107 protein-coding genes, 2 tRNA genes and 2 riboswitches (2 of these 111 cut by a window edge) are annotated in these 110706 nt (G+C 69.0%); of the genes, 52 read left to right on the top strand and 57 right to left on the bottom strand.

What is annotated here, in order from left to right; all coding sequences use genetic code 11:
• On the bottom strand, positions 1-1226 hold the 5' portion of the coding sequence (locus IGS68_RS02655) for a UbiD family decarboxylase (protein ID WP_201077125.1). The gene continues 286 nt to the left of window position 1, outside the view; the window shows 1226 of its 1512 coding nt (coding positions 1-1226); it begins with the start codon at positions 1224-1226; its stop codon lies beyond the left edge, outside the window.
• Positions 1227-1333: 107 nt separating this feature from the next.
• On the opposite strand from IGS68_RS02655, the gene IGS68_RS02650 reads away from it, so the two are divergent.
• Positions 1334-2059 (top strand): gamma-glutamylcyclotransferase family protein, encoded by a 726-nt coding sequence (locus IGS68_RS02650; RefSeq protein ID WP_201077124.1) that lies wholly within the window; start codon positions 1334-1336, stop codon positions 2057-2059.
• Here the strand turns inward: IGS68_RS02650 and IGS68_RS02645 are convergent.
• Together IGS68_RS02645 and ubiA are read right to left on the bottom strand one after the other, a co-directional pair.
• Entirely contained in the window at positions 2056-2739 is a 684-nt protein-coding gene (locus IGS68_RS02645) for a class I SAM-dependent methyltransferase (RefSeq protein ID WP_201077123.1), read from the bottom strand. The genes IGS68_RS02650 and IGS68_RS02645 overlap by 4 nt on opposite strands.
• A 58-nt stretch (positions 2740-2797) precedes the next feature.
• On the bottom strand, positions 2798-3742 hold the full coding sequence (gene ubiA / locus IGS68_RS02640) for a 4-hydroxybenzoate octaprenyltransferase (RefSeq protein WP_201077121.1): 945 nt from the start codon (positions 3740-3742) through the stop codon (positions 2798-2800).
• A 180-nt stretch (positions 3743-3922) separates the two neighbouring features.
• On the opposite strand from ubiA, the gene IGS68_RS02635 reads away from it, so the two are divergent.
• The 4 genes from IGS68_RS02635 to IGS68_RS02620 all read left to right on the top strand — a co-directional run bounded on the left by IGS68_RS02635 (position 3923) and on the right by IGS68_RS02620 (position 9991).
• Complete coding sequence (locus IGS68_RS02635; protein ID WP_201077119.1) at positions 3923-4129, top strand: hypothetical protein; 207 nt, start codon at positions 3923-3925, stop codon at positions 4127-4129.
• An 80-nt stretch (positions 4130-4209) separates the two neighbouring features.
• Positions 4210-4437, top strand: coding sequence for a hypothetical protein (locus tag IGS68_RS02630; protein WP_158043727.1), 228 nt, complete (start codon positions 4210-4212; stop codon positions 4435-4437).
• 323 nt (positions 4438-4760) lie between these two features.
• Positions 4761-7166 (top strand): PAS domain-containing sensor histidine kinase, encoded by a 2406-nt coding sequence (locus IGS68_RS02625; RefSeq protein WP_305800080.1) that lies wholly within the window; start codon positions 4761-4763, stop codon positions 7164-7166.
• Between the two features lie 719 nt (positions 7167-7885).
• Positions 7886-9991, top strand: a complete 2106-nt coding sequence (locus IGS68_RS02620; RefSeq protein WP_371821877.1) for a methyl-accepting chemotaxis protein — start codon at positions 7886-7888, stop codon at positions 9989-9991.
• Positions 9992-10049: 58 nt separating this feature from the next.
• Here IGS68_RS02620 and IGS68_RS02615 read toward each other — a convergent pair.
• Both IGS68_RS02615 and IGS68_RS02610 read right to left on the bottom strand, forming a co-directional pair.
• A tRNA-Pro gene (locus tag IGS68_RS02615) sits at positions 10050-10126 on the bottom strand.
• A gap of 117 nt (positions 10127-10243) precedes the next feature.
• The gene (locus IGS68_RS02610) at positions 10244-11266 is read right to left on the bottom strand and encodes a polyprenyl synthetase family protein (RefSeq protein WP_371821901.1); all 1023 of its coding nucleotides are present in this window, start codon (positions 11264-11266) and stop codon (positions 10244-10246) included.
• Positions 11267-11463: 197 nt separating this feature from the next.
• Between IGS68_RS02610 and IGS68_RS02605 the strand changes: the two genes are divergently transcribed.
• The 11 genes from IGS68_RS02605 to IGS68_RS02560 all read left to right on the top strand — a co-directional run bounded on the left by IGS68_RS02605 (position 11464) and on the right by IGS68_RS02560 (position 23069).
• Entirely contained in the window at positions 11464-11679 is a 216-nt protein-coding gene (locus IGS68_RS02605; protein WP_201077114.1) for a putative signal transducing protein, read from the top strand.
• The gene (locus IGS68_RS02600; RefSeq protein WP_247881145.1) at positions 11666-12418 is read left to right on the top strand and encodes a tRNA1(Val) (adenine(37)-N6)-methyltransferase; all 753 of its coding nucleotides are present in this window, start codon (positions 11666-11668) and stop codon (positions 12416-12418) included. The genes IGS68_RS02605 and IGS68_RS02600 overlap by 14 nt, the downstream gene beginning before the upstream one ends.
• Before the next feature lie 48 nt (positions 12419-12466).
• On the top strand, positions 12467-13327 hold the full coding sequence (locus tag IGS68_RS02595; protein WP_247881144.1) for a S49 family peptidase: 861 nt from the start codon (positions 12467-12469) through the stop codon (positions 13325-13327).
• Between the two features lie 89 nt (positions 13328-13416).
• Positions 13417-13517: riboswitch (TPP riboswitch) on the top strand.
• A complete protein-coding gene (thiO, locus tag IGS68_RS02590; protein WP_201077110.1) occupies positions 13508-14719 on the top strand; it encodes a glycine oxidase ThiO in 1212 nt (403 codons plus the stop codon). It overlaps the preceding riboswitch by 10 nt.
• Complete coding sequence (gene thiS / locus IGS68_RS35320; RefSeq protein ID WP_247881143.1) at positions 14716-14937, top strand: sulfur carrier protein ThiS; 222 nt, start codon at positions 14716-14718, stop codon at positions 14935-14937. Before thiO ends, thiS begins: the two co-directional genes overlap by 4 nt.
• Before the next feature lie 39 nt (positions 14938-14976).
• On the top strand, positions 14977-15756 hold the full coding sequence (gene thiG / locus IGS68_RS02585) for a thiazole synthase (protein ID WP_247881142.1): 780 nt from the start codon (positions 14977-14979) through the stop codon (positions 15754-15756).
• Between the two features lie 51 nt (positions 15757-15807).
• The gene (locus IGS68_RS02580; protein ID WP_201077107.1) at positions 15808-16047 is read left to right on the top strand and encodes a hypothetical protein; all 240 of its coding nucleotides are present in this window, start codon (positions 15808-15810) and stop codon (positions 16045-16047) included.
• Positions 16048-16267: 220 nt separating this feature from the next.
• Positions 16268-17188: a glycine--tRNA ligase subunit alpha gene (locus IGS68_RS02575; RefSeq protein ID WP_201077105.1), complete on the top strand. Its 921-nt coding sequence runs from the start codon at positions 16268-16270 to the stop codon at positions 17186-17188.
• A 16-nt stretch (positions 17189-17204) separates the two neighbouring features.
• Positions 17205-19298 (top strand): glycine--tRNA ligase subunit beta, encoded by a 2094-nt coding sequence (glyS, locus tag IGS68_RS02570; protein ID WP_201077103.1) that lies wholly within the window; start codon positions 17205-17207, stop codon positions 19296-19298.
• Positions 19299-19443: 145 nt separating this feature from the next.
• Positions 19444-22137, top strand: a complete 2694-nt coding sequence (gene ppdK / locus IGS68_RS02565; RefSeq protein WP_201077101.1) for a pyruvate, phosphate dikinase — start codon at positions 19444-19446, stop codon at positions 22135-22137.
• A 5-nt stretch (positions 22138-22142) separates the two neighbouring features.
• Positions 22143-23069, top strand: coding sequence for an ArgK/MeaB family GTPase (locus IGS68_RS02560; protein WP_247881141.1), 927 nt, complete (start codon positions 22143-22145; stop codon positions 23067-23069).
• 95 nt (positions 23070-23164) lie between these two features.
• Here IGS68_RS02560 and IGS68_RS02555 read toward each other — a convergent pair whose 3' ends face one another.
• Both IGS68_RS02555 and ygfZ read right to left on the bottom strand, forming a co-directional pair.
• Positions 23165-23677 (bottom strand): PRC-barrel domain-containing protein, encoded by a 513-nt coding sequence (locus IGS68_RS02555; RefSeq protein ID WP_201077099.1) that lies wholly within the window; start codon positions 23675-23677, stop codon positions 23165-23167.
• 104 nt (positions 23678-23781) lie between these two features.
• Positions 23782-24678: a CAF17-like 4Fe-4S cluster assembly/insertion protein YgfZ gene (gene ygfZ, locus IGS68_RS02550; protein WP_201077097.1), complete on the bottom strand. Its 897-nt coding sequence runs from the start codon at positions 24676-24678 to the stop codon at positions 23782-23784.
• A 122-nt stretch (positions 24679-24800) separates the two neighbouring features.
• On the opposite strand from ygfZ, the gene IGS68_RS02545 reads away from it, so the two are divergent.
• The 4 genes from IGS68_RS02545 to IGS68_RS02530 all read left to right on the top strand — a co-directional run bounded on the left by IGS68_RS02545 (position 24801) and on the right by IGS68_RS02530 (position 28815).
• Positions 24801-25847: a glycosyltransferase family 9 protein gene (locus IGS68_RS02545; protein WP_201077096.1), complete on the top strand. Its 1047-nt coding sequence runs from the start codon at positions 24801-24803 to the stop codon at positions 25845-25847.
• A 4-nt stretch (positions 25848-25851) separates the two neighbouring features.
• Complete coding sequence (locus IGS68_RS02540; protein WP_201077095.1) at positions 25852-26238, top strand: DUF6165 family protein; 387 nt, start codon at positions 25852-25854, stop codon at positions 26236-26238.
• Positions 26239-26258: 20 nt separating this feature from the next.
• Positions 26259-27308, top strand: a complete 1050-nt coding sequence (locus IGS68_RS02535; RefSeq protein ID WP_247881140.1) for a glycosyltransferase family 9 protein — start codon at positions 26259-26261, stop codon at positions 27306-27308.
• Positions 27309-27378: 70 nt separating this feature from the next.
• Entirely contained in the window at positions 27379-28815 is a 1437-nt protein-coding gene (locus tag IGS68_RS02530; protein WP_201077094.1) for a mannose-1-phosphate guanylyltransferase/mannose-6-phosphate isomerase, read from the top strand.
• A 382-nt stretch (positions 28816-29197) separates the two neighbouring features.
• Here IGS68_RS02530 and IGS68_RS02525 read toward each other — a convergent pair whose 3' ends face one another.
• From IGS68_RS02525 to IGS68_RS02500, 6 genes are all read right to left on the bottom strand, one after another.
• Positions 29198-29935, bottom strand: coding sequence for a terminase small subunit (locus IGS68_RS02525; RefSeq protein ID WP_201077093.1), 738 nt, complete (start codon positions 29933-29935; stop codon positions 29198-29200).
• 118 nt (positions 29936-30053) lie between these two features.
• Complete coding sequence (locus IGS68_RS02520) at positions 30054-30518, bottom strand: cupin domain-containing protein (RefSeq protein WP_247881139.1); 465 nt, start codon at positions 30516-30518, stop codon at positions 30054-30056.
• Positions 30519-30531: 13 nt separating this feature from the next.
• Positions 30532-31695, bottom strand: coding sequence for an iron-containing alcohol dehydrogenase (locus IGS68_RS02515; RefSeq protein WP_201077091.1), 1164 nt, complete (start codon positions 31693-31695; stop codon positions 30532-30534).
• A gap of 178 nt (positions 31696-31873) precedes the next feature.
• The gene (tnpC, locus tag IGS68_RS02510; RefSeq protein WP_201077089.1) at positions 31874-33232 is read right to left on the bottom strand and encodes an IS66 family transposase; all 1359 of its coding nucleotides are present in this window, start codon (positions 33230-33232) and stop codon (positions 31874-31876) included.
• Positions 33233-33484: 252 nt separating this feature from the next.
• Positions 33485-35230, bottom strand: a complete 1746-nt coding sequence (locus IGS68_RS02505; protein WP_201077088.1) for a DGQHR domain-containing protein — start codon at positions 35228-35230, stop codon at positions 33485-33487.
• Positions 35231-36160 (bottom strand): DNA-methyltransferase, encoded by a 930-nt coding sequence (locus IGS68_RS02500; RefSeq protein ID WP_201077087.1) that lies wholly within the window; start codon positions 36158-36160, stop codon positions 35231-35233. It lies immediately after the preceding gene.
• Positions 36161-36545: 385 nt separating this feature from the next.
• Here IGS68_RS02500 and IGS68_RS02495 point away from each other — a divergent pair, with 385 nt between their 5' ends.
• On the top strand, positions 36546-36887 hold the full coding sequence (locus IGS68_RS02495) for a DUF4258 domain-containing protein (protein WP_201077086.1): 342 nt from the start codon (positions 36546-36548) through the stop codon (positions 36885-36887).
• 4 nt (positions 36888-36891) lie between these two features.
• The gene (locus tag IGS68_RS02490; protein WP_201077085.1) at positions 36892-37656 is read left to right on the top strand and encodes a Shedu anti-phage system protein SduA domain-containing protein; all 765 of its coding nucleotides are present in this window, start codon (positions 36892-36894) and stop codon (positions 37654-37656) included.
• Positions 37657-38003: 347 nt separating this feature from the next.
• Here IGS68_RS02490 and IGS68_RS02485 read toward each other — a convergent pair whose 3' ends face one another.
• The 4 genes from IGS68_RS02485 to IGS68_RS02470 all read right to left on the bottom strand — a co-directional run bounded on the left by IGS68_RS02485 (position 38004) and on the right by IGS68_RS02470 (position 42979).
• Positions 38004-38315, bottom strand: a complete 312-nt coding sequence (locus IGS68_RS02485; protein ID WP_201077084.1) for a hypothetical protein — start codon at positions 38313-38315, stop codon at positions 38004-38006.
• A 61-nt stretch (positions 38316-38376) separates the two neighbouring features.
• Positions 38377-39732 (bottom strand): HlyD family type I secretion periplasmic adaptor subunit, encoded by a 1356-nt coding sequence (locus tag IGS68_RS02480; protein ID WP_201077082.1) that lies wholly within the window; start codon positions 39730-39732, stop codon positions 38377-38379.
• A 250-nt stretch (positions 39733-39982) separates the two neighbouring features.
• Entirely contained in the window at positions 39983-41710 is a 1728-nt protein-coding gene (locus IGS68_RS02475) for a type I secretion system permease/ATPase (RefSeq protein ID WP_201077080.1), read from the bottom strand.
• Between the two features lie 93 nt (positions 41711-41803).
• Positions 41804-42979: a calcium-binding protein gene (locus IGS68_RS02470; protein ID WP_201077078.1), complete on the bottom strand. Its 1176-nt coding sequence runs from the start codon at positions 42977-42979 to the stop codon at positions 41804-41806.
• 402 nt (positions 42980-43381) lie between these two features.
• Between IGS68_RS02470 and IGS68_RS02465 the strand changes: the two genes are divergently transcribed.
• Positions 43382-43822: a hypothetical protein gene (locus IGS68_RS02465; RefSeq protein WP_201077076.1), complete on the top strand. Its 441-nt coding sequence runs from the start codon at positions 43382-43384 to the stop codon at positions 43820-43822.
• A gap of 27 nt (positions 43823-43849) precedes the next feature.
• Here the strand turns inward: IGS68_RS02465 and IGS68_RS02460 are convergent, their stop codons facing one another.
• Complete coding sequence (locus tag IGS68_RS02460; RefSeq protein WP_201077074.1) at positions 43850-45241, bottom strand: right-handed parallel beta-helix repeat-containing protein; 1392 nt, start codon at positions 45239-45241, stop codon at positions 43850-43852.
• 168 nt (positions 45242-45409) lie between these two features.
• Here IGS68_RS02460 and aac(3) point away from each other — a divergent pair, with 168 nt between their 5' ends.
• Positions 45410-46195: an aminoglycoside 3-N-acetyltransferase gene (gene aac(3) / locus IGS68_RS02455; RefSeq protein ID WP_201077072.1), complete on the top strand. Its 786-nt coding sequence runs from the start codon at positions 45410-45412 to the stop codon at positions 46193-46195.
• Positions 46196-46222: 27 nt separating this feature from the next.
• On the opposite strand, the gene IGS68_RS02450 is transcribed toward aac(3), so the two are convergent.
• On the bottom strand, positions 46223-46528 hold the full coding sequence (locus IGS68_RS02450; RefSeq protein ID WP_247881138.1) for a HepT-like ribonuclease domain-containing protein: 306 nt from the start codon (positions 46526-46528) through the stop codon (positions 46223-46225).
• 16 nt (positions 46529-46544) lie between these two features.
• Positions 46545-46853: a nucleotidyltransferase family protein gene (locus tag IGS68_RS02445; RefSeq protein ID WP_228421036.1), complete on the bottom strand. Its 309-nt coding sequence runs from the start codon at positions 46851-46853 to the stop codon at positions 46545-46547.
• 614 nt (positions 46854-47467) lie between these two features.
• Between IGS68_RS02445 and IGS68_RS02440 the strand changes: the two genes are divergently transcribed.
• Both IGS68_RS02440 and IGS68_RS02435 read left to right on the top strand, forming a co-directional pair.
• Positions 47468-47725 carry a type II toxin-antitoxin system Phd/YefM family antitoxin gene (locus tag IGS68_RS02440; RefSeq protein WP_201077066.1) on the top strand — a complete coding sequence of 86 codons (258 nt, stop codon included), beginning with the start codon at positions 47468-47470 and terminating at the stop codon, positions 47723-47725.
• Between the two features lie 22 nt (positions 47726-47747).
• Positions 47748-48185, top strand: coding sequence for a type II toxin-antitoxin system PemK/MazF family toxin (locus tag IGS68_RS02435; protein ID WP_201077064.1), 438 nt, complete (start codon positions 47748-47750; stop codon positions 48183-48185).
• 532 nt (positions 48186-48717) lie between these two features.
• Here IGS68_RS02435 and IGS68_RS02430 read toward each other — a convergent pair.
• From IGS68_RS02430 to IGS68_RS02395, 8 genes are all read right to left on the bottom strand, one after another.
• Positions 48718-48807, bottom strand: a tRNA-Ser gene (locus IGS68_RS02430).
• 214 nt (positions 48808-49021) lie between these two features.
• Positions 49022-49393 carry a cupin domain-containing protein gene (locus tag IGS68_RS02425; RefSeq protein ID WP_201077062.1) on the bottom strand — a complete coding sequence of 124 codons (372 nt, stop codon included), beginning with the start codon at positions 49391-49393 and terminating at the stop codon, positions 49022-49024.
• Positions 49394-49436: 43 nt separating this feature from the next.
• Positions 49437-50228, bottom strand: coding sequence for a 2-dehydro-3-deoxy-D-gluconate 5-dehydrogenase KduD (kduD, locus tag IGS68_RS02420; protein ID WP_201077060.1), 792 nt, complete (start codon positions 50226-50228; stop codon positions 49437-49439).
• A gap of 13 nt (positions 50229-50241) precedes the next feature.
• Positions 50242-51078, bottom strand: coding sequence for a 5-dehydro-4-deoxy-D-glucuronate isomerase (gene kduI / locus IGS68_RS02415; RefSeq protein WP_201077059.1), 837 nt, complete (start codon positions 51076-51078; stop codon positions 50242-50244).
• Between the two features lie 208 nt (positions 51079-51286).
• Positions 51287-52570, bottom strand: coding sequence for a TRAP transporter large permease (locus IGS68_RS02410; protein WP_201077058.1), 1284 nt, complete (start codon positions 52568-52570; stop codon positions 51287-51289).
• Between the two features lie 13 nt (positions 52571-52583).
• Positions 52584-53138, bottom strand: coding sequence for a TRAP transporter small permease (locus tag IGS68_RS02405; RefSeq protein ID WP_201077057.1), 555 nt, complete (start codon positions 53136-53138; stop codon positions 52584-52586).
• Between the two features lie 113 nt (positions 53139-53251).
• Complete coding sequence (locus tag IGS68_RS02400; RefSeq protein WP_247881137.1) at positions 53252-54274, bottom strand: TRAP transporter substrate-binding protein; 1023 nt, start codon at positions 54272-54274, stop codon at positions 53252-53254.
• Between the two features lie 57 nt (positions 54275-54331).
• Positions 54332-55153, bottom strand: a complete 822-nt coding sequence (locus IGS68_RS02395; RefSeq protein ID WP_201077056.1) for a GntR family transcriptional regulator — start codon at positions 55151-55153, stop codon at positions 54332-54334.
• Positions 55154-55710: 557 nt separating this feature from the next.
• On the opposite strand from IGS68_RS02395, the gene nifA reads away from it, so the two are divergent.
• Positions 55711-57609, top strand: coding sequence for a nif-specific transcriptional activator NifA (gene nifA, locus IGS68_RS02390; RefSeq protein WP_201077055.1), 1899 nt, complete (start codon positions 55711-55713; stop codon positions 57607-57609).
• A 114-nt stretch (positions 57610-57723) separates the two neighbouring features.
• Entirely contained in the window at positions 57724-59445 is a 1722-nt protein-coding gene (locus tag IGS68_RS02385; RefSeq protein ID WP_201077054.1) for a catalase, read from the top strand.
• Positions 59446-59607: 162 nt separating this feature from the next.
• On the opposite strand, the gene IGS68_RS02380 is transcribed toward IGS68_RS02385, so the two are convergent.
• From IGS68_RS02380 to IGS68_RS02350, 7 genes are all read right to left on the bottom strand, one after another.
• Positions 59608-59787, bottom strand: a complete 180-nt coding sequence (locus IGS68_RS02380; RefSeq protein ID WP_201077053.1) for a hypothetical protein — start codon at positions 59785-59787, stop codon at positions 59608-59610.
• Complete coding sequence (locus tag IGS68_RS02375) at positions 59787-60233, bottom strand: Fic family protein (protein WP_201077051.1); 447 nt, start codon at positions 60231-60233, stop codon at positions 59787-59789. Before IGS68_RS02375 ends, IGS68_RS02380 begins: the two co-directional genes overlap by 1 nt.
• Positions 60234-60481: 248 nt before the next feature.
• Positions 60482-61105, bottom strand: coding sequence for a DUF1349 domain-containing protein (locus IGS68_RS02370; RefSeq protein ID WP_201077050.1), 624 nt, complete (start codon positions 61103-61105; stop codon positions 60482-60484).
• A 24-nt stretch (positions 61106-61129) separates the two neighbouring features.
• A complete protein-coding gene (locus IGS68_RS02365; protein WP_201077049.1) occupies positions 61130-62215 on the bottom strand; it encodes a malate/lactate/ureidoglycolate dehydrogenase in 1086 nt (361 codons plus the stop codon).
• The gene (locus IGS68_RS02360) at positions 62212-63153 is read right to left on the bottom strand and encodes an endonuclease/exonuclease/phosphatase family protein (protein WP_201077048.1); all 942 of its coding nucleotides are present in this window, start codon (positions 63151-63153) and stop codon (positions 62212-62214) included. The genes IGS68_RS02365 and IGS68_RS02360 overlap by 4 nt, the downstream gene beginning before the upstream one ends.
• A 51-nt stretch (positions 63154-63204) precedes the next feature.
• Positions 63205-63417 (bottom strand): hypothetical protein, encoded by a 213-nt coding sequence (locus IGS68_RS02355; RefSeq protein ID WP_201077047.1) that lies wholly within the window; start codon positions 63415-63417, stop codon positions 63205-63207.
• A gap of 2 nt (positions 63418-63419) precedes the next feature.
• Positions 63420-63611: a hypothetical protein gene (locus IGS68_RS02350; protein WP_201077046.1), complete on the bottom strand. Its 192-nt coding sequence runs from the start codon at positions 63609-63611 to the stop codon at positions 63420-63422.
• Between the two features lie 186 nt (positions 63612-63797).
• Between IGS68_RS02350 and IGS68_RS02345 the strand changes: the two genes are divergently transcribed.
• Positions 63798-64028 (top strand): hypothetical protein, encoded by a 231-nt coding sequence (locus IGS68_RS02345; RefSeq protein WP_201077045.1) that lies wholly within the window; start codon positions 63798-63800, stop codon positions 64026-64028.
• A gap of 19 nt (positions 64029-64047) precedes the next feature.
• On the opposite strand, the gene IGS68_RS02340 is transcribed toward IGS68_RS02345, so the two are convergent.
• The 3 genes from IGS68_RS02340 to IGS68_RS02330 are packed head-to-tail and all read right to left on the bottom strand — an operon-like array spanning position 64048 to position 65456.
• Positions 64048-64932: an alpha/beta fold hydrolase gene (locus tag IGS68_RS02340; protein WP_201077043.1), complete on the bottom strand. Its 885-nt coding sequence runs from the start codon at positions 64930-64932 to the stop codon at positions 64048-64050.
• Positions 64929-65231, bottom strand: coding sequence for a hypothetical protein (locus IGS68_RS02335; RefSeq protein WP_201077042.1), 303 nt, complete (start codon positions 65229-65231; stop codon positions 64929-64931). The genes IGS68_RS02340 and IGS68_RS02335 overlap by 4 nt, the downstream gene beginning before the upstream one ends.
• A gap of 39 nt (positions 65232-65270) precedes the next feature.
• On the bottom strand, positions 65271-65456 hold the full coding sequence (locus IGS68_RS02330; protein WP_201077041.1) for a hypothetical protein: 186 nt from the start codon (positions 65454-65456) through the stop codon (positions 65271-65273).
• Positions 65457-65727: 271 nt separating this feature from the next.
• On the opposite strand from IGS68_RS02330, the gene IGS68_RS02325 reads away from it, so the two are divergent.
• The 7 genes from IGS68_RS02325 to IGS68_RS02295 all read left to right on the top strand — a co-directional run bounded on the left by IGS68_RS02325 (position 65728) and on the right by IGS68_RS02295 (position 71752).
• The gene (locus tag IGS68_RS02325; protein ID WP_201077040.1) at positions 65728-65967 is read left to right on the top strand and encodes a hypothetical protein; all 240 of its coding nucleotides are present in this window, start codon (positions 65728-65730) and stop codon (positions 65965-65967) included.
• 112 nt (positions 65968-66079) lie between these two features.
• Positions 66080-67159 (top strand): apurinic/apyrimidinic endonuclease family protein, encoded by a 1080-nt coding sequence (locus IGS68_RS02320; RefSeq protein WP_247881136.1) that lies wholly within the window; start codon positions 66080-66082, stop codon positions 67157-67159.
• Entirely contained in the window at positions 67156-68217 is a 1062-nt protein-coding gene (locus IGS68_RS02315) for a spore photoproduct lyase family protein (protein ID WP_201077038.1), read from the top strand. The genes IGS68_RS02320 and IGS68_RS02315 overlap by 4 nt, the downstream gene beginning before the upstream one ends.
• Positions 68218-68332: 115 nt before the next feature.
• A complete protein-coding gene (locus IGS68_RS02310; RefSeq protein WP_201077036.1) occupies positions 68333-69040 on the top strand; it encodes a serine hydrolase domain-containing protein in 708 nt (235 codons plus the stop codon).
• Positions 68992-69168 (top strand): hypothetical protein, encoded by a 177-nt coding sequence (locus IGS68_RS02305; RefSeq protein WP_201077034.1) that lies wholly within the window; start codon positions 68992-68994, stop codon positions 69166-69168. Before IGS68_RS02310 ends, IGS68_RS02305 begins: the two co-directional genes overlap by 49 nt.
• A 176-nt stretch (positions 69169-69344) precedes the next feature.
• Positions 69345-69815, top strand: coding sequence for a rhodanese-like domain-containing protein (locus IGS68_RS02300; RefSeq protein ID WP_201077032.1), 471 nt, complete (start codon positions 69345-69347; stop codon positions 69813-69815).
• A gap of 80 nt (positions 69816-69895) precedes the next feature.
• Complete coding sequence (locus tag IGS68_RS02295) at positions 69896-71752, top strand: methyl-accepting chemotaxis protein (RefSeq protein WP_201077030.1); 1857 nt, start codon at positions 69896-69898, stop codon at positions 71750-71752.
• A 39-nt stretch (positions 71753-71791) separates the two neighbouring features.
• Here the strand turns inward: IGS68_RS02295 and IGS68_RS02290 are convergent, their stop codons facing one another.
• A complete protein-coding gene (locus tag IGS68_RS02290; RefSeq protein ID WP_201077028.1) occupies positions 71792-73087 on the bottom strand; it encodes a pentapeptide repeat-containing protein in 1296 nt (431 codons plus the stop codon).
• Between the two features lie 139 nt (positions 73088-73226).
• Between IGS68_RS02290 and IGS68_RS02285 the strand changes: the two genes are divergently transcribed.
• Positions 73227-74504 (top strand): hypothetical protein, encoded by a 1278-nt coding sequence (locus IGS68_RS02285; protein WP_201077026.1) that lies wholly within the window; start codon positions 73227-73229, stop codon positions 74502-74504.
• Positions 74505-74515: 11 nt separating this feature from the next.
• Here IGS68_RS02285 and IGS68_RS02280 read toward each other — a convergent pair whose 3' ends face one another.
• Complete coding sequence (locus tag IGS68_RS02280) at positions 74516-75379, bottom strand: oxidoreductase (protein ID WP_201077024.1); 864 nt, start codon at positions 75377-75379, stop codon at positions 74516-74518.
• Between the two features lie 135 nt (positions 75380-75514).
• On the opposite strand from IGS68_RS02280, the gene IGS68_RS02275 reads away from it, so the two are divergent.
• Entirely contained in the window at positions 75515-76348 is an 834-nt protein-coding gene (locus tag IGS68_RS02275) for an alpha/beta hydrolase (RefSeq protein ID WP_201077022.1), read from the top strand.
• Here the strand turns inward: IGS68_RS02275 and IGS68_RS02270 are convergent.
• From IGS68_RS02270 to IGS68_RS02255, 4 genes are all read right to left on the bottom strand, one after another.
• Positions 76341-77141 (bottom strand): substrate-binding periplasmic protein, encoded by an 801-nt coding sequence (locus IGS68_RS02270; protein WP_201077020.1) that lies wholly within the window; start codon positions 77139-77141, stop codon positions 76341-76343. The two genes, IGS68_RS02275 and IGS68_RS02270, sit on opposite strands and share 8 nt — an antisense overlap.
• A gap of 173 nt (positions 77142-77314) precedes the next feature.
• A complete protein-coding gene (fcl, locus tag IGS68_RS02265) occupies positions 77315-78286 on the bottom strand; it encodes a GDP-L-fucose synthase (RefSeq protein WP_305800079.1) in 972 nt (323 codons plus the stop codon).
• Between the two features lie 145 nt (positions 78287-78431).
• On the bottom strand, positions 78432-79823 hold the full coding sequence (locus IGS68_RS02260; protein WP_201077018.1) for a sensor histidine kinase: 1392 nt from the start codon (positions 79821-79823) through the stop codon (positions 78432-78434).
• Positions 79820-80503: a response regulator transcription factor gene (locus IGS68_RS02255; RefSeq protein ID WP_201077016.1), complete on the bottom strand. Its 684-nt coding sequence runs from the start codon at positions 80501-80503 to the stop codon at positions 79820-79822. Before IGS68_RS02255 ends, IGS68_RS02260 begins: the two co-directional genes overlap by 4 nt.
• Positions 80504-80673: 170 nt before the next feature.
• Between IGS68_RS02255 and IGS68_RS02250 the strand changes: the two genes are divergently transcribed.
• Positions 80674-81321, top strand: a complete 648-nt coding sequence (locus IGS68_RS02250; RefSeq protein WP_247881135.1) for a tyrosine-protein phosphatase — start codon at positions 80674-80676, stop codon at positions 81319-81321.
• A gap of 88 nt (positions 81322-81409) precedes the next feature.
• Positions 81410-83443 carry a M3 family metallopeptidase gene (locus tag IGS68_RS02245; protein ID WP_201077015.1) on the top strand — a complete coding sequence of 678 codons (2034 nt, stop codon included), beginning with the start codon at positions 81410-81412 and terminating at the stop codon, positions 83441-83443.
• Between the two features lie 3 nt (positions 83444-83446).
• On the opposite strand, the gene IGS68_RS02240 is transcribed toward IGS68_RS02245, so the two are convergent.
• The 3 genes from IGS68_RS02240 to trhA form a co-directional block, all read right to left on the bottom strand.
• Entirely contained in the window at positions 83447-84616 is a 1170-nt protein-coding gene (locus IGS68_RS02240) for an MFS transporter (protein ID WP_201077014.1), read from the bottom strand.
• A gap of 137 nt (positions 84617-84753) precedes the next feature.
• A complete protein-coding gene (locus IGS68_RS02235) occupies positions 84754-86604 on the bottom strand; it encodes a sensor histidine kinase (protein WP_201077013.1) in 1851 nt (616 codons plus the stop codon).
• Positions 86605-86728: 124 nt separating this feature from the next.
• Complete coding sequence (gene trhA / locus IGS68_RS02230) at positions 86729-87454, bottom strand: PAQR family membrane homeostasis protein TrhA (protein WP_201077012.1); 726 nt, start codon at positions 87452-87454, stop codon at positions 86729-86731.
• 246 nt (positions 87455-87700) lie between these two features.
• Between trhA and IGS68_RS02225 the strand changes: the two genes are divergently transcribed.
• Together IGS68_RS02225 and IGS68_RS02220 are read left to right on the top strand one after the other, a co-directional pair.
• The gene (locus tag IGS68_RS02225; RefSeq protein ID WP_201077008.1) at positions 87701-88702 is read left to right on the top strand and encodes a BMP family lipoprotein; all 1002 of its coding nucleotides are present in this window, start codon (positions 87701-87703) and stop codon (positions 88700-88702) included.
• A 32-nt stretch (positions 88703-88734) separates the two neighbouring features.
• Complete coding sequence (locus IGS68_RS02220; RefSeq protein ID WP_201077007.1) at positions 88735-90333, top strand: ABC transporter ATP-binding protein; 1599 nt, start codon at positions 88735-88737, stop codon at positions 90331-90333.
• Between the two features lie 130 nt (positions 90334-90463).
• Here IGS68_RS02220 and IGS68_RS02215 read toward each other — a convergent pair whose 3' ends face one another.
• Genes IGS68_RS02215 through IGS68_RS02185 form a run of 7 tightly spaced genes read right to left on the bottom strand, consistent with a single transcriptional unit; the run spans position 90464 to position 96945 of the window.
• On the bottom strand, positions 90464-92032 hold the full coding sequence (locus IGS68_RS02215) for a methyl-accepting chemotaxis protein (RefSeq protein ID WP_201077006.1): 1569 nt from the start codon (positions 92030-92032) through the stop codon (positions 90464-90466).
• Positions 92033-92071: 39 nt separating this feature from the next.
• Positions 92072-93241 (bottom strand): D-alanine--D-alanine ligase, encoded by a 1170-nt coding sequence (locus IGS68_RS02210; RefSeq protein ID WP_247881134.1) that lies wholly within the window; start codon positions 93239-93241, stop codon positions 92072-92074.
• Positions 93238-93867, bottom strand: a complete 630-nt coding sequence (locus tag IGS68_RS02205; RefSeq protein WP_201077000.1) for a DedA family protein — start codon at positions 93865-93867, stop codon at positions 93238-93240. Before IGS68_RS02205 ends, IGS68_RS02210 begins: the two co-directional genes overlap by 4 nt.
• A complete protein-coding gene (locus tag IGS68_RS02200) occupies positions 93861-94706 on the bottom strand; it encodes an alpha/beta fold hydrolase (protein ID WP_201076998.1) in 846 nt (281 codons plus the stop codon). Before IGS68_RS02200 ends, IGS68_RS02205 begins: the two co-directional genes overlap by 7 nt.
• Positions 94703-95956, bottom strand: coding sequence for a tetratricopeptide repeat protein (locus IGS68_RS36120; RefSeq protein WP_201076996.1), 1254 nt, complete (start codon positions 95954-95956; stop codon positions 94703-94705). Before IGS68_RS36120 ends, IGS68_RS02200 begins: the two co-directional genes overlap by 4 nt.
• 4 nt (positions 95957-95960) lie before the next feature.
• A complete protein-coding gene (locus IGS68_RS02190) occupies positions 95961-96461 on the bottom strand; it encodes a hypothetical protein (protein WP_201076994.1) in 501 nt (166 codons plus the stop codon).
• 13 nt (positions 96462-96474) lie between these two features.
• Positions 96475-96945 (bottom strand): YHS domain-containing (seleno)protein, encoded by a 471-nt coding sequence (locus IGS68_RS02185; protein ID WP_201076992.1) that lies wholly within the window; start codon positions 96943-96945, stop codon positions 96475-96477.
• 297 nt (positions 96946-97242) lie between these two features.
• Here IGS68_RS02185 and IGS68_RS02180 point away from each other — a divergent pair, with 297 nt between their 5' ends.
• Positions 97243-98520, top strand: coding sequence for an adenylate/guanylate cyclase domain-containing protein (locus IGS68_RS02180; RefSeq protein ID WP_201076990.1), 1278 nt, complete (start codon positions 97243-97245; stop codon positions 98518-98520).
• A gap of 573 nt (positions 98521-99093) precedes the next feature.
• Here the strand turns inward: IGS68_RS02180 and IGS68_RS02175 are convergent.
• Together IGS68_RS02175 and IGS68_RS02170 are read right to left on the bottom strand one after the other, a co-directional pair.
• On the bottom strand, positions 99094-99324 hold the full coding sequence (locus IGS68_RS02175) for a hypothetical protein (protein ID WP_201076988.1): 231 nt from the start codon (positions 99322-99324) through the stop codon (positions 99094-99096).
• Positions 99325-99441: 117 nt separating this feature from the next.
• Entirely contained in the window at positions 99442-100227 is a 786-nt protein-coding gene (locus IGS68_RS02170) for a hypothetical protein (RefSeq protein WP_201076986.1), read from the bottom strand.
• Positions 100228-100398: 171 nt separating this feature from the next.
• Between IGS68_RS02170 and IGS68_RS02165 the strand changes: the two genes are divergently transcribed.
• Genes IGS68_RS02165 through IGS68_RS02130 form a run of 8 tightly spaced genes read left to right on the top strand, consistent with a single transcriptional unit; the run spans position 100399 to position 107859 of the window.
• Positions 100399-101550, top strand: coding sequence for an ABC transporter permease (locus tag IGS68_RS02165; RefSeq protein WP_201076984.1), 1152 nt, complete (start codon positions 100399-100401; stop codon positions 101548-101550).
• A 24-nt stretch (positions 101551-101574) separates the two neighbouring features.
• Entirely contained in the window at positions 101575-102546 is a 972-nt protein-coding gene (locus IGS68_RS02160; protein ID WP_201076983.1) for an ABC transporter permease, read from the top strand.
• The gene (gene cdd / locus IGS68_RS02155; RefSeq protein WP_201076981.1) at positions 102543-102953 is read left to right on the top strand and encodes a cytidine deaminase; all 411 of its coding nucleotides are present in this window, start codon (positions 102543-102545) and stop codon (positions 102951-102953) included. Before IGS68_RS02160 ends, cdd begins: the two co-directional genes overlap by 4 nt.
• Before the next feature lie 17 nt (positions 102954-102970).
• Positions 102971-103798: a purine-nucleoside phosphorylase gene (locus tag IGS68_RS02150; protein ID WP_201076979.1), complete on the top strand. Its 828-nt coding sequence runs from the start codon at positions 102971-102973 to the stop codon at positions 103796-103798.
• Entirely contained in the window at positions 103795-104559 is a 765-nt protein-coding gene (gene deoC, locus IGS68_RS02145) for a deoxyribose-phosphate aldolase (RefSeq protein ID WP_247881133.1), read from the top strand. The genes IGS68_RS02150 and deoC overlap by 4 nt, the downstream gene beginning before the upstream one ends.
• 16 nt (positions 104560-104575) lie before the next feature.
• Positions 104576-105898, top strand: a complete 1323-nt coding sequence (deoA, locus tag IGS68_RS02140; protein ID WP_201076977.1) for a thymidine phosphorylase — start codon at positions 104576-104578, stop codon at positions 105896-105898.
• A gap of 3 nt (positions 105899-105901) precedes the next feature.
• A complete protein-coding gene (locus tag IGS68_RS02135; protein ID WP_247881132.1) occupies positions 105902-106822 on the top strand; it encodes a DMT family transporter in 921 nt (306 codons plus the stop codon).
• A complete protein-coding gene (locus tag IGS68_RS02130) occupies positions 106819-107859 on the top strand; it encodes an adenosine deaminase (RefSeq protein WP_201076976.1) in 1041 nt (346 codons plus the stop codon). The genes IGS68_RS02135 and IGS68_RS02130 overlap by 4 nt, the downstream gene beginning before the upstream one ends.
• On the opposite strand, the gene IGS68_RS02125 is transcribed toward IGS68_RS02130, so the two are convergent.
• Positions 107792-109975 carry a methyl-accepting chemotaxis protein gene (locus IGS68_RS02125; RefSeq protein WP_201076974.1) on the bottom strand — a complete coding sequence of 728 codons (2184 nt, stop codon included), beginning with the start codon at positions 109973-109975 and terminating at the stop codon, positions 107792-107794. The two genes, IGS68_RS02130 and IGS68_RS02125, sit on opposite strands and share 68 nt — an antisense overlap.
• Positions 109976-110130: 155 nt before the next feature.
• A riboswitch (TPP riboswitch) is annotated at positions 110131-110231 on the top strand.
• A 56-nt stretch (positions 110232-110287) separates the two neighbouring features.
• On the opposite strand from IGS68_RS02125, the gene IGS68_RS02120 reads away from it, so the two are divergent.
• Positions 110288-110706, top strand: the beginning of a protein-coding gene (locus IGS68_RS02120) for an ABC transporter substrate-binding protein (RefSeq protein WP_201076972.1). It continues 709 nt past the right edge of the window; the window shows 419 of its 1128 coding nt (coding positions 1-419); the start codon lies at positions 110288-110290; the stop codon falls past the right edge of the window.

Genomic DNA, 110706 nt, shown 5'->3' with positions numbered 1-110706 from the left:
ATGTCGTCGTCCACGACGATGACCCACTTGGTGTACATGAACTGGCGCAGGAACGACCAGACGCCCATCATCACGCGCTTGGCGTGGCCCGGGTAGGCCTTCTTCATGGACACCACGGCGATGCGGTAGGAGCAGCCCTCGGGCGGCAGCCAGAAGTCCACGATCTCGGGGAACTGCTGGACCAGCAGGGGGATGAAGACCTCGTTCAGCGCCTCGCCCAGCACGCTCGGCTCGTCGGGCGGACGGCCGGTGAAGGTGGAGAGGTATATCGGGTTCCGCCGCATGGTGATGGCGGTGACGTGGAAGACCGGGAACGGCTCGACCGCGTTGTAATAGCCGGTATGGTCGCCGTACGGCCCCTCGTCGCCGTACTCGTCCAGGCTGACCAGCCCCTCGATCACGATCTCCGCCTGGGCCGGGACCTTCAGCGGGATGGTCTTGCAATCCACCAGCTCGACCTTGCGGCCGCGCAGCAGCCCGGCGAACTGGTATTCCGACAAGGTGTCCGGCACCGGCGTGACGGCGGCTAGGATGGTGCCGGGGTCGGCCCCCAGCACGGCGGCGGCCGGCAGGGGCTCGCGCTTGCCCGAGGCCGCCCAGCGCCGGTGGTGCTGGGCGCCGCCCCGGTGCTTCAGCCAGCGCATCAGCGTGGTGTTCCGGCCGGTCACCTGCATGCGGTAGATGCCGAGGTTGAAGTCGTCCTCGCGCTTCCTGCCCGGCCCCTTGGTCACGACCAGCGGCCAGGTGATCAGGGGAGCCGGCTCGCCCGGCCAGCAGCCCTGGATCGGCAGGCGGCCCAGGTCGATGTCGTCGCCCTTCAGCACGACCTCCTGGCAGGGCGCCGAGGACACCGTCTTCGGCTTCATGGACAGCACGGTCCTGGCCAGCGGGATCAGCTCCAGGGCCTCCCGGAAACCGCCCGGCGGCTCCGGCTGGCGCAGGAAGGCCAGCGTCTCGCCGACGCCGCGCAGCTGGTTCGGCTCCCGGTCCATGCCCCAGGCGACCCGCTCCACCGTGCCGAACAGGTTGATCAGGACGGGCATCTCGTAGCGCGACCCGTCCGGCCGGACGACGTTCTCGAACAGCACCGCCGGCCCCTTCTGCGCCAGCAGCCTCGTGTGGATCTCGGTCATCTCCAGCACGGGCGAGACCGGCGTCTTGACCCGGACGAGCCGGCCCGAGCGCTCCAGCCGGTCCATGAAATCGCGCAGGGAGGAATAGGGCATCGGATCAGCATCTCTGACGGCGGGAAGGAAGTCGGCCTAACATCGCCCTGGGCGGCGCCGCGTCAAGCGGATTGACGTGCCGGGGCGAACACGGCACCGTCGGCGGCATGGCTTCCTCCCCTATAAACCCCGCGGTCGTGGCGCTGGCCTCCGGCTATCCCTACGCGTTCCCGGCCTGCTCCTACCTGTTCCGCGACGGAGCGCAGCATCCGCTTCCGGCCGGCCTGCCGGCGCTGCTGGCGGACCGGGTGCCGGTGATCGCCTGCGGCTCCAACCGGGCGCCCGAACAGCTGGCCCGGAAGTTCGGGGACTGGCCGCACCCCCTCGCGATCCCCGTACTGTGCGGCAGGCTGGCCGGGTTCGACGTGGTCTATTCGGCCCATTTCACCCGCTACGGCGCCCTGCCGGCCACCCTGCACCCGGTGCCCGGCCCCGCTCCCGACGCGGTGGTCGAGATCGCCGTGCAGTGGCTGACCGGGGCCGAGCTGGAGCGGATGGACGCGACCGAGGGGATCGGCGTCAATTACGACCGCCGGGGGCTGGACGGCATCCGGCTGGAGATCGACGGGCTGGGCGCGATCGATTCCGCCGATGCCTATCTCAGCCGGCGCGGCGCCCTGGCGATCGACGGCCGGCCGGTCGCCCTGGCCGCGATCCCCTGCGCCGGCCGGACCTGGCCCGCCCTGGACCAGCCGGGCGTTCTGGAAGCCGTCCGGACCCGGCTCGCCCCGGGGAGCACTCTCGCCGGCTTCGTCCACGCCGTCGTCACCGACCCGGATTATCGCGCGGAGCAGACGGCGGCGCTGGCGCGGGAAGCCCTCAGGCCGGCCTAATCCTCGCCCAGCAGCCGCCACACCGTGGTGTCGCGAACCTCCCGGTCCTCCAGGTCCAGGGAGGTCGGCACGGCGAAGCGGGCCAGCGCCTCCAGGCCGGACTTGGGCAGGTAGGCGCGGCCGGGGTCGCCCAGGATGACCAGCGTGCCGCCGCGCGCCAAGTCGCGCAGCCAGGCGATCACCCGCTCGGCCATGGGCCGCTCGTAGCAGACGTCGCCGGCCAGGATCACGTCGATCCCGGGCAGCGGGCGGCCGACGATGTCGTCCCGCAGCACGTCCAGCGTCACGCCGTTCGCCGCCGCGTTGAGCCCGATCGCCGCGACCGCGAAATCGTCGATCTCCACCGCCGCCACGCGGGCGGCGCCGGTCTTGGCGGCGGCGATGGCGGCCATGCCGCTGCCCGACGCGAAGTCGAGCACCCGGCGCCCCGCCACCAGGCCCGGATCGTCCAGGACGTGGCGGGCCACCGCCCGGCCGCCCGGCCAGGCGAAGGCCCAGTAGGGCGGCGGCAGGTTGCAGGCGGCGAGGCTCGCCTCCGTCGCCTCCCACAGCGGCGTCACCTGGGTCGCGAGGTGAAGCAGGATTTCCGGCAGCAGCGGCGGCGCCGCGAGCTCGGTGTTCGCCCGGACGAAGGCCTGACGGCCGGCATCGGAGTCGCTGGTGGGGGCGGTGATGGTCATGGCGCGGAGTTGCCCATACGCCCCGGCACCGCGCAAGCGGATTCGCCGGGTCAGCCGGTCACAGCACCCGGCCTGCGACGATGGCGCCCAGCACCAGCCAGCCGAACCAGCGGTTCGACTTGAACTTGGACAGGCAGTCCGCCGGATCGTCCGGCCGCCAGGTCCCGACCTGCCAGGCGAGCTGGAGCAGCGCCGCCGTCAGCAGGAGCTGGAACCAGAGGCCCAGCCCGGCGGCCAGCCCGGCCGCGAGCAGCCCGCCATAGGTCAGCGTGTAGAAGCCGTAGATCCAGATCTTGGAGGCGTCGCCCAGGCGCAGCGCCGTCGACTTGACGCCGATGCGGGCGTCGTCCTCCTTGTCCTGGTGGGCGTAGATCGTGTCGTATCCCAGCGTCCAGACGATCCCGGCGGCGTAGAGGAGAAGCGCCGGCAGGTCGAGCCCGCCCGTCACCGCCGCCCAGCCGACCAGCGCGCCCCAATTGAAGGTCAGTCCCAGGAAGGCCTGGGGCCACCAAGTGATCCGCTTCATCAGCGGATAGGTGAAGACCAGGACCAGGGACGCCGCCCCGAGCGCTATCGTGAAGAGGTTGAACTGCACCAGCACCGCCAAGCCGACCAGCATCTGGAGCACCAGGAACGCCAGCGCCTGGCGCACCGTCACCTGCCCGCTGGGGATCGGCCGGGTCCGGGTCCGCTCCACCCGGCCGTCGATGTCCCGGTCCAGGATGTCGTTCACCGTGCAGCCGGCGCCGCGCATCACGACGGCGCCGATCCCGAACAGGATCATCATCCAGGGATCGGGCCAGCCCTGGGTCGCCAGCGCCTGGCTCCACCAGCAGGGGAACAGCAGCAGCCAGGTCCCGATCGGGCGGTCCAGCCGCGCCAGCTTCAGGTAGGGCCGCACGGCAGCCGGGGCATGGCGGTCGATCCACCCGTCGGGCCGGATGTCGGTGAACCCGTCGCGGTTCGGTTCCGCGGCGCCGATCGGGGCTGGGGCTGGCGTCATGGGTGGCATCCGTCCGTCGGGCCTGGCGATGGTCATGGTGATTTCCGGCGCGGGCACTCTAGCCCAGACCGCCGCCGACCGGTACCCGGCGATCGGCCGGAATCCGCGAAAGCGTGCGGCGGGGGGTTGCGGTGGCGTCGGGCCGGCGTGCTACAGTGCGCGCCAGTCCCAGGAGGTTCCATGGCATTCAAGCCCAACTACAACCAGCAGCGCGCCGACCGCAATCGCGCCAAGGAACAGAAGAAGCAGGAGAAGCTTCGCCAGAAGGAGGAGGCCGTTGCCCAGCGCAAGGCTTCCCACGGCCCGGAGACGTCGGACGATGATCCCGCCGGCGAGGGCCAGGCCGATGTCGCACAGGGCGAGACCGCCCCGAACCGAACGTCATAGGCCTATAGATACGGTGTCGGCAGGTCGATCCGATGCCCTAAAGAAGTCCGTTGACCCTGCATCGCATCGGGAGAGGGGCAATGGCCCGAAAAAAGCAGCCGACCGACAACGCGTACGTCCTGTTCGACGTCGTGTACCAGGATGGCGTCAAGACATCGAACCGCAAGGTTCCCAGCTCCGAAGTCGGCGGCCTCGACGGCGACGAGCCGGCACGCGCCATCATCGAGGCACAGGACCGCAAGATCGCCGAAATGTCCGGCAATCCGCGCGGGCCGATCAAGACCATAACCCGGTCCCCCAACCAGTAGACCACCCGACGTAAGGAACCGCGGGCGGCGGGCGCGCCCGCCGCCCGCCACTCCTCACCCGCAGGTTTATCGGACGTCGATCCAAAGAAAAAATCCGCCCCCAAGGCCGAAAGAGCTGCCCGCCAAGGGCGTAAGGATGGACGAAAGCCGATCGTTTATGTAACGTCGTTCATCGATTGAGTTAAACTAGGTTAACTAACACCCTCCCCGTGAGAACGCTGGCTTCAAAACACACGATCCTCCTGGCTGCCGCCGGCGCGACACTGACGGCGACGTCGGCCTGCGCGCAGACTCCGGCCGTCGACTTGGGGCCCAGCGGGTCGATGATCACGCTGGGCGCGGCGGCCCTGGCGGGGGTCGTCGGCCTTGCCTTGCAGACCCTCCGGGTGCGCGGCAAGTCGAAGCGGGCGGCGGACCTGCAGGGAGAGATCGACCGGCTGGAGGCGCTGCTGTCGGCCTCCCCGGATGCCTGGTGCGGCTGGAGCCCGGACGGCACCCACGCGATTTCCCCCGGATTCGCCGGGCTGCTCGGGATCGGGCGCTGCGACCGGCTGGAGGATATCGAGACCGCCCTGGCGCCGAGCGACGCGGCGGCGCTCAACGGCGCCTTCGGGCATCTGCGCCGGACCGGGAAGCCCTTCCGGATCGTGGTCACGACGGCGGACGGCGGCCGGGTGCTGGAACTGAGCGGGTCGCGCGGCGCCGGGAGCCGGGGCGGTCCGGGCAGCGGGGAGAGCTTCGACGTCCTGTGGGCCCGCGACATCGGCCACATCACGGGCGAGATCACCCGCCAGACCCAGGCCCGCACGGCCGCCCTCCAAACGCTGGAGGAGATCCGCGCGGCGCTCGACCGGGTCCCCTTCCCGATCTGGCTGCGCCGCCGGGACCTGTCGATCGCCTGGTGCAACAAGGCCTATGCCGACGCGCTCGACCTTACCCGCGACCAGGCGCTGGAGCGGCAGAGCGAACTGGTGCCGGCGCCGCTCGACGGGCCGCGCCGGTCGCTCGCCGAACAGGCCAGGGCCGACGGTGCCGCCCGGTCGGAAACCCAGCACCTGGTCATCGACGGCGCGCGCCGCCTGATCGAGGTCACCGAGGCCCCCGTGGTCTCCGTGGCCCCGGCGGCGGAGGCCGCGGGATCGCAGGCGGCCATGCTGGTCGGCTACGCGCTCGACCTGACGCCCCAGGAGGACCTGCGCCGGGAACTGAACCGCCACATCGCCGCCCACGGCGAAGTGCTGGAACAGCTGGGCTCGCCGATCGCGATCTACGGCGCCGACACCCGCCTGCTGTTCTTCAACCAGGCCTATGTCTCGCTCTGGGGCCTGGACGAGGGATGGCTGGAGACCGAGCCGACCTACGGCGAGGTGATGGAGGACCTGCGGGCTCGCCGGCGCCTGCCGGAGCATGCCGACTTCCCGCGCTACAAGCGCGAGCAGCTGTCCAAGTTCACTTCCCTGATCGAACCGGCCGAGGACCTGCTCCACCTTCCGGACGGCACGACGCTGCGCATGCTGCTGGTCCCGCACCCCTTCGGCGGCCTGATGTTCATCCTGGAGGACGTGACCAACGCGCTGGCGCTGGAGTCCTCCTACAACACCTTGATGGCGGTCCAGCAGGAGAGCCTGGACAACCTGGCCGAAGGCATCGCGGTGTTCGGCGGCGACGGCAGGCTGAAGCTGTCGAACCCGGCCTATGCCCGGATCTGGCGGCTGCGGTCCGAGGACCTGAACGGCGAGCCGCACCTGGTCGAGCTGGTCGAGAAGATGAAGGACTTCTTCGACTTCGGCAACGACTGGGACGGGTTCAAGAACGAGAGCATCGCGAGCACCCTGGAGCGGGCCGCGCGCAACGGCCGGATCGAGCGGGCGGACGGCTCGGTCGTCGAATTCTCCAGCGTGCCGCTGCCCGACGGCGCGGTGCTGACCAGTTTCCTGGACGTCACCGACAGCGTCAGGGTCGAGCAGGCGCTGCGCGAGCGCAACGCGGCGCTGGAGGCGGCCGACCGCCTGAAGGCGGAGTTCATCGCCAACGTGTCCTACCAGCTGCGGACGCCGCTGAACGCCATCATGGGCTTCGCGGAGATCCTGGCGAACCAGTATTTCGGCGAACTGAACGAGCGCCAGCTCGAATACAGCCGCGCCGTGCTGGACAGCGGCCAGCGGCTGCTGCTGCTGATCAACGACATCCTGGACCTGGCCACGGTCGAGGCAGGCTTCATGGTGCTGGAGCGGGCGCCGGTCGACATCCCCGCCTTGCTCGGCAGCGTGCTGGGTCTGACCCGCGACTGGGCGCGCAAGCAGAACCTGAGGCTGGAAATCGAGCATGCCGACGACATCGGCACGATCGAGGCCGACGAGAAGCGGCTGAAGCAGGCGGTGTTCAACCTGATCAGCAACGCCATCAAGTTCACCCCGCCGGGCGGCAGGATCCTGGTTTCCGCCGAACGGGTCGGCGGCTCCTTCGTGCTGGCGGTGAGCGACACCGGCATCGGCATCCCGGCGGCCGACCAGGAGCGGGTGTTCGGCCGCTTCGAGCGGGCCAACCCCCAGGCCCGCCAGACCGGGGCCGGCCTGGGCCTGTCGCTGGTCAAGAGCTTCATCGAGCTGCACGGCGGCCGGGTCGAGATCGAAAGCCGCGTGAACGAGGGCACCTGCATCCGCTGCATCCTGCCGGTCAGGGCCAGCGCTTCCGCCCAGCCCGCCGACACGGTCCGCGCCGGAACCTAGGAACGGCTAGGCCCGGAGAAAGCCGGCACCCTCCATCCATGCTCCGGTCACCATGGACAATCATGCCTGCCGGGCGCGTCGTTCCGGCGGCGAAGAGCGCCATGCGGACCCCGGCGCGATGCCGCCGAATGAGCCGGCGATCGGAAGCTGCGCGTGCCGCTGATCGCCAGCCATCGAAGCGGCGCTCCGGGGACCCATACTGAAGCACCGCCAGTGAAAGCATGGTTCCAGGGAAAAGGCCGTTGTCGCACCATGGCGGCGCGGATCACCCTCCTTGCTCGGCCGCAACGGCTTTATCGGATTCTTGCCAAGCCTTCCTCACCATCACTGGCATAAGGATTGGTCTCGATCCCCGATCCTCCGATAGATGCGGCCATCAAGAAAATTCCTTTCTCTGCCAAGGATACATTACGTCAGGATCCGGTACGATTCATGATCAGACGGACGACGTAAGACAAACATGATATAAACTTTCGAAGCGTGACAACTTGCCACGACAATAAGCGCTAAGATTTCTACTTTTATTTAAACTAACTCAGGCAAGAATTGAGGGTGCTTTTCTGGACAGGGTAATTTCTTGCCGGCTCGCAAAGACTTGAAGCTCCCGCCAGGAAAGCGGAACCGCTCAGGAGTGGATAAGAACCATGATAAAACTGAAATCCATTCAAACGAAGATCGCAGCTTTGGCCGGGCTGTGCCTTATCGGATCGGCGACCGCCTTGGTAGTTTATGGGGTTGTCTCAACCAGCAGCAACCAGAGCTTCGTCACTCGCAACGTTACCGAACTGCTGGACAGCAAGACCAAGGAAGCGCTTCAAGCCGTCGCCTCGACCCAAGCCGGCAGCATCCAGGTGGAATTGGAAACCGCCCTGGACGCGGCCCGCACCATGGCTCACACTTTCGAGATGCTGGCCTCCGGTGAAGAGTTCGGCACGCCGGTCGAGCTTCGGCGCAAGCAGATCAACGGTATCCTGCTGAACGTGCTGGAGAAGAACCCGCGGTTCAACGGCACCTACACGGCCTGGGAGCCGGATGCCCTTGACGGACGCGACGCCGAGTTCCGGCTGAGTTCCAGGGAGGGGTCGGACGGAACCGGCCGTTTCATCCCCTATTGGAACCGCGACCCCAACGGGCGTATCGCGGTGCAGCCTCTGGTCGAATATGACAGCCGCGACCTTCACCCCAACGGCGTCATGAAAGGTGGCTGGTATATCGGCCCGAAGGAAACCGGCCTGGAAAGCGTGCTCGATCCGCTTCCCTACGTCGTTCAGGGCAAGCAGGTGTTCCTCGCGACACTGTCGGTGCCCATCAAGATCGGCGGCAAGTTCCGCGGCGTCGCGGGCGCCGACTTCAACCTGGACTTCATACAGAAATTGGCCAAGTCGGTCAGCGCCTCGCTGTATGGCGGCAAGAACGAGGTCATCATCCTCAGCAACATGGGGTTGATCGTCGCCCATAGCGGACGTCCGGAACTCGTCGGACGCCCCTTGTCCGAGATCAACCGGAACTGGGCCGACGACATCGCCCGGATCAGCCTCGGTCAGGCGGCGGTCGACCTCGACTCCGGGACGGGCGAACTGAAGGTCATGACTCCGATCACGCTCGGCCGCACCGAAAAGCCTTGGTCGGTCATGATCAAGGTGCCGCAAGCCGTAGTCGTGGCGGAGGCGACGAAGCTGGGCGCCGACCTGACTCGCCGCGCCGAGATCAACACACTCCTGCAGATCGCGGTCGGCGTGGCGGTGGCAGGCGGCGCGATAGCGCTGATGTGGTTCGTCGCCGGCGGCATCGCCCGGCCGATCCGGCAAGCGGCGCGCTTCGCCGAAGGGATCGCCGCCGGAAACTTCGACCAGGACCTGGATGTCCGCCAGGGAGACGAAGTCGGCGCCCTGGGCACCGCGCTGAAGACGATGCTGACCGACCTGAAGCGCATGATGGCCCAGCGCGTGGAGGACCAGGAGCGGGCCGAAGCCGAGCGCCGCCGGATCATGCTCGCCATGGCGGACGAGTTGGAGAACGCGGTGGCGGCCGCCGTCGACGGTATCGATCAAGCGGCGACCAGAATGGGCGGAACGGCCCGCGCGATGAACGGCACGGCCGACCGGACCAGCCGGCAAGCCAACGAAGTCGCGGCCGCAGCCCTTCAAGCCAGCACAAACGTGGAGACCGTGGCCGCCGCCACCGAGGAACTGGAAGCTTCCATCCGGGAGATCGGCAAGCAGATGTCCTCCTCGACCGAAATCGCGAAGCGGGCGGTACAGTCGGCGGACGAGGCCGACACGCAGGTCATCGGCCTGACGGCGGCGGCGGAGAGGATCGGGGCGGTGGTGGACATGATCTCGTCCATCGCCAACCAGACCAATTTGCTGGCGCTCAACGCGACCATCGAAGCCGCCCGCGCCGGAGAAGCCGGCAAAGGGTTCGCGGTCGTGGCGGCGGAAGTCAAGGGTCTCGCCACCCAGACGGCCCGCGCCACCGAGGACATCAGCGCCCAGGTCGCCGACATGCGGCGGGTTTCCAGCGAGACGGCCGCCGGGATCAAGAGCATCGGATCGGTCATCAACGAGATCAACGGGATCTCCACCACGGTCGCCAACGCGGTGCAGGCCCAAAGCCTTGCGACCGGCGAAATCGCCCGCAACGTTCAGCAAGCCGCGGTCGGAACCTCCAACGTTTCGGGCACCATCGCGGATGTGAGCAGCGCCGCGGTCGAGACCGGGCGAACCGCGGAACAGGTCCTGACGGTCTCCGAGCAGCTTTCCCAGGAGGCGGCACGCCTGCGCGGCACCATCGACGGCTTCCTGACCCGGATCCGGGCTGCGTAAGCCCGGACCGGCCCGCAGCAAAAAGGGCCTCGGCGATGCCGAGGCCCTTTTTGTATCATGGTCGGAGTGAGAGGATTCGAACCTCCGGCCCCTGCCTCCCGAAGACAGTGCTCTACCAGGCTGAGCTACACTCCGTTACCCTGGATATCCGCCGCGAGGCGGCGTGGGCGGGTATATACCGGGTAGGCTGCCCCCGCGCAAGAGCCGAATTCCACGATGCGCCGACGAAACTGCGGATAGTCGCGAACCGGATCAGAACTCCCGGTCGATCACGAAGTCGATGACGTCCAGCAGGGCGCGCTTCTCCGGCCCGTCGGGGAAGATGCCGAGGGAGTCGCGGGCGATGGCGCCGTAGTGCCGGGCGCGCTCCACGGTGTCGCGCAGCGTTCCGAGCTGGTTCATCATCGCGATGGCGCGGTCCAGGTCGCCGTCGCCCTGCTCCATCTCCTCGACGGTGCGGTGCCAGAAGGCACGGTCCTCGTCGCTGCCGCGGCGGTAGGCCAGGATCACCGGCAGGGTGATCTTGCCCTCGCGGAAATCGTCGCCGACCGTCTTGCCCAGCCGGGCCTGCAGGGCCGAATAGTCCAGCACGTCGTCGACCAGCTGGAACGCGATGCCGAGGTTGAGCCCGTAGGCGAACAGGGCGTCGCCCTCCACCGCCGGGCGCGACGCCACCACCGCGCCGATCTGGCAGGCGGCGGCGAACAGCTCCGCCGTCTTGGCGCGGATGACGTCCAGGTAGGCCTGCTCGCTGGTGCCGGTGTCGTTGGAGGTGGTGAGCTGGAGCACCTCGCCCTCCGCGATGACCGCGGAGGCGTGGGACAGGATGCGCAGCACCTCGAGCGAGCCGTCCTCGACCATCAGCTGGAAGGAGCGGCTGAACAGGAAGTCCCCGACCAGAACGCTCGCCTTGTTGCCGAACACCGCGTTGGCGGACGCCAGTCCCCGGCGCAGGTCGCTCTCGTCCACCACGTCGTCGTGGAGCAGGGTGGCGGTGTGGATGAACTCGACGCAGGCGGCGAGCGCCTGGTGCCGGGTCCCCTCGTAGCCGCACAGCCGGGCCGAGGCGAGCGTCAGCACCGGGCGGAGCCGCTTCCCGCCCGCCGCGATGATGTATCCGGCGAGTTGCGGGATCAGCTCGACCGGCGACTGCATCCGGTCGATGATCAGGGTGTTGCAGGCCTTGAGGTCGTCGGCGACCAGGTCCGTCAGCTTATCGAGTGCGTTCACGTCGGGGTTTGATCGTTTCAGGCTGAGGTTGGTGACGACCGCCAATTTGGTCTCCAGCATGGCGTGGCAGGGCACGAATCGCTAGCGAGCATAAGGACAGGACTTCGCTGGTCAAGTGCGCTGTCAAAATCGCCGCACGCGGAGCCGCGGCGGCCTGCCGTTTCCATGGCCCCTCCGCCGTGCTATTCGCAGGCGGGGACAGGTTCGCCGGCCCCTTCCGCCCGCCTTCCGGAGAGATATCGATGAAGGAACTCCTGCGCACGGTCGATCCGGTGCTGCTCTCGTGGCTGACGGCCCTGCTGGCCGATGCCGGCATAGAGGCCGTCGTGCTCGACACCTACACCAGCATCCTGGAAGGCAGCATCGGCGCCATCCCGCGGCGCCTGATGGTGGCGGAGGAGGATTACGCCGCGGCCCGCCGGATCCTGGAGGAGGCGGGCCACCTTGCCCCCGACTGAAGGCGACGGCCGGACCGCGGACCGACTGCTGGGCGGCCGGGTCGCCCTGATGCAGCCGGCCCGGGGCTATCGCGCCGCGATCGACCCGGTGCTGCTGGCGGCGGCGACGCCCGCCGCGGCGGGCGACCGGGTGCTCGACGTCGGCGCGGGCGTGGGCGCCGCCACGCTGTGCCTGGCGGCGCGGGTTCCCGGCGCCGATGTCACCGGACTGGAGCTTCAGCCCGGCCTCGCGGCGCTCGGGGCGGAGAATGTCCGCGCCAACGGGCTGGAGGACAGGGTCCGCATCCTGGAAGGCGACCTGCTGGCGCCGCCGGAGGAGCTTGCCCACACGGCCTTCGACCGGGTGATGACCAACCCGCCGTTCCAGGAGGCCGGCACCCACACCCCGCCGCCGGACGGAAGCCGCGCCCTGGCGCACGGCGAGGGCGCGGCCGACCTGGCGGCCTGGCTCGATTTCTGCGCCCGCCGGGTGAAGCCGCGCGGCACCCTGACCGTCATCCACCGGGCCGACCGGCTGGACGACCTGATCTCCCTGCTGCGCGGCCGTTTCGGCGGGATCACCCTGGTCCCGCTGTGGCCCAAGGCCGGCCGGCCCGCCCGGCGCATCGTGGTGACCGCGCGCAAGGGGGCCCGCAGCCCCGCCCGCCTGATGCCCGGCCTGGTTCTGCACGAGGCCGACGGCGGCTTCACCGGCGCGGCGCAGGCGATCCTGCGCGACGGCGCCGCGCTGGATCTTTGAAATCAGGGCGCCCGCCCCATCTTAAGCGGCATGCTGATCCGCCGTATCATGACCGCCTTCGGTCGCAAGCCCGCCCCCACCGTTTCCGTTCTCCGGCTGTCCGGCGTCATCGGCGCCGGCGGGGCTTTCCGCCCGGGAATCACCCTGGCGGCCCTGGCGCCCGCCATCCAGCGCGCCTTCTCCGTTCCCGGCCAGCAGGCCGTGGCGCTCCAGGTCAATTCGCCCGGAGGCTCACCGGTCCAGTCCGCCCTGGTCGCGGGACGCATCCGCCAGCTGGCGGACGAGAAGAAGGTGCCGGTCTTCGCCTTCGCGGAGGACGTCGCCGCATCGGGCGGCTACTGGCTGGCCTGCGCCGCCGACGAGATCTACGCCGATCCCAGCTCGATCATCGGCTCGATCGGCGTGGTTTCCGCTGGCTTCGGCTTCCAGGACCTGATCGCCCGCTACGGGATCGAGCGGCGGGTGCATACCTCCGGCACCCGGAAGGCCATGCTCGACCCGTTCCAGCCCGAGCGGGACGAGGACATCGTCCGGCTGAAGGCCATCCAGGCGGAGATCCACGACGCCTTCAAGGCCATGGTCCGCGGCCGGCGCGGCGACCGCCTGAAGGGGACCGACGAGGACCTGTTCTCGGGGGAATTCTGGACCGGCGCCAAGGCGCTGGACCTGGGGCTGGTCGACGGGCTCGGCGACCTGCGCTCGGTCATGCGCGACCGCTTCGGCGAAAAGGTCAACCTGCGGCTGGTCCATGGCGAGCGCCGCTGGTGGCGAAGCCGCATCCGGACGGAAGCGGCGCTGTCCGGCCTGACCCCGTCCGGCCTGACCCCGTCCGGCCTCGCCGACGATCTGGCGGGCGCCCTGGTCAATGCCGTCGAGGACCGCGCGATGTGGTCCCGCTTCGGCCTGTAGCGCCGGCACTCGGGCTGGGCGGCTGCCCGATAAGCCTTGCGGTCATACCGGGGCATGCCGCATAGTCGCGACCCTGGACGCGAGTCCGGAAAATCTGGCTGGGGTGCCGGTCCTTCGAGGGGCCGGCTGAGATCATACCCATCGAACCTGTTCGGATAATGCCGACGAAGGGAGCCCCCCATGACGACAGCGCGATCCGTTTCCGAATTTTCGACCGGCCTGCGGTCCGACCGCCCCTCGGTCGCCATCGTCGGCGCCGGCGTGGTCGGCCTCGGCATCGGCTGGCGCCTTGCCGCCGCCGGGTGCCGGGTCGAGATCTTCGACAAGGGCGAGGCGGGACGCGGGGCGAGCCATGCCGCCGCCGGCATGCTGGCGGCCGGGGTCGAGGTCGAGCCCGGCGAGGAAGGCCAGCTGCCGCTTAACCGGCACAGCCAGGACCTGTGGCCGGGCTTCGCCGAGGAGCTTCAGGCCGCCTCCGGAATCGACGTCGAGCTGCGCACCGAGGGCACCCTGGTGGTGGCGCTGAACGCCGACGACGTGGCGCGCCTGCGCTTCAATTTCGACCTCCAGAAGAGCCTGGGGCTCGGCCACGAATGGCTGACCGGGGCCGAGGTCAAGCGCCGCGAGCCCTATCTTCACGCCGGCACGGCCGCGGCGATCCTGAGCCCGCGCGACCACCAGGTGGACAACCGGAAGGTCGCCCTGGCCCTCCGCACCGCCTTCGAGCGGGCCGGCGGGCGCCTGCACGAACATGTCCCGGTCGAGGAGATCCTGGTCGAGGGCGGGCGCGCCGCCGGCGTGCTGGCGGCCGGAGGGGAGGCGCACCGGGCCGACGTCACCGTGCTGGCGGCCGGCGCCTGGTCTCGCACGGTCCCGGGCCTGCCCGACGACGCCCGGCCGCCGGTCCGGCCGGTCAAGGGCCAGATGGCGGCCCTGCGGATGGACCCGCGCGAGCCGCTGCTGCGCCACGTGGTCTGGACCCCCGGCGTCTACCTGGTGCCGCGCCGCGACGGGCGGCTGGTGATCGGCGCCACGGTGGAGGAGCGCGGGTTCGACACCGACCTGACCGCGGGCGGCGTCATGTCCCTGCTCGAAGGCGCCTGGCGGGCCCTGCCGGGTGTCGAGGAACTGCCGATCGACGAGCTGTGGGTGGGATTCCGCCCCGGCTCGCGCGACGACGCGCCCATCCTGGGGCCTTCGGCGCTGGACGGGCTGGTCCTGGCGACCGGCCACCATCGGAACGGCATCCTGCTGACCCCGGTCACCGCCGACGCCGTCTCCGACCATATCCTGACCGGGCGGACCGCCGACGTCATCCGCCCGTTCGGCATCGATCGATTCGTCAAGAGAGCGGCGCCAGGCCGCCCGCAGAGTGGGAAGGAACCTCGATGACCCCGCATGTCCCCCGGCATATCCAGGTGAACGGCCGGCGCGAGCCGCTGGCGGCCCCGACGCTCGACGCCCTGCTGCGCGGGAAGGGGGTCGTTCCCGGAGCCCGCGGCGTCGCCGTCGCGCTGAACGGCGAGGTCGTCCCGGCCGGCCGCTGGGCCGACACGGCCCTGGCCGAAGGCGACGACCTGGAGATCGTCCGCCCCTTCTCCGGCGGCTGAAGCCGGATACGCCCGTTACGAAGCCCTGAAAGCACCCCCATGTCCCATCCGCCCGATTCCTTCGAGATCGCCGGCCGCAGGCTCACCTCCCGACTGTTCATCGGCACCGCCGGCTATCCGAACCGCCAGGTCATGCTCGATTCCATCACGGCGAGCGGGGCCGAGGTCGTCACCGTGTCGATCCGCCGCATCAGCCTGGAAGGCTATGCCGAGAGCATGGTCGACCTGCTGGGGTCCGACTATGTCCTGCTGCCCAACACAGCCGGCTGCTCGACCGCGCGGGAGGCGGTGCTGACCGCCCGCCTCGCCCGCGAGGCCCTGCATACGGACTGGATCAAGCTGGAGGTGATCGGCGACCGCGAGACCCTCCACCCCGACGTGGAGGAGCTTCGGCGCGCGACCGAGGAGCTGGTCGCCGACGGCTTCACCGTGCTGCCCTACTGCAACGACGACCCGGTGTCCTGCCGCAAGCTGGCCGACGCCGGCGCCGCGGCGGTGATGCCGCTGGGCTCGCCGATCGGCTCCGGCATGGGGATCGCCAACCCCCACGCGATCGAGCTGATCTGCGCGCGCAGCTCCGTTCCGGTGATCCTGGACGCGGGGATCGGCACCGCCTCGGACGCGACGCTGGCGCTGGAGCTGGGGTGCAGCGCCGTGCTGCTGAACACGGCCGTCGCCAAGGCCCGCGACCCGCGCCGCATGGCGGCGGCGATGCGGGCCGCCGTGGAGGCGGGGCACGCCGCCCGGCAGGCCGGCCGCATCCCGAAACGGACCTACGCCCAGGCTTCCAGCCCGCAGCTCGGCCTGATCGGCACCTGACTTGACCGGCACCCGGCTTGACCCGCATGGGCGGGGGCACTAAGAGGAAGCATGCTGAAATTCCTCACCCTCGTCCTGCTGATCGCCGCCGTATGGTTCGGCTTCAAGTTCGTCGCCCGAACCCAGGCGATCGCCAAGGCGAAGCGCGAGATGCAGGCCCGCCGCGAGGCCGGGCTGCCCCGCCCGCGTCCCCGCGACGCCCAGGAGATGGTCCGCTGCGCCTCCTGCGGCGTCTACGTGTCGGCCACCAAGACCAGCGCCTGCGGCCGCCCGGACTGCCCTTACCGGTGAGGGGGATTCCTGTTGTTTGTCCACAGATGAACGCAGATGGGCACGGATGTTTTCTCGATCCTGTCCGTGTCCATCTGCGTTCATCTGTGGATGATGCGGCCCTTTGCCGTTCGCCCGTCGTGCGACGCCGGCTCCGACGCACCGCCTCCTGCACTTGATTCCGCCAGACTGCCCGCGTATCGTCCACGCACTGCAACATAATCATAAAGTGTGAGCGAACATGGCGCCTGCAAGCGCGGCGACACGGCCCCTCAGCTTCCAGGGGCTGATCCTGAAGCTCCAGAATTTCTGGGCGGAACAGGGCTGCGTCATCCTCCAGCCCTACGACATGGAAGTCGGCGCCGGCACGTTCCACCCGGCGACGACCTTGCGGGCGCTGGGGCCGCAGGACTGGCGCGCGGCCTATGTCCAGCCGTCGCGCCGGCCCAAGGACGGCCGTTACGGCGAGAATCCCAACCGCTTGCAGCATTACTACCAGTTCCAGGTGATCCTGAAGCCGTCGCCGGCCGACGCGCAGGACCTGTACCTGAAGAGCCTGTACGCCCTGGGGATCGACCCCGCGCTGCACGACATCCGGTTCGTCGAGGACGACTGGGAGAGCCCGACGCTGGGCGCCTGGGGCCTGGGCTGGGAGGTCTGGTGCGACGGCATGGAGGTCACCCAGTTCACCTATTTCCAGCAGGTCGGCGGCATCGAGTGCGACCCGGTCGCGGTCGAGCTGACCTACGGCCTGGAACGGCTCGCCATGTATGTCCAGGGCGTCGAGAACGTCTACGACCTGGACTTCAACGGCGCCGGCGTCCGCTACGGCGACGTCTTCAAGCGGGCGGAGGTGGAGTTCTCCACCTTCAACTTCGAATATGCCGACACCGACCGGCTGCTCCGGCATTTCAAGGACGCCGAGGCGGAGTGCCGGATGCTGCTGGACGCCCGGCTGGCCCTGCCCGCCTATGACCAGTGCATCAAGGCGAGCCACCTGTTCAACCTGCTGGATGCGCGCGGCGTGATCAGCGTGGTCGAGCGGGCCGCCTATATCGGCCGCGTCCGGACGCTCGCCAAGGGCTGCTGCGAGGCTTGGCTGGCGGGATTGCCGGCATCGACCCCGGCAACGATCCCATCCGCCGCCGGCCCGACCTCCTGACAGACCGCCGGAAACCATGCCCCAGCTCCTGATCGAACTGTTCTCCGAGGACATCCCGGCCCGCATGCAAGCCCGCGCGGCCGAGGATCTCCAGCGTCTCGTCACCGCCAAGCTGGAGGCGGCCGGCCTTCAGGCCGCCGCGAGCGAAGCCCATTCGACCCCGCGCCGGCTGGCGCTGGTGGTGGAGGGCTTGGCCGGGCGCACCGCCGACGTCCGGGAGGAACGCAAGGGACCGCGCGTCGGCTCACCCGAGCAGGCGGTCGCCGGCTTCCTGCGCGGTGCCGGCCTGTCCAGCCTGGACCAGTGCGAGCAGCGCGACACCGGCAAGGGGTCGTTCTGGTTCGCCGTGGTGGAGAAGCCCGGCCGCGCCACCGCCGAGGTGCTGCCCGGCCTGATCGCCGAGACGATCCGCGAGCTGCCCTGGCCCAAGAGCATGCGCTGGGCGACCGGCGGCTTCCGCTGGGTCCGTCCGCTGCACCATGTCCTGGCGGTATTCGACGGCAAGGCGGTGGAAGGGTCGTTCGATCTGGGGGGCGGGCTGGGAACCCTGACATTCGTCGACGCCACCCGGGGGCACCGCTTCCTCTCCCCCGACGCCGTGGTCGAGGCCCGCAGCTTCGAGCAGTACCGCGAGGGCCTGCGGTCCGCCCACGTGATCCTGTCCAGGGACGAGCGCCGGGCCAGGATCGCGTCCGACGCGGCGGAGGCCGCGGGCGCCCACGGCCTTGTGGTGGCGCCGGACGAGGGATTGCTGGACGAGGTCACCGGGCTGGTCGAGTGGCCGGTCGTGCTGAGCGGCGCCATCGACCGGCAGTTCATGGACGTCCCGCCGGAGGTGCTGACCACCTCCATGCGGACCCACCAGAAATATTTCGCCACGACCGACGCGACCGGCGCGCTGGCGCCGCGCTTCGTGGTGGTCGCCAACATGGTCACGTCGGACGGCGGGGCGGCGGTGATCGCCGGCAACGAGCGCGTGCTGCGCGCCCGGCTGTCCGACGCCAAGTTCTTCTGGGAGCAGGACCGCAAGGTCAGGCTGGAGGAGCGGGTCCCGGCGCTCGAGTCGGTGATCTTCCACGCCCGGCTCGGCACCGTCGCGGAGAAGGTCAGCCGGCTGGAGACCCTGGCCGCCGAACTGGCCGCCTTCGTGCCGGGCTGCGATCCCGACCGGGCGCGGCTGGCCGCCAGGCTCGCCAAGGCCGACCTGGTGTCCGGCATGGTCGGGGAGTTCCCGGAGCTCCAGGGCGTGATGGGCCGCTACTACGCGCTGGGCGAGGGGCTGGCCCCCGAGGTCGCCGACGCCGTGGCCGAGCACTACAAGCCGCTGGGCCCCAACGACCGCTGCCCGACGGCGCCGGTCAGCGTCGCCGTGGCGCTGGCCGACAAGCTGGACACCCTGGTCGGGTTCTTCGCGATCGACGAGCGGCCGACCGGCTCCAAGGACCCCTACGCGCTGCGGCGCGCAGCGCTCGGCCTGATCCGCCTGATCGTGGACAACGGGCTGCGGATGGACCTGGGCCGCGCGTTCGACATCGCCCACGGGCTCTACCGGGCCGAGAAGCTGGTGCCGGCCGCCCAGGTCGGGCCGCAGCTGCTGGACTTCTTCGCCGACCGGCTGAAGGTCGTGCTGCGCGACCGGGGCGTCCGCCACGACCTGGTCGACGCCGTGTTCGCGCTCGGCGGGGAGGACGACCTCGTCCGCCTGCTGTCGCGGGTCCAGGCGCTCCAGGGCTTCCTGGGCACCGACGACGGCGCCAACCTGCTGACCGCCTACCGGCGGGCCACCAACATCGTCCGGATCGAGGAGAAGAAGGACGGGACCGGCCACGGCGGCGCGCCCGAGGCCGGCCTGCTGGAGCAGCCCGAGGAGAAGGCCCTGTTCCAGGCGCTGGCCGAAGCCGAGCGCGCCGCGGTGCCCCTGCTGGCCACGGAGGACTTCGCCGGCTGCATGGGCGCGCTGGCGGCGCTCCGTGCGCCGGTGGACGCCTTCTTCGACAAGGTGACGGTCAATGCCGACCAGCCCCCCCTCCGAGTAAACCGTCTGCGTCTCCTGAGCCAGATTCCCGCGACCTTGAATCGGATCGCGGATTTCTCCAGGATAGAGGGCTGAGGCGTGACGGTTCGCATAGGATCATATGCAAAGCCATGATCCGCCCAACAACTCGCGGAATAGTCCTGGAGCATTTTGCCGGGGTAATTGTTAACCACGGCCAATCCAGTATTTGAGTCCATCACAGGAGTTACCGGGGAGCACCATGGGTAATCAGGTCACAACCCGCTGGGTCTACAGCTTCGGCGACGGCAAGGCCGAAGGCCGGGCGGACATGAAGAACCTGCTCGGCGGCAAGGGCGCGAACCTTGCGGAAATGAGCAATCTGGGCCTGCCCGTGCCGCCCGGCTTCACCGTCACGACCGACGTCTGCACCTACTATTACAAGCACGACCGGACCTACCCGTCCGACCTGAAGGACCAGGTCGCGGAGGCGCTGGCGACGGTCGAGCGCAGCATCGGCGCCGGCTTCGGCGATCCGGAGAACCCGCTGCTGGTCTCCGTGCGCTCCGGCGCCCGCGCTTCCATGCCGGGCATGATGGACACCGTGCTGAACCTGGGCCTGACCGACGTGACGGTGCAGGGCCTGGTCAAGCGCAGCGGCGACGCGCGCTTCGCCTATGACAGCTACCGCCGCTTCATCCAGATGTACGGCAACGTCGTGCTGGGCGTCGAGCACCACCATTTCGAGGACATTCTCGAGAACGTCAAGCGCGACCGCGACATCACGCTCGACACCGAGCTGACCGCCGCCGACTGGCAGGCGGTGATCGAGGGCTACAAGCAGGTCGTCCAGCACGAGCTGGGCCGTCCCTTCCCGCAGGACGTCCAGGAACAGCTGTGGGGCGCGGTCGGCGCGGTGTTCGGCTCCTGGATGAACCAGCGCGCGATCACCTACCGGCGCCTGCACGACATCCCGGCCGAATGGGGCACCGCGGTCAACATCCAGGCCATGGTGTTCGGCAACATGGGCGACGACTGCGCCACCGGCGTGGCCTTCACCCGCAACCCCTCCACCGGCGAGAACGCTTTCTACGGCGAGTACCTGGTCAATGCCCAGGGCGAGGACGTGGTCGCCGGCATCCGCACCCCGCAGCACCTGACCATCGCCGGCAAGCAGGCCAACAAGTCCGACCTGCCGTCCATGGAAGAGGTGATGCCCGAGGTCTTCAAGCAGCTCGACGCGGTGCGCCTGAGGCTGGAAGGCCATTACCGGGACATGCAGGACATCGAGTTCACGGTGCAGCAGAACAAGCTGTACATGCTTCAGACCCGGACCGGCAAGCGCACCGCCGCCGCCGCGCTGAAGATCGCGGTGGACCTGGCGGACGAGGGCGTGATCGACCACGCCGAGGCGATCAAGCGGATCGATCCGGCGTCGCTCGACCAGCTCCTGCACCCGACCCTGGACCCCAAGGCCCAGCGCACCGTCATCGCCCGCGGCCTGCCGGCCTCCCCCGGCGCCGCGTCGGGCAAGCTGGTGTTCAGCGCCGACGAGGCCGAGACCCAGGCCCAGCTCGGCGAGTCGGTGATCCTGTGCCGGATCGAGACCAGCCCCGAGGACATCCACGGCATGCACGCCGCCCGCGGCATCCTGACCACCCGCGGCGGCATGACCAGCCACGCGGCCGTGGTCGCCCGCGGCATGGGCCGGGCCTGCGTGGCCGGCGCCGGCGACCTGCGCGTCGACTACAAGGCGCAGACCGTCAGCGTGCGCGGAGTCACCATCAAGGCCGGCGACACCGTCACCATCGACGGCTCCACCGGCGAGGTCATGCTGGGCGCCGTCCCGACGATCCAGCCGGAGCTGTCGGGCGACTTCGCCACCCTGATGGGCTGGGCCGACGAGATCCGCCGCATGAAGGTCCGGACCAACGCGGAGACCCCGCTGGACGCCCGCACCGCCCGCAAGTTCGGCGCCGAGGGCATCGGCCTGTCGCGCACCGAGCACATGTTCTTCGACGCCGACCGCATCGTCGCGGTGCGCGAGATGATCCTGGCCGAGACCGAGCAGGGCCGCCGCGCGGCGCTGGCCAAGATCGCCCCGATGCAGCGCCAGGACTTCGTCGAGCTCTTCACCATCATGAAGGGCCTGCCGGTCACCATCCGCCTGCTCGACCCGCCGCTGCACGAGTTCCTGCCGAACTCCGACGCGGAGATGGAGGAGGTCGCCAAGGCGGCGGGCACCGACATCCTGAAGGTGCGGCACCGCGCGTCGCAGCTCCATGAGTCGAACCCGATGCTCGGCCACCGCGGCTGCCGTCTCGGCATCTCCTTCCCGGAGATCTACGAGATGCAGGCCCGCTCGATCTTCGAGGCGGCGGTCCAGGTCTTCAAGGAGACCGGCGAGACCGTGATCCCCGAGATCATGATCCCGCTGATCGGCACGCCGAAGGAGTTCGACATCCTGAAGGCGGTCATCGACAAGGTCGCGGCCGAGGTCACCGGCAGCAGCGGCCGGCAGATCGAGTATCTGGTCGGCACCATGATCGAGCTGCCGCGGGCCTGCCTGCGTGCCGGCGAGATCGCGGAGACGGCCGAGTTCTTCAGCTTCGGCACCAACGACCTGACCCAGACCGTCTTCGGCATCAGCCGCGACGACGCCGGCAGCTTCCTGCCGGACTACCAGCGCGGCGGCATCCTGGAGCACGACCCGTTCGTGACCATCGACGTCGAGGGCGTCGGCGAGATGGTGAAGATCGCGGCCGAGCGCGGCCGGGCCACCCGGCCCGACATCAAGCTCGGCATCTGCGGCGAGCATGGCGGCGACCCGGCCTCGGTCCATTTCTGCGAGACCGTCGGCCTCGACTACGTCTCGTGCTCGCCCTACCGCGTTCCGATCGCCCGGCTGGCGGCGGCGCAGGCGGCGCTGTCGACCGAACGCACGAACCGGGACTGACGGCCGTGCTGGCCAAGCTCCGCGACGCGCTGGCGCGCGGAGAGAAGGCGGCCCTGGCGGCGGCGCTGGCCGGGATCGAGCGCGATCCCGACGGCGCCGCCACCGCGGACCTGCTGGATTCCGCCTACAGGGACCCGATCGCCCAGGTGATCGGGCTGACCGGCCCGCCCGGCGTCGGCAAATCGACGCTGACCGGCGCGCTGATCGGCGAGTACCGCCGGTCGGGGAAGACGGTCGGCTGCATCGCGGTCGATCCGTCGTCCAGGCGCAGCGGCGGCGCCCTGCTGGGCGACCGCACCCGCCTGGGCACCGACCCGGAGGACGCCGGCTGCTTCGTCCGCTCCATGGCGGCGCGCGACCGGCTGGGCGGGCTGGCGGGGCTTACGGTCGCCGCCATGGTGCTGATGCGGGCCGTCTACGACATCGTGCTGATCGAGACGGTGGGCGTCGGCCAGTCGGAGACCGATATCGCCGGCACGGCCGACACGGTGGTGTTCTGCGTCCAGCCCGGGTCGGGCGACAGCCTGCAATTCATGAAGGCCGGCATCGTCGAGATCCCGGACATCGTCGTCGTGACCAAGGCCGACATGGGAGCCGCGGCGGAACGGGCCCGCGCCGACGTGCGCGGCGCGCTCAGCCTCGCCGAGGAGGCGCGCGGCGGCTGGGAGGTCCCGGTTCTGGCCTTGTCCGTTCAGCAGCGCCAGGGCCTCGGCGAGCTGATCGCCACCCTGGACCGGCATGCCGCCTGGCTGGCCGGGACCGGGCGCCTGAAGGGCCTGCGCCATGCCCAGGCGCGGATGTGGCTGGCCGAGGCGGTCCGCGAGCGGTTCGGCCGCGAAGGCATCCGCCGCGCCGGCCCGCTGGAGCTGGGGCCGGAGGCCGCCCCCTTCGGAGAGCTTCGGGCGGTCGCCCAGAAGTTGCTGTTGCCCTGAACTGAGAGACCCCCGGAGCGGTGCTCCGAGGGTCCTCCCAGGTAACGCAAGGTTGTCGGTCCCCCGCGCGTCCCCGGTTCTGCTTACGCTAAAATCTACTGCGAGTTGCCGGCGGCGCCCGGAGTGGTACCGGTGCTGCCGCTCATGCCGCCACTGCCGCCGCCGCTGCGGTTCAGGGTGGTCATGGTGTCGCTGTACTGGAATTCCGGCATCGCCTCGACGTCGGCCTGGGTCATGTTCGAGAGGGTCAGGCTTTCCGGTTCGCCGTCATCCTCGGTCTGGACCTGCACCTGGGAGAAATCGACCGAGATCCGCTTCTCGCCGATGCCGAGGAAGCCGCCGCTGGAAATCACCAGCTGCGTGGCTTCGCCCGACGCGGGATCGATGATCACATCCTCGACGGAGCCGATCTTCTCCCCGTCGCTGCCCATGACATCCTCGCCGATCATCTCCTCGGCGCTGACCGCGCCGGCGGCCGGCATGCCGTCCGCGGCGGCGGGCGGGACTGCGGGCGTGGCGGACGGATCAGGGGTCGAAGTGCCCTGAGCGAAGGCGGCGCCCGTCATCAGGGCAATGGCCGAAGCGGCGCCGATCAGTTCCTTGCGCATCGAAGAACTCCTCTGGTCTGTTGAACAGTTCGTTTCTTCACCCCCTTTCAACATGCCGCGTGGGCAACAATTCCACAGTCGTTACGAAATTCCGTTGCGGCGCCTCAGTAGGCCGCCCAGTCCGGCCGGCCCGGGACGATGCGGGTTTCGCCGGCCAGCAGGGGCAGGCCCTCCGCCCGGGCGCGCTCGACCTCCTCCAGCCGGAGCAGGGCCAGGGCGCGGTCGCCGGCGCCGGTCCGCATCTCCCCCGCTTCCTTGTCGCCCAGCATGACGAGGGCGCCGGGCTCCGGCAGGGGGCCTTCGACGGCGACCGGCATCAGGCGCTTGCGGACCAGCCCGCGGTAGCGGGTCCGGGCGGTGAGCTCCTGCCCCATGTAGCAGCCCTTCCGCCAGGAGATCGCGTTGAGCTCGTCGAGGCCGTTCTCCAGCAGGATCGCCTTGTCCACGAGCATGTCGCGGCTGCCGTCGGGAACCCCGAATTCCAGCCGGAGCCGCTCGTAGGCGTCGGGCGCCGCCGGCCGGAACCCCTTGGCCTCCAGCACGGCGGCCTCGGTCCCCCGGGGCAGGATGGCGCGGGCGCCGAGCGCGGGCAGGCGCGGATCGGTGAAGGCGATGCCGTCGCCGAGCGCCGCCGCAGCCCCCGGCTCCGCCGGCAGGCCGAGGGCTTCCAGGACGCCGTCGCCGAACAGGGCGGTGACGGAGAAGCGGGCGCTCCCGTCCTCCAGCGCGACCTTGGAGCGCAGCTTGTACAGCTTCAGCCGGCGCTGGAGGTCGGCCAGCCGCTCCGCCTCGCAGTCCAGCAGCAGCCTGTCCCCGAGGGCGGCGATGAAGAAGTCGTGCAGGAACTTGCCCTGCGGCGTCAGCAGGGCGGAATAGACGGCGCGCGACGGGCCTACGGGGGTGACGTCGTTGGTCACCAGCCCCTGGAGGAAGGCGGTGCGGTCGGCACCGTCGATCGCCAGGATGCCGCGCGGGGCCAGGGTGACGTAGGAAGGATTCATGGCTCGGCTCCACCGGCGGTCGAGGGAAGGGACTATCGCGATCCGAAATCATCACGTATTGACGTGCGGCGCCTTTGGCAAGGTGGCTTCTTGGCGCGGCACGGGGACTTCGGGGGCATGTCTTGCGCATTCTGTTCATCGGCAACAGCCGCATCGGCGACTTCATCCTGTCCAGCGGATTGCTGGCACACCTGATCGAGCGCCACCCCGGATCCCGGATCACCGTCGTGTGCGGGCGCATCGTGGCGCCGCTGCTCGCCGAGACGCCGTGCATCGAGCGCGTCATCGTGATGGAGAAGCGCAAGCACCACCGCCACTGGCTGGACCTGTGGCTGACCACGGTCGGCACCCGCTGGGACCTGGTGGTCGACCTGCGGAACTCCGCCGTGTCGCGGGTGCTGGCGGCGCGCGAGGTGCGCCGGGTCGGCCGGGCGAAGGGAATGCGGCTCCATCGGGTCGAGGAGATCGGCCGCGTCCTGGACCTGGACCCGCCGCCCGATCCCCGGCTGTGGATCGGCGGTGCCGACCACGCCGCCGCAGCCGGGCTGGTGCCCGACGGCCCGCCGGTGCTGGCGCTGGGTCCGGGCTCCACCCACGAGCACAAGCGCTGGCCGTCGGAGCGGTTCGCGGAGCTGGCGCGGCGCCTGACCGGCCCCGACGGCATCCTGCCCGGCGGCAGGGTCGCGGTGATCGGCTCCCCCGCGGAGCGCGCCCAGGCGGAGCCGGTGCTGGCCGCGGTCGAGCCGGACCGCCGGATCGACCTGATGAGCAACACGCCGCTGCTGGTCGCGGCGGCCTGCCTGCAGCGCTGCGCGCTGTATGTGGGCAATGACGGCGGCCAGATGCACCTGTCGGCGGCGGCCGGCGTGCCGACCGTGGGGCTGTTCGGCCCGACCCCGGCCCATCACTACCGCCCCTGGGGACCGCATGCGGACTATGCCCAGGCGCCCGAGCCGTTCGAGACCCTGTCGGCGCGGATCCCGGAGGCGATGCGCGCGGGCGTGTCGCTGATGGGCGGCCTGACGGTGGACGCGGTCGAGGCGACGGTGCGCCGGCTGTGGGACGCGGTCCGGGCCGGGCACCCGTGCCCGAGTGGCGGGCGGGCTCCCGTTGTGCTAGGAAGCGGGCGGAACGATAGTGGCAACTCCCCAGCGGCAACCCAGGACTAACGCGATGGCTATCCTGATTGAAGTGGCTCCCGGCGAGCTGATCGACAAGCTGACGATCCTGGAGATCAAGAAGGCCAACATCGGCGACCCCGCCAAGCTGCGCAACGTCGAGCACGAGTACGACGTGCTGTCGCGCGTGCTGGCGGAGCAGGTGCCGGCGAGCGCGGACCTGACGGCCCTGACCGCCGAGCTGAAGGCGATCAACGAGAGCCTGTGGAAGATCGAGGACGACATCCGCGACCTGGAGCGGGCGCGCGACTTCGGCGCCGCCTTCATCGAGCTGGCCCGCGCCGTCTACCACACCAACGACCGGCGGGCGGCGGTCAAGCGCCGGATCAACGAGCTGCTGGACAGCCCGATCCTGGAAGAGAAATCCTACGCCGCGTACTGAGCGCCGGGCGGGATCGAGCCTTGGTCAAGACCATGCCCCGACGGCCGGACCGGCCGCCCCCCGACAGCGTCGCCGTCTTCAGCTATGAGGAGATCATCGGCGACGGGCTGTACAAGCTGCCCTTCGTGCGGATGGTGCGCGCGGCCTACCCCTCGGCGCGGATCACCTGGATCACGACGCGCAAGACGGTCTATGCCGGCCGGCTCCAGTCGCTGATGGACGGGCTGATCGACGAGTTCCGCCAGGACAGCGGGATCGGCGACAGCTGGTCCGGCCTGCTGAAGCCCCTGCCCTTCCGCGAGCGGTACGGCGTGATCATCGACACCCAGACGACGCTGTGGCGCACCCTGGCGATCCGGCGGATGCCGCACGACCTGTTCGTGTCCGGCGCCCTGGGCTTCCGGCTGTCGGACGCCAAGCCGCCGCCCAGCCAGATCCGCCCGCCGCACATGGTGGACCGGCTGGCCGACCTGCTGAGGCTGGCCGCCGGCTCCGTGCCGAAGCCGGAGGTCGGCCTGCGCCTGCCCGAACCGCTGGTGGCGAAGGCCGGGGCGGCGCTTCCGCCCGGCCCGTGCTATGTCGGCCTGGCGCCCGGCGCCGGCAAGCGGGTCAAGTGCTGGCCGCTGGACCGCTTCGTCGCGGTCGCCCGGGCGCAGGTGGAACGGGGCCGGGTGCCCGTCTTCATCCTGGGACCCGACGAGCTGGAGTGGCTGCCCGGGCTGAAGGAAGCGGTCCCGGCGGCGCTGTTCCCCGAGCAGGACCGGGAGATCTGGGGCGACGAGTTCACGCCGCTGCGCACCATCGCGCTGGCGCGCCGCTTCGCCGCCGCGGTCGCCAACGACAGCGGGGTCAGCCACATGTTCGGCGCCGCCGACATACCTTTGGTTACCCTGTTCGGACCGACGCCGGCGGCCAAGTTCCAGCCGAAGGTGACCTCGGGCGGTGCGATGACGGCGCAAGAGTTCGGGGGAAGCGACATGACCGCTATTCCGGCGCAAGCCGTTATCGAAAGGCTGGACCGTCTTGCGATAAACCCGATCGATCAGGCTTCCTATTCCAAAAACTCCTGAAATCCTCCGGCGTATGCTGCATTGTGTCACGCAGACACGGTGTCAAAACGGACACGGACAAGCTGAGATCATGCCCCCCATCAACAGTGCCCCGACCATCCATCCCGTTCTGCTTTCCGGCGGCTCCGGATCGCGCCTCTGGCCGATCTCCCGCGAAAGCTATCCGAAGCAACTGCTGCCGCTGGTCGGCGAGCGGACCATGCTCCAGGACACCGTGGGCCGCGTCGCGGGCGAGGGTTTCGCGCCGCCGCTGGTGATCTGCAACGACGAGCACCGGTTCGTGATCGCGGAACAGCTCCGCCAGATCGCCGTCACGCCGTCGGCCATCGCGCTGGAGCCGACCGGCCGCAACACCGCCCCCGCGGCGGCCGTGGCGGCGCTGCTCATCGCCGAGCAGGACCCCGACGGGCTGCTTCTGCTGCTGCCGGCCGACCACGTGATCCGCGACACGGAGGCGTTCCACGCCGCCGTGGCCACCGCCGCAAGCGCCGCCGCCGCGGGCAACCTGGTCACCTTCGGCATCACGCCGACCGCGCCGGAGACCGGCTACGGCTATATCCGCCAGGGCGCGGAGCTGACCGGCCACGCGGGCGTGTTCCAGGTCGATGCCTTCGTGGAGAAGCCGGGCATCGGCAAGGCGGCCGACATGCTGGCGGCCGGCGGCCATTTCTGGAACGGCGGCATGTTCCTGTTCTCCGCAGCCAAGCTGCTGGCCGAGCTGGAGAAGTTCGAGCCCGCCATCGTCGCCGCCTGCCGCGAGGCGATCGCCAAGGGCTCGCGCGACCTGGACTTCTTCCGCCTGGACCCGGAAGCCTTCGGCAAGGCCCCGAGCATCTCCATCGACTATGCCGTGATGGAGCGGACCGACGCCGCCGTGGTGGTGCCCGCCACGATCGGCTGGACCGACGTGGGCGCCTGGTCGGCGCTGTGGGACATCGGCGCCAAGGACGAGGACGGCAACGTGTTCGTCGGCGACGTGATGACCGAGGACGCGCGCAACTGCTATGTCCGGTCCGAGGGCGTGCTGACCGCCGTGGTCGGGCTCGACGACGTGGTGGTGGTCGCGACCGACGACGCCATCCTGGTCGCCAGCCGCGACAAGGTGCAGGACATCAAGAAGGTGGTCGAGCGGCTGAAGAAGGAAGGCCGGCCGGAGGCGAAGATCCACAGCCGGGTCCACCGCCCCTGGGGCTTCTACCAGTGCCTGCACGAGGGCGAGCGCTTCCAGGTCAAGCGCCTGACGGTCAAGCCCGGCGCGACGCTGTCGCTGCAGAAGCATTATCACCGGGCGGAGCACTGGGTCGTGGTCAACGGCACCGCGCTGGTCACCCGCGACGCCGAGCAGGTGCTGCTGCGCGAGAACGAGTCGATCTACATCCCGCTGGGCGCCGTCCACCGGCTGGAGAATCCGGGCAAGGTGACGCTGAACCTGATCGAGGTGCAGTCGGGGTCGTACCTGGGCGAGGACGACATCGTCCGCCTGACCGACACTTACGGCCGGGCCTGACCTATGGCTGTCCGGCACGGTGATTGCGTACTGCTTTAAAGGCGCAGCCAAGGGCATTGACGCCCCCTTTTCGTCATAGCCGGACTTGATCCACGGCTGTCTGGCACGTTTGTTGCGTACTGCTCACAAGCCTGAACTCAAGGCGGAGCTACCCCTTTTTCGTCATGGCCGGACTTGATCCGGCCATCGTCTCACAGGTCTCACCGGGGCTCCGTGGCTGGAGATGCCCGGATCAAGTCCGGGCATGACGATAATGGGAAGATGAAGTTTCCTGAGCATCAGCTTGGGGTTGATGAGCAATCGCCGTGCCGGACAGCTGTGGACTTGATCCGGCTATCTCCCTGCACGGCAGCGCGTTCGGAGTCTGCAAGCGATGACCGGGTCAAGCCCGGTCATGACGATCAGAAGAAGGACGCTCCGCCGGAAAAGCGCTCTTCGGTTGCAGAAGCAGGGAGACCGGCATGAGGGCCGCGTGAGAGGTGGCGGCGGCCAGGGTGTCGCCGAAACGGCGGCCCTGTCCGGCGCGAGGGTCACTATGTCGGGTCACTAGCTTCGGCTTCATCCCCGGCTTCGGCGCGGAGGACGGGGGCAAGGCGGGCGCGACGGCTTCGGGGAGGTCGCGGCGGCCATCGCGGCGGTGGTCGTCGTCCTCGGCCGGGTCGAAATCGAGCCGTTCCAGGTCGGCGTCGGGATGGGGCGCCTGGGCTATGAAGTGGTGAGGGATGCGCCTGTCCTGGATGACGCCGCGCAGCTTGAGGCGAAGCTCGACCGCGCGGAAGGCCAGGGACAGGGACTTCTTCTCCATCGCCTCGGAGATGATGGCCTTGACCGTTTCGGCGGCTTCCTCCAGGTCGGCCTGGATACCGGAACTGCGGGACGCCCGGAGCTGGTCGATCCGGATGCGGATCTCCGGCTGGGACATCAGGTAGGCGCTGCGCTGCTTGGCGCCCTTGGGGGAGTAGCCGGCGCGACGCGCGGCTTCCGCCCCGCCGACATTGGCGACCATGGCTTGGCAGAACGCCTCCTGCCGCGGCGTCAGGGTGATGACCGGGACCGGGGCGGCGGAGAGGGCGGCGGAGAGGGCGGCGGAGTTGGCAGTGGCGTGAATGGTCGTCGGCATGGCGCTGGCCTTCGGCGCTGGAGGAGGCATGCCTTGTATTTTATGTTCTTCGCCAGAACATGACAAGAACAAACTCCTCCGCACCGGCCATTGATAGGACTGTCGTCCCGGCCTGCCGTCACTTGTGGATCGGATCGACCCAGGCGACGGTTTCGGGCTGCTCCACCATGGGAATGTCCAGGTTGACGACGACGGCCTCCTGGTCGCTGCGGACCAGGACGCATTCCAGGGGTTCGTCGGCGCTGGCGTTGATCTCCTGGTGGGGGACGAAGGGCGGGACATAGATGAAGTCGCCCGGCCCGGCCTCCGCCGTGTATTCCAGCGCCTCGCCCCAGCGCATGCGGGCGCGCCCGCGCACCACGTAGATGACGCTTTCCAGCTCGCCATGGTGGTGGGCGCCGGTCTTGGCGTCGGGATGGATCGTGACCGTCCCGGCCCACAGCTTCTGCGCCCCGACGCGGGCGTGGTTGATCGCGGCCGCCCGGTTCATGCCGGGGGTCTGAGGCGTGTTGGCGTCGAGCTGGTCGCCGCGCACGACGCGGACGCCGTGCTCCCGCCAGTCGGTCTTTTCCGGATCACCCATGGTTCGCTCCCGTTCAGGTAGCATAGACGTCGCGGTAGAGGCTGACGATCTCCTCCGCAGTCGGCACGCGCGGGTTGTTGGCCGGCGAGCCGGACCCCAGCGCCTGCTCCGCCATCAGGGGCAGGATCGACATGAACCGGCTCTCGTCGATGCCGTAGGCCTGTGGGGTCGGAACCTTGAGGTCGGCATTGAGGGAGATCAGGGCGCCCAGTAGGGCGATGCCGGCCTGCTCGTCGTCGGCATCCGGCGCGCAGGCCCCCATGGCGCGGGCGCAGTCGGCGTAGCGGGCCGTCGCCGTGGGGAGGGAGAAGGCGGTGACCGCCGGCAGCAGCATGGCGTTGGACAGGCCGTGCGGCACATGGAAATGGGCGCCGATCGGGCGGCTCATCCCATGGACCAGGGCGACCGAGGCGTTGCTGAAGGCGATGCCGGCCTGGTTGGCCGCCAGCATCATCCCCTCGCGCGCCTCGCGGTTGTCCGGCTCGAAGCAGGCGGTGCGCAGGTGCTTGGCGACCCGGGCCATGGCGGCCAGAGCCATGCTGTCGGAGAACGGGTTGGCCTTGCGGCTGACATAAGCCTCGATCGCGTGGGTCAGCGTGTCGATGCCGGTGTCGGCGGTCAGGCGGAAGGGACAGGTCAGCGTCAGCTCGTAATCGACGATGGCGCCCTGGGGGATCACGCCGTTGCCGGCGATCAGCATCTTCTCGTCCGTCTCGGTATCGGTGATGACGGTGAACTTGGTCACCTCCGACCCGGTCCCGGCGGTGGTCGGGATGGCGAGCAGGGGCACGCCCTCGTTGGGGATCGGGTTGGGCACCTTGTAGTCGCGCATGCGGCCGGGATTGGCGGCCAGGACGCCCATGGCCTTGGCGGTGTCGATCGGCGAGCCGCCGCCAAGCGCGATCATCCCGTCGAACCCGCCGCCGGAAAGCATGCGGGCGCCGGCATCGACCACGTCGGTGGTGGGATCGGGCACCGTGTCGGCGAACACCTCGAACGGGATGCCGGCCGCCTTCAGCGGATCGGTCAGCCGGGCGATGGCCCCGCTGTCGCGCATGAAGGGATCGGTCACGACCAGCGGGCGCCGGATGCCCAGGCGGCCCAGCATGTCGGCGACCTGGCCGATGGCGCCGCCGCCGATCAGCATCAGCTTGGGCATGGCGATGGTGGCGATCATGTCGTGCGTTCCTCCCGCGACTTTTTGTCCTGTCTGGGGGTAGTTGTACGACGGGGATCGGGGCGGGGCAACCGGCTGTCGGGATGGATGCCAGCAAGATGTGAGGTGATTCACTGCCTGTCTGAGTTCATCCCTGTTTATTTTGTAATTGCTCACGGGGTTGGCGGATCGTGAGCCGTCAGGCGACGGCGAAGGTTCCGCCAATGAGGTCGCGGATGGCGGTCCAGGCGGATTGACCTTGCCGGCGGGCCGTTCCGATCACGGAGCGATAGCCTGCGTGGATGTCCGGTCCCCAGTCGGATCGGAAGCCGTTGGTGACCTTGCGGAAGACCACGGACGGGCGGATTTCCTGCTCGCTGCCGTTGTTGGTCGGCGGCACGCGGCGGTCGGCGAGGAAGACGAAGAACTTGCCCCGCCAGGCCTTGACCAGGCGCTGCAGCTCGCGTCGGGCCGGATGGGCGGCGGGGACGCCGACCAGGGCATCGAGGTCCCGCTCGGCTTTGGCGGCGTAGGCGGCCAGCGTACTGTCCTTCAGGCCCGGTCTTCGTTTGCCGACGCGGATGGCCCAGCGTAGATGATCGCGGATCTTCGGCGCGACCACGGTGTCGCCGCAGTCGATGGCGTACTGCACGTCCCTGAGAACGTGGGCCAGGCAGACTTGGTGGACCCGTCCCAGTTCCTGCTGCCCGGCGTAGCGGTCGGAGATCCACACTTCGGGCCTATGCCCGCCCAGGATCCCGGCGGGCACCGCCCGGCCCCGGCCCGGCGCGATGGTGTGCAGCACGGCTTGCCCGGAATGGAATACCCACTGCCAGTGGGTCACGCCGTTGACCCGCGTCGTGGTCTCGTCCGAGGCGATCACCGGGGCGCCCAGGAGTTTGGCCTTGATCGCCGCGCAGGCCGTGTCGAACGCCACCCCCATGCGGCGCAACGCATTGGCGATGGCCCCCTCGGAGATCGTCAGTCCGAACAACTCCTCCAGCATCCGCGACAGCCGCTCGAAGCCGACATGATGGCTGTGGTGCAGATAGGCCAGCAGCGCCCGGATGCCCGGCCCGAAAGGGGTGCCCGGCGGCATGGCGGCGGGCGGGGCGGCCCGGTAGCGCCGCCCGCAATCGCCGCACCGGCCGCCGAACAGCTCGACCCGCGTCACCACCGGGCGGATCACCGGAAGGTCGATGTGGTCGTAGCGGTGCCGGCACCGCTGGGCGGCCTCGGGCACCGCCGTCCCGCAATGCGGACAGCACTCGGCTAGGCGGCGCTCGGTCCGGTCCGGATCGTCGGCCAGCGGGCGCGACACTCCGGGCCGCGACGGCCGCGGCTTGCGCCGGCGCTTGGCGTCCGCCTTGCGCGACGCACCGCCAGGGCCGTCCTGCGACGGCGGAATGTGCGAATTGGCCGACGTCTTCCGCGGCTTCCCGACCAGCGCTTCCAGTTCGGCGACCCGCGCCGCCAGACGCTCGATCAGTGCCGCCTGCTCGACCAGCAGGGCGTCCTTCTCAGCCTCACTCAGGCGATAGCGCGGCGGTTTCTCCATCCCGAAGTGGACTCATATTCTAGGCCGCAGCGCAACCCTTTTCGCCAACCCCGTGAGCAATTACGTTTATTTTCTACTATTCTGTATTGTAATGGTGCATGCACAAAAGTGTCCGTTTGCGCCATACCAGATAGCAGATCCGAGTGAGTACACATTACTAAGATACTTGACTCTGACTCCAAAACAACAGTAAAAATCCCGGAGTATGTTCTAAGCTTATTTATAGTTATGCAAAATAGCATGGAAATTTTCTTATATCCCAAAATATTCAGTAAATATTTTTTCAGCCATATCATTGTATTGGCTCGATTTGTACAAACTTATATCGAACTCTCCAATGCTTGACAATTTTTCACAATAGTATTCATGATTTCTTGTTAGTTTAGAACGAATTATTCGTCGAAGGCACCCAATTAGCGCATTTATCGTAGTTGGATTCAGAAAGCCGGTACCCTTACCTTTCGTTAAAACCCAGCGTTCTTGCCCGATATTTTTCTTGGCAGCAGAGAAAAACATATTCATCTCGCTGACGCAGAACTGTACATATTCCCCCAGCACAGCTTCATCCTGCTCTAATAACCTCAGCTTGTTTGGGCTGTTCCAGACTGCGAAAAATGAATCGTCTCCAGATGTCTTGATGATATGCTTCAATCCATAACTAACAATTGTTGTTGTCTTTATTTTACCCTTATCATAAAAGTATCGTTCAAAGCGATCAGCGAGTGGCCCATTCCCGTCATTAAGAGAAATTATTACCCTTTTTGCAATTGAATCCAATTCAAACGGACGCAATAGTAGACCTACCTCTTGTTTAACGTCAGATTTAGCATTTGTTTGTGTAGAATTGATTTCTAAGAAAAGATTAGCTTCAAACCTTATCTTCTCCCCGTCGGAAATACCTGGCGGATAGACAATCCCTGTAATCAGCAGATTTTGTTTCCGGCGCAATTTTGCTACGCGTTCCTCATCTTCTCCTCCTTCATAGTAAGAAAAAACTCGATGCTGCCCGTCAATGATACCAATCGAATTGAAGCCCGATGGAAGCTGAAGCTTACCAGAGGTTGTTTTCTTGATTTCAGAAGCGTTAAGAGTATTACCAGCGTTGTCTAAGAACTTTGTATCAGAAGGTAAGGTGACAACAATGTTGTTTACAAATACACGTCCCACATCTTTTAGATATTGCCGAATAGAACAGATTTTTTTCTTGTCTATCATTCTTTGATAAGAAGTAAATCCTGAACGCCAGCCATGTCGTCTCAACACGTATGCTCTTTCGAGAATAGTAATTGGAGCAGCGTAAAAGGATACAACCTTGTAGCCTTCAGCAAAATTAGAGTAGCCCTCCGGCAACACCGAAACGTCTAAATTTATTGGGTTGTCACTAATAGACCGAATCGAATTCTGGCCGACTTGTTGCGCGCGGAATCCTAGAAATTCAAGCAATTCAAACCGTGCTGAACGATGAACCGTATCAGCAACGTTAGTAAAATACCTAACTATGTTCCAATCAAGATACACAAACCTCGGAAACTCTTTTTTGATTTCTTGACTAACTTCATGGTATGAACTGTATACGATTGCAATATAATAATGATCTGGATAATAATCTGACGTATTAAGTTTTTCGTTACCATCAACTTTTTCATTAACAAATTTGATGAACTCGCCTTGGTTATCTAATATTTTACCGAATACGGTTGTTTTTCCCTTTATATGTTTCGAGACGTTTACTTCGATCGTGTACTCACATATGACTAGGATATTTTCATAAAGGAACACATCGTCAAAATCTGACGCGCTATCCAAGAAACGGAATTGCTTCTTAGATAAGGTTGTCAACCTAACAAACCCGCTTTGTTCAAAAATCGTTCGGACGAATTTAAAGTGGCGTCTTTGGATAAGCCCACGCTCACGATCTGCAAGTGACGGTATTTTCTTTGCCTTGATCCGACCAGATCGAGAGGCTCCACTTCCACGCCTTTCTTTCTCATTGGACATTTACTGTTTCCACTCTTCCGGAATGCGCGCGAGTTTTTCAGTTAAGGTGGGCTGCCAGATTGGCTGTCCAAGTTGACGCATCGCCAGCTTTCCGCAATGCAATTGGTTAAGGCGATCTTGGGCGATCCTTAGGAAATTTTCGTCTTTATCGATACCAATTCCGTTTCTCTGGTGTTTGACTGCAGCAAGAACTGTTGCACCAGTGCCAACAAACGGATCAAGAACTACATTGTTTTTCTCAGTGAGGGCAAGCACACAACGTTCTACTAGTTCAATTGGAAATTGACAAGGATGAACTGTTTTCTCAGGATGATTATGCTTGACATTGGGAATATCCCAAACCGGATTGTCAATGAAATCGCGCTCTGCAGAGAACTCCCAGTAATCCGACGGGTTTTTCCCTAAAGGGTTTCCACTGGGAGAACCCGCTTTTGTAGTCTTTGCTTTTGCATGACGCTTTCCAGGGTAGATTTGGGGTACGCGCACAGGATCTAAGTTGAACTTATAATTATCGCTTTTAGTAAACCATAGTATCGTTTCATAACGCCCAGAAAAGCGTCGGTCAGCATTATGGCCAAAATTATACCTCCAAATGATGCGGTTTCGGAGTTTTAGTCCGTGTTTTTTGAAACTATTATAGAAAACAACATCTAGAGGAACGATTTCTCCATTGTTTACATATGTCCCCACTTGCCAACAGATGCTACCATCTGGCGTAACACATCGAGCCACAGCCTCAATTATTTCGTTCTGCCACTCTAGATATTGAGGCATGGTTAATGGATCTTTTTTTTCATAAACCTTACCTATGTTGTAGGGAGGCGACGATACAACCAAATTTATTGTTTCGTGAGGCAAATTCCTTAGCTGGCAAAGCGCATCTCCCTGTAAAAACCTACCGATGGCCACACTACCAAGTTCGTCAATCATGCTATCCAACCGACCAAACTCCTCCAAACCACATATAATTTAAACTTTCCACTTTTTTGCTAAACTTTATACGGCATCTCAACTAAAAAATTGTTAGTGCGTCATTTTACCGCGAAGTAGATTGCCATAATACGAGGCACTGTACCATAAGTTGATAAAACCTCGCTCAAGCAAGCACAGCACAATAGAGCTTGCGGGCCAGTTTGGAAATAGCCGGCCGAACCTCCCGCAACGGTTGACCAATATTCAATCTATAATTGTATACTCGGTGGAGTTGAGAGAAGCTGTCCCGACAAAACCGAGTCTTCTGTTCATTGGGCCATTGCAAGGTCTTCTGTTCATTGGGCCATTGCAAGCTTGCCGCCCTTGAAAATCATAGTAAAGCATGATCGCGCCGTCCCCTTCGAAGGGATGTCCCGATAAGCAGAACATGGGCAGACAGTTTTTGACTGGATCAGCAATGGCGCAGGCAACACAAAAGCCGGGTGACCGGAAGTGCGAAGTCCGCTTCACCAGCAATGCGCTTCACGCCTTGAGGCTGAGGAACATCAGCGAGGCGGATGTGCTGCAGGCCCTGTCGGAGGGTTCCGTAAGTCGGGTGGACGACAAGAGCGGCCATACGGTTCTCCGCATGGGTGATGTTCGTATCGTAACCCAAGGTGATGGCGCTTCGATAACCGTGCTTACGGCGATGCGCACGAGCGAATTTCCCAATCATGCCGAATAGGCTTTTGATCGAGACGAGACTTGATTCTGCCCGCGCAGAAAAAGAGTTAGATGAATACAAGACTTGGCTCAACCAGAATGCCGAGTTTCCGGAGAACAGGGTTGTCACGAAATTGAAGGCGCGCAAGGATCTTTGCTTGTTGATACAACTCGCGGCTGGAAAGGGACAGCCGGACCGGTATAAGTACGAGTTTATGCTTCAGGGTGCCTTTCGAGCCGACCTCGTGGTGGGGTCGTCAAAGTCCAAGCATTTCGTGCTGGTCGAATTCGAGGGCGGATCGCCCAACAGCATCTTCAATCGGAAAAAGGGTTCCGCCCAACTCAAGGATTGGGGAGGTGAGCTTCAGCACGCCTTCAGCCAGGTGTCCGATTGGAGTTGGGCCAAGAACGACAATCAGCACAGTGTTTTGTACAAGAATGCTTTCGGGTCGGACCCTATTTCAGAGACCTATCAGATAGTTTGCGGGCAGCGCAGCTTCCTGGGGCCGACCGACAGCTTTCGGCTGTGCGGGCGAAGCGAGAAGATGACGATAGAGTTGTGCCCGATCAGGTCGATCCGCCCAGGGCAGCCGAACCGATGCGTTGCGCCATGGGCGCAACCTACGATCGACGGAACGCATTACCTCTGCCCTGCATCGAACCGTAGGTTGCGCCCATGGCGCAACACAGCGCATCGCGGTGAGCAAAACGGCAGGCTGCTTGGACCGAAGCGGTTCAACCTGATCGGAAACCGCTCTATCCGCGTACCCGATTCGATTCTGGACGTATGACGACCTGTACACGGAGAGATTTGCGGCACTCGACGTCTGGCGAGCCATCCGAGCCGAGAATTCCGCAGCCCGGGATAGTGGATCGGCGGAGAAAGCCTCCTGAGGGCGACGAGTCAAAGGCGGCGGTCCTCGGCGTGTCGGTATCGTCCCAGCAGGTCGCACGTGGATGCGTGGGTCAAGCCAGCGCATGACGAAGGGGAAGGCACATCATGACGAAGGGGAAGGCACATATAGCCATGAAAACGGTCTCCCGGTCGCCGGGGCAATCCGGCTTCAGGGATTTCGCGATCCACGATCGGATCTTGGAATCCTTCGTGGGGTCGGGAAATTTCCGCAGAGGCCGTGGCCTATGACTGCCCGGTGCCCTGGCGGACGATCCTTTCGGCGTTCTGGAGGGTCATGATGCATTGCCCGCGGTTCGACTCCGCGTGGTAGCTCTGGGCCTCCTGGAGCAGCCTTGCCACCCGCTGGCGGTCCGCCGGTGGAAGGCTTCGGGCGTCCTGGTCGAGCCCGACCCAGGCCGTTGGCTCGCACGACCCGATGGACTGGAACCTGCTTGGCGGCTCCGCGTTCCGGGTCGCGGTGGTCTGAACGGAGTTCTCCTGCGCGCAGGCGCCCAGAAGGACCAATAGCGCGGCGGTCTTGACGAAGACTCTCATATCCTGGATCTCCCCTGATACACGGGGCGCTCAACAGGGTTTTTCGGGTTTCCTCACAGCATCATTCCTCCCGGAACGCAGTGCGGAAAGTGTCCCGGACCGGCTGAAGCAGATATTGCAGCAGGGTCCGCTCGCCGGTCACGATCAGGGTCTCGGCCGGCATGCCGGGCTGAAGGCGGAGGTCGCCCAGCTTCTCCAACTGGTCCGGGGCGGCGGCGACCCGGGCCGTGTAATAGAATTCCCCGGTGCGCTCGTCCTTCAGGGCGTCGGCGGAGACGCGGATCACCCGCGCGTCGATCTGGGGCGTCGTGCGCATCTTGAAGGCCGACAGGACGACCTTCGCCGGCAGCCCGGCATGCACCACGTCGATGTCGCGCGGCCGCACCCTGGCCTCCACCACCAGCCGGTCGTCGAGGGGCACCAGGTCGAGCACCGGCCCGCCCGGCGGCACCACGGCGCCAGGGGCGAAATAGCGCGGATTGAGCACGGTCCCGGCTTCGGGGGCGATGAGGTCGCGGCGCCCTTGGCGGACCCGGGCGGCGGCCAGCTTCTCCCGCACCTCCGCCAGCCGCATCTGGACCTCGCGCAGCTCGGCCGTCACCTCGTTCCGCCGGTCCGCGCGCAGGGACAGGATCTCCATCTCGGCCTGGGCGATCGCTTCGCGGGCCTGGGCGATCCTGTTGGCGAACTCGCCCTGCTCGCCGTCCAGGTCGGCCGCCTGCCGCTGCAGGGCGAGCAGGCGCGGCTTGCGCTCCAGCCCCTTCGCGAACAGCTCCCGCACCCCGACCAGCTCCTCCCCGATCAGGTCGAGCTGGCGCCGTCCCGCCGCCAGCTGGGCCTCGAAGGCGCTGATCTGAGACCGGTACTGGGCGATCCGCTGGCGGGTCACCTCGGTGCGGCTGTCCAGGGAGGCGCGGTAGCTCTCGAAGATGCGTTCCTGCCCGGACAGGATCTCGGCCATGCCGGCGTCGGCGCGCAGCGCCGCGAGGTCCGCCGGGAAGACCAGCGAGTCGGCGCCGTCGCGCTCGGCCAGCAGCCGCGCCTCCTGGGCGGCATGGGCGCGGCGCTGGTCCTCCAGCAGGGTCACGGTGGAGCGGGTCTCCAGGTCGTCCAGGCGCATCAGCACCTGCCCGGCCTCGACCCGGTCGCCGTCGCGCACCAGGATCTCGGCGACGATGCCGCCGTCCAGGTGCTGGATGGTCTTGCGGTTCGTGTCGGCCACGACGATCCCGCCGGCGACCGCGGCGCTCGACAGGGGCGCCAGGGAGGCCCATGCCCCGAAGCCGCCGAACCCGACGACGGCCAGCGCGGCGCCGGCCAGCAGGGCGCGCCGGACCGGCGGAAGGTCCGGGACTGCCGGGAAGACGGCCGGGGGGACCACGGGGAAAGGATCGTTGGCGGGAACGGATGCGGTCATGGCGGTATCCTCGGTTTGCCGCGCGGGGCGGCCTGGGTCCGGTCTGTGGAAGCGCGGGACGGGGCCGGTCGGCCAGTGGTCCCGCACAATGATCTTGATGGGTTCTGCGGAGCGGAGTGGCGTAGGTCGGCCTTCGCCCGTCAGGGCGAACGCCGACACCCTGCGTCAAGGCTCCGGCCACGCCGTCGCCGTCGGCCTTCGGCCGAGGCCGACCTACGGCAAATCGATCGAAACCACTGTGCAGGGCCGGCTAGACGGCGTGGACCTGCCGCTGCTTCAGGTGGTCGATCACCGCGGCGCGCGGGCCGAACAGCTGGAGGCGTCCTTCGGCGAGCACGAGGATGCGTTCCGTCTGGGCCAGCGTGCTGGGCCGGTGGCCGATCACGACCACGGTGGCGCCGCCGCGCTTCAGGGCGGCGATCGCCCGGGTCAGGGCCTCGTCCCCCTCCACGTCCAGGCTGGCGTTCGGCTCGTCGAGCACGACCAGCCGGGGATCGCCGTAGAGGGCGCGGGCCAGGCCGATCCGCTGGCGCTGGCCGCCCGACAGCATCGCGCCGCCGTCGCCGATCTCCGTGTCGTAGCCCTTGGGCAGCCTCAGGATCATGTCGTGGCAGTCAGCGAGCCGGGCGGCGGCCACCACCGCTTCCGGGTCGGGCGCATGCAGGCGGGCGATGTTGTCGGCCACGGTGCCGGCGAACAGCTCGATATCCTGGGGCAGGTAGCCGACATGGCGCCCGATGTCGTCGCGCCGCCAGGCGAAGATCTCGGCGCCGTCCAGCCGGACGCTGCCGGCCGTCGCCGGATGCAGGCCGACCAGCAGGCGGGCCAGGGTGGACTTGCCGGCGGCCGAGGCGCCGATCACCGCCACCGCCTCGCCCGGCCGCGCGTCGAAGCTCACCCCGGACAGGACGGGGCGGTCGGCGCCCGGCGGACGGAACGCCAAGTCCTCGACGGTCAGATGGCCCTTCGGCGCGGGCAGCGGCAGGCCGCGGGGCCGGCGCCGGGGCCGGCCGAAGAAGGTGTCAAGGCGCCGCCGCGCGGCCCGGGCGTTGGATACCTGCTTCCAGCCGCCGATCGCCAGCTCGACCGGCTGGAGCGCGCGGCTCAGGATGATCGATGCCGCGATCATGGCCCCGCCGGTCAGCTCGTGGCGGACGACCAGCCAGGCGCCCAGCGCCAGGATGCCGACCTGGACCATCTGGCGCAGGAACTTGGTGACGTTGAGCAGCAGGGCGCCGGTGCGCGCCGCGGCGGCCTGGTTGGCCAGGGCTTCCCCATGGTCCCGGTCCCAGCGCCGCAGGATGCCGGGCATCAGGTCCATGGCCTCGACCGCCTCGGCATTGCGCAGGGCGGATTCCGCCGTGCGCATCGCCCGGCGGCCCGCGGTGCCGGCCGCCGCCAGCGGCCTGGCGGTCAGGGCGTTGTTGGCGAGCGCCAGGGCCAGCAGCGCCGCCGCCGACGCCACCGCCATGTGGCCCAGGACGGGGTGCAGCAGGTAGATCGCGGCGATGTAGACAGGGACCCAGGGCGCGTCGAACAGGAAGGTCACGCCGCCGGAGAAGAACCCCCGCAGCGCCTCCAGGTCGCGGAGCGCGTCGGCGCGCTCGTTCCGGCCGGCCAGGACGCCGTCGATCGAGCGTTCCAGCGCCGCGGCGCCGAGCCGGCGCTCCAGCCACTCGCCCAGGCCGGACAGGACCCGGGACCGGACATAGTCGAGGCCGCTCATCAGGGCCAGCGCGCCGCCCGCGGCGAGCGTCAGGAAAACCAGGGTGGCGAGGCTGCCGGAGGCGAGGACCCGGTCGAAGACCTGCATCATGTAGAGCGACGAGGTCAGCATCAGGATGTTGATCAGCAGGCTGAACCCGGCGATCCACAGCAGGGGCCGGCGGCACCGCGCGAGGGCGCCGGCCAGCGCGCCGGCCGGCGCAGCGGCCAACTCACCGGCCGGCGGCCCGGCCGGGGGGGCTTCATGTGTCATGGTCAGGCGCTCCAGCGGAGATGTCCCGGACGGGACCGGACCCGGAGATCTTCCAGGCCCGGCAGTCTTTCCCGTTTCCCGTTCGGGCGGGGATCAGGCGATCCAGTGGATGGTGTCGATCCCCTTCTGGAAGTCCGTGATCACGTCGTACTTGTCCACGTAGAAATGGTCGGCGCCGCTGCCGCCGGTCAGCGTGTCCTTGCCCGCGCCGCCGTAGATCTTGTCGTCGCCGTGCCCGCCGCTGATATGGTCGTCGCCCGCGCCGCCCTTCAGGATGTCGTCCTTCGAGCCGCCGGTGAGCCAGTCGTGGCCGTGCCCGCCGTCGGCCGTGACCTTGATGTGGGCGTGGGAGGCGTCCAGCCTGTCGTTGCCCGAGCCGCCGCTGAAGACGGCTTCCTTCAGGCTGGTCCCGGCCATGTTGCCGATCTTCAGCTTGTCGTCGCCGCCGCCGCCGTTGACCTCCAGCTTCTCGATGTTCTTGTCGGTCAGCTTGAACGGCACCAGGTTGACGCGGTCGAACACGAAGCCGGAGCCGTTGGCCTTGACCACGAACTCGTCGCCGGCGGCGTTGGCGCCGTTGACCACCTGGGTGTCGTAGCCGGAGCCGCCGTCGTTGAAGTCGGACCCGTCGCCGTTGTTCCAGACGATGGTGTCGTTGCCGTGGCCGCCATTGTGCTTGTCGGTGCCCCGGCCGCCGACCAGCACGTCGTTGCCGCCGTCGCCGTTCAGCACGTCGTCGGCGGAGCCGCCGAGCATCGTGTCGTTGCCCGAGCCGCCGTTCGCCTTGACGGGGATGTTGGTGGCGCTGGCATCCAGGAAATCGTCGCCGTGGCCGCCGTTGAACAGGACCTCCTTGAGGCTGGTACCGGTCATGTCGCCGATCTTCAGCGTGTCGTGGCCGCCGCCGCCGTTCACTTCCAGCTTCTCGATGTTCTTGTCGGTCAGCTTGAAGGGCACCAGGTTGACGCGGTCGAACACGAAGCCGGAGTCGTTGGCCTTGACCACGAACTGGTCGCCGTCGGTGACCGAGCCGTTGACGATCTGGGTGTCGTAGCCCGAGCCGCCGTCGTTGAAGTCGGACCCGTCGCCGTTGTTCCAGACGATCTTGTCGTTGCCGTGGCCGCCATTGTGCTTGTCGGTGCCCCGGTTGCCGATCAGGGTGTCGTTGCCGCCCTTGCCGTTCAGGATGTCTTCGCCGTCCAGGCCGACGATGACGTCGTTGCCGTTGGTGCCGTCGAGGATGTCGTTGCCGTTGGTGGGATTGGCCATGTGTGGTCCCCTTGGTACAGGCCCGCGTCGGGGCCGGTGTTGAAATCTGGGGCGCCTGGCTCGGGCCTCTTCCGGCCGGTCCAGGATCCCGGTTCCCGCAATCTCGATCCGGAGCGTTGCGGACGGCCAAAGTGATAGCCCAAGGATTTGTCCTGGATATTTCAGGAGACCGGGATTTATGTTTCAATTGTATCGGCGAACACTGGAACATCTCTCGAAAGATATCGGATATGTTCCGTGGCGCAGGCCGGTATTCCTTCAGGGCTCGTGGTCCCCGGTACCCGGTCCCGCACCGCCGCCGGCCGCGGCAGAAGCGTTAATCCGGGCGGACCGCGCAAGGTCGGGGGCCGGCGCCTGTTGGCCGACCCGGAGCGCGGAAGCCAGATCCGAGGAGGGATGTCGATGACTGCTTATCGGGAGAACCGGGAGACCCGGCCGGTGCCGTGGCGGCACGCCGACGGGACGGGCGAGCGGCTGGCCCGGGGGCTGGGCTGGTTCAGCCTGGCGCTGGGGATGGCGCAGATCGCGGCACCCGCGGGGATGGCGCGGCTGATCGGGGTGCCCGACGGGGAGGAGAGCCTGGCGGCGATGCGGGCGGTCGGTGTGCGGGAGATCGCCAGCGAGATCGGCATCCTGGCGACCCGCCGGCCGGCCCGCGCCGATTGGGTCTGGGCCCGGGTCGGCGGCGACGCGATCGACCTGGCGCTGCTGGGCAGGGCCTGGGCCTCGGACCGCTCCGACGCGGAAAGGGTGGCCGCGGCCACCGCGGCGGTGGCGGGCGTCATGGCCCTGGACCTGCTGTGCGGCCGCCGCCTGGACGATCCGGACGGCCGCCGCCGATAGGCCGCGCGGGCGGGAGCGGCCCCCGCCCTACTCCAGCGCGCCCAGCGAGGGCATCTTCGCGCGCGCCTCGCCGACGGCGTCGAACAGCGTCCTGGTCAGGCCGCTGGCGTTGCCCAGCGCCGGGCTGCGGGCGGTCAGGGCATAGCGCGAGCGGGCGTCGTCCAGGCCGGCCAGGCCCTCGTAGCTCGGGTTCCGCACGATGTTGGCGACGTCGTACCGGCTGACCGGCACGTCGAATTTCTGCGGGAAGGTCGGCAGGCCGTTGCGCTCGTACTGCTTGAACAGCCCCGCCCACAGCTGCGGGCCGACGCTGAAGCTGCCCACGTTGCCGTCGTTCCAGGCATACATCATGGGGGTGGGCGCGGTGTGGATGACCAGGTTGTCGCTGATCGTGATCTGCTGGTTGCCGCTCCGCCCGCCGGCGGCGTTGTTGCCGTAGGTCAGGCGGAAGGCGGTGTAGGGCGAGGCGCCGACGATGGTGTTGTGATAGATCGCGCCGCGCACCACGCCCCGGACCTCGATGGCGGAATCGTCGTAGTCGGCGATGATGTTGTTGCGCGCGATCTGGTCCACGCCTTCCTGCGAGGCGAAATCCGGGTCGAAATACTGCCCGCCGCTGTTGCCGCCCAGCATGAGCGCCGAATTGCCCCGGATGCCGCTGATCAGGTTGCCCTCGATCAGGACCTGGGAGGAGCCGCCCTTGAAGAAGATGCCGGAATTGCCCTGGGTCGGGTTGTGGATCCAGTTGTTCCGGACCACGGCGGTGCGCACGCCGACACCGTCCACGACGGCGTTGTTGATCGGCTGCTGAAGGTCGGAGTCCTCGATATAGACGTTCTCGACGTCGGCCCTGATCTGGTTGTTCCGGTTGATCTTGATCGCCGCGCCGGCACCCGTCTTCAGCGAATGGATCTTCATGCCGCGCACGATGATGTTGCGGATCGATCCCTGCCACGGGGAGATATGGATGTTGTCGCCCAGGCCGTTGACGATCTCCAGCCCCTCGACCACGATGTTGGACGCGGTGATCTGGAACGACCCCGTGTTGTTCAGGTCGAGCGTCGGCGTCGCCCCCGCCGCGGCGCGCACGGTGATCCACTGCGACGGCGTGCCGGAGTTGAGGATGACGAAGCCCCTCGAGGCCTTGTGGACTCCCTCGTGGATCTCGACCACGTCGCCGGGCTTGGCGCGGTTCAGCGCGTCCTGGAGCGACTGCCCGCTGCGGACCGGGATGGTTCTGGCCCCGGTGCCCTGGGGTTCCGGCGTCCGGAACCAGGCGGGGTCCACGGTGTTGGCCTGTGCTTGGGCCTGAGCCTGTGTTTGCGCCTGCGTCTGGGCCCATGCGGGACCGGCGGCCTGGATGGCGCAGGTCATCGACGCGGCGGCGACAAGCAGCGTAAGGCGGGATCTGGTTTTCATGGAATGGCGCCTGCACCCTCGATCAGCGGTGCCCGGGTTCTAAGCAGTTTTGTGGAGCATTAATGGGTCATTTCGCTATTACAAGTTTCGTCCCGGATAGGACAAAATAGGGCAGCAAAGGGCGAAAACGGCATGACCCTGGAATTGCCTTTCCGGACAAGGACTTCGTTGCGCGACGATATCGAGCGTCTGGGCATCCGCCCCGGCGACGCCGTCATGGTCCACGCCGCCATGAGCCGCGTCGGGCGGCTGCTGAACGGCCCCGACGCGCTGATCGGCGCCTTGCTCGACGCGGTCGGCGGCGCGGGCGGCCCGGGCGGAACCATCCTCGCCTATACCGATTGGGACGCCCGGTACGACGAATTGCTGGACCGGGACGGCCGCGTCCCCAGGGCTTGGCGCCCCCACGTGCCCCCCTTCGACCCCCTGGCCTCGCGGGCGGCGCGGGACAACGGCATCCTGGCGGAGTTCGTCCGGACCTATCCCGGCAGCCGGCGGAGCGGCAACCCCGGGGCATCCGTCGCCGCCGTCGGCGCGCGGACTGCGTGGTTCACCGCCGACCATCCGCTCGACTACGGCTACGGCGAGGGATCGCCCCTGGCGAAGCTGGTCGCCGCGCGCGGCAAGGTGCTGATGGTCGGAGCACCTCTGGACACCATGACCCTGCTGCACCATGCCGAGCATCTGGCGCGCCTCCCGGGCAAGCGCGTCCGCCGGCAGGAGGTCCCGTTCGCCACCCCGGCCGGGACCGTGTGGCGCATGGTGGAGGAGTTCGAAACCGCCGATCCGGTCGTCCCCGGCCTGAAGGAGGATTACTTCGGCACCGTCGTGGAGGAGTTCCTGGCGGCCGGCCGGGGTGCCCGGGGGCTGGTCGGGGACGCGCCCGCGGCGCTGGTGGACGCGGCGGCGATCACGGATTTCGCGGTCGGGTGGCTGGAGCGGCGGGTCGGCTGAGGGGGCGGCGAATGTCGCGGGCGCTCATCATTCATTTTCCGTCAGGGAATCCAGGAGTGAGATCAGCGGCGGAAGCTCCTCGGTCACAGTTCTCCAGACGATATTACGGTCGACGTCGAAATACGCGTGGACCAATCGGTTCCGCATGGCGACGATCGATGCCCATGGTACGGCGGGAGCTGCGGCGCGTGTTTCAGGGGAGACCCGCGAGGCGGCCTCCCCGACAACCTCGACGGCACGGAGCAAGGCGAACAATAGCATCTCGTCGTTGTCGAGATCCTCGCGCCGGCGCCCGGTGACGAAGCGCAAGGCCGTGTTCGCCGCCTCGATCATGTGCAGGATGCGGATCCTATCCTCCGGCGGCATACTGCACCTCGGCCGCCTGCACCACGGCGTTGCGGAAATGGTGGCTCAGCTCCTCAGGGGTGCGGAGGTCCACGGGCCGCCCATCCGCCAGGGCGGAAAGCCGGGCCTGGAGTTCGCCCAGCGCCAGATAGCCCGGTTCCCGCCCTGGCGCGAATTCCACCAGCAAATCGATGTCGCTGTCCGGCCGCGCGGTCCCTTTCAGGGTGGAGCCGAACAGGGAAAGCCGGCGGACATGGAAGCGTCGGCACAGCGCCTCAAGGGCGGCGCGGTCGGAAAACAGGCGGCCCGGCACAGCATCTCCTCCTCTTTCCCGGAGCAATCCGCCCGGTGACCGATAGCCCATTTTGCAACGAGCCCGGCTTCCTCTGCTCGGTGGACGAGAGCGGACTGGCTCATCCGACGAGTTCCCATCTCGGCACCCACGGCAAAACGCGCACCCGGAGAATACACTTTCCCGACGCTCATGGCTGCGGCCACGACGGGCGGCCTGACGGGCACTGTATATGACACCTCGATATGGCACCACTTCACATGCTGTCGCTTCACCCGCCGGTCGCTCCCGTAGACGATGCCCTGCATCGCGTTCAGTATGGGCTGCGGCGGCGCCTTGCCCCTTCGTGGTGCCATTCCTGTTCCTGCCCTGGTATCGCCGGATCGGGTCCGGAGCGCCGTTTACCGGATCGGCGGCTTTTGGTCTGATGGAACACTTCTTCGAAGACACCGTCGAGGTCGCTTCAGGTTCTCGGCAGCGCGGTACAATGGGTATCCGAGCAGAGGTGGAGAGGCGGGAACCGGCTTCGAGCATTCGCCGCTTGGCAAGGCGGGGCTCAGCGGCCAGTCTCTGGTCTTCCTCGTTGACGCATCCGCCGATGTTCCGTATCTTCCGTAAGATTTAGGAGATAGCCTATGTCCCACTCCGTCACTGCGGGCGATGTCCAGAAGAACTTCGGCCGTTATCAGGATCAGGCGCTGGTCGAACCGGTGATCGTGACCAAGTACGGCCGTCCCAGCGTGGTGATCCTGTCGGCCGGCGAATACGAACGCCTGAGGCGGCTCGACCGACAGGCACTGGCGGTCGCCGAACTCAGTGAAGACGATATCGCGGCGATCGAAACGGCGCGCATTCCGGACGAGCACCGGTACCGCAGCGACGACCTGCCGTGATCTCCCGTCCGTGAACGCATAGATGCCGCTGCCGGCTCCAGCGCCCGGTCTCGTCATCCGCTACGCCTATCTTTGGCGGCACGAGCACCATCGCGGTCAGGAGGAAGGAGTGAAGAACCGCCCCTGCGCCATCGTGCTGACGGCGCGGCAACAGGATGGCGACCTGGTGGTGACGGTGGTCCCGGTCACGCATCGGCCGCCGACCGATTCTGCCACCGCCGTGCTTCTGCCGATGAAGGTCAAACGGCACCTTGGTCTCGATGCCGAGGCGTCATGGATCATCGCCGACGAGGTGAACCGCTTCGTCTGGCCAGGACCGGACCTGCGTCCAGTCTCGCCGGCCCGTCCCGACCGCTTCGACTACGGATTCCTGCCGGAGGATGTGTTCGAGACGCTGCGCCGCAGGATCGTCGAAATCCACCGTTCACGGCGCCTGACCATCATTGTGCGTTCAACCTGAACCGGTCCTTGTCGGGGGGCTAACGCTTGCAGCTTCAATAATGTGAGCTTGATCATCGGGTGAATGGCTGAAGCTGGCCGACGCGGCGGCGGTGCTGAACGACGACTTCACGATGAGCGCCGGCCTGACTCAGGAGAAGCCGGCCTGGAAGGTTATGGCTGTAAGCGTCACGTGGGCATCAAGCGGCGGATACAGTTCGAACGCACTCGGCTCGCGTGGGAAGTTCCAGAGCCGGAATATGCACCATTCCAAACGACGCTCGTCAGCGACAGCCAGTTCGTTCCGGGTCAGGCCCTCCGGTCGGCTGCGCCCTTCCCTACGGGCCTGACCCGGAACTGGTGCTCCTACACCACTGCCTGGGACACGATCACAGTTTCCGGGATTATGGCGCGATATCCGCTCCGCCCGTCAATGGTTCGCCGTTGTCCATGTCAAATCGCCCACAGCCGCGTTGTGATATGGGGCTAAATGAGGGGATGAAACCTGATCCGCTCAAAAACTCGTTTCGAAACAGCGGCTTACCCAATGCGAATGGCGGATGGGGTGGGATTCGAACCCACGGTGAGCTTGCACCCACGGCGGTTTTCAAGACCGCTGCCTTAAACCGCTCGGCCACCCATCCGGCAGGGGTTGAGTAGCCCAGGTGGCGGGCGGGTTCAAGTGCGGCTTGGAGGGCGGGGGTCCGGGCGAACGGGCGGACGAAAAAAAGGCCCCGCAGCGGATGACGCGCGGGGCCCAAGTCTTAGGGAGGAAACGCAACCATGTGCGTGATCCCAGTTCTAGGTTAGAATCCTTTCAATTTCGTTAACCATAAACCGCCCATGGATTTTTTCCGCTCATGCCGGCGGCAGGAAGTCCTCGCGCAGTGGGGTGAAGACGTCCAGCAGGATGCCGGGTTCGATGTTGACGGCGCCGTGCAGGGCGTCGGAGGGCACGACGAAGCTGTCGCCGGCCGACAGGCGCTCGGTGCGGCCGGCGATGGTGATGTCGAAGACGCCGCTTTCCACCAGGCTGCACTGGGTATGGGGGTGGCGGTGCGGGGTGCCGACGGCGCCGGCTTCGAAGGCGACCCGGGCCATCATGATCGTCTCGTCATAGCACAGGATCTTCCGGCGAAGCCCTTCGCCGACAGTCTCCCAGCCGATCTCGGCGTCCTTCAGGAAGACGTCGCTGCCGCGCCTCGCGTCCTGGTTCGATCCGGTTTCCATGTCCCTCGCTCCTCTCTTGTCCATCTCTTGTCCATCGCAGACCTCAGCGGACCAGCCAGCCGCCGTCCACCGGCAGCACCACGCCGTGGACATAGTCCGACGCCGGGGAGGCCAGGAAGACCGCGGCGCCGCCCAGGTCCTCCGGCTTGCCCCAGCGGCCGGCGGGGATTCGGCCCAGGATGTCGGCGCTGCGCTTGGGGTCCTCGCGGAGCGCCTGGGTGTTGTTGGTGACGAAATAGCCCGGCGCCAGCGCGTTCACGTTGATCCCGCGCGCCGCCCATTCGCAGGCCAGCAGCCGGGTCAGGCCGGCCAGCCCGCTCTTGGACGCCGTGTAGGACGGGATCCGGATGCCGCCCTGGAAGGACAGCATCGACGCGATGTTGATGATCTTGCCTGGCCGCCCGGCCTCCAGCAGCCGGCGGGCGAAGGCCTGGGACAGGAAGAAGGCGGACTTCAGGTTGACGTCCATGACGGCGTCCCAGTCCTCCTCGGTGAACTCGATCGCGTCGGCCCGGCGGATGATCCCGGCATTGTTGACCAGGATGTCGGCCCGGCCGCTCCAGCCCACGGTCCGCTCCACGATGCCGGCCAGCGGCTCGGTGGAGCCCAGGTCGGCCCGGATCTCCAGGAACGGCGCTCCGGTCCCGGCGACCAGGCCGGCCGTCTCGTCCATGGACGAGCGGCCGACCGCGGCGATGCCGGCGCCGGCCCGGGCCAGCGCCACCGCGATCCCCTGGCCGATGCCGGTGTTCGCCCCGGTCACGATCGCCGTCAGCCCGGCAAGGTCGAACGGGGTTCCGGGCGAAGTTCCGGGCGAAGTCCCCAAGGATGTCATGGCGTCCCCTCCCTCAGCGCAGCTCGGTCATGGGCACCATGTCCATGTCGGTGAAGTCCTGGTTGTCGCCGGCCATGGCCCAGATGAAGGTGTAGTTGCTGGTGCCGACGCCGCTGTGGATCGACCAGCCCGGCGACAGCACGGCCTGCTCGTTGGCGATCACCATGTGCCGGGTCTCGGTCGGCTCGCCCATGAAGTGGAAGACGCGCCCGTCCTGCGGCAGGTCGAAGTACAGATAGACCTCGGACCGCCGGTCGTGGGTGTGGCACGGCATGGTGTTCCACATGTTGTTCGGCTTCAGCACCGTCATGCCCAGCACCAGCTGGCAGGACCGGCAGACCTCGGGGTGGATCATCTGGTAGATGGTCCGGTCGTTGGACTGGGCGATGTCGCCCAGGGTCACCTTGCGAGCCTGCTCCAGCGAGATCTTCATGGTCTCGTGCCGGGCGTGGGCCGGCGCGCTGACCAGGTAGAACTTGGCGGGGTTGGCGGCGTCGGCGCTCTCGAACCGCACGTCCGCGCTGCCCATGGCGACGTAGAGCCCGTCGCGCGGGGCCAGATCGAAGGCGGTGCCGTCCACCACGACCCGCCCGGCGCCGCCCACGTTGACGACGCCCAGCTCGCGGCGCTTCAGGAAGGTGTCGGAGCCGATCTCCTTGGAGGACTCCAGCGTCAGCGGGCCGGCCACCGGGGTGGCGCCGCCGACCACCAGCCGGTCGATGTGGCTGTAGGTCAGGGCGATCTCGTCGGCCTCGAACAGCGACGGGATCAGGAACTGCCCGCGCAGCGTCTCGGTGTCGAAGGTGCGGACGGCATCCGGGTGGGATACCTGCCTGACGGAAATCTTCATCGGGTTTCTTCCTGTGTGTTGGAGTGGCGGCACGCGATGGACCGATCTTCCCGGTCCGTCACTGCCGGGCTTGACCCGGCAATCTCCACGTGAACCGCATCGGCGCTTCCTGCCGGGAGATACGCGGGTCAAGCCCGCGTATGACGTATGAGAGGCGGAAGATCGGAGATCGTGGCTGGCCGGAAAGTTGATTGGCGGAGACGGCGGCTCAGTTCGCGAACATCTTCGGCAGGAAGAGCGAGATCGCGGGGATGTAGGTCACCAGGATCAGCGTTACGATGCAGGCGATGTAGAACGGCCAGATCGTCCGGACCGCCTGCATGATCGGGATCTTGCCCACGGCGCAGCCGACGAACAGCACCGATCCGACCGGCGGGGTGCACAGCCCGATTCCCAGGTTCAGCACCAGGATCACGCCGAAATGGACCGGGTCCATGCCGAACGCGGTGACCACCGGCAGGAAGATCGGCGTGGTGATGATGATCAGCGGCGACATGTCCATGAAGCAGCCGAGGAACAGCAGCACCACGTTGAGCAGCAGGAAGATCACCAGCGGGTTGTCGCTGAGCGACTGCATGAACTCGACCGTCGCGGCCGGCACCTGGAGCAGCGCCAGCAGCCAGCCGAACGAGGCCGCGGCCCCGATCACCAGCAGCACCATGGCCGTGGTCCGCGCCGCCGCCAGGGTCGCCGTGACGAAATCGGCCCAGCTCAGGCTGCGATAGACCAGCAGGGTGATCAGCAGCGCGTAGACCACCGCGATCATCGAGCTTTCGGTCGCCGTGAAGACGCCGGACCGCACGCCGCCGACGATCACCAGGATCAGCAGCAGCCCCGGCACCGCGTTCAGGAAGATCGACATCAGCGCGGGGAATCCCGGGAACACCTCGGCCGGATATCCCCGCCTGCGGGCCACGACATAGGCCGCGACCATGAGCAGCACCGCCAGCAGCAGCCCCGGCAGGATGCCGGCCGTGAACAGGTCGGCGATCGAGATCATGCCGCCGGCCGAGATCGAGTAGATGATCATGTTGTGGCTGGGCGGGATCATCAGGGCGATGATCGCGGACGTCACGGTGATGTTGACCGAATAGTCCACGGCGTAGCCGCGGGCCTTCATCTGCGGGATCATCAGCCCGCCGACCGCCGAGGCATCGGCCACCGCCGACCCCGACACGCCGCCGAAGAAGGTGCTGGACATCACGTTGACCAGCCCCAGGCCGCCGCGCAGGTGGCCGATCACGCCGGCCGCCAGCCGCACCAGCTTCTCCGCGATGGCGCCGCGCACCATCAGCTCGCCGGCGAAGATGAAGAACGGGATCGCCATCAGGGCGAAGGCGCTCATGCCCGACGCCATGCGCTGGAACACGATCAGCGGCGGCAGGCCCATATGGACGATGGTCGCGAAGCTGGCGATGGCGAGCACGAAGGCGATCGGCACGCCCAGCACCAGCAGCACCGCGAAGGTGCCGAACAGGATGGTGAGTTCCATGGTGGCGGTTTCCTCAGTCGGCCGTCGGCATCGCGGCGCCCGGCGCGTGCGCCTGGGCATGGGATTCGGCGCCGGTGGCGGAGGTCCGCTCGACCAGCAGGATCAGCGAGCGCTCGATCGAGAACAGCACGATCAGGGTGCCGGACACGACCAGCGCCAGGTAGTTCATGCCTTCGGGAATGCCGAGCACGGGGACGGTGGCGCTCCAGGTGCCCAGCACCAGCTCCAGCCCGTACCAGGCCATGGCGCCGCCGAACAGGCCGACGGTGACGTAGCTGAACAGGTCCATGGCGACCCGCACCGGCTCCGGCACCGTGTCGCGGATCAGGTCGAGCCCGAGATGGAAACGCTCGCGCACGCCGACGGCGGCGACCAGCAGGATGAACCAGAGCATCAGGAACAGCGACACCGGCTCGGTCCAGCTCGGGGTATCGCCGACCACGAAGCGGCCCCAGACCTGCCACGCGATGGCGGCGGTCATGGCGACCAGGCCGAACCCGCCGGCCCACAGGGCGAGGCGGGTCAGCACGTCGAGCAGGCGGGAGTACGCGGCAAGCGCGGGTTTCATGCGAACCTCCGCAGGAGCCGCCCTGCCGGACCCGGTCGGGTCGGCACGGCGGCTCGGCATGGCGGGAGAGGGGGACCGTGCCTCGGGGCGCGGCCCCGCTGGGCGGTGGCGGCTTACTTGACCGCGCGGATGCGCTCGACCAGGTCCTTCAGCTTGGCGTCGGTGATGTGCTTGGCGTAGACCGGCTCCACCGCCTTCTCGAAGACGGCCTTGTCGACCTCATTGGCCTGCACGCCGGCGGCCAGCACCTCGGCCTCGGCGGTCTTCTCGCGGGCCTGCCACAGCTCGCGCATCCTGGCGACCGACTCCTTCGCGGCCCGGCGGATCAGCGCCTGGTCCTCGGGGGTCTGCTTGTCGAACACCCGCTTGGACATCACCAGCACTTCCGGCGACATGGAATGCTGGGACAGCGAGTAGAACCTGGCCTGCTCGAAGTGGCGCTGGCTCTGGTACGTCGGCCAGTTGTTCTCGGCGCCGTCGACCACGCCGGTCTGAATCGCGCTGTAGACCTCGCCCGACGGCATCGGGGTGGCGCTGCCGCCCAGGGCCTTGATGGTGTCGATGAAGACCTCGGACTGGATCACGCGGATCTTCAGGCCCTTCATGTCGTCCAGCGTCCTGATCGGGCGCTTGCTGTTGTAGAAGCTGCGGGCGCCGCTGTCGTAGAAGGCGAGGCCGACCAGCCCCTGGGAGTCGAAGGTCTTCAGGATCTCGTCGCCGATCGGGCCGTCCACCACGGCGTGCATGTGGTCGACCGAGCGGAACAGGAACGGCATCGACGGGACGCGGGTCTCCGGGATCAGGCCGTTCAGCGGCGCCAGGTTGATCCGGTTCATGTCGATCACGCCGAACTGGGTCTGCTGGATCGTGTCCTTCTCGTCGCCCAGCTGGGCCGAGCTGAACATCTTGATGCCGAGCCGGCCGTCGGTCTCCCGCGCCAGGATCTCGCCCATGTACTTGACCGCCTCGACGGTCGGGTAGCCGTCGGGATGGATGTCGGCGGACCGGAAGGTGACCTGCTGGGCCTGGGCGCCGCCGGCCGGAACCGCGACCGCGGCCAGGGCCACGAGGGCCGCGGAGGCCATCAGCTTCAGGGCCCGGCTCCGCAAGGTCCGGCGCGTCATCGTCGTTCTCATTGTCGTTTCCTCGATTGATTGCTTCTGTCTTCTGGTGCCGGCCCGGCTTCCGCCGCGTCAGCCGCCCGCCCCCTCCGGCCTGTCGGAGAAGAAGAAGGGGTTGTTCTCCCGGATGTCGCCGATGCTCGCGCGCAGGCTGTCCAGGTGCGCCGCCATCGTCTCGGCCGCGCGGGCCGGGTCGTGGGCCTCGATCGCGTCGACGATGGCGGTATGCTCGGCGATCACCGACCGGATGCGGCCGGGAACGGGAAGGGTCAGCAGCCGATACCGGTCCACCTGGACCTTGACCTGCCGGGTCAGGGTCCAGAAGCCGGGGCAGCCGGCGGTGTCGGCGATCAGCGCGTGGAACGCCTCGTCGGCCTCGTGGAAGCCCCCGGCGTCGGCGCCCTCGCTCATCTCCCGCTGGTATTCCAGGTTGGCGCGGAGCCGGGCCACCTGGGACCGCGTCGCCTGGGCGGCGGCGTAGCGGACGGCGGCCTCCTCCAGCGCCTTGCGGATCAGGATGGCTTCCGGCAGCTCGGCGACCGGGATGCGCGACACGAAGGAGCCGGACTGGGGGAAGATGTCCACCAGCCCCTCGTCCGCCAGGCGCAGCAGCGCCTCGCGCACCGGCGTGCGGCTGACTCCGTGGTCCTGGGCGATCCGCTTCTCGACGATCGGCTCGCCGGGCTTGCGGCGCATCGACACGATCTCCGCCCGCAGCTCGCGGTGAATGGCGGCGGAGACGGTGGAACCCCGCAGCGCCGCGCCGGGCAGCGCCGTCTTGGGAGCGGTCCGGCGCATCGGCGCCGTCCGGGTGCGCGGCTTCGGGGAGGCAGCATGCGCTTCGGCGGTCCCTTCGGCGGTCTTGCCGCCGGTCTCGTCGATTCCTGAAGTCATCCGCCGCGTTTCCTCCGGCTGCCGTCGTTCCCCGTGGGGCGGGCTGCTCTGATGCCGGAAATGATATACTAATATATCAGTTCGCGGCAAGGGCCTTCCGCCGCTCCATCCGGACACGCCCGAACGTGACAGGGCAGTCTGTAATCCGCTCGGCGAATCGTCCTAGTCTGCATCTATCGAAAGGAGTATATAGGGGTCTTGCGGCAAAACCGCCCGATCGGGGGCGGACAGGTTCGAGGTTCGGAAGATGACGCTTGCGCGGGGCTCGATTATTTTTGACACTTCGCACTGCGGCAAAGACCCGATCCAAGGGCGAAGGGGCATGGCACGCCCCTGCAGGCGCGAAGGGATCCAGCCTTCGTCATGCCGCTCAGTGAAGCATGAAGCCGCCGTTCCCGCCACAACCGCCCGGCCGGCCCGCGTCAGCGGGCGGCGCACAAGGGCAAGGGGCCGGCGCACCGGGAAGGGTCTGAGGTGATACTGGGGTTGAACCCGCCATCATCGGTGGCGGGATGACTTGATCTGTCCCTGATTGCCTTGAGGAAGGGGTTCTGCCCATGGCCGGAGCGACACGCCACAACCAATCGAGCGTTGAACTCTTCGCTATCTATGAAGTCAGCAAGATCCTGAGTTCCTCACTCGACCTGCAGCAGACGCTGCGCGAGGTTCTGAGGCTGCTGTCGTACCATCTGCAAATGCAGCGCGGGCGCATCTGCCTGCTGACCGACGACAGCACGCTCCGTCTGATCGCGGCGCTCGGCATGTCCCAGGAGGAGATGGAGCGCGGCCAGTACCGCGCCGGCGAGGGCATCGTCGGGCGGATCGTCAAGACCGGCATGCCGGCCGTCGTGCCGAACCTGGCCGACGAGCCGCTGTTCCTCAACCGCACCGGCGGGCGCAACGACATCGCCGAGGTGGTCATCAGTCTGGTCGGCGTGCCGATCAAGGCCGCCGGCGAATGCATCGGCGTGCTGACCATCGACCGGATCAGCGACGAGGGCTACGCCGGCAACTTCGACAGCGACGTCCGCCTGCTGACCATGGTCGCCAACCTGATCGGCCAGACCGTGCGCCTGCACCGCACCGTCGCCGAGGAGCGGCGCTTCATGATGCGGGAGAAGTTCCGCCTCCAGAAGGAAGTGTCCAAGGTCGACTACCAGGTCGACAACGTGGTGTGCAGCAGCAAGCGCATGCAGGAGGTGCTGGCCCAGGTCCACCGGGTCGCGCCGTTCCGCTCCACCGTGCTGATCCGCGGCGAGAGCGGCACCGGCAAGGAGCTGATCGCCCGGGCGATCCACATGCTCAGCTCGCGCAAGGAACAGCCCTTCATCCGGATCAACTGCGCGGCGCTGCCGGAAAGCCTGCTGGAATCCGAGCTGTTCGGCCATGAGCGCGGCGCCTTCACCGGCGCCAACCGCGACCACAAGGGCCGGTTCGAGCTGGCGACCGGCGGCACCCTGTTCCTGGACGAGATCGGCGACATCTCGCCCTCCTTCCAGGCCAAGCTGCTGCGCGTGCTGCAGGAGCAGGAGTTCGAGCGGGTCGGCGGCACCCGGACCATCAAGACCGACGTGCGGATCATCACCGCGACCAACGTCAACCTGGAGGAGGCGGTCGCCCAGGGCCGGTTCCGCGCCGACCTCTATTACCGCATCAACGTGGTGACCATCTTCCTGCCGCCGCTGCGCGAGCGCAGCGACGACATCCCGCTGCTGGCCAACCATTTCGTCCAGAAGTTCAACCGCGAGAACCAGTTGAACGTGGCGCTCCACGACGACGCCCTCGACGTCCTTAAGAAATGCCCCTGGCCCGGCAACGTGCGCGAGCTGGAGAACTGCATCGAGCGGGCGGCGACCCTGTGCCGCGACGGGGTGATCTGGGACCTGGACCTGTCCTGCCAGATGAACCTCTGCTACTCCTCGACCCTGTGGCATCACCGCACGGTCACCCCGACCGCCGGCGCGTCCGTCCCCGGCATCCCCGGCTACGCGGCACCGCCCGGCATGCCGATGCCGGCGCTGCCCCAGGCCGCCCCGGCGCGGGCCGGCTGCAGCACCGGCGGCGTGCCGGGCTGTTCGGCCGCCACCGGCGGGTCCTGCGCCGCCGCTCCCGCGGCACTGCCGCCCAACGCCGTCCCGGCCGGCAACCCCGTGCCGCCGGCCCAGCCGATGCGGCCCCAGCATCCGCAGCCGCCGGCCGGCGGCGCGCCCGCCTATTCCGACGCGACCCCGTCCGCCGACGCCCTGAACGAGGCCGCGGTCGGCGAGCTTCTCGGCATGCGGATCGGCAACGGCGGCCCCGACGAACCGGAATTCACCACCCCGCGCGACCGCCTGCTGTGGGCCATGGAGCGCACCGGCTGGGTCCAGGCCAAGGCCGGCCGGCTGCTCGGCCTGACCACGCGGCAGGTCAGCTACGCCCTGCGGAAGTACAACATCGAAATAAAACGATTCTAAGAAAACCGACCTTGGCGTGTAACCTTCATGCGGCCATATGGTTAATGCGGTGGGCCCCTCAGCCTTCTGGGCAGGCGGTCCGCCGCTAAAACCAAGCAGCTTGGGGAAAACGCCATGACTGATCAAAGACAGGGGCATCCGTCGGTGGCACCATCGGACGGCATCCTGACCACCCGGCAGGGCCATCCGATCGCCAACAACCAGTCGACCCGCACCGTCGGCGCCCGTGGTCCGGCGACGCTGGAGAACTATCAGTTCCTGGAAAAGATCACCCATTTCGACCGCGAGCGCATCCCGGAGCGGGTCGTGCATGCCCGCGGCTTCGTGTGCTACGGCGAGCTCGAGGTTACCGGCAAGATCGGCGACGAGCCCGCGTCCAAGTACACCCGCGCCAAGCTTTTCCAGGAAGCCGGCAAGAAGACGCCGCTGGCGATCCGCTTCTCCACCGTGATCGGCGGCCGGGACTCCTCCGAGACCGCCCGCGACCCGCGCGGCTTCGCGGTCAAGTTCTATACCGAGGACGGTAACTGGGACCTGGTCGGCAACAACCTGGCCGTGTTCTTCATCCGCGACGCCATCAAGTTCCCCGACGTCATCCACTCGCTGAAGCCCGACCCGGTCACGTTCCGCCAGGAGCCCAACCGGATCTTCGACTTCATGAGCCAGACGCCCGAATCCATGCATATGCTGACGCACCTGTTCAGCCCGCGCGGCATTCCGGCCAACTACCGGCACATGGAAGGCTTCGGCGTCAACACCTACAAGATGGTCAACGCCCAGGGCGAGACCGTCCTGGTCAAATATCACTTCCACCCGCGCCAGGGCGTCGCCAGCCTGACGGCGGAGGAAGCGGCCAAGGTCCAGGGCCAGGAACTGGGCTCCGCCACCAAGGACCTGTTCGAGGCGATCGAGCGCGGCGACTATCCGAAGTGGGACATGTTCGTCCAGATCATGGAAGACCATGACCATCCCGAACTGGATTGGGACCCGCTGGACGACACCAAGATCTGGCCGGAGAAGGACTTCCCGCTGCGCCATGTCGGCGTCATGACGCTGAACCGCAACGTCCAGGACTTCTTCAACGAGAACGAGCAGATCGCCATGGGCACCGGCGTGCTGGTGGACGGTCTCGACTTCTCGGACGACAAGATGCTGGTCGGCCGGACCTTCTCCTATTCCGACACCCAGCGTTACCGCGTCGGCACCAACTATCTGCAGCTGCCGGTCAATTCGCCCAAGAACGCGAAGGTGGCGACCAACCTGTCGGGCGGGCAGATGTCGTTCTACCGCGACCTGGCGCCGGGGCAGAACCCGCACGTCAATTTCGAGCCGTCGATCCACAACGGCCTGAAGGAGACCGCGGAGGAGCAGCCCAACAACCCGCCGGAGATCCGCGGCCCGCTGACCCGCGCCGTGCTGGAGCGCCGCAACGACTATGTCCAGGCGCGCGGCCGGTTCAACACCATGATGGACTGGGAACGCGACGACCTGATCCTGAACATGGGCACGCTGCTGGGCCAGTGCGAGCGGGACGTCCAGGAACGGATGATCTGGCACTTCTTCCTGGTCCATGACGACTATGGCCGCCGCGTCGGCGAAGTGCTCGGCATCACCGCCGACGACGTCCGCAACCTGCCGCCGCTGCCCAAGCAGGTGCTGACCGACGAGGACAAGCGCCGGCTCCAGAACCTGGGCAACAACGGCGACAAGATCGACCCCAACGTGTGGGGCCAGTGGACCAGCTCCGTGAAGAACCGCAAGGCCACGGCCGAGGAGGTCCTGAGCGGGATGAAGGGTTCGTCGCAGGGAATGCGGCACGACCAGGCCGCCGAATAGGCTGGCGGACCAGCTTCGGCCCCTCCCCCCGGCGACGGGGGGAGGGGCTTTTTCTTGGGCAGGCGGACAGGAACCGGGATATCGGGGCCAGACCACCATTTCCCAGAAGCGCCTTGAAACCACGACCTTTACGGGGAAATGGTGGTCTGGCCCCGATATCCCCTATTCGCCCTCGACCGGCGGCGATCCGGCGGCCTGCACGATCCGCTCCAGATCGTCGATCTCCGCCTCGGTGAGTTCCGGAAACAGCCTGGTCCGCTTCTCCTTGCCGATGCGGCCGTTTTCCAGGATCAACCGGACCAGGAGGGCGGCCTTCCGGTTCGGCATGTCGATGCGGTCCATCACCGCCGCACCGTGTCGATGACGCAACCGTACAGGTACTCGACCTGGGGCGTGGCATCGAAGTAGCGGTAGAGATGGCCGGTGCGGTTCCTGACGGTGATGGCCGGCCCCTCCTCCGATCCGCCGGCCTGCCAGGCCCAGTCCAGGTATGGCGCGATCGCGCGGGAAAAGCGTTCCAGGGCCGCGTCGTAGGCCCCCTGGCTCCGCGCGATCGACGCCGAGACCGGGAACAGGATGCCGGGCGGAGTGAAGCCGGTCCGGTCCAGCGTGTGGTGGATGAGATAGCGGTGGATGCGCCCGTTCCCGTCCCCGAAGGGATGGATGAACACGAAGGCGAAGGCGATCAGCGCCGCCGCCAGCACGGGATCGATTTCGGAACCTTCCAGCCGGCCGACAAGCCCCATCAACCCGTTGTAGCGCTCGCCGTCGAGCAAGATGTCCGGCATGTCGGGCTCCCGGGAACCGCAAAAAACCTTCACGGCCGGCCGCGGAAATCTTCACGATCCCACGGAAAAGTTCAAGATTCGAGCGGAGACCGCGAAATCTTTCAAGCGGGGTTGGCGGGAACCGAGGAAGACGGTCTTCTCCTCGGCAAGCCTATCGTTCAAGCCCTTCCCGCCGGTCTGCACGGAGAGCGCGGATCGACCTGCTTGGTCCTCCCGTCCCGGCGCTCTCCGTCGAACATCTCACGGCATCAAGTCGCGGATGGAAGAACGCCGCCGGTGCCGCTGCCGTCCGCGGCGATGGCCAGCCGCCGGAAGGTCGCCCGGAAGCCGGCGCCGCGGGGCGAGCAGGCGTAGAGCCCGGCCGCGACCGGCCGGGAGCCGTCGTCCTCCGTCAGGCGGCAGATGCGCAGCTGGGTCCAGGCGCCGGCGACCAGGGCGTGGACGGTGTAGTCGCCCGACGCCCGCGCGACCCGCAGGGCGATCCCGTCGCCCTCGAAGTCCTGGGTCGACCAGTCGGACCAGCCCTGGTTGGTCACGACGACGCCCAGCCTGGACGGTCCGTCCGGCTCGTGCTCCACCGAGGTCTTGAGCCAGCAGCCGGGCGACAGCCGGACCATCAGCCCCGCCTGGTCGTACTGGTGGACCGGCCGGAAGGCGACTTCCGTCTCCAGCGTGAAGTCGCCGCTGACCGGAGCGAGCAGGCGCGGCCCCCGGTCCACCCGGAAGCCGTAATGGGTGCCCTGCCAGAAATCCGTGTCCGCGGCGGGAGCGACGACCAGCCCGTCCGGCGTCAGCCGCCAGTCCTCCGGCTCGTCGGTCCAGGTCAGCGGCGGCGCCAGACCGGGGCCGGCGAAGCGTTCGTCGATCAGCATGGGGGTCTTCCTTTCCGCCGGAGGTCAGGAAAGCCCCGCGAGCCGCTCGATGTCCGGGCGCTTCAGCCCGAGCTGGGCGGCGGCGTCGAGGATCTCGCCCCAGGTGGTCGCGTCTATGGGAATGCCCTCGGCGCCGCGGCGGCGGCGGGAATCCTGCTCCGGCTCGCCGGCGATCCTGATGCGGTCCACGCCCCGGGCGACCGGGGATTCCTTGACCCACTTGACGAACTCGGCGGTCTCGGACGAGAGGTTGGCCGCGGTGCCCAGGCGGTTCGGGTCGATGATGATCGACAGCATGTTGTTGATGATGGCCCGGCTCGACGGCTTGTGATGCAGCGTGCCGCCGCCGGTCAGCGCCCCGCCCAGCAGTTCGCAGACGACGGCCAGGCCGAAGCCCTTGTGCTCGCCGAAGGGCAGGATCGCGCCGTGGGGCTCGGCGAACAGCTCGTTGGGGTCGGTGGTCGGCTCGCCCCGGTGGTCCAGCAGGGTCTCCGGCTTGACCTGCTCGCCCTTGTTCATGGCCACGCGCACCTTGCCCATGGCGATCCGGCTGGTCGCGAAGTCCAGCAGCACCGGCTCCCGGCCCGGCAGCGGGATGCCGACGCAGAACGGGTTGGTGACGAAGCGGGCGTCGCGCCCGCCGAACGGCGCCACCACCGGCTCGCTGATCACGTTGACATAGTGCATCGACACGTAGCCGGCCCGGATGCACTGCTCGGCCCAGTGGCCGATGCGGCCGATATGGTGGCTGTTGGACAGCCCGACCACGGCCACGCCGTGCCGGGCGGCCCGCTCGATCCCCTGCTCCATGGCCTCGTAGGCCATGACCTGGCCGAAGCCGGCCTTGCCGTCCAGGGTCAGCAGCGCGCCGGCGTCGGTGACCGGGGCGACGTGCTGGTTGACCTTGAGGTCGCCGGCCAGGAATACCTCCACATAGCGCGGCAGCATGCCCACGCCGTGGGAGTCGTGGCCGGTCAGGTTGGCCTCGACCAGATGGTCGGCCACCAGTTCGGCCTCGCGCGGGCTCGATCCCGCGGCGGTCACGATCTCGCGCATCACCGCCTTCAGCGGCTCCGCCGCTATGGTCACGTAGGTCATGGTCGTGCTCATGGTCGTTCCTCCTCAGATGCGCCCGATACACCCGTCGCACCCGGCAAGGCCAGCCGGAAATCGGCGGCGACCGGGTAATGGTCGCTGGCGACGTCGGCTTCCGGCCCGCGCACGACCCAGCCCTTGTCCACGGCGATGCCGCCGTTGACCAGGATGAAATCGATCCGCATGGCGCTGGAGACGTCCGTGCTCAGCATGGGTGTCGGGATGGTGTAGCCGCGTTCCGCGGCCTTCAGGGCGTCGCGCAGGCCGAAGCGGGGCGCCACGTCGCGGAACAGCACGCGGCCCGCCTCGACGAAGCGCTCGACCTCGCGGCGCGCCACGTCGGGCGCCCGGAAACGCTCGAAGCCCCGCGCCAGGGCCGCCGCGTCGGGCGCGTCCTCCGGGCTGACGGCGTTCATGTCGCCCGCGAGCAGCAGGGGACCGGGCAGCAGCGGCAGGAACCCGGCATAGTCCTCCAGCCGCTTGCGCGGGCGGCGCTGCGGGTGGGGATGGTACGTGGCGACCCAGGCCTCCCCCTCGGGCAGGCCCAGCCTCACGGCCAGCAGGCCCCGGTCCTGGTTGGCGCCGGCGCGGTGGATGGTGGTGGAGACGGTATCGGCGATCGGGTGCCGGCTCAGGATGGCGTTCCCCCAGGAACCGTCGTAGAGGCGGCTGGCGGCGTGGGGAAAGCCGAACAGGGCGGCATAGTCCTCCCGCTGGCCGGACGCCTCCTCGCAGTACAACGCCTCGTTGAGCACGAGGATGTCGGGCTTCAGCCGGGCGACCAGGGCCACGGCGGCGCGCCGCCGGCTCTCGTCGGGCACGCGGCGCTCCGCCCCGTCGGCGCGCGGCCGGAACATCCCTTCCAGGATGTTCCAGGCCATCAGCCGGCGGAGCGGCCCGGCGTTTCCGGTTTCGGGGCCGGCGGGTCCCGTTTCAGGATCGGGCGGTGTCAATTCCTCCATCTCCCGACCATGACAGGACTGGCCGGCCCCGGGAAGTTCGGATCAGGACTTCGTCGCGGGGTCGTGGGTGTGGTGCCGGTCCCGCTCGCCCCCGCCCGTGCCGACCCGGCTGCGGTTGGAATTGGTGGACTGGCCGGGTTCCGGCTGCGAGCCGGCCGGCTGGTTCTTCGGATCGTCCACCGGCTTGTCGGCGTTCTGCTGGCTCGACCCGGGACCGCCGTGGTGGCGGTCGGTGTCCGCTGTGTTCCTCGACATCGTCACCGATCCTGCTGGTAGCCCTGATGGGTGGTGTTCTGCTTGGTGTTGCCCTGGCGGTCCTGTTCGCGGAGGTTCGCCGGCGCCCCGCCCGTGCCTTTCGTGTCGGCGACGGAGTTGCCTTCGTGGGCGGATCCGCCCGGACCCTTGTCGCTGCGGCCGGCGGGAGGTACCGGAGGTGGTTGGTTTGACATGTCGGTCACCGCTCCGTTGAGTGGAAGGTCCTGCGAAAACAGGCGCGGGAGCGGACGGTTCCGAACCGGGATCGGCAGGCGCCTCTTCTTCCCGGGGCGGGCGGCCGGGAACAAACGCGGCCGCGGCTGTTGAGAGGATGCCCGAAAGGGCGCATCCCATTCCTTCCATCCTCGGGAAACCCATCGATGGCCAACGTGATCGAGATCCGGAACGGAACCGTCGTCAACAACGGGGATCCGGACGACGCCTATCTTCCCGTCAGCACGCCGATCAGCCGGCCCGACGGGCACTATGTCGCGATCGGCATGGACGTGGAGGGGCCGTTCAGCGCGGAGGAGGCGCGCGACCGGCTCGGCCACCTGAAGAAGGCGACCCGCAGGGAGCTGGAGGACGACGACCGCCGCGACCAGACCTGACGGCGATCCGGGACGGCGGTCAGGCCGGCGGCCGGGTCAGGAAGTCGATCAGCAGCCGGTTGACGCGCTCCGGCTCCTCGTGCTGGACCCAATGGGTCGCCTCGGGGATGTGGAACACCTCGCACCGGCCGCACAGGGACGCGCCGGCCTCGGCCAGGCCCGGATCCAGGGCGGCGTCGCGATCGCCCCAGATCACGCGCATCGGGACTCCGATCGGCTCCGGCGCGGGCGAGGGAGACCGGCGCCGGAGGGCGCGGTACCAGTTCAGCATGGCGGTCGCAGCGCCCGGCTGCTCCCAGGCGTCGCGGTAGAGCGCCCAGTCCTCCGCCGTGAAGGTGCCGGGCCGGGCGGTCTTCTCCATCAGCCGGCGCATCCCGGCGAACCCGCGGGCGCGGAGCAGCTTTTCCGGCAGCCACGGCAGCTGGAAGAACCCGACATACCAGCTTTTCAGGCCCTGGGACGGGTGGCCCAGCATATGCCGGCGCACCGTCGCCAGGTGCGGCCCGTTGAGCACCGCCGCCCGCTCGATCCGGTCCGGGAACCGTTCGGCGAGATGCCAGGCCAGGATGGCGCCCCAGTCGTGGCCGACCACCGCGAACCGGCCGATCCCGAGCGCGTCGGCCAGCCCGACCACGTCGCCGGCCAGGATATCGAGCGTGTAGTCGCCGATCCGGCCCGGCTTGCCGGACCGGCCGTAGCCGCGCTGGTCCGGAACCACGACCCGCAGCCCGGCGGCGGCCAAAGGACCCGTCTGGCGGCGCCAGGCAAGCCGGGATTCCGGGAAACCGTGCAGCAGGATCACGGGCGGGCCGTCGGCCGGCCCCTCCTCCACGACCTGAAGCTCGACGCCGCCGACCGGAACGCGCCGGTCGCGGAGCGGCATCACCGCCGGATCGTCCCTCACGGCGTGTCGTCCAGGAGCCAGCCGACGGCTTCGCGCGCGATGTCCGGGGGAACGGCGTGGCCGCCGTCCAACTCGCGGTAGAGGACCTCGAATCCGGCGCCGTGGAGCAGCACCAGGAGCGGCGCCGGCCGGTCGGGACGGTATCCGGGAGGGACGGAGATCAGGCCGGCCCGCTCGGTGCCGGCGCTCAGCGTCCGGATGCTCGGCGGCGTCTCCGGCCTGTCGCCGTCCGTTCCGGGACGCGCCGTCAGCCGTCCCCGCCCTGCGGGCGCGTCCTGATGGATGTTCCGGCGGCCCATGGCCGTCCTCCTGTCCGACGGTCTCCGTCCGATGGCGTCTCAGCCCGAGGCATTCCCTCGGTCGCGGTCGGCCGCCGACGCCCTGGCGGCCTCCTCCGGATCGGTCACCTGCCCCATGGCGACGGCTTTCTCGGCGGCCTTCGTCTTCTCCGCGTCCGCCCCCTTCTCCTGCGGGGCGGGCTCGGTCGTGATCTTGCCAAGATGATCGATGCTGCGGTCCGGCATGGGAAGTCTCCCGATTGGGGTTGGGTTCCCATCAACATGCGAACCCGCACGATGTCGCGCCCGCGGCGAGGGTTCGGCCGAGCTTTTTCCTTCGGCCTCCCGCGCCCGTTGCCCAGGCGGATCGCCGAGCGCCTGGCCCGGAGCCGCGGCACTCGGCCCCAGGAGGCGCCGGCGGAGCGAGCCCCGATTGCATCGCCGGCGTTTGCCGCTATGGTGGCCCCCGGATCGATTCTGGTTGCCCGGCGGGGCGGCCCTCAGGGAAGGGGAAGCGATGGGACGGGACTGGCCGAGGGAATGGCAGAAGGCGGCCACGGCGGAACAGCGCGCCCGCAACGTCTTCCTCCAGGCGCAGGAACGCGCGCTCCACATGGCCCGGTTCGAGGAGGGCGAGAGGGCCGCGGTCCTCGGCGCCGCCGACGGGGCCTACCGCGACTGGACGGCGGCACGGGCCGCCCTGGACGCCTTCGTGGCGGACTGGCGCCAGTCGGTCCGGGAGGCCGCCGCCGGCTGAGCCGGGCCGGGCACCGGTCGGGGACCGTCGCGCGAAACATGCGTCCCGCCGGTGGCCGGGCGCCGCGCAGGGTACATATGTATGCACCTGCGCTGCCCCTGGAGACCGGTACTTGACCCATCCCTCACCAATTCAGCCTCTGGCCCCGCCCCTGCCCCGTTTCGGCTGGTGCTGCCAGTACATCCCGCCCGACGGCGACGCCGAGACCGCCAAGCGGATGAATCCCGGCACCATCACCGTGGCGACGCTGAGCAGGCTGGAACCCGCCCGTGCTGCGGAGAAGCTGGAGCAGGTGCTGCGCCGGAACCTGCAGTCGCTGCACCTGCAGCTGGCCGAGGTGGCGCGCCACCCCGCCTACCGCCGGCTGCTGCGCGTCAACAGCGGCCTGCTGCCGGTCTATACCCACGCCATCGGGCTGCCGCTCTACCGGGAGCCCGCCATCCGCGCGCTGGTCGAGAGCGCGCTGGACCATGCCGGCCGCAAGGCGCGCGAGGCCGGCATCCGCATCGGCCTGCACCCCGACCAGTTCTGCGTGCTGAACAGCGCCAACCCGGCGACGCTGAAGAACTCGGTGGACGAGCTGGAATACCACGCCGACATCCTGCGGATGATGGGGCTGACCGGCGGCTGGCACCCGCAGGGCGCCCATGTCAACATCCATGGCGGGGGCCGCGCCGAGGGGATCGCGGGGTTCCGTCGCGGCTTGGCCCTGCTGTCGGAGGACGCCCGCGGCCTGGTGACGGTCGAGAACGACGAGATGTCGTACGGGCTGGACGACCTGCTGCCGCTGGCCGACGCGGTGCCGATCATCCTCGACCTGCATCACCACTGGGTCAAGTCGGGGGGCGAGTATATCCGGGCGGACGATCCCCGGATCGAGACGGTGCGCGGGTCCTGGCGCGGGGTGCGCCCGATAGCCCATGTCAGCGTCTCGCGCGAGGACCTGCTGGACGGCTGGCCGGCGGACGAGCTGCCCGATTACGCCGTGCTGAGCGCCCGCGGCCTGAAGGCCCGGGACCTGCGGGCCCATTCCCAGCGCATGTGGAACCACGCGGTCAACCGGCTGGTGTCGGAACACCTGGCCTGGGCCGATTTCGAGGTGGAGGCCAAGGCCAAGAACCTGGCCGTGGACGACCTGGAACGCGACGCCCTGCGCCTGGGCGCGGTCCCGGCGGGAGTCCCGGCGCAGTGACCGTCCCGCCGCTGGACGTCGCCCGCATCCTGGTGGAGCCGGCCGCCGCGGCGCACCCGCGCGGCCGGCAGATCCTGGAGCGGTTCCCCGGCGCCGAACGGGTCGAGGTCGCCTCCCACTGGAACATCCCGGACCTGCACGGCGACAGCGACAAGATCGAGGAGTGGGTCCGCACCAAGCGCAGCGTGCTGGTCCTGGGCGTCAAGAAATCGCTGTCGGTGCGGCCCAACGGGCGGAGCGGCGACTTCATCGCGCCGTCGCATTCCAACGGCTGCGCGATGGCCTGCGTCTACTGCTACGTCTCGCGCCGCAAGGGCTACGCCAACCCGATCACGACCTTCGTCAACATCGAGGGGATATGCGCCACCATCGAGCGCCACGCCGCCCGGACCGGCCCCAAGACGCAGCCGAACCAGGTGGACGGGCAAGCCTGGGTCTACGACGTGGGGGAGAACGGCGACTGCTCGGTCGATGCGCTGATCTGCGACAACCTGCGCGACCTGACCGCCCTGTTCCGCCGGCTGCCCGACGCCAAGGGCAGCTTCGCGACCAAATACGTGAACCGGGACCTGCTGTCCTACGACCCCGGCGGCGGCATGCGCATCCGCTTCAGCCTGATGCCCGCCGAGCTGGCGCGCACGCTCGACGTGCGGACCTCCCCCATCCCGGAGCGCATCGCCGCGATCGACGATTTCGTCCGGGCCGGCTGGGAGGTCCACCTGAACTTCAGCCCGGTGGTCGTTTATGAAGGCTGGACCGCCGACTATACCGAGCTGTTCCGGCAGGTCGACGCGGCGCTGTCGGACCGGGCGAAGGCGCAGCTCGCGGCCGAGGTGATCTTCCTGACCCACAATGAGGGCCTGCACGAGGTCAACCTGCGCTGGCATCCCAAGGCCGAGGAGACGCTGTGGACGCCGCGCTGGCAGGAGAGCAAGGTCTCCGAGAACGGCGCCGTCAACGTCCGCTACCGGGCGCCGCTGAAGGGCAAGATGATCGCCGTCTTCCGCGAGATGCTCGCCCGGGAGATGCCCTACTGCCGCATCCGCTACATTTTCTGAGGAAATTTCCGCGGGAACACCTCCCGGTGCGAATATCCCGGGCATAAAACCGCAACCACGCGGAGATATACCAGCCGACGCGATAACCGCCCAGTCCCAAGACGGAGAGCGTTGGATGCTGAGAGAACTTCTGGTTTCCGCCATACTGCTCGGTTCGGCCATCGCCGCCCCGGCCCTCGCGGAGGGCCCCGGCTCCGATTCCAAGCACCAGTCCCGGAGCTTCCCGGCCGCCCGGCTCCATCAGGTCGACCGCGCCCTGGAGGAAGCCGTCGCGAAGGGACTGCTGCCCGGCGCGGTGGTCCTGATCGCCTGGGACGGCGAGATCGTGCACCACGAGGCGGTGGGCACGCTGGACGCCGCCGCGGCCGCCATGCCGAAGGACGCGATCTTCCGCATCGGCTCCATGACGAAGCCGGTGGTGACCGCCGCCGCCATGGTCATGGTCGAGCAGGGGCGGCTCGGCCTCCATGAGCCGGTGACCCGCTATGTTCCGGAGTTCGCCGGCCTGCGGGTCCAGACCAGGAGCACGGACGCCGCGGGGAACGCTATCCTCGGCACCGCGCCGCCGGCGCGGCCGATCTCGATCCACGACCTGATGCGGCACACCTCGGGATTCACCTACAGCTTCACCGGCCCGGCGACGGACCCGATCCGCAAGGCCTACCTGGACCAGGGGATCGAGCAGATCGAGGCCGACCTGCCCGCCGACGAGATGGTCCGCCGCCTCGCCGGTACGGCTTCGGCCTGGGCTTCGCGGTCCGCGCGCAGGACGGCGTGTCCCCCGCCCCGGGCAGCAAGGGCGACGCCACCTGGTTCGGCGTGACCGGAACGACCTTCGTGATCGACCCGCGGGAGAAGCTGGTGGCGATCCTGATGGCGCAGGCTCCGTCGGGGCGCGGCCAGATGCGCCCCCTGTTCAGGAACCTGGTCTACGGGGCCATGGCCGAGTGATCCGCAGGAGGAACACGCGGCGGCATATCCAGGGATGGCTATTTTGCCGCATGCCGCCGCCCCCCTTCCGCAAGAATTGACTCGAAATATCCATCGGCGCGCGGCAAGACTTTTGGACAGAAAAACAAGCGTACCGGAACCTCTGGCGAAGTTTCCGAAGTCAAAAGGATAGTAAGATGTCTTATAAAAGACGCGCGCCGATCGCCCCCTTCACCTTAACGACGATCCTGGCGGCCCTGTTCCTGGCCGCCGTTTCCTTTCTCGCCCCGGCTCCCTCGGCCCTGGCCGACGAGGCGCCGCCCCGGGTCGAGGGGGCCAGGACCGTCGATGCCGACGGGGTCCTGGCCCTGATCGAAAGCACGCCGACCCTGGTGCTGTTCGACAACCGGAGGGAGGCGGATTTCCGAGAAGGCCATATCGAAGGGGCGATCCGGCTGATCGACGACGACATGACCGGCCCCGAGGTGCTGGCGAAGCTCGGCGCGGCTCCGGCGACGCCGGTCCTGTTCTACTGCAACGGTCCGAAATGCGCCCGCGCGTACAACGCCGCCCGGCTGGCGGTCGGCTGGGGATACACGGCGGTGCATTATTATTACGCCGGCATGGGCGAATGGAAAGCCAAGGGGCTGCCCCTGGCCAAGCCCTGACGGGATCGGCGCCAGGGGCGTCGGGAGCCCGCCCCTGGCGCCCCTGGCACCCACGCGAAAGCCGGTTCGGGAGGACCGAGATGGTCGAGAAGAAGACTGCCTTGAAAAGCGGCAACCGGCTGCTGCTGACCATCCTCGGCGCCGCCGTCGCCGTCATCCTGGTCACCAGCGCCGGCATCGGCAGGTACATGAGCGGCAGCTACGAGCGCCTCGCCTTCGCGTTCATGGACGGCCAGAGCCAGCAGGCGATGGACGTTGCGGTGACCGACATGCTGTGGCGCGGCCATGCCGCCACGGTGGCCGGCGTGGCGGCGGAGATCGCGACCGAGATGCGCTCCGCCGTCCAGGCCCGCGACGCGGCGGCGCTGAAGGCCACCGCCATGGCCGCTCCCCGGCGCGGAGTGGTGACGGACGGCACGGTGGCGCTGCTCGGCGTCGGCGTGCTCGATCCCGGCCTGAAGCCGCTGGCGGAGGAGTGGACGGACAGGCCGCGCCCGCTGCCCGCGGACCTGCTCGGCCGGCTGGGCGCGCGCCAGGGCCCGGAACGCCTCCAGACCCTGAGCCATGTCTGGCTGGACGGCGACCGACCGCTGCTGTCGGTGGTCGTGCCGGCCGGCGGGCTGCGGCTGACCGGCTATGTCCTGCTCCATGTCGATCCCCTGCCCCGCCTGGAGTCGCTCGACCTGAGGCTCGGCATGGCGATCGCGGTGACCGCGCCGGGGTCGGGCCGGCCGCTGCTGCGGCTCGATGCGTTCCGGATACCCGACGGGGCCGTGACGCGGCCCGTGGCGCTGTGGCTTCACGCCCCGGGAGGCGAGCGCATCGCGGCGGTCGAGGCCGTCACCGACACCACCGACCTGAGCCGGGCGCTGGACGACACGGTGCTGACCTCCGCGCTGGTCTTCCTCGCCGTCGGGGGCGGCCTGTCCCTCGCGGTCCTGGTCGCCGCCTGGCGGTTCCTGGTGCGCGTGGAGCGGGCCGACGCCCGCATCGGCGCCGAGCTGGACGCCGCCCGCGAGACGGAGGCGCGCCGCCACGCGGAGGAGGAGGCGCGGCACCGCCGGGCCGAGGCGGAGTCCCAGGCCGAGCGGCGTCGCCTGCTGAACGAGCTTGCCGACGGCTTCGAGGCGACGATCCGGCAGGTCGCCGAGAGCGTCTCTTCGGCCGCGACGCAGGTCCATGCCAATGCCCGGAGCCTGGCAGCCACCGCGGAGGAGGCAAGCCGCCAGACCGACACCGTGGCACAGGCTTCCGGCCGGGCCTCGGCCAACGTCGCGGCGGTCGCCTCCTCCACCGAGGAGCTGACCTCGTCGATCGCCGAGATCGACCGCCAGACCGGCAACGCCCGGGAGATCGCCGGCCGGGCGGTCGAGGAGGCGGCGCGCACGGACGGCACCGTCCAGGGGCTCGCGGCGGCGGCCGACCGGATCGGCGACATCGTCAGGATGATCCAGGACATCGCCGGACAGACCAACCTGCTGGCGCTGAACGCGACGATCGAGGCCGCACGGGCCGGCGATGCCGGCAAGGGCTTCGCCATCGTCGCCTCGGAGGTCAAGAACCTCGCCACCCAGACCGGCAAGGCGACGGAGGAGATCGCGGCGCAGATCGCGCATATCCAGGCGACGACGGGCGAGGCGGTCGGGGCGATCCGAAGCATCACCGCCACCATCGCGCAGGTCAGCGAGATCACCCTGGCGGTCGCCGGCGCCGTCGGCCGGCAGAGCGCCGCCACCGCCGAGATCGCCCGCAACGTCGACCAGGCATCGTCCGGGACCCACGAGGTCTGCGAGGGCATCTCCGGCGTGACCGAAGCCGCGCGGGAAACCGGCCGCACGGCCGGCCAGATGCTCGACGCCGCCCTGGACCTGTCCCGCCAGTCCGAAACGCTGCGCGGCCGGGTCGATGTCTTCATCGGCGAAGTCCGCTCGGCCTGAGGGCGCGATCCGCGGACTGGAGCCCCCCGCCCGGCGCCGTCAGTCGTCGTCGGCCAAGGCGGGCAGGACGGCGCCGTCCAGCTTCGCCCCGTCCAGCACGGTCCCGGTCAGGTTGGCGTCGATCAGGACCGCGTCGGTCAGGTCGGCGCCGCCGAGGTCGGCGAAGGCGAGGTTGACGTCCCGCAGGTTGGCGCCGACGAGGCTGGCGCCGACCAGCCTGGCCCCGGTCAGGTTGACCGGCCATCGCCGCCCGGGAGCACGGCCGACGCCGCTCTTGATGTCGACCGACCCCAGCTTGGCGCCGTCCAGCCGCGCGCCGCTGAGGTCGCTGCCCCGCAGGTTGGTGCCGTCCAGGGTCGCGCCGGTGAAGTCCGCGTCGCGCAGGACGGCGTCGGACAGGTCCGACATGACGACCAGGGCTTCCCGCAGCGTGGCGCCGGACAGGTCGATCCCGCGGAGGTTGGCCCCGCTGAGATTCACCCGCGTCAGGTCGATATGGGAAAGATCCTGGCCGGCGAGGTCGGCGCGGGCCCCTTTCGAGCCGCCGCTCCTGACCCAGGCATGGTGGCTTTCCAGGCTCTGCCGGATCGTCCGGGGGAACTGGTCGGCGTTCCTCCGGATGTTGGCGCCGGCGCAGTCGACGCCGGTCAGGTCGACGCCGTCCAGCGTCGCCCCCATCAGGTCCGCGTTCCGCAGGTTGGCGCCCAGCAGGATCGCGCCGGTCAGGTTCGCGTCCTTCAAGGATGCGCCGGACAGGTTGGCCCCGCTCAGGTTGGCGCCCTTGAGGTCGGTCGAGCCGAGATCCGCGTCCCGCAGGCTGGCTCCGGAAAGATTGACCCCGGCCATCAAGGCGCCCGTGCAGTCGGCCCCGTTGAGCTTCGCCTCCGACATGTCGGCTCCCGACAGGTTGGCGCGGGCCAGCAGGCCGTCGTCGAAATCGGCGCCGTGCAGGTCCGACCGCTGGACGGTCAGGGTGCTGTCGCCCCGGTGGTCGAGCAGCGCGCCGCCCCTGAGGTCCGCGTCGCGAAGATTGGCGCCGCGCAGCCGCGCGCCGCGGAGATGGGCGCCCCGCAGGTCGGCGCGCTGCAGGTTGGCGCCGGTCAGGTCAGCCGCCTTCAGGTCGGCGGCGAACAGGTCGGCTTCCGACAGGTCGCTCCGCTTGAGGTCGCAGCCGGCCAGGATCGCGCCGGACAGCTTGACCCGCTGGAGGTTGGCGCCGGCGAGATACATCCCCCGGAGATCGGCCATGACAAGGCAGGCCCGGGCACCGCCGGCGCACCGGGAGAGCCAGCGGTCGTGCCGGTCGATGATGGCCAGCAGCTCGTGCGGGGTCATCACGCCTCCTGCGTTCTAAGATTGCATCGATTTCTAAGTGCAACAAAAAGTTTAAGATTTCGGTGTAGTCCGATGGGGTTCGACGGCGGACGCGATCCTGGAACGCGGGAGGCCAGCGGATCGGATGGAGCGGGCGGAGATGATCAGGGGGCGGATTTTCCACTACGAGATCCTGGTTTCGCGCGAGGGCCGCTGGATCATCCAGGGCGTGGTCCGCGAGACCGGTTCGGGAACCGCCGAGGCCGAGGCGACCGAGGCGGCGCGCCTGCTGCTCGCGAGCGGGGACTGCGAGGAAGCCAAGGTCGTCCGCATCCGCGGCATGATCACCGGCTACTCGACCAAGGCGGAGATCTTCCACGAGGCCAGGCCGCCGGTCCGGGAGAAGTCGATCACCGTGAAGGGCAAGGTCGAGCGGGCCGGCCCCTGCTCGACGGTGACCGACATCCGCGGCCTGGAGAGCCGGATGATCCTGGGCCGCCTGTTCAGGATGTTCCTGGACAAGCACCGGATCACCGCGACGGAACTGCTGCACAACTGGACCTACCTGCGGAAGCTCCAGGACACCGGAACCCTGGTCAACACGGCCACCCACCAGATCGCCGCCGTCCAGGCCAGGGAGTTGGGCGTGCCCGCCCGGGAGCGGGTCCGGGCGCTGGAGACGCTGATCGGCGAGGGCCTGTCGCAGGCGCGGGACCTGGCGGGCGAGAAGCGCCGCCTGCCGCGCTTCGACCCCCAGGCCCTGGACCATTTCAGCCGGCGCGTCAGGGCGCGGGAAGGTCCGGAGCGCCACGACTTCGTGTTCACCGCCCTGCTGTGCGACCACCTCCTGGGGTTCCCGTCGATCGGCGGGAAGCTGGAGGCGGTGGTCGGCCTGATGGCCGACGACCTGGACCCCCACCTGTCCGGATTGCTGGAGGGTGTCGCGGCCGACGCGCTGGGCAGCGCCGACATCGTCAAGGAACTGCTCGGCCCCCAGCGCCATCTCGCGGCGTCCCTGTGCCGGCTGGCCGACCTGCTGCACGGCCGGCTGGACCTCGCCGCCGCCGGCACCAACCCCCTGCTGGCCCGGCTGGGCGGGCTGATCGGGGACGGCAGGGCGCCGTCATGCCGCGCGGTGCTGCTGGAGCGGCTTCTGGCGGAGCTGGGACGGAACCACCCGCTGGACCACAAGGAACCGGATGCCGAGGGCCCCCTGCTGGAGGAGGTGATCCACCGCCTGCGCCGGGACGGCACCGACGACATTCTGGGCGGCGGCTTGGCGGAAAAGGCCGTGTCGACCCGGCTGCTGCGCCACCGCCAGGCGATCCTGCGCCGGGGCGGCATGATCGAGGCGGCGGACGCCCTGGCCCGGACCTGGAACCCGGACATCCGCCTGCTGGGCCGGCGCCCGCGGGAGGGTGCCGACGTCAATCGCTGATCGCGCCGGAATCATCCCGAATCCGCGTCACTCCTTGGAAAATCGGCGCCGAGGCTGGTTTCCTTCCAGGCGTCGATCTCCTCGATCACGCCGGCCAGCTTGCCGCGCACGGCCTCCACGCCGAAGGCGCCGAGGACGAGGTGGCGCGGCGGGTTCGCAGATTCCACGGCCTTGATGATGGCGGCGCAGGCGCGCACCGGGTCGCCGGGCTGCTTGCCGCTGATGCCGGCGGTCGCCTGCATGCGCGCCGCGGCCGTCTCGGCATAGTCGGCGATCCGGCTCGGCGTCTGCTTCAGGGAACGTCCCGCCCAGTCGGTGCGGAAGGGGCCGGGCTCGACGCACAGCACCTTGATGCCCAGCGGTTCCACCTCCCGGGCGAGGGAGTCGGCGAGCCCCTCGACCGCGTGCTTGGTCGCCGCGTAGTAGCCGGAGCCGGGGAACCCGACGAAGCCGGCGACCGAGGAGAGATTGACGACGTGCCCTTTCCCGCGGGCGCGCATGCCCGGCAGCACCGCGCGGATCATGGCCGCCAGCCCGAACACGTTGGCCTCGAACATGGCGCGGATCTCGGCGTCGTCGCCTTCCTCGACCGGGGCCTGGTAGCCGTAGCCGGCATTGTTCACCAGCACGTCGATGGCGCCGAAGCGGTCCTCCGCCGCCTTGACCGACGCCGCGACCTGGCCGGCGTCGGTCACGTCCAGCGACAGCGCCAGCGCGCGGTTTTCGTGGCCCCGGGTCAGGTCCTGGACGCGGCCGGCGTCGCGGGCCGTCACCACGGCACGCCATCCGCGGTCGAGCACCATCCTGGCGAGTTCCCTGCCGAAGCCGGTGGAGCAGCCGGTGATAAACCAGACTGGGGAGCTGGGGGACGTCATGCGTGTCTTCCTTCTTGCAGGATTGTTTTGTTCCAAACCAACAGGCCGGCGCGCCGGAGGGTTGCGCCGCCCTACCCGGCGGCGCAGATCATGACGGCGGTTCGGGCATTCGTTCTTTTCGGGAAGGGGCCGGAGATGTGGTCGGGCAAGCTTCTATCCATCGTGCTTCCCCTGGTCGGGTTCTACCTGGTGGTGGTCGGCGCGCTCTACGCCCTGCAACGGCCGATGATCTTCCGGGCGGACATGTCGCCGGCTCCCCCCGACCTCCATGCCGTCCCCGGATTCCGGGAGGTCTCCTACCGCACGGAGGACGGCCTGGACCTGCGGGCGCTCCACCGGCCGGCCGCGGCGGGCCGGCCGACCCTGGTCTATTTCCACGGCAATGCCGACGGGCTGTCCGGCTCGATCCGGGTCACCGCCGGCCTCGCCGCGGAGGGGTACGGCCTGCTGCTGGCCGGGTACCGGGGCTATGACGGCAATCCCGGAAGCCCGAGCGAGGCCGGGCTCCATGCCGACGGCCGGGCCGCCCTGGGATGGCTCGCCGCGAACGGCGTGCCCGCTCCGGACACCGTCCTCGTGGGCAATTCGCTGGGATCGGGGCCGGCGACCGAGTTGGCCGCCTCCTTTCCGGTGGCCGGGCTGGTGCTGATCTCCGGCTACACGTCGCTGCCCGACGTGGCGGCGCCCGTCTATCCCTTCGTCCCGGTGCGGCTGCTGATGCGCGACCGTTTCGACAATATCGGCAAGATCGGGCGGGTGGCCGCCCCGGTCCTGATCCTCCACGGCACGGCGGACAGGACCATACCCTTCGGCCATGCGACGGCGCTCGCGGCGGCGGCGGGGGACCGCGCGCGGCTGGTTCCGTTCGAGGGCGCCGGGCACGAGCTGGTCGGCAGCCCCGCGCTGTTCCCGGTCATCGGCCGCTGGCTCGACGGGCTTCGGCGCCGAGGCCACGGCACTCTCAATTGAACCACTGGATTTCGGTGGAGCGCCGGTTCTCCGGCACGGGCTGCGGCTTCAGCCTCGTGTAGCGGGCCAGGATGGCGTCGTAGGTGCCGTCGGCGCGCACCTGCTCGAAACCCTCCTGCCAGCGCCTGGCCTCCTGGTCCGACACGTCCTTCGAGGCGGCGAGCCAGATCTCGCTCCGGCGCACGACATGGCCGATGTTGAGTTCCGAGACGTCGCCGCCGACCTCGCGATAGGCGTAGAGCACCATCAGGCGGGGGGCCAGCCAGGCGTCGATCAGCCGGTCCTTCATCCGCTGGGCGTTGATCCACTCCTCGCCCGCCGTCTGGACCCGGTTGAACCCGTGCTCTTGCAGCAGCGATTCCGCCCCGCTGCGCCGGAGCACGCCGATGGGCCTGTCCCTGACCGACCAAAGGTCGCGGACGTCGACTCCCGCTCCCCCGACCAGGACGAGGTCGTCCGTGATCACGTTGAACAGCCAGCGGTACTGGTCCTCCCGCTCCGCCGAGCGGGTCAGGGCCAGGATGCCGGTGTTCGGCTGGGTCGAGGCCAGTTCCTGGGCATGGGGCCAGGGCCAGAACTCGACCGTGCCCGAATGCCCGATCCGCCAGGCGACCTCCCGGACGACCTCGTAGACGAGGCCCATCGGCTCGCCCGCCTCCGCCACGGTCGGCGGCGGCACGTGGAAGGCGTAGGGCGGCAGCTCGCCGGTGACCAGCCGAAGCTCGGCGGAGACCGCCGGCGCCGCGGTGAGCGGGAAAGCGAGCAGGACGGCGGCCAGCAGGCGGCGGATCATGGGTCCCCCCTACATCAGAAGGTGCCGACGGCGGAGCCGGCGAGGATCGCGGCCACCGGGCATCGGCCGGGCGTCGATAACCCTCGGGAGATTCGGGAAACAGGACCCTCGGCGGCCCATGCCGCCACTCCGACGGGATATACCGCCGGAACGGTTCGGCGCCTTTTCCCGGCCTACGCCGCGGGATGATTGTCCAGGAACCAGGCGTAGGTGGCTGCGATGCCGTCCCGCAGCCCGATCGAGGCTTTCCAGCCCAGGCCGGACAGGCGCGAGATGTCGAGCGCCTTGCGGGGCGGTCCGTCGGGCCTGGACGCATCGAAGACGAAGCCGCCCTCGAACCCGACGATCTCCGCGATCATCCCGGCGAGGCCGCGGATGGAGATGTCCTTGCCGAAACCGACGTTCAGATGATCGCGACCCGTGTAGTGCTTCATCATGAACAGGCAGGCGTCGGCCAGATCGTCCACGTTCAGGAATTCCCGGCGGGGCGCGCCGGTCCCCCAGACCTCCACCCGGTCCCGGCCGTCACGCCTGGCGGCGTGGATCCTGCGCAGCAGGGCGGGCAGCACGTGGCTGCTCATCAGGTCGAAATTGTCGTTGATGCCGTACAGGTTGGTGGGCATGGCGGAAATGAAGTCGCGGCCGTGCTGCAGGCGGTAGGCCTGGCACAGCCTGATGCCGGCGATCTTGGCGACGGCATACCACTGGTTCGTCTCCTCCAGCGGCCCGGTCAGCAGCGCGTCCTCGCCCATGGGCTGGGGCGCCAGTTTCGGATAGATGCAGGAGGATCCCAGGAACAGCAGCTTGGCGACGCCGGCGAGATGGGCGGCGTGGATCACGTTCGCCTCGATCGCCAAGTTGTCGTAGATGAAGTCCGCCGGCCGGGTGCCGTTGGCATGGATGCCGCCGACCTGGGCCGCGGCGAGGAAGACGGCGTCGGGCCGCCGGGACCGCACCCAGTCCTCGACCTCGGCCTGGCGGCGGAGATCCAGCGCGTCGCGGTCGACCGTCAGGATCTCGCAGTCCTCGGCGGCCAGCCGCCGGACGATGGCCGAGCCGACCATGCCCCGGTGGCCTGCCACCCAGACCTTCCTTCCCGCCAGGGGGAAGATCGGCGCGATGCCGTCCTGTTCCGTTGCGCTCATGCCGTCCGGCTCCGGGAAGATGCTCGGCTCCGCCGTCCCCGGCTGTCCCGGGGCGGCGCTTTCCGATCGGAGCGGGATCGTAGCGGCGCCTTTGCTAAAACATTCCCTACCTGCGTCCGTATGCCCTTCTGCCCACGCGGAGGGATCAGGAACCGGCTTCCAGCGGCAGCCGGACCTCGATCCGGCAGCCGCCGTCCACGGGCAGGAAGCGGGCGTCGCCGCCATGGGCGCGGACGACATGGCGGACGATCGCGAGGCCGAGCCCCGCGCCGGGGCTGGCGGCCCGGCCCTTGCGGAAACGGTCGAAAACCTCCTCGCGCAGGTGCGCCGGCACGCCCGGTCCCTCGTCCGCCACTTCGAGGACCGCCTCCGTTTCGGCCGTCAGGCGGACCGTGACGGTGCCGCCGCCGTGGGCCAGCGCATTGTCGAGCAGGTTGCGGACGGCGTCGCGCAGGTCGTCGGCCCGGCCCCGCACCGGAACCGCGTGAGGCGGCGCATCGACCTCGATCGCCCTGCCGGCGGTCTCGGCCACCGGCAGGACCGCGGCGGCGGCTTCGCGGACCGTCCGGCCGAGATCGACCGGCGCCAGCGTCCGGGGGTCCTCGGCCCGGCTCGCCGCCTCCTTGCGCGCCAGGTCGAGCAGTTGGTTGACCAGCCGGGTCAATTCGGACAGGTCGCGGCGGATCGCCGCCCAATCGGCGCGGCCGTCGATCTCCGCCCGCTGGAGCCGGACGCTGAGGACGGCCAACGGCGTGCGAAGTTCATGCGCGGCGTCGGCGGTGAAGCGGCGCTCGGCCTCGTAGGCTCCGGCGAGCCGGTCGAGGGCGCCGTTGACCGCCCCGACCAGCGGCTGGATCTCGGCCGGAAGGCCGGCCGGCGACAGGTGGGCCGTGGGAGCGCCGGGGACGATGGCGGCAGCCTCCCGCGCGGCGCGGCCGAGCGGGCGGAGGCTCCAGCCGGCCACGAACCAGACCAGGACGAGCGCAGCCGCGACCGACGATGCCAGCACCGCGAAGGGCTCGCCGTTCTCCTCCATCAGGGTTTCGGCCAGCGCTTCCAGCTCGGGGTCGATTCGCCCGATCGTCAGGACCAGTCCTTGCGGGGTCGCGGCCGACAGGAGGGCCTGCCGTTGCGGCCCGACGACGTCGAGCGCGCTGAAGCTCCCGCCCTGCGGTATGTCGAGGCGCGGCAGGGGAGCCTCCAGACCGGGGGAGAGGGCCAGGGGGCGGCCCGCCGGGTCGAACAGGGTGTAGGCGAACGCGGAGCCGGGCCGGGCATAGGCGTCGGCCCAGGCCGCCGGGACCCGGAGCGTCGCCCCCTCCCCCGTGACCGCCAGGCCGTCGAGCAGGTCGCGCGCCTGCTGGCGGAGCGTGCGGCTATAGACCGACCGGGCGGTCTCCCGCGTCTCGCTGAGGAACACGGCGCCGGAGGCGAGAAGGCCCAGCGCGAAGACGAACAGCATCGCCAGGGTCAGGCGGCGGCGCAGGCTGTGGACGTGGGCGGGCGGGACGGCTCCGGGCGGAGCGGCCGGCGTCATGCCGACGCGTCCCCGTCCGCGGCGAGCCGGTAGCCGATTCCGCGCCGCGACTCGATACGGACGCCGCTCCCCGCAAGGCGCTTGCGCAGCCGGGAGACGGTCGCCTCCAGGGCGTTGGGGGTCACCGCCTCGTCGTGGGCGTAGAGGCTCTGCTCCAGCACGTCGCGGATGACGATCCGCCCGGCCGCGCGGACAAGGGCGTCGAGCAGGTCCGATTCGCGGCGGGTCAGCTCGACCACCCGGCCGGCGACGGAAGCTTCCCGCCGGCTGGTGTCGAATTCCAGGCCGCCGCACCGGAGCACCGTGCAGGGGCGCGATCCCGGCCGGCGCAGGACGGCCCGGATGCGGGCCTCCAGCTCGATCAGGTCGAAGGGCTTGAGGATGTAGTCGTCCGCCCCGCCGTCGAGCCCGCCGACCCTGTCGCCCAGGGCGTCGCGTGCCGTCACGATCAGCGTGGGGACCGGACCGGCGGGGCGGGACTGGACCTCGCGCAGGATCGCCATGCCGTCGCCGTCCGGCAGGCCGAGATCCAGGACCAGCGCGTCGTAGGCCGCCGCCTCCAGCGCGCCGCGCGCCGCGTCGGCGGTCGCGACGGCGTCCACCGCGAAGCCGCGCCGGCCCAGATGACCGGCCACCATCTCGCGCAGCGCGGGATGATCCTCGACCACCAGTATCCTCATGATCCGCCTTCGACGGGGGAAAACGGTGCCCATGGCATGGGCGGCACCGGGAGCGATCCTACACGTCCGTCAGGTTCCTGTCAGCCCGATGGTGTCCCCTGCAACCGCCGGAGGGGCCGACGCAGGGAACCGCCGTTCCCGATCCGGCCCGGGGCATCATCGGGAGACTCATGGAAAAGCTTTTCACAGGCCTCGCGGCATCGCTGTCGTCGTTGGGCTTCAAGGCGGGCTTCAAGGCGGGCTTGAAGGCGGGCTTCAAGGCGGCCTTGGCCGGGCTGCTGGGCGCTCTGTCGGCCAGCCTGGGCATCGCGGCGCTTCACATGGCGATCGTCTTTCTCGGCGACAATTTCCATCCCGTGGTGGCCGGCCAGATGTACCGCTCGGCCCAGCCCACGCCGGAGCGCATCGCCCGGTACCGGGAAGAGTACGGGATCAGGACCATCATCAACCTGCGCGGCGACAATACCGGCAGCCCCTGGTACGACGCCGAGGTGGAGGCGTCGCGCAGGCTCGGCATCGGCCATGTGGATTTCCGCATGTCCGCGCGCCGGGAGCTGACCATGGCCCAGTTCGGCGACCTGATGGCGCTGCTCCGGACCGTGGAGAAGCCGGCGCTGATCCATTGCCAGTCCGGCGCGGACCGCAGCGGGCTGGTCTCCGCCCTCTATGTCGCCGGCATCGCCGGGCTGGGCGAGGAGGCGGCGGAAAGCCAGATCTCGTTCCTTTACGGCCACATCCCCCTGTGGCTCGGCTCCGCCTACGCGATGAACCGGAGCTTCGAGGCGCTGGAGCCGGCGCTGGGCTTCCCGAAGTCGTGAGTCCCGGTGCCGCCGGCCGGCGGGGCGGGATTTGTGGTCGATGCGGGAAGCGGCTATCATCGGGGCCTCAGTTGATCACGAGGCCTCGATGTCCGCCGACAACCCGTTCTTCACGCCGTGGACCGCCGAGTTCGGCTTCCCCCCCTTCGACCGGATCCTGCCCGAGCATTTCCCCGCCGCCCTGGACCGCGGCATGGAGGAAGGCCTGGCCGAGTTCGACGCCATCGCCGCGTCGGCCGAGGCGCCGACCTTCGCGAACACGATCGAGGCCATGGAGGCGGCCGGACGGCTGCTGAACCGGGTGTGCTCGGTGTTCTTCAACCTCAACTCCAGCCACACCAACGGCGAGCTGGAGGCGATCGCCCGCGACTACAGCCCGAAGCTGGCGCAGTACAACGCCCGGATCTCGCTCAACCCCGCCCTGTTCGAGCGGGTCGCCGACCTTTACGCCCGGCGCGACGGACTGGGGCTGGAGCCGGACCAGATGCGCCTGCTGGAGCGCAGCCACCTGGGCTTCGTGCGGAGCGGCGCCGCCCTGGAGCCGGAGGCCAAGGTCCGGATGGCGGAGATCTCCGAGCGGCTGGCGACCCTGACGACGCTGTTCGGCCAGCATGTCCAGGCCGACGAGCAGGCCTGGCAGCTGGTGCTGGAAGAGGCCGACCTGGACGGCCTGCCCGGCTATGTGCGGGAGGCGGCGGCCCAGGCCGCGGCCGAGCGCGGGGCGGAGGGCAAATACGTCATCACCCTGCTGCGCTCCTCGGTGGAGCCGTTCCTGACCTTCTCGACCCGGCGGGACCTGCGCGAGAAGGCGCACCGCGCCTGGACCAGCCGGGGCGCCAACGCGGGCGAGACCAACAACCGCGACCTGATCCGCGAGATCGTGGCGCTGCGGACCGAGCAGGCCCGGCTGCTGGGCTATCCGACATATGCCGACTACAAGCTCGACGACACCATGGCGAAGCAGCCGACGGCGGTCATGACCCTGCTGAACCAGGTGTGGGAGCCGGCGCGCGCGCAGGCGATCGCCGAGCGCGGCCTGATCCAGGCGGAAGCGGAGCGGGCCGGCTTCGACGGCGCCATCGAGGCGTGGGACTGGCGCTTCTACGCCGAGCGGGTGCGGAAGGCCCGCTACGACCTGGACGACGGCGAGATCAAGCCGTATTTCCTGCTGGAGAACATGGTCCGCGCCGCGTTCGACACGGCGACCCGGCTGTTCGGCATCACGTTCGTCGAGCGCACGGACCTGCCGCTCTACCATCCCGACGCCCGGCTGTACGAGGTCAGGGACAAGGAGACCGGCCGGCATGTCGGCCTGTTCATCCAGGACAATTTCGCCCGGGCCTCCAAGCGGTCGGGCGCTTGGATGAGCAGCTACCGCGACTCCGAATCCTATGTGGAGGAGGTCACGCCGATCATCGTCAACAACAGCAACTTCGCGAAGAGCCGGCCGTCGCTGCTGACCTTCAACGACGCGGAGACGCTGTTCCACGAGTTCGGCCACGCGCTGCACGGCCTGCTGAGCAAGGCGCGCTACCCCTCGCAGTCGGGCACCTCCGTCCGCCGCGACTTCGTGGAGTTCCCGTCCCAGGTCTACGAGCACTGGCTGTCGGCGCCCGAGACGCTGCGCGCCTACGCGGTCCACCACGAGACCGGCGAGCCGATCCCGGAGGAGCTGCTGGGCCGCCTGCTGGAGGCCCGCAAGTTCGGCCAGGGCTTCGACACGGTGGCCTATACCGGCTCGGCGCTGATGGACATGGAGATCCATTCCCAGGCCAACCCGGACAACCTGGACCCGGAAGCCTTCGAGCGCGACGTGCTGGACCGGCTGGGCATGCCGAAGGAAGTGGGCCTGATGCACAGGCTGCCCCACTTCAAGCACCTGTTCTCCGGCGGCTATGCGGCTGGCTACTATTCCTACATGTGGTCGGAGGTGCTGGACGCCGACGGCTTCGACGCCTTCAAGGAGGCGGGCGACCTGTTCGACCCCCGCCTCGCCGCCCGCCTGAAGGACATCTACGAAGCCGGCGACACCCGCGACCCGATGGAGCTCTACGTCGCGTTCCGGGGCCGCGAGCCGCAGACCGACGCGCTTCTGCGGAACCGGGGGCTGCCGGTGGGCTGAGGATCAGACCGGCTCGCCCTGCAACGCGGCCTCCCGGCGCTCCAGGCTGCCGGACAGCAGGGTGGTGCCGAGCGCCAGCAAGGCGAGCGCGGCGCCGACCCAGGGAATTTCGGCATAGGACACTCCCGCCGAGATCGCGATGCCGCCGAACCAGGCGCCGGCGGCGTTGCCCAGGTTGAAGGCGCCCTGGTTGAGGATGGAGGCGAGGTTCGGGGCATCGCTCGCCTCGTCCACCACCCGCATCTGGAGCGGGGCGACCAGGGCGAAGGCGACGATCCCCCAGACGAAGACCGTGGCGACGGCGGGCACGAACCAGGCGCCGGTGACGGTGAACGCCGCCAGCAGCGGCACCAGGACGCAGAAGATGCCGACCAGCGCCGGCATCAGCTTCCAGTCCGCCAGCCTTCCGCCCAGCAGGTTGCCCAGCGTCAGGCCGACTCCGAACAGCAGCAGGACCATGGTGACGCCGTGGGGCGAGACGCCCGTCACCTCCCGCAGGATCGGGGTGATGTAGGTGAAGACGCTGAACAGGCTGGCCGACGCCAGCACGCTGATGCCCATGGCGAGCAGCACCTGGGGACGGCGGACCACCCGGAACTCGCCCAGGAGGTTCGACGGCTCCTCCCGTCCGCCGCGGGGCACCCAGAGGACGATCGCCAGTTCGGCCAGGACGCTGATCGCCACCACGCCCCAGAAGGTCGAGCGCCAGCCAGCCCACTGGCCGAGCGCCGTGCCGAGCGGCACGCCCAGCACGTTGGCCAGCGTCAGCCCCGCGAACATCAGCGCGATCGCGCGGGCCCGCTGGCCGGGCGGAACCAGGTTGGCGGCCACCACCGACCCGATGCCGAAGAAGGTGCCGTGGCAGAAGGCGGTGACGATCCTGGCCGCCATCAGCGTCCCGTAGCCGGGCGCCACCGCGCACAGCACGTTGCCGACGACGAACAGGCCCATCAGGGCGACCAGGGCCGTCTTGCGCCGCAGCCTGGAGGTCAGGACCGCGAGGATCGGCGCGCCGACGACGACGCCGAGGGCATAGCCCGACACCAGCATGCCCGCGTTGGGAATGCTGACGCCGAGGTCCGCCGCCACCTCGGGCAGCAGGCCCATGATCACGAATTCGGTGGTGCCGATGCCGAACGAGGCGACGGCCAATGCTAGAAGCGGGAGGGGCATGGGGTTCGCTCGGGAGAAGGCCCGGAAGGGCGGTTGGAGGGCGCGTCGCTGACTCTCCTCCCGGCGCATATTGTTCGTTGACAAAACAGTATGTCAGGCGGAGCGGTTCTCCCAGGGAGGATCGCCGCAACGCAGCGTTACCGGCCGCGCATGACCTCGGCGGGAACCTCCCGCGGCGCCGGCCGGGAGAGCGGAGGGATGCGCAGGATCCAGCGGGCGCCGGGCCGGGCATCCTCCGTCCGCAGGCTGGCCTGGAGCTGGAGCGACAGCCCCTTGATCACCCGCATGCCCAGGCTGCCGCCGGTCTGGTCGGGGGTGAAGCCCGGCGGCAGGCCGGCGCCATGGTCGCGCACGGCCAGTTCCAGGTCGCCGCCGGGCAGCGCGCCGAACCGCACTTCGATCAGCCGCCGTCCCTCGGACGGGTTCGAATGCTTGATCGCGTTGGTCACCAGTTCCGTGACGATCAAACCCAGGGGCACGGCGCCGTCGGTCGGCAGCAGCACGGGATCGGCTTCGACCCGGATGGCGAACTCGGGTGCCGTGGCGCCGAGGTCGTCGCACAGCGCGCGGAGATAGACGTCGAAATCGACCCGCTCCACGTCGGTGCCGCGGTACAGCCGCTCGTGCAGGTGGGAGATGGCGCGGACCCGTCCGGCGGCCTCCTCGAACCGCCGCCGCGTCTCGGGGTCGGCGAATTGCCGGCCCTGCATGCCGAGCAGGGAATTCACCAGCTGGAGCGAGTTCTTGACCCTGTGGTTGACCTCGCGCAGCAGCAGTTCCTGGCGCTGCTCCCAGTGCTTGGCTTCGGTGATGTCCTGGGTGATGCCGAGAGCCCGGCAGGGCTGCCCCGCCGCGTCGCACAGGACGCGGCCCTCGCTGGAGATCCAGCACCAGTCGCCGTCGGGCTGGGCGACGCGGTATTCGCCCCGGAAGCGCCGGGAGGGTTCCCGGGTGGCGTTCCGGAGGCTGGCGAGGACGCGGTCCCGGTCGCCGGGATGGAGGTTCTCCAGCCAATCCTCCAGGGCGCCGCCGTCAAGCCGCCCGTCGAGGCCGCACATCGCGGCGAACCGGTCCGACCCGCGCGCCACGCCGGTTGCCAGGTCGACCTCCCAGGTGCCCAGGCTGGCGCCTTCGATCGCGAGGCGCAATTTCTCGTAATCCTCCCGCCGCGCGGCGTCGCTCCGGTCGAGGTGGGCGGCGAAGCGGATCACGACCAGCGTCAGCATGACCGTGGTCGCGAGAACAACCAGCGCCGTCGCCAGGCGCTCGGGGAACAGGCCGGCGTCGGCCGCCTCCAGCGCGAGCCAGCCGGCCGCGACCGGCACCCCGACGATGGCGGGGATCAGGCGGCGCGCCGTCGTCCCGCCCGGTCCCCGGCCGCCCAGGCTCAGCAGCCAGTCGGGCGGGCACAGGGCCAGCAGGGCGGCGAACAGGACGGCGAAGCCGCCCGCCGTATGGACCGCCATCGTCAGGTACGGGCCTAATGCATAGAGATTGTTCTCGCTGTAGAGATAGCCCAGCAGGGGCACGGAGACGAGCATCAGGCCGAGCAGGCCGACCGCGGACCCGCCGTTGCGGCTCCGGCATTTCTGGATCAGGCAGCAACCCAGAAGGACGAAGCCGACGGCCGACGCAGGAGCCATGCGGCCGGGATAGGCCATGGCCACCGTCTCGATCTCCCGCGGGAACAGGAGCCGGTCGGTACCGAAATCGAACCCGAAGGCGTCCTGGACCAGGGATTGGATCCCCGACAGAAGCACGAACGCGCCGCCGGCCCGCGCGGCGTTCCCGAAGCCGGCCGACAGCGCGGCCAGCCCCGTGCCGCCGACCAGGAGGCCCAGGGCCGTCAGCGGCTGCATCTTGGCGTCGTGGGGCGCCAGGCTCTTCAGGGTCTCGATGCCGAAGGCCCAGCCGAACAGCACGGTCGCCCCGAGCGCCGCGACCAGCAGGCCGGCGGCGAGCGCGAAGCGCTCGTTGCATCCGGTCATGGACGGCGAGACCGGATCGGTTCCATGGCGCCGGCAGTTATCTTCCTGGTCATGCCCCCTCCTGCTTGCGGGAGGTACAACCCGGGTCGGACCGGCCGGTTCCCTTATCCGCCCGGAAGGCTTGTCAGGCGGAAACCGCTCCCTGCGCCACGTAGTAATAGATCGACAGGAAATGGCAGGTGCTGCCGGCCAGCACGAACAGGTGCCAGACCGCGTGGTTGAACGGCATGCTCTCCCACAGGAAGAAGGCCACCCCGGCGGTATAGGCCAGCCCCCCGACCGCCAGCAGGATCACGCCTTCCGTCGCCATGTTCGCGATGATCGGGCCTATGGCGAACACGCCCAGCCAGCCCATGCCCAGGTACAGCATCAGCGACAGGCGGGCGTAGCGGTTGACGTGCAGGATCTTGAACACGACGCCGAAGGCCGCGATGCTCCACATGACGGCGAACAGGGTCCATCCCCAGGCGCCGCCCATGACCAGCAGGCAATAGGGCGTGTAGGTGCCGGCGATCAGCAGGAAGATGGCGGCATGGTCGCAGGTCTTGAACACCAGCTTGGCCCGCGCGTGGCGGACCGCGTGGTAGAGGGTGGAGGCGAGGTACAGCAGCACCAGGGTCGCCCCGTAGATGGTCAGGCTGACCAGGACCCAGACGTCGTCGTCCACCACGGCGAGCGCCACCAGGGCCGCCAGCGCCCCCACGGAGAGCAGGGCTCCGATGCCGTGGGTCACCGCGTTCGCGATCTCCTCCAGCAGGGTATATTCGTTGTCCATGGCGAGCGGGTCGGCGGCGAGCGGGTCGGCGGCATGGAGGTCGGCGGGCACGGACTCGGCGGGATGCGCTGGCATGGAACGGCTGCTCCTCGGTGGTGACTCCGGGCGGAACGCGGACGCGACAAATAGAATAACAAGTCTAGTGCGTGGATGTGACGATCCGATGAAGGATCGGATAAGGGTTGGGGTCAAAGCGTTCGCGGATCGAGCGCCGGCCTTCCTTCCGTCATTATCCCCCTGTAATCAAAGCGAACCGGGCGCTATGTTTGGAAGCAACCCGATGATTCGGGGCCGATAGATCCAGGGAGCGGATGGGAAACGATGAAGAGATTTTTTGCCGCCTTGTCCATCACGGCCTGCGCCGTATCGGCCCTCGCGGGCGGCCTGGCGCCGGGATCGGCCCATGCCCAGGATTTCCAGCCCGCCATCGTCTTCGACATGGGCGGCAAGTTCGACAAGTCCTTCAACGAGGCGGCCTATGCCGGCGCCGAGCGGTTCAAGAAGGAAAGCGGCATCGCGTACCGCGAGTTCGAGGTGACGCAGGAGGCCCAGCGCGAGCAGGCGCTGCGCAACATGGCCCGGCGCGGCGCCGACGTGGTGGTCGGCGTCGGGTTCGCCCAGGCGAGCGCCATGGGCAAGGTCGCGCAGGAATTTCCCGACACCAAGTTCTGCATCATCGACAGCGTGGTCGAGGCGCCCAACGTCCAGTCCATCACCTTCAAGGAGCATGAGGGATCCTTCCTGGTCGGCATGATGGCGGCGATGGCGTCGCAGACCGGCAAGGTGGGCTTCGTCGGCGGCATGGACATCCCGCTGATCCGCAACTTCGCGACCGGCTACCAGCAGGGCGTCAAGCACGCCAACCCGCAGGCGGAGGTCTTCCAGAACATGACCGGCACCACGCCGGCCGCCTGGCGCGACCCGACCCGCGGCGGCGAACTGGCCAGGAGCCAGATGGACCGCGGCGCCGACGTGATCTACGCCGCCGCCGGCGGGACCGGGCTGGGCGTCCTCCAGGCGGTGGCCGACAACAGGAAGCTGTCGATCGGCGTGGACAGCAATCAGAACCACCTGCATCCCGGTTCCGTCCTGACGTCGATGATCAAGCGGGTGGACGTCGCCGTCCATGACTGCATGAAGTCGGCGAAGGAAGGCACCTGGACCCCGGGCTCGCGGGTCCTGGGCCTGAAGGAGGACGGCGTCGGCTACGCCGTGGACGAGCACAACCGGGCGCTCGTCACCGAGGAGATGAAGCGGGAGGTCGATGCCGCGAAGGACCGGATCATCGCCGGCGAGCTTCAGGTCCAGCCGTACAAGCAGTGAAGACCAGCGGGCATCAGGACGGGGCGAGCGGCATGACCGGAAACCGGGCCGGCGACGGCATCGTGCAGGGCAGGCTCGGCGGCGGCCCGCCTCCCGATCCCGGGCCGCCGGCCCTCGAACTGGTCGGCATCGACAAGTGGTTCGGCGCCAACCACGCCAACAGGAACGTGTCCCTGGCCGTCCGCCGGGGCAGCATCCACGGCGTGATCGGGGAGAACGGCGCCGGCAAGTCGACGATCATGAGCATCGTCTACGGCTATCTGCGCGCCGACGGCGGCACCGTGCTGGTCAACGGCAAGCCGGCCGACATCCGCACCCCCCGGGACGCCATCGCGGCGGGCATCGGCATGGTCCACCAGCATTTCATGCTGGTCGATACCTTCACCGTGGTGGAGAACGTCCTGCTCGGCGCGGAGGGCGGCGCCACCCTGGCCCCCGGCCTGGCCCGCGCCCGCGGGGAACTCGAGCGGCTGGAGCGGGAATACGCGCTGGAAGTGGACGTGGACGCCGTGGTCGGCGACCTTCCCGTCGGGCTCCAGCAGCGGGTGGAGATCCTTAAGGCGCTGTACCGCGGCGCCGACCTGCTGATCCTGGACGAGCCGACCGGCGTGCTGACCCCGCAGGAGGCGGACCACCTGTTCTGCATCCTCCGCGCGCTGCGCGACCAGGGCAAGACGATCATCATCATCACCCACAAGCTGCGCGAGATCATGGAGCTGACCGACGCGGTCACCGTGATGCGCCGGGGCGAGGTGGTCGCCAACGTCAGGACGGCGGAGACCGGCCGCGACCAGCTGGCCGAGCTGATGGTCGGCCGCAAGGTGCTGCTCCGGGTCGACAAGAAGCCGGCGGAGCCCGGCCCGGTCGTGCTCGACGTGCGCGGCCTGACGGTGGTGGACCGCTCCGGCGTCGCCCGGGTCAAGGGCGTCAGCCTGTCGGTCCGGGCCGGCGAGATCGTCGGCATCGCCGGCGTCTCGGGCAACGGCCAGTCGGAACTGCTGGAAGCGCTGGCCGGCATCCATCCCCTGGCCGAGGGCACGGTCCGGCTGCACGGCGAGAAGATCAGCGACAAGGCGATGTTCACCGCCCGCGGCCTGCGCCGGGCCGGCGTCGCCCACGTGCCGGAGGACCGGCAGAAGGTCGGGCTGGTGACGTCCTTCTCGGCCTCGGAATGCGCGGTCCTGGGCTATCATGACGACCCGCGCTACAACGGCCGCATCCTGATGGACCGGGGCGCCATGCTCGGCCGCTGCCAGGCCGAGATGAAGAGCTACGACGTGCGCCCGCCCCTGCCGGGCCTGCGCGCGGCCAACTTCTCCGGCGGCAACCAGCAGAAGATCGTGCTGGCCCGCGAGATCGAGCGGAACCCCGACGTTCTGCTGGTCGGCCAGCCGACCCGCGGCGTCGATATCGGCGCGATCGAGTTCATCCACCGGCGGCTGGTCGAGCTGCGCGACGCCGGCAAGGCGATCCTTCTGGTCTCGGTCGAGCTGGACGAGATCCTGGCGCTGAGCGACCGCATCCTGGTGATGTTCGACGGCCACCTGGTCGGCGAGATCCCGGCCGGCCAGGCGACCGAGCGCCGGCTGGGCTTGATGATGGCCGGGATCACCGAGGAGGCGGCGGAGTAGAGACGTGCCCGACCTGCCTCGTTCGAAGCCGGCATGGAATCAATGAAATCGGCCACAGATGACGGCGATATCCTCAGATGACCAAGTCCGCATCTTTGTCCATCGCCGTAATCTGTGGCAAAAACCTGAATTACCCCTCCCGGATCTGCCGGACCAGCCGCGACACCGCCGCCCGCAGTTCCGACGTTCCGCCGGCCAGACGTTCGCCGACCACCCGCACGTCGCCGGCGGCGCGGCTGGTCTCGCCGGCGGCCTCGGCCATGCCGAGCGCGTCCGACGTGACGCCGCGGGTGGAAGACGCGGCCTGGGCGACGTTGCGGGCGATCTCGGCGGTGGCGGCGCCCTGCTCCTCGACGGAGGCGGCGATGCCGGCGGAAATCTCGTCGATCCGGGTCACCGTCAGGGAAATCCCGCCGATGGCGCCGGCCGCCGCCTCGCTGGCGGCGCGGATCCCGGCGACCTGTGCGGCGATGTCCTCGGTGGCGCGGGCGGTCTGGCCGGCCAGGTTCTTCACCTCGCCGGCGACCACCGCGAAGCCCTTGCCGGCCTCCCCCGCCCGGGCCGCCTCGATCGTGGCGTTGAGCGCCAGCAGGTTGGTCTGCTCGGCGATCTCCTGGATCAGCCGGACCACCTCGCCGATCCGCGACGCCGCCTCCTGGAGGCCGCGCACCGTTGCATCGGTCCGCTTCGCCTCCGCGTTGGCGTGCTTGGCGATCTCCGAGCTGGTCACCACCTGCCGGGCGATCTCGTGGATGGCGGCGGTCAGCTCCTCTGCCGCGGCGGCGACGGTCTCGACATTGACGGCGGCGTCCTCCGATGCCGTGCGGACGGCCCCGGCGCGGTCGCCGGTATCGCGCGAGGCGCCGACCATGACGCCGGAGACCTCGGCGAGGCGGGCGGAATCCGCTTCCAGCCGGGCCAGCACCTCGCGGACGCCGCCCTCCACCTCGTCGGCGAGGCGGCCCAGCCGGGCGCGCCGGTCCTGCTCGGCGTCGTGCTCGGCCCGCTGCCGCTCGGCGCGCAGCCGCTCGACTTCGTCGGCCTGGGCGCGCGATGCCGCCAGGGCGCGGGCGACGTCGCCGATATCGTCGCGCCGCTCGGCCGGCAGGTCGCCGGTCCCGGACTGGAGCGCCCTCCGGATGCGCGACAGCGGGGCGAGCACCAGGCTCGACAGGACCACCAGGGTGGCCAGCGCGCCGACCAGGGCGACGCCCATGTCGGACAGGAACCGGCGCAGCACGTTGCCCTGGACGAAAGCGTCGCCGCCGTCCGTGGTCAGCCGGGCGACCGCGCCCATCCGCCCGCCCAGGTCGGCGGGGGACAGGAGGATGTCGTACCGGGTCTCCTCGGCGTTCAGCAGGTCGCGGGCACCCCTGCCATAGGACAGCGCCGGGGTCTCGCCGGCCCGCGCCAGCTCGGTCCCGTCCGGCCGCACCAGGGTCAGCCCGGTCACCCGGGTGTTCCGGATCACCCGTTCCGCCGAGGCCTTGGCGGAGGCCGCGTCCGCCGCGTCGGGCAGCAGCCGCTCCAGCGCCCGGACGACGCCGGTCCCCTCCTCCGCGATCGTGCCGAGGAAGACGGAGCGCTGGCCGAAATAGAAGACCAGCAGCAAAAGGAGCTGCACCGCCACCAGGGCGGCCAGGACCCCGGCGGCCACCTTGCGGGCCAGCAGGCTTGAGAAGATGGCGGCGAGGTTCATGCGCGGCGGCTCCGGTCGGGCGGTATGGAAGTCAAGGGATCACAAGGTCGGCGGGTAATGCGGCGTCAGCGCCTTCTCGCGCCGCCAGGCCCGCCAGAACTCGCGGAGCCCCTGGCCCCGGTGCCCGCGGTTCCGGTTGGCGCGGCCGATCGCGAACAGCAGGCGGTACTGCTCCATCAGGTCTCGCCTGGCCTGCCGAAGCGTCTTGGAGCGGTCCCAGACATGGGTCATCTCCGCCCCGGCGCCGTTGACCTCCAGGATGGTGAAATCCTCGCCGGCCTGGAGCCGCGCGATGTCGGCGAATCGCACGTCGAACCGGCCGAACCAGAATTCCGGGATGGCGCGGGCGATGGCGTCGAACCGTTCGGTCATGGCCGGGGTGACCAGGTGGGTCCCGTCGCGGAAGATGCTGCCCCGGCTGTGGCTTCCGGCGAAGGCAAGCCGGACCGGTTCCCCCGCCTCGGGTATCCAATCCAGCCGGGCGGCGTGGCGCGGCAGGTAGAGGTGCGGCACCCGGCCTGCGCGCGGGTCGGCCAGGATCAGCTCCCGCAGGGTCGAGCGTCCGTCGCCGTGGACGTAGGGGAAGTATTTCAGCGTCAGCGACAATATCCGGCCCGTCTCCCGGCCGGGCTCGCGGACATAGAAGACTCCCGCCTCCGCCTCGTACGCCACGTGGCGCTGGAAGACCAGCCGCGCCCCGGCCGGGAACCCCTCCAGATAGGCCGCCAGCTCCCCCGGGTCGCGGACCAGCCGAACCCCCGCCCCCCGGCACCCCAGGTCCGGCTTGGCGACCACGGGGAAGCCCAGGCCGGCGGCGGTCATGGCCGCCTCCGCCGCCAGCGCCTCGCCGATAGCGTCGTCGGGATGGCCGGGCCGGTCCACCGCGACGAAGGGGGCGACATGGTCGGGCGCCGCCGCGCAGGCGAGGTCCAGGATGGCCGACTTGGACTCGCCGACCAGGCCGCCGCCGGGAAAGGACGGGTTCGCCGCGGTCGGCAGCGTGACGCCCCGGTAGCGCACCATCAGCCACAGGGCGTAGAGCGCGATCGGCCAGTAGAACCGGCGCATCGACCAGAACTCGAAGGCGCTGAGCGGGTCCCCGGCGGTGTCCAGGGGCGGCATCCCGGCATGCGGCACCGGCCAGGGCCGGTCGCGCGGTTCGGGAGCCGGCACGGGAAGGGCGGACGGCGGTTCGGCGAGCATGGTCATGGGGACACCCCGGTGTTGACGGGTTTTTCCGCGGACGGTCCGCGCATCACGCGCGGCAGGACCAGGGCGAGGAGGACGAGCGGCAGGAGCGCCAGGACGACGGCGGCCGTGGGCCCGATGCCGAAGGTGCGTTCCAGCAGCTCGCCGAGCGCCTGCCCCAAGGCGGTCGCCAGCCAGAACAGCCCCGCGGTCCAGGCCGCGACCGCCGCGACGACCAGGGCGGCGAACCGGGGGAAGGACACGCCCAGCAGCCCGGCGGCGGTGTATGTGGCGAGCCGCAGGCCCGGCACCACGCGGGCGACCAGGACGGCGATTCCCAGCCTTCCGTCGAGCGCCGCGCGCGCCCGATCGACCCGGGCATCCTCCAGCCGCCGGCGCAGCGCCGGCACCCGGAGCGCCAGCCGGCCCGTGCCGTAGAGGCCGAGGTCGCCGAGCGCGATGCCCCCGGCCACCGCCAGGAAGGCGGCGGGCCAGCCGATCGTGCCGTCGAGCGCCAGGGCCACGCCGGCCGCGATCGCCACGTCCTCCAGCAGGAAGGTGATCAGGACCAGCGCCGGCAGGATGACCCAGGGATCGGCGGACGCTGCGACCAGCGCCCCGAGGGTGGCTTCCAGGCTCGTCAGCATGCCATGCCCTCCGCCCGGGCGATCGCCGCCCGCACGGTCGGGGCGGCGTTCCACGGCAGGAAATGGTCGGCGCCGTCCAGGATCACCGTCTCGACCCGGCAGGCGCCGGTCAGGTGCGCCTCGGCATAGGCGACGTTGGAGAAGGGCACCAGGTCGTCCTCGGTGCCGTGGACGATCAGCACCGGGCAGCGGACCAGCGCCAGTTCCGGGCGCAGCGCCTCCAGCTCCGGCTTGAGCGCCAGCAGCTCGGCGTTGGCGTTGCGGATCGGGCGCGGCAGGACGGCCCTCACGGGCGCCCAGGCGCCGACATGCTGCAAGGGATGGATCCGCTCCAGGCCGGGATCGAGCGAGGCGGCCAGCAGGATCAGGGCCCGCACCCGCTCCGGATGGCGCGCGGCGGCCAGGGCGGCGATCGGTCCACCCAGGGAATGGCCGAGCAGGATCGCCGGCCGGCTACCGTCCGGCAGCAGCGCCGCGACGGCGTCGGCCTGGTCGGCGAGGTCGGTGACGGCGCCTTCCGGACCGCTCTCCCCGAAGCCCAGCCGGTCCAGCGCCACCACCTCCAGCCCCGGCGGCGGATCGGCCAGGAAGTCGGCCCAGCCGTCGGCGGCGCCCGGCGTGCCGTGGACCAGGATCAGCCGGGCCGCCGCGGGATCGCCCGCCGTCAGGTAGCTGACGGTGACCGGCGGTTCGCCCTCCGCAAGGCCGCCGAGGGACAGGCTGCGGCGCAGGGGCTCCATCGTCGCCGCCGGGGTCGCGGGTCCGGGCACGCCGCACCCGGCGGCGCCGAAGGCGACGGCGATCAGGCCGGCGGCGCGGAGGAGCGAGCGGAACCTCACGCGCAGGCCCCCGGCCGGACGAACGGTGCGCCGGCGGCGCGCCGCCGGGCGTCGTGGTGGAGACGGTGGAACCAGGTCTGCTGCGCGGTGCTGCCGCCCAGCAGGTACAGCCGGGGCAGCAGCGGCCCCAGGGTCGCCGCCGCCTCCGCGAACCGGCCGGCGGCATGGGCCGCCAGGGCGCGGGCGGCGGGGACCGCGACCTCGCGCCAGACCGACCGGCACGACGCCGGCCCGGTCGCGGCGAACCCTTCCATCCCGGCCAGCAGGCAGGCCACCGCCTCGCCGTCGCCCGCCCGCGCCAGGGCATAGAGGTAATGCAGATCGAGGAAGCCGTTCTGCCGGTCGTGGATGCGCGGCCGGACATGGTCAGCCACGTCGGCCCAGCGCCCGCCGACATCGACGCCGCGCAGCTCCAGGCGCGACAGCAGCGAGACGGCGTTGACCTGGTCCTGGACATGGGTCTTGCGCACGCCCCAGACCCGCCCGTCGAACAGCGCCAGGGCGGCGGCCTGCTCGTCCAGCTCCAGGCGGAACAGGGCGCTATGCCACCAGTTGTGGGTATACATGAAGCTGGAGCAACGCTCCCAGGTGCCGGACAGCGGCTCGACGAAGGCCAGCCCGGCGGCGGGATCGCCGCGCGCCTCCAGCACATGGGCCACGGCATGCTGGGCCCAGGGGTCGTCCGGGTTCATGGCGACGGCGCGTCGGCCCGCGTCCTCGGCGGCGTCCAGGGCCCCCGCCTGTTCCAGCGCGAAGGCCAGCATGCCCCAGGCGTAGCTGGTCCGCCAATTGTGCGGCAGGGCGGCCTCCGCCAGTTCGCGCATGCCCGCCCGGTCGCCCCGGTTGAGCTGGTGGATCTGGGCGAGCTTGAGGTTGAGCAGGTCGCGCGGCCAGCGCCGGGCGATGGTCCGGTGCAGGTGGAGCGCCCGGTCGGTCGCACCCGCCCCCCAGGCGTCCAGCGCCGCCACCGTCAGCCGCTCCCGCTCCGACGCGCCGCGCGCCAGGGTGCGGGCGCGCTCCAGGAAGGGGGCGGCCTTCGCCGCGCCCTCCGCGGTCTGGAGGAACAGGTACAAGGCCCCGGAATAGGCCTGGAGCAGGGCGCAGCCGGGATCGGCCTCGGCGGCGGCCAGGAGCAGGCCGGCCTCCCGGCCGTGGCTCAGGACCTCCTTGGTGAAGCGGTCGATCGCCTCGACGGTGGCGGGAGAGTCCGTCGTCACGGCCAGCCCGAATCGGTCGCGCCGGATCGCCATGCCGTCAGCTCCTTCCCAGGCGGGCGCGGGACCGCCCGAACGGCAGCAGCGCCGCCAGGTCGGCCCGCCGAAGCGCCAGGATGGCGGCGGACGCGATCCAGACGCCGCAGGCCAGGGCGAACAGTTCCCCGCCGTCCAGGCTGCCGTCGGTGTTCACCACCTGGATGCCCAAGGGCGTGAACAGGTGGAAGAAGACGGCGCCGCTGATGACGCCGAGGGCCAGCAGGGCTCCCGCCCCCTGGAACAGCACCCGGCCGGTGGCCAGCCCGGCCAGCAGGAGCGCCGAGGCGACCAGCTCGGCCGTTCCGACCACGTACTGGCTGAACGGCCCGGTCGGGGCGAACAGCCCGGCGAAGCCGAATCCCGCCGCCCAGGCGTCCAACGTGCCGAAGATGTGCCGCGTCTCGGGGCTGTCGGTGAACTTGAAGAACAGCGACTGCACGAAGACGAAGGCGATGTAGAGGGACAGGGCTCCGACCAGGAACCGGCGCCGTCGATCGGTCATGGAACGCTCCCCCTCACTTTCCCAGGACGGCGGGCCAGTTGCGGTCGGCGCTGGCGATGAAGCCGGGGATATCCTTCTCCCACCGCTGCTGGACGTCCTGGTCGTAGTTCAGGTACAGCCTGTCGTCGACCACCTTCCAGAATTTCGGGTCGCCCGACGCGGTCTTTCCCTGGGCGATCGCCCAGGCGCAGTACCCACCGTACTGCGGCGCGTATTTCTCCGGCGCCGCGAGGAACAGGTCGCGGTTCTCCGCGGAGGCGAAGCGCCAGTCCGCGTCCATCCACCGGGTCGAGAATTCCTTGCTGCCCTCGACCGGCTTCCCCTGGGTGAAATAGGCCACGGGGTCGTAACCGCCGACCGCGAGGCTGCTGAAGAAGCCGGTATGGATCGCGGGCTCCTTCGCCAGGGCGGGCGGTGCGAACGAACCGGCCGCCGCCAGGGCGGCCAAGGCGACGATCAGCGGGCGTACTGCGCTTCGAGACATCGTGAAACCCTGCCAAGTGATAGGGAGACGCGGACCGCGTCCGTATCGGCACCACAATGTCCCGGATCCGCGCACGTTCTAAATCACATCCGCTCACCAAAGCGTGATGTTGTTCACATCGTCGTGATTACTGGAATACGCTGTATCGGAAAGGGCGGAAATCCTGGATTCGTTTTGGATGAAACAAACCAGTCGGTCCTCTCCGCCGCCCCTGCCCTGCGCGGCGGAAAGCCGTATGATCGCGACGAATGTCGCCAAAGGCGCGCAACTCCGACCTACCGGGAGAGGGATCCGCCCGTGACCGCGCATCAGACCCAGGACCTCCCCGCCGCCCCGGCGGCGCCGGCGGCAACGGCTCCGGCCCGGCGCCGCTGGCTGCCCGCACCTCCGGGACCGCTGCGGAACGCCCATACCTTCGGCTGGCTGGTGACCGTCCTGGCCGCCTTCATGGCCGTGGAGAGCATCGGTTTTCCCTGGCCGGGGGAGGAATACGCGGCCTTCAACCGGCTGGCGGCCTGGGTCACGGGCGGGCTGCTGGTGCTGGCCGCCGGCTCGCTGGCCTGCGTGCTGACGGGACGCATGCTGGCCGGGCGCATGGGCATCGTGCTCTACGGCTGCGGCGTGGTCGGCGCCATGACCGTGATCCTGGGTCCCGGGACGGGGATCGACGTGCTGGCCGCCACCTGCCTGTTCGCCGGGCCGGCGCTGCTGTTCGCCCGGACGGAGCGCCTCGCGCTGGCCGTGGGGTGCGCGCTGTGCGTCGCCGTCATCGCCTTCATGCAGGTCTGGATCCGCCTGGGCTACGCGCCCTATGCCCCGGCGACGGCGGCCAACCTGGCGGAGGTCCGGACCGGCGTGGTGATCGTCGCCGCCTGCGTCGGCGTGCTGGTGGTCTATCTCTACTGGTCGGCGGAGATCGCCCGGGGTGCCGCGGCGCGGGAGGCGGCCCGGTCCGACGCGCTGCTGCTGAACGTGCTGCCGGCCAGCGTCGCAGACCGCCTGAAGGCCGGGGAGCAACGGATCGCCGACCGGCTGGACGCCGTGACGGTGCTGTTCGCCGACATCGCGGGCTTCACCGCCTTCGCCGCCGACCGCAACGCGGCCGAGGTGGTGGAGGTGCTGGGCGGCCTGTTCTCCCGCTTCGACGCGCTGTGCGCGGCGCATGGGGTGGAAAAGCTGAAGACCATCGGCGACGGCTACATGGCGGTCGCCGGCGCCCCCGCCGGCCTGCCCGACCATGCCGGCGCCGCGGCCCGGGTGGCGCTGGGCATGATGGAGGCCATGGCCGAGACCCTGCGCGACCATCCCGGCCTGGGGCTGCGCGTCGGCCTGAACACCGGCCCGGTGGTCGCCGGCGTGATCGGCACGCACAAGTTCGCCTACGACGTCTGGGGCGACACGGTCAACCTGGCGAGCCGCCTGGAGTCGCGGGCCTCCCCCGGCACCATCGCGGTCTCGGCCAGCACGCGCGACGCGCTGGGCGAGCGCTTCCGGCTGGAGCCGCTGGGCACGGCGGAGCTGAAGGGCATCGGCGCGGTGCCGGTATGGCGGCTGGTCGGGAGTGCGGAGGAGTGAGGGGGACGCGTTCGGGCGGCCAGGGGCCGGCGCGTCGGGTCGGCGGAACCCTTGAGGTCGTGGCGCCTGGGTGCCGCTTCGGGCCTGCCTTGGACGGCGTTGGAGCGAAACAACAAAAATCGTCCAAAGATAACGGCGATGTACTCAGATGACCCAGGGCTGTCCGGCACGGTCATTGCCTACCACTCAAAAGGCGCAGCTAAGGGCATCGGCGCCCCCTTTTCGTCATAGCCGGACTTGATCCGGCTATCTCCCTGCATTGCAGCGCTTTCGGAGTCTGCAAGCGATGACCGGGTCAAGCCCGGTCATGACGATCAGAAGAAGGTCGCTCCGCCGGAAAGGCCTCCTTCGGTTGTCAAAGCAATAACCGCGCCGGACAGCCGACAGATGATCCGGTTCGTATCTTTGTCCATCGCCGTAATCTGTGGCAAGAACTTGGATTATGTTTGCGCCCCTCCCGCTATCCCGGCCGGCTTCGCCAGCTTCAGGGCAAGCACCTCTCCCAGGGTGAGCGCCCTGGTGTCTCCCACGCGCGGGAATCTGTCTGAATCCGGGACCCGGACACTTCGCGCCTCACAGCGCTCCATCCCCCTTCGGCACGCGGACGCGCTTCGGCAAGCGCTCCTTGTCGAGCAGCAGTCCGGTGTCATCGTCCCGCATGTCGGCGATGTCGCCGAAGGGATCGTTGAAACACAGCGCGAACAGGCACATCGCATAGGCGCCGATGGATGCGGCAGGGTCGCCCTTCTCGATGCGTTGATAGGTCTGCTTGGACAGGCTCGTCCGCTCCAGCATCATCGCCACCGTCAGCCGGCGCTTTCTGCGGGAAACCGGGGTCAGACCACCATTTCCCCGGAAGGTCGTTGGGATGGAACTCCTTTGGGAAATGGTGGTCTGACCCCGGTTTCCTTCGCGCGCCCCCTACCCCTCGCTCAGCCACCGCTCCGCCGCGCGGGCGATGCGGTCGGGGTAGTCGGGGAGGTCGGGGCCGATCAGGGGGAGGTCCAGGTCGGCGACGATGCGGGCGACCGTGGCGGTGTCGAGGGGCAGGCCGGCGGTGCGGGCGCGGCGGGCGATGACCATTTCCTGGCCCCAGAAATAGACCTTCGTGGCGCCGGTGTTGGCGCGCATGCGGCGGACCTGCTCCACCCGGTCGTCGCCGTTGAGCGGCAGCCAGATGTCGGCCAGCAGGGTGTCTGCCCGCGCTTCGGGCGTCCAGGACAGGGCGTCGGCGTTGACGACGGCGACCTTGGCGGTGGCATCGGGCGGGAGCTGGGCGAAGACGCCGACCGCCTCGATCATGGCGATGACCTCCGGGTCGAACTCGACCACGGTCACCGCCGCGACCTCCGGGCGAAGCGCCGCGTTGGCGGCGGCCCAGCCCATGCCGAGGCCCATCACCACCGTGTGGCCGAAGGCGGCGCGGCAACCCAACTCCTGGCTCTCGATCTCCATGGGGGTCATCGACATCCAGGTGCGCAGGCCCGCGGTCTCCCCGGTGCCCTCGGTGCGGGTCAGCACCGCCATGTCGGTCACGACCTGCACGCCGCTCCAGTAGCCGGGGCACAGGCTGAACGGCGCCACGTCGAGGCGCCAGCGCTCGCCCCGGGCGGGGCGATAGGCCGGGCGGAACAGGTCCGGGGCGTAGAGCGGCGCACCGCCCGGACGGACCAGCCCTTCCGGAACATCCTGCGTGTCGACTGGCATGCCTTTCCCTTTCCCATGATGGCCGCAGGGTCCAATCATACAGAGGGATTACCTATTCAGGGCATGACCGTTTCGGGACCGTCCCCTTTCCGCCGGCCCATCCCGCTTGCCTCGCCTGGTCTAACCGGGCAAGTTCCAGGTCAACGGGAACGATCGGGGCAGGCGCTCGGCATGGCATCCGGAACGACGGCGACGGGCAGCGGCAAGGGGTTCGGGCAACCGGGGGAGGTGCCGGGATGGGTCAACTACGCCCTGCTGCCGGTGCTCAACCTCGCCGCGGCGCTGGTGGTCTCCAGCCTCGTGATCCTGGCGATCGGCGAGAACCCGCTGGCCGCGATGGAAGTGCTGCTCTACGGCTCGTTCGGCTATCCGGAGGCGATCGGCTTCACGCTGTACTACGCCACCAACTTCATCTTCACCGGGCTGGCGGTGTCGGTCGCCTTCCATTGCGGGCTGTTCAACATCGGCGGCGAGGGGCAGGCCTATATCGGCGGGCTCGCGATCGGGCTGGTCGGGCTGGCGTTCGGCGGGGTGCCGTGGCCGGTGGTGGCGGCGGTGGCGATCGTGGCGGGCGCCCTCGGCGGCGCCGCCTGGGCCTATATCCCGGCCTATCTCCAGGCGAAGCGCGGCAGCCACATCGTCATCACGACGATCATGTTCAACTTCATCGCCGCGTCTATCATGACCTACCTGCTGGTGGACGTGCTGATCGCCCCCGGCCAGCAGTCGCCGGAAAGCCGGCAGTTCGACCAGTCCACCTGGCTGCCCTTCATGCACGAAGCGCTGGGCCGGATCGGCATCGACATCCCCAACTCGCCGCTGAACCTGTCCTTCGTCTGGGCGCTGGCCTGCTGCGCGCTGGTCTGGGTCTTCGTCTGGCACACCCGCTGGGGCTACGAGATCCGCACCGTCGGCCAGAACGAGCGGGCGGCGGTCTATGCCGGCATCTCGCCGTCGCGCAACATCATCCTGGCCATGGCGATCTCCGGCGCGCTGGCCGGATTCGTCGGGCTGAACGAGGTGCTGGGCGTCCATCACCGGCTGATCCTGGGCTTCACCGGCGGGGTCGGGTTCGTCGGCATCGCGGTGGCGCTGATGGGGCGCAACCACCCCGTCGGGATCGTGCTGGCGGCGCTGCTGTTCGGCGCGCTGTACCAGGGCGGGTCGGAGCTGGCGTTCGAGTTCCCCACCATCAACCGGGAGATGGTGGTGGTGATCCAGGGGCTGGTGATCCTGTTCGCCGGCGCGCTGGAGAACCTGTTCAAGGCCCGGATCGAGGCGCTGTTCCGGCGCACCGTCCGCCGGCCGGCGGCGGCGGGCTGAGGGAGAGGGAGGCAAGGCCAAGCGATGGATTACCTCACCCTCCTCTCGGTCCTGGACGGCACGGTGCGGACCGCGGCGCCGCTGGTGCTGGCCGCCCTGGCGGGGTTGTTCGCCGAACGGTCCGGCGTGGTCGATATCGGCCTGGAAGGCAAGATGCTGGCCGGGGCCTTCGCGGCGGCGGCCGCGGCCTCCGTCACCGGGAGCCCGTGGCTGGGGCTGCTGGCCGCGGTCGGCGCCGGCATCCTGCTGTCCATGGTCCACGCCTATGCCACGGTCACCCACCACGGCAACCAGGTGGTCAGCGGCATGGCGATCAATATCCTGGTCGCCGGGCTGACCCCCACCCTCGCCTTCGCCTGGTTCCAGCAGGGCGGCCAGACGCCGATCCTCCAGGCGGGGGAACGGTTCGAGTCCCTCACACTGCCCTTGGCCGACACGCTGGGCGGCGCCGTCCCGGTGCTGGGTCCGCTCTACCGCGAGGTGATCAGCGGGCATAACGTATTGGTGTATGCGGCCGTGCTGGCGGTGCCGGCCGCGGCCTGGGTGGTCTACCGCTCCCGCTTCGGGCTGCGGCTGAGGGCGGTCGGCGAGAATCCCAGCGCGGTGGACACCGCCGGGATCTCGGTGGCGAAGCTGCGCTATCAGGCGCTGGTGATCTGCGGCGCGCTGACCGGGGCGGCGGGTGCCTATCTCTCGACCGCGCAGGGGGCCGGTTTCGTGCGCGACATGACCGCGGGGATGGGCTATCTGGCGCTGGCGGCGCTGATCTTCGGCAAGTGGCGGCCGGCGCCGACGCTGTTCGCCTGCCTGCTGTTCGCGCTGGCCGACGCGGTTCAGATCCGGCTCCAGGGCGTCGCCATCCCCGGGATCGGGATCATCCCGGTGCAGTTCATCCAGATGCTGCCCTATGTGCTGACCGTGCTGCTGCTGGCGGGATTCGTCGGCAAGGCCGTGGCGCCGAAGGCCAGCGGCATACCTTATGTGAAGGAACGATGAGCAGTCTCGACACCATGATCCCGCTGGCGCGCGAGGCGATGCGGCGGGCCTATGCGCCCTATTCCAAATTCCCGGTCGGCGCCTGCCTGCGCACCGACGGCGGCCGGTTCTACGCCGCCGCCAACGTGGAGAACGCGGCCTATCCCCAGGGCCAGTGCGCCGAGGCCAGCGCGATCGGCATGATGGTCGCGGGCGGCGACCGGCGGATCGTCGAGGTGGTGGTGATGGGCGGCACGCCCGGCGACGGCATGCTCTGCACCCCCTGCGGCGGCTGCCGCCAGCGGCTGCGGGAGTTCTGCGCGCCGGACGTGCAGATCCATGTCTGCGGGCCGGAGGGGCTGCGCCGGACGGTGACGCTGGAGGAGCTTCTGCCGCTCTCCTTCGGCCCCAAGAACCTGAGCTTCTGATGGATAGGGAGATAGACATGGAATGGGCAGCCACTCCCCACGATGCCGCTGCCGTCATCGCGGAGCGGGCGCCGGGGTTCACGCCCCGGGTCGGCATCGTGCTCGGCTCCGGCCTGGGCGGGCTGGCGGACCGGATCGGGGATGCGGTCGCGATCTCCTACGCCGATCTGCCCGGCTTCCCGCGCCCCGGCGTGCATGGCCATGCCGGGCGGCTGGTGCTGGGCACCCTGGGCGGGCAGAATGTCGCCTGCATGCAGGGGCGCGTCCACCTGTACGAGGGCGCGGGGCCCGCGGCGATCCGGCTGCCGATCCGGGCGCTGAAGCTGGCCGGCTGCGAGACGCTTTTCCTGACCTGCGCCGCCGGGTCGCTCCGGACGGAGGTCGGCCCCGGCCGGCTGATGGCGATCACCGACCATATCAACATGCAGGGCACCAACCCGCTGGTCGGCCCCAACGACGACGAATTCGGTCCCCGGTTCCCCGGCCTGAAGGACGCCTGGGACCCCGCGCTGACCGGGCATCTGGCCGCGACGGCGGAGGGACTGGGGATCGACCTTGCCCAGGGGGTCTACGCGGCTTGGCTCGGCCCCTGCTTCGAGACGCCGGCGGAGGTGCGGATGCTGAAGGCGCTGGGCGCCGACGCGGTCGGCATGTCCACCGTGCCGGACTGCATCGTCGCCCGCCACTGCGGGTTGACGGTCGTGGGGTGCGCGGTCATCACCAACCTGGGCGTCGGCCTGGGCGACGGGGAGGTCAGCCACGACCAGACCCTGCGCTCGGCGGCATCGGCGGCGGCGGACCTGGAGCGGCTGGTGGTTGGGTTCCTGGAAGGATTGGACCGGTGACGACATTGGATGCGGCGGCACGGGCGCTGCCCCTGCTGGACCTGACCAGCCTGAACGACGACGACACCGAGGAGCGGATCGCGGCGCTCTGCGCGCGGGCGGTGACCCCGGCCGGCAGCGTCGCCGCCGTCTGCATCTATCCGCGGTTCATTCCGGTCGCGAAACAGCTTCTGGAAAACAAGGGCGTCGCCATCGCCACGGTGGTCAATTTCCCCGGTGGTGGCGCTTCGGCGGCCGAGGTCGCCGGGGAAACCCGGGCCGCCGTCGCGGCGGGCGCGGACGAGATCGACGTGGTGCTGCCCTGGCGCGACTTCATGGCGGGGGAGCGGACGGTTCCCCGCGACGTGCTGCGCGCCTGCCGGGACGCCTGCGGCGACGGGATCCTCATGAAGGTGATCCTGGAGACCGGCGGCTTGGCCGACGCCGGCCTGATCGAGCAGGCCGGGCGCGACGCGGTGGCCGCCGGGGCGGATTTCCTCAAGACCTCCACCGGAAAGCTCCAGCCGGCGGCGACCTTGGAAGCGGCGGCGATCCTGCTGGATGTCATCCGCGACTGCGGGCGGCCGGTAGGCTTCAAGGCGGCGGGCGGCATCCGCGACACCGCCGGGGCCGCCGCATACCTGCATCTGGCGGACACCGTCATGGGGCCGGGCTGGGCCACGCCGGCCACTTTCCGCTTCGGCGCCAGCGGGCTGCTGGACGCGCTGCTGGCCGACCTGGGCCACGGCGCGACCGGGCAGAAGCCTTCCAGCGGTTATTAAGGATACGGAACGATCCATGCTTCCTCAGGAAATCATCCGCAAGAAGCGGGACGGCGGCACCCTTTCCGATGCCGAGATCAAGGGCTTCATCGAGGGCGTCACCGCCGGGTCGGTGACCGAGGGGCAGATCGCGGCCTTCTGCATGGCCGTGTTCTTCCGCAAGATGGGCCTGGAGGAGCGGGTCGCCCTGACCCGCGCCATGACCCGTTCCGGCACCGTACTGGATTGGAAGCCGCTGGGCCTGCCCGGCCCGGTCCTGGACAAGCACTCGACCGGCGGGGTCGGCGACAAGGTCAGCCTGATCCTGGCCCCCGTGGTCGCCGCCTGCGGCGGGTTCGTGCCGATGATCTCCGGCCGCGGGCTCGGCCATACCGGGGGCACCCTGGACAAGCTGGACAGCATCCCCGGCTACGTCTCCCTGCCCGACCGGCCGACGCTGGAACGGGTGGTCCGCGATGCGGGCTGCGCCATCATCGGGGCGACCGACGCCTTCGCGCCGGCGGATAAGCGCGTCTACGCCGTGCGCGACATCACCGCGACGGTCGAGTCGCTGGACCTGATCACCGCCTCGATCCTGTCGAAGAAGCTGGCCGCCGGGCTGGACGCGCTGGTCATGGACGTGAAGTTCGGCTCCGGCGCCTTCATGGCGCAGTTCGACGATGCGCTGGCCCTGGCCGACAGCATCGCCACGGTCGCGACCGGCGCCGGCATGCCGACGGTGGCGCTGCTGACCGACATGAACCAGGTGCTGGGCCGCACCGCCGGCAACGCCCTGGAAGTGCGCGAGTCGATCGACCTGCTGACGGGGGCCGGCCATGACAGGCGCCTGTACGAGGTGACCGCCGCGCTGTCCGCCGAACTGCTGGTGCTGGGCGGCCTGGCGCGCGACGCGGAGGCCGGCCGCGTGATGGTGGACGAGGCGATCTCCACCGGACGGGCCGCCGAGCGGTTCGCCGCCATGGTCGCGGCGCTGGGCGGCCCGGCCGACCTGCTGGAGAATCCCGACACCCACCTGGCGGAAGCGCCGTTCCTGCGGGAGGTCCGGATCCGCGACGAGGGCTTCGTCACCGCCGTGGACACGCGGGCGCTGGGCATCGCCGTGGTCGCCCTGGGCGGCGGCCGGACCCGCGTCCAGGACCCGATCGACCCGGCGGTCGGGCTGTCCGACGTCGCCGGCCCGGGTGACCGGACCGGCCCGCACGCCGCCCCGCTGGCGATCATCCATGCCCGGACCGAGGAGGCCGCCGAAGCCGCCGCCGAGGCGGTCCGCGCCGCCTTCGCCGTGGGACACTCGGCGCCGGCGCCGACCCCGCCGATCGCCCGGCGGCTGGCGCGGTAGCAAGTGCGACAGGAAACCGGAAGTTCCCGGGCCGAGACCCTCCGCGGCATCGGCCTGCTGACCCTGGCGCTGGTGGCCTTCGCCGTGATGGACGTGCTGATCAAGTGGCTGTCTGCCAGCTACGGCACCTTCCAGATCGTGTTCTTCCGCTCGGTCTTCGGCCTGGTGCCGCTGAGCGTGCTTGTGGCAAGCTCGGGCGGCATCGGGCTGCTGCGGACGTCCCGGCCGGGCGGGCACGTGCTGCGGTCGCTGGTCGGGGCCAGCGCGCTGGTCTGCTTCTTCTTCGCCTTCAAGCACATGCCGCTGGCCGACGTCTACGCGATCCATTTCGCGGGGCCGCTGTTCCTGACGGCGCTGTCCGGCCCGATGCTGGGCGAACATGTCGGCTGGCGCCGCTGGAGCGCCGTCGGGGTGGGCTTCATCGGCGTCGTCGTGATGCTTCGGCCCGGCAGCGGCATGTTCACCCCGGTGGCGCTGGTGCCGCTGCTGGGGGCCGTGTTCTACGCCTTCGCCATGATCTTCGTGCGGAAGTTGAGCCGGACCGAGACCAACGCGGCGATCGTCTGCTACTTCACCCTGACCGGCGTCGCGGTCGGCGCGATCGGCATGATCGCGGACTGGCGGACGCCCGACCTGGCCGGGTTCGGCCTGCTGGCCGCCGTCGGCATCCTGGGCGGCATCGCGCAGATCATGATGACCCAGGCCTTCCGCTCGGCCCCGGCCGCCGTGCTGGCGCCGTTCGAATACTCGGCGATGATCTGGGCGGTCCTGTTCGGCTACCTGGTGTTCGCCGACGTGCCGACCTCGGCGGTGATCGTCGGCGCCCTGATCGTCTCGGCCAGCGGGCTCTATATCCTTCACCGGGAGACACGCCGGCCGCCCCGGCCGGTCACCGAAACGACCGGGGAGGCCGTGGCACCATGACAATGCCGGATATTCCGAAGGCCGAGCTTCACGTCCACCTGGAAGGGACCGCCACGCCGGAGCTGGTCCGGGCGCTGGCGGAGCGCAACGGGATGGCGCTGCCGCCCGGGCTCTTCACGGAGGCGGGCCACTTCGCCTGGACCGACTTCCTGCACTTCCTGAAGGTCTACGACGACGCCGCGTCCGCGATCCGGACCGCGCGGGACTACCGCGACGTGACATACGATTACCTGCGCCGCTGCGCCGCCGAGGGCGCCGTCTATGTGGAGGTCATGTCGTCGCCCGACCACGCGAGGATGGCCGGACTGTCGTTCCAGGACCATCTGGACGGCATCGTCCAGGGGTTCGAGGATGCCCGCGCCGAGTTCGGCATCGAGGCCCGGCTGATCGTCACCTGCGTGCGCCATTTCGGAGTCGAGCGCGGGCTGGAGGTCGCCCGGGCCTGCACCCGGCACCGGCACCCGCTGCTGACCGGGTTCGGCATGGGCGGCGACGAGAACCACCTGTCCGCCGCAGACTTCGCGCCGGTCTTCGCCATCGCCCGGCACGACGCCGGCCTGGGCTGCACCGTCCATGCCGGCGAGTCAGCAGGGCCGGAGAGCGTGCGCGACGCCCTGGACCACCTGCCGGTCGGCCGGATCGGCCACGGCGTCCGCGCGATCGAGGACGCCGACCTGGTCCGCCGGATCGCCGGGGAAGGCATCGTGCTGGAGGTCTGCCCGACCAGCAACATCCGCACCGCGGTGTACGGCTCCTACGCCGACCATCCGCTCAATCGGCTGCGCGAGGCCGGCTGCGCCGTCACGCTGAACAGCGACGACCCGCCCTATTTCGCGACCACCCTGGGCGGCGAATACGGGATCGCGGCGGAAGCGTTCGGCTGGGGTGAGGACGACCTGCGCAATGCTACGGTGACGGCGCTGGAAGCGGGTTTCCTGGACGACGAAACGCGCGCTCGCCTGCGTCGGGTCACGTCGGCCGGCAGCCCAGCCGCAGGGCGCCCCAATGGCGGCCATGGACCAGGATCGGGGCACTGACGTCCTTCAGCAGCAGGAACTTGCCGCCGCCCATGTCGCGGCGATAGGTCTGGACCAGGGCCGGCGCCCGGCTGCGGGCGGCGGCGACGCCGGTGAAATCGTCGAACAGGCGGCGGTTGCGGCAGTTGGCGGCGTTCCAGGCCGGCTCGCCCGGCCGTTGGGGCTGCGAATATTTGAGGTTGTGGGTCGGCAGGTAGCCGTTGCGGTCCACCGCGACGCAGAAATCGATCCGCGCCTCCTTCCGGAGCACCGCCTCCTGGATCGGCGGCAGCAGGCGGTCGCACAGCTCCGTATAGGCGGTCAGGTACTGCTGGGGATCGGTCCCGGGGATCGGCTGGTAGGCGGTCGAGAACATCGCCGCGGCGCCGATGCCGCCCTCGTCGATGGTGTCGTCGAACAGGCCGGAGATCTGGCGCGCCGCCGCCTGCACGGTCTCGATCAGCGCCTCGTCGCCGCGGTGCCAGCGGTCCAGCGACTCGGCCAGAGCCGACCGGACGCCGGGCGCCAGATCCTCGAAATGGACGTGGAGAACCTCCCCCTCGACGGTCGCCGCCCGGGCCGCGACCTCGCCGATGCCCGGCAGGTCGAAGGAGACCAGGGCGCCCGGCGCGGCGGTCCCGGCCGCCAGCCGGACCTGGGCGCCGCCGCTGGAGATGTTCTCGACGCAGGCCGGCACCGTCCGCCCGTCGATCCGGCATTCGGTCTTCAGGTCCACCGTGACGCGCATCGCCCGCCGGCGCTCGGCGAAGCGGGAATTGCGCAGGCTGGAGATCACCCGCTTCTCGATGTTGACGACCTGTTCGACCAGTTCCGTCGTGTTGTTGCGCAGCTGGGTCGATACCGTGGTGGTCAGCCCCGCCTGGGTCGCGACGCTGCCGATCCGCTCGTGGACGCGGCGCACGCTGTCGGCCGTCTGGGTCACGGTCTGGGCGATGTCCTGGGTGACCGCGTCCTGCTCGACCACGGCGGAGGCGATGGCGGTGATGGTGTCGTTGACCAGCTCGACCCGGCCGGCCACGTCCGCGATCGCGGTGACCGTGTCGCCGATCGCCTTCTGCATGGACTGGATCTCGGACCGGATATTGCCGGTCGCGTCGTTGGTCTGGTCGGCAAGCAGCTTGACCTCGTTGGCGACGACGGAAAAGCCGCGCCCGGCCTCGCCCGCGCGCGCCGCCTCGATGCTGGCGTTGAGCGCCAGCAGCCGCGTCTCCTTGGCGATCTTCTCGATCAGCGAGGCGATCGCGCCGATCCTGTCGGACACGTCGGTCAGGTTGTTGGCGATGTCGCGGGCCGCCTGGGACCGCAGGGTGGCGTCCTGGGCCGCGCCGGTCGAGCGGTCCACCTGGCGCGAGATCTCGGCGATGGAGGCCGAAAGCTCCTGGGTGGCGGCGGCGATGGTCTGGGCGTTCACGTCGGCCTCGTGGGACGCCTCGGCGACGTGGTTTCCGTCCTCGCTGACCATGCGGGCGGCGCCCAGCACCTCGGTCGAGGCCGTCTCCATCGCCTCGGCCTTGCGGCGGACCAGCTGGACGGCGTCGTCCAGCTCCTGTTCGAAGGTGTCGGCGAGGTCGAGCAGTTCGTCCGTGACGTGCTGCTCGGTCGTGGTGTGGGTATAGACCGACAGCGCCAGTTCCGCTTCCATCAGCAGGGTGCGGATCAGCGTCGCCGCCTGGTCGGCCGCGGCCTGCCGGCTCCAGCGGTTGCGCTCGATCACCGAGCGGACCAGCCGCTCCAGGATGAAGGAATAGGCCGAGAGGTAGAACCGCGGCTTCAGCCCGACCCGGTGGTGGGCCGACCCGATCCGCTGCACCCGCTCCACGTACCGGGCGTCGATGCCGTCGACGAACAGCTTGTGCCAGTGGTCCTGCTGGGCGCAGATCAGCCGGGCGACCATCCCCTCCGCCGCGATCAGCTCCGCCGTTTCCGGAAAACGCTTCAGGAAGCCGTAGAAGTCGGTGAGGATGCCGTCCAGGTCGGCGTTGACGTGGGGACCGAGCTGCCGGAGCGAGCGTTGCGTGGCACCGTCGATCCGCCAGAGCGCCAGCTCGACCGACGTGCCATGGGACGGGGCCGCGTCAGGCTGAGCCCGCGCGTCGGACAGCTCGCGAGTATTCATCGGTCATCCCCCCAGTTGCAATCGCGGACAATCGGGCGCCGGGGTTGCAACGGCAATGATCTACGTCAAAAGAATTAGGCCTGACGGTCACGGACTCTCCTTCGGATAGGTGGGGCCGAGCCTTGACGGGGCGGTGCCGGACTGTCACTGTCGAGGCACGAAGGCTGGGGTGCCGGGCCGATCCGCCCGTGCTGAGAACATACCCATAGAACCTGATCTGGATCATGCCAGCGAAGGGAGCCGGTGGGACCGACCAAGAGAAGATCGCGGCACTCACGGGTTTCCGTTTCGCACGGAGGAAGGAAACCGAAGATGCCCGCCCGGAAGTCCCTGTTGTCCGCCGCCGCGTTCGCCGCCGCCCTGTCGTCCGCCGCCGGCCCGGCCGCCGCGGCCGACCTGGACATCCCGGTGCTGGTGCCGGTCACCGGCTTCCTGGCGCTGGAGGGCACCAGCCAGCGGAACGGCGCCGTCCTGGCGGTCCGCGAGGCTCCCGAAGGACTCGCGGTGCGGTCGGAGGTGATCGATACCGGGACCTCCCCCGAAGGCGCCGTGACCGCGCTGGAGCGGGCGTCCGGGCGCGGCGCCCCGACGGCGATCGCCGCCAGCATGCTGGGCACCCAGATGCTCGCCATGCTGCCGCTGGCCGACGAGTACGGCATTCCCCTGGTGACCGTCTCCGGCACGGCGTCGATCACCGAGCGCGGCAATCCCTGGGTCTTCCGCTTCTTCCC

It is taken from the genome of Skermanella sp. TT6, assembly GCF_016653635.2.
Classification (GTDB): Bacteria; Pseudomonadota; Alphaproteobacteria; order Azospirillales; family Azospirillaceae; genus Skermanella; species Skermanella cutis.
This window is presented reverse-complemented; position numbering and strand designations above follow the sequence as displayed.

What these genes read in the sequence shown, in the direction of transcription:
- ubiA (WP_201077121.1), bottom strand. Translation starts at nt 3,742, where the DNA reads ATGACGCCAGCCCCAGCCCCGATCGGCGCCGCGGAACCGAACCGCGAC.
- cdd (WP_201076981.1), top strand. Translation starts at nt 102,543, where the DNA reads ATGAGCAGTCTCGACACCATGATCCCGCTGGCGCGCGAGGCGATGCGG.
- trhA (WP_201077012.1), bottom strand. Translation starts at nt 87,454, where the DNA reads ATGCCAGCGCATCCCGCCGAGTCCGTGCCCGCCGACCTCCATGCCGCC.
- IGS68_RS02380 (WP_201077053.1), bottom strand. Translation starts at nt 59,787, where the DNA reads ATGGACCGCATCGACATGCCGAACCGGAAGGCCGCCCTCCTGGTCCGG.
- IGS68_RS02330 (WP_201077041.1), bottom strand. Translation starts at nt 65,456, where the DNA reads ATGCCGGACCGCAGCATCGATCATCTTGGCAAGATCACGACCGAGCCC.
- IGS68_RS02160 (WP_201076983.1), top strand. Translation starts at nt 101,575, where the DNA reads ATGGATTACCTCACCCTCCTCTCGGTCCTGGACGGCACGGTGCGGACC.
- IGS68_RS02470 (WP_201077078.1), bottom strand. Translation starts at nt 42,979, where the DNA reads ATGGCCAATCCCACCAACGGCAACGACATCCTCGACGGCACCAACGGC.
- IGS68_RS02485 (WP_201077084.1), bottom strand. Translation starts at nt 38,315, where the DNA reads ATGAGAGTCTTCGTCAAGACCGCCGCGCTATTGGTCCTTCTGGGCGCC.
- IGS68_RS02650 (WP_201077124.1), top strand. Translation starts at nt 1,334, where the DNA reads ATGGCTTCCTCCCCTATAAACCCCGCGGTCGTGGCGCTGGCCTCCGGC.
- IGS68_RS02500 (WP_201077087.1), bottom strand. Translation starts at nt 36,160, where the DNA reads ATGATTGACGAACTTGGTAGTGTGGCCATCGGTAGGTTTTTACAGGGA.
- IGS68_RS02520 (WP_247881139.1), bottom strand. Translation starts at nt 30,518, where the DNA reads ATGGGTGATCCGGAAAAGACCGACTGGCGGGAGCACGGCGTCCGCGTC.
- kduD (WP_201077060.1), bottom strand. Translation starts at nt 50,228, where the DNA reads ATGACATCCTTGGGGACTTCGCCCGGAACTTCGCCCGGAACCCCGTTC.
- IGS68_RS02595 (WP_247881144.1), top strand. Translation starts at nt 12,467, where the DNA reads ATGACCGCCTTCGGTCGCAAGCCCGCCCCCACCGTTTCCGTTCTCCGG.
- IGS68_RS02365 (WP_201077049.1), bottom strand. Translation starts at nt 62,215, where the DNA reads ATGAGCACGACCATGACCTACGTGACCATAGCGGCGGAGCCGCTGAAG.
- IGS68_RS02300 (WP_201077032.1), top strand. Translation starts at nt 69,345, where the DNA reads ATGTCTTATAAAAGACGCGCGCCGATCGCCCCCTTCACCTTAACGACG.
- IGS68_RS02285 (WP_201077026.1), top strand. Translation starts at nt 73,227, where the DNA reads ATGATCAGGGGGCGGATTTTCCACTACGAGATCCTGGTTTCGCGCGAG.
- IGS68_RS02290 (WP_201077028.1), bottom strand. Translation starts at nt 73,087, where the DNA reads ATGACCCCGCACGAGCTGCTGGCCATCATCGACCGGCACGACCGCTGG.
- thiG (WP_247881142.1), top strand. Translation starts at nt 14,977, where the DNA reads ATGTCCCATCCGCCCGATTCCTTCGAGATCGCCGGCCGCAGGCTCACC.
- IGS68_RS02130 (WP_201076976.1), top strand. Translation starts at nt 106,819, where the DNA reads ATGACAATGCCGGATATTCCGAAGGCCGAGCTTCACGTCCACCTGGAA.
- IGS68_RS02280 (WP_201077024.1), bottom strand. Translation starts at nt 75,379, where the DNA reads ATGACGTCCCCCAGCTCCCCAGTCTGGTTTATCACCGGCTGCTCCACC.
- IGS68_RS02405 (WP_201077057.1), bottom strand. Translation starts at nt 53,138, where the DNA reads ATGAAACCCGCGCTTGCCGCGTACTCCCGCCTGCTCGACGTGCTGACC.
- IGS68_RS02505 (WP_201077088.1), bottom strand. Translation starts at nt 35,230, where the DNA reads ATGTCCAATGAGAAAGAAAGGCGTGGAAGTGGAGCCTCTCGATCTGGT.
- IGS68_RS02240 (WP_201077014.1), bottom strand. Translation starts at nt 84,616, where the DNA reads ATGCCCCTCCCGCTTCTAGCATTGGCCGTCGCCTCGTTCGGCATCGGC.
- IGS68_RS02260 (WP_201077018.1), bottom strand. Translation starts at nt 79,823, where the DNA reads ATGACGCCGGCCGCTCCGCCCGGAGCCGTCCCGCCCGCCCACGTCCAC.
- IGS68_RS02250 (WP_247881135.1), top strand. Translation starts at nt 80,674, where the DNA reads ATGGAAAAGCTTTTCACAGGCCTCGCGGCATCGCTGTCGTCGTTGGGC.
- IGS68_RS02185 (WP_201076992.1), bottom strand. Translation starts at nt 96,945, where the DNA reads ATGTCTCGAAGCGCAGTACGCCCGCTGATCGTCGCCTTGGCCGCCCTG.
- IGS68_RS02335 (WP_201077042.1), bottom strand. Translation starts at nt 65,231, where the DNA reads ATGGGCCGCCGGAACATCCATCAGGACGCGCCCGCAGGGCGGGGACGG.
- IGS68_RS02385 (WP_201077054.1), top strand. Translation starts at nt 57,724, where the DNA reads ATGACTGATCAAAGACAGGGGCATCCGTCGGTGGCACCATCGGACGGC.
- IGS68_RS02645 (WP_201077123.1), bottom strand. Translation starts at nt 2,739, where the DNA reads ATGACCATCACCGCCCCCACCAGCGACTCCGATGCCGGCCGTCAGGCC.
- IGS68_RS02255 (WP_201077016.1), bottom strand. Translation starts at nt 80,503, where the DNA reads ATGAGGATACTGGTGGTCGAGGATCATCCCGCGCTGCGCGAGATGGTG.
- IGS68_RS02235 (WP_201077013.1), bottom strand. Translation starts at nt 86,604, where the DNA reads ATGACCGGATGCAACGAGCGCTTCGCGCTCGCCGCCGGCCTGCTGGTC.
- IGS68_RS02515 (WP_201077091.1), bottom strand. Translation starts at nt 31,695, where the DNA reads ATGATCGCCACCATCGCCATGCCCAAGCTGATGCTGATCGGCGGCGGC.
- deoA (WP_201076977.1), top strand. Translation starts at nt 104,576, where the DNA reads ATGCTTCCTCAGGAAATCATCCGCAAGAAGCGGGACGGCGGCACCCTT.
- IGS68_RS02475 (WP_201077080.1), bottom strand. Translation starts at nt 41,710, where the DNA reads ATGACACATGAAGCCCCCCCGGCCGGGCCGCCGGCCGGTGAGTTGGCC.
- IGS68_RS02465 (WP_201077076.1), top strand. Translation starts at nt 43,382, where the DNA reads ATGACTGCTTATCGGGAGAACCGGGAGACCCGGCCGGTGCCGTGGCGG.
- thiO (WP_201077110.1), top strand. Translation starts at nt 13,508, where the DNA reads ATGACGACAGCGCGATCCGTTTCCGAATTTTCGACCGGCCTGCGGTCC.
- IGS68_RS02165 (WP_201076984.1), top strand. Translation starts at nt 100,399, where the DNA reads ATGGCATCCGGAACGACGGCGACGGGCAGCGGCAAGGGGTTCGGGCAA.
- IGS68_RS02225 (WP_201077008.1), top strand. Translation starts at nt 87,701, where the DNA reads ATGAAGAGATTTTTTGCCGCCTTGTCCATCACGGCCTGCGCCGTATCG.
- glyS (WP_201077103.1), top strand. Translation starts at nt 17,205, where the DNA reads ATGCCCCAGCTCCTGATCGAACTGTTCTCCGAGGACATCCCGGCCCGC.
- ppdK (WP_201077101.1), top strand. Translation starts at nt 19,444, where the DNA reads ATGGGTAATCAGGTCACAACCCGCTGGGTCTACAGCTTCGGCGACGGC.
- IGS68_RS02275 (WP_201077022.1), top strand. Translation starts at nt 75,515, where the DNA reads ATGTGGTCGGGCAAGCTTCTATCCATCGTGCTTCCCCTGGTCGGGTTC.
- IGS68_RS02375 (WP_201077051.1), bottom strand. Translation starts at nt 60,233, where the DNA reads ATGCCGGACATCTTGCTCGACGGCGAGCGCTACAACGGGTTGATGGGG.
- IGS68_RS02630 (WP_158043727.1), top strand. Translation starts at nt 4,210, where the DNA reads ATGGCCCGAAAAAAGCAGCCGACCGACAACGCGTACGTCCTGTTCGAC.
- IGS68_RS02350 (WP_201077046.1), bottom strand. Translation starts at nt 63,611, where the DNA reads ATGTCAAACCAACCACCTCCGGTACCTCCCGCCGGCCGCAGCGACAAG.
- kduI (WP_201077059.1), bottom strand. Translation starts at nt 51,078, where the DNA reads ATGAAGATTTCCGTCAGGCAGGTATCCCACCCGGATGCCGTCCGCACC.
- IGS68_RS02125 (WP_201076974.1), bottom strand. Translation starts at nt 109,975, where the DNA reads ATGAATACTCGCGAGCTGTCCGACGCGCGGGCTCAGCCTGACGCGGCC.
- IGS68_RS02495 (WP_201077086.1), top strand. Translation starts at nt 36,546, where the DNA reads ATGATCGCGCCGTCCCCTTCGAAGGGATGTCCCGATAAGCAGAACATG.
- IGS68_RS02555 (WP_201077099.1), bottom strand. Translation starts at nt 23,677, where the DNA reads ATGCGCAAGGAACTGATCGGCGCCGCTTCGGCCATTGCCCTGATGACG.
- IGS68_RS02210 (WP_247881134.1), bottom strand. Translation starts at nt 93,241, where the DNA reads ATGACCATGCTCGCCGAACCGCCGTCCGCCCTTCCCGTGCCGGCTCCC.
- IGS68_RS02310 (WP_201077036.1), top strand. Translation starts at nt 68,333, where the DNA reads ATGCTGAGAGAACTTCTGGTTTCCGCCATACTGCTCGGTTCGGCCATC.
- nifA (WP_201077055.1), top strand. Translation starts at nt 55,711, where the DNA reads ATGGCCGGAGCGACACGCCACAACCAATCGAGCGTTGAACTCTTCGCT.
- IGS68_RS02370 (WP_201077050.1), bottom strand. Translation starts at nt 61,105, where the DNA reads ATGCTGATCGACGAACGCTTCGCCGGCCCCGGTCTGGCGCCGCCGCTG.
- IGS68_RS02450 (WP_247881138.1), bottom strand. Translation starts at nt 46,528, where the DNA reads ATGATCGAGGCGGCGAACACGGCCTTGCGCTTCGTCACCGGGCGCCGG.
- IGS68_RS02325 (WP_201077040.1), top strand. Translation starts at nt 65,728, where the DNA reads ATGGGACGGGACTGGCCGAGGGAATGGCAGAAGGCGGCCACGGCGGAA.
- IGS68_RS36120 (WP_201076996.1), bottom strand. Translation starts at nt 95,956, where the DNA reads ATGGCGATCCGGCGCGACCGATTCGGGCTGGCCGTGACGACGGACTCT.
- IGS68_RS02425 (WP_201077062.1), bottom strand. Translation starts at nt 49,393, where the DNA reads ATGGAAACCGGATCGAACCAGGACGCGAGGCGCGGCAGCGACGTCTTC.
- IGS68_RS02575 (WP_201077105.1), top strand. Translation starts at nt 16,268, where the DNA reads ATGGCGCCTGCAAGCGCGGCGACACGGCCCCTCAGCTTCCAGGGGCTG.
- IGS68_RS02580 (WP_201077107.1), top strand. Translation starts at nt 15,808, where the DNA reads ATGCTGAAATTCCTCACCCTCGTCCTGCTGATCGCCGCCGTATGGTTC.
- IGS68_RS02345 (WP_201077045.1), top strand. Translation starts at nt 63,798, where the DNA reads ATGGCCAACGTGATCGAGATCCGGAACGGAACCGTCGTCAACAACGGG.
- IGS68_RS02635 (WP_201077119.1), top strand. Translation starts at nt 3,923, where the DNA reads ATGGCATTCAAGCCCAACTACAACCAGCAGCGCGCCGACCGCAATCGC.
- thiS (WP_247881143.1), top strand. Translation starts at nt 14,716, where the DNA reads ATGACCCCGCATGTCCCCCGGCATATCCAGGTGAACGGCCGGCGCGAG.
- IGS68_RS02215 (WP_201077006.1), bottom strand. Translation starts at nt 92,032, where the DNA reads ATGAACCTCGCCGCCATCTTCTCAAGCCTGCTGGCCCGCAAGGTGGCC.
- IGS68_RS02190 (WP_201076994.1), bottom strand. Translation starts at nt 96,461, where the DNA reads ATGACCGATCGACGGCGCCGGTTCCTGGTCGGAGCCCTGTCCCTCTAC.
- IGS68_RS02355 (WP_201077047.1), bottom strand. Translation starts at nt 63,417, where the DNA reads ATGTCGAGGAACACAGCGGACACCGACCGCCACCACGGCGGTCCCGGG.
- IGS68_RS02530 (WP_201077094.1), top strand. Translation starts at nt 27,379, where the DNA reads ATGCCCCCCATCAACAGTGCCCCGACCATCCATCCCGTTCTGCTTTCC.
- IGS68_RS02435 (WP_201077064.1), top strand. Translation starts at nt 47,748, where the DNA reads ATGCCGCTGCCGGCTCCAGCGCCCGGTCTCGTCATCCGCTACGCCTAT.
- IGS68_RS02625 (WP_305800080.1), top strand. Translation starts at nt 4,761, where the DNA reads ATGATCACGCTGGGCGCGGCGGCCCTGGCGGGGGTCGTCGGCCTTGCC.
- tnpC (WP_201077089.1), bottom strand. Translation starts at nt 33,232, where the DNA reads ATGGAGAAACCGCCGCGCTATCGCCTGAGTGAGGCTGAGAAGGACGCC.
- ygfZ (WP_201077097.1), bottom strand. Translation starts at nt 24,678, where the DNA reads ATGAATCCTTCCTACGTCACCCTGGCCCCGCGCGGCATCCTGGCGATC.
- IGS68_RS02245 (WP_201077015.1), top strand. Translation starts at nt 81,410, where the DNA reads ATGTCCGCCGACAACCCGTTCTTCACGCCGTGGACCGCCGAGTTCGGC.
- IGS68_RS02410 (WP_201077058.1), bottom strand. Translation starts at nt 52,570, where the DNA reads ATGGAACTCACCATCCTGTTCGGCACCTTCGCGGTGCTGCTGGTGCTG.
- IGS68_RS02525 (WP_201077093.1), bottom strand. Translation starts at nt 29,935, where the DNA reads ATGCCGACGACCATTCACGCCACTGCCAACTCCGCCGCCCTCTCCGCC.
- IGS68_RS02605 (WP_201077114.1), top strand. Translation starts at nt 11,464, where the DNA reads ATGAAGGAACTCCTGCGCACGGTCGATCCGGTGCTGCTCTCGTGGCTG.
- IGS68_RS02540 (WP_201077095.1), top strand. Translation starts at nt 25,852, where the DNA reads ATGGCTATCCTGATTGAAGTGGCTCCCGGCGAGCTGATCGACAAGCTG.
- IGS68_RS02400 (WP_247881137.1), bottom strand. Translation starts at nt 54,274, where the DNA reads ATGAGAACGACGATGACGCGCCGGACCTTGCGGAGCCGGGCCCTGAAG.
- IGS68_RS02150 (WP_201076979.1), top strand. Translation starts at nt 102,971, where the DNA reads ATGGAATGGGCAGCCACTCCCCACGATGCCGCTGCCGTCATCGCGGAG.
- IGS68_RS02480 (WP_201077082.1), bottom strand. Translation starts at nt 39,732, where the DNA reads ATGACCGCATCCGTTCCCGCCAACGATCCTTTCCCCGTGGTCCCCCCG.
- IGS68_RS02440 (WP_201077066.1), top strand. Translation starts at nt 47,468, where the DNA reads ATGTCCCACTCCGTCACTGCGGGCGATGTCCAGAAGAACTTCGGCCGT.
- IGS68_RS02395 (WP_201077056.1), bottom strand. Translation starts at nt 55,153, where the DNA reads ATGACTTCAGGAATCGACGAGACCGGCGGCAAGACCGCCGAAGGGACC.
- IGS68_RS02220 (WP_201077007.1), top strand. Translation starts at nt 88,735, where the DNA reads ATGACCGGAAACCGGGCCGGCGACGGCATCGTGCAGGGCAGGCTCGGC.
- IGS68_RS02170 (WP_201076986.1), bottom strand. Translation starts at nt 100,227, where the DNA reads ATGCCAGTCGACACGCAGGATGTTCCGGAAGGGCTGGTCCGTCCGGGC.
- IGS68_RS02460 (WP_201077074.1), bottom strand. Translation starts at nt 45,241, where the DNA reads ATGAAAACCAGATCCCGCCTTACGCTGCTTGTCGCCGCCGCGTCGATG.
- IGS68_RS02270 (WP_201077020.1), bottom strand. Translation starts at nt 77,141, where the DNA reads ATGATCCGCCGCCTGCTGGCCGCCGTCCTGCTCGCTTTCCCGCTCACC.
- fcl (WP_305800079.1), bottom strand. Translation starts at nt 78,286, where the DNA reads ATGAGCGCAACGGAACAGGACGGCATCGCGCCGATCTTCCCCCTGGCG.
- IGS68_RS02295 (WP_201077030.1), top strand. Translation starts at nt 69,896, where the DNA reads ATGGTCGAGAAGAAGACTGCCTTGAAAAGCGGCAACCGGCTGCTGCTG.
- IGS68_RS02205 (WP_201077000.1), bottom strand. Translation starts at nt 93,867, where the DNA reads ATGCTGACGAGCCTGGAAGCCACCCTCGGGGCGCTGGTCGCAGCGTCC.